The organism is Pseudoalteromonas sp. Z9A5 (assembly GCF_011378875.1).
Classification (GTDB): Bacteria; Pseudomonadota; Gammaproteobacteria; order Enterobacterales; family Alteromonadaceae; genus Pseudoalteromonas.
This window is the reverse complement of sequence record NZ_WTLC01000007.1, coordinates 1-115343: the sequence shown is the minus strand read 5'-3', so window position 1 is coordinate 115343 and position 115343 is coordinate 1. Positions and strand designations below refer to the sequence as shown.

92 protein-coding genes (1 of these 92 running past the window's edge) are annotated in these 115343 nt (G+C 37.9%); 63 read left to right on the top strand and 29 right to left on the bottom strand.

Annotated features, from left to right (window positions below):
- Positions 1-569: the 5' portion of an isoprenoid biosynthesis glyoxalase ElbB gene (gene elbB / locus GQR56_RS05825; protein ID WP_166109466.1), read on the bottom strand. Its footprint begins 79 nt before the window's first position; only the first 569 of its 648 coding nucleotides appear in the window; it begins with the start codon at positions 567-569; its stop codon lies off the left edge, out of view.
- Between the two features lie 524 nt (positions 570-1093).
- Here elbB and polA point away from each other — a divergent pair.
- From polA to GQR56_RS05810, 3 genes are all read left to right on the top strand, one after another.
- Complete coding sequence (polA, locus tag GQR56_RS05820) at positions 1094-3829, top strand: DNA polymerase I (RefSeq protein WP_166109463.1); 2736 nt, start codon at positions 1094-1096, stop codon at positions 3827-3829.
- Between the two features lie 600 nt (positions 3830-4429).
- Positions 4430-5017: a YceI family protein gene (locus GQR56_RS05815; protein ID WP_166109461.1), complete on the top strand. Its 588-nt coding sequence runs from the start codon at positions 4430-4432 to the stop codon at positions 5015-5017.
- A complete protein-coding gene (locus GQR56_RS05810; protein WP_166109459.1) occupies positions 5014-5532 on the top strand; it encodes a DUF1285 domain-containing protein in 519 nt (172 codons plus the stop codon). Before GQR56_RS05815 ends, GQR56_RS05810 begins: the two co-directional genes overlap by 4 nt.
- Positions 5533-5541: 9 nt before the next feature.
- On the opposite strand, the gene yihA is transcribed toward GQR56_RS05810, so the two are convergent.
- Positions 5542-6210, bottom strand: coding sequence for a ribosome biogenesis GTP-binding protein YihA/YsxC (gene yihA, locus GQR56_RS05805; RefSeq protein WP_008137691.1), 669 nt, complete (start codon positions 6208-6210; stop codon positions 5542-5544).
- A 281-nt stretch (positions 6211-6491) separates the two neighbouring features.
- Between yihA and GQR56_RS05800 the strand changes: the two genes are divergently transcribed.
- The 3 genes from GQR56_RS05800 to GQR56_RS05790 all read left to right on the top strand — a co-directional run bounded on the left by GQR56_RS05800 (position 6492) and on the right by GQR56_RS05790 (position 9006).
- Positions 6492-7124: a c-type cytochrome gene (locus GQR56_RS05800; RefSeq protein WP_166109457.1), complete on the top strand. Its 633-nt coding sequence runs from the start codon at positions 6492-6494 to the stop codon at positions 7122-7124.
- 753 nt (positions 7125-7877) lie between these two features.
- A complete protein-coding gene (gene yihI / locus GQR56_RS05795) occupies positions 7878-8477 on the top strand; it encodes a Der GTPase-activating protein YihI (RefSeq protein WP_166109455.1) in 600 nt (199 codons plus the stop codon).
- Positions 8478-8490: 13 nt separating this feature from the next.
- The gene (locus GQR56_RS05790; protein ID WP_166109453.1) at positions 8491-9006 is read left to right on the top strand and encodes a DUF2489 domain-containing protein; all 516 of its coding nucleotides are present in this window, start codon (positions 8491-8493) and stop codon (positions 9004-9006) included.
- Between the two features lie 93 nt (positions 9007-9099).
- On the opposite strand, the gene hemN is transcribed toward GQR56_RS05790, so the two are convergent.
- Positions 9100-10473, bottom strand: coding sequence for an oxygen-independent coproporphyrinogen III oxidase (gene hemN / locus GQR56_RS05785; protein ID WP_166109451.1), 1374 nt, complete (start codon positions 10471-10473; stop codon positions 9100-9102).
- Positions 10474-10616: 143 nt separating this feature from the next.
- Positions 10617-11150: a ribosome biogenesis factor YjgA gene (gene yjgA / locus GQR56_RS05780; RefSeq protein ID WP_007582068.1), complete on the bottom strand. Its 534-nt coding sequence runs from the start codon at positions 11148-11150 to the stop codon at positions 10617-10619.
- 144 nt (positions 11151-11294) lie between these two features.
- Here yjgA and pmbA point away from each other — a divergent pair, with 144 nt between their 5' ends.
- The 3 genes from pmbA (at position 11295) to GQR56_RS05765 (ending at position 15526) form a co-directional block, all read left to right on the top strand.
- Positions 11295-12644: a metalloprotease PmbA gene (gene pmbA / locus GQR56_RS05775; protein ID WP_007582066.1), complete on the top strand. Its 1350-nt coding sequence runs from the start codon at positions 11295-11297 to the stop codon at positions 12642-12644.
- Between the two features lie 72 nt (positions 12645-12716).
- Positions 12717-13202: a DUF721 domain-containing protein gene (locus GQR56_RS05770; protein WP_024589904.1), complete on the top strand. Its 486-nt coding sequence runs from the start codon at positions 12717-12719 to the stop codon at positions 13200-13202.
- Positions 13203-13450: 248 nt separating this feature from the next.
- A complete protein-coding gene (locus GQR56_RS05765; protein ID WP_166109449.1) occupies positions 13451-15526 on the top strand; it encodes a M13 family metallopeptidase in 2076 nt (691 codons plus the stop codon).
- Between the two features lie 288 nt (positions 15527-15814).
- Here the strand turns inward: GQR56_RS05765 and GQR56_RS05760 are convergent, their stop codons facing one another.
- The 4 genes from GQR56_RS05760 to GQR56_RS05745 form a co-directional block, all read right to left on the bottom strand.
- Entirely contained in the window at positions 15815-16882 is a 1068-nt protein-coding gene (locus GQR56_RS05760) for a phosphotransferase (RefSeq protein ID WP_024611865.1), read from the bottom strand.
- A 22-nt stretch (positions 16883-16904) separates the two neighbouring features.
- Positions 16905-17303, bottom strand: coding sequence for an 8-oxo-dGTP diphosphatase MutT (gene mutT / locus GQR56_RS05755; RefSeq protein ID WP_024611864.1), 399 nt, complete (start codon positions 17301-17303; stop codon positions 16905-16907).
- A gap of 68 nt (positions 17304-17371) precedes the next feature.
- Positions 17372-20080 (bottom strand): preprotein translocase subunit SecA, encoded by a 2709-nt coding sequence (secA, locus tag GQR56_RS05750; RefSeq protein WP_166109447.1) that lies wholly within the window; start codon positions 20078-20080, stop codon positions 17372-17374.
- Positions 20081-20449: 369 nt separating this feature from the next.
- A complete protein-coding gene (locus GQR56_RS05745; protein WP_166109445.1) occupies positions 20450-22477 on the bottom strand; it encodes a methyl-accepting chemotaxis protein in 2028 nt (675 codons plus the stop codon).
- Between the two features lie 116 nt (positions 22478-22593).
- Here GQR56_RS05745 and GQR56_RS05740 point away from each other — a divergent pair, with 116 nt between their 5' ends.
- Both GQR56_RS05740 and GQR56_RS05735 read left to right on the top strand, forming a co-directional pair.
- Positions 22594-23364, top strand: a complete 771-nt coding sequence (locus tag GQR56_RS05740) for an NADP-binding protein (RefSeq protein ID WP_166109443.1) — start codon at positions 22594-22596, stop codon at positions 23362-23364.
- Between the two features lie 277 nt (positions 23365-23641).
- Positions 23642-25303 carry a GGDEF domain-containing phosphodiesterase gene (locus tag GQR56_RS05735; RefSeq protein ID WP_024611861.1) on the top strand — a complete coding sequence of 554 codons (1662 nt, stop codon included), beginning with the start codon at positions 23642-23644 and terminating at the stop codon, positions 25301-25303.
- Here GQR56_RS05735 and GQR56_RS05730 read toward each other — a convergent pair.
- Both GQR56_RS05730 and rraA read right to left on the bottom strand, forming a co-directional pair.
- Positions 25300-26349, bottom strand: a complete 1050-nt coding sequence (locus tag GQR56_RS05730; RefSeq protein WP_166109441.1) for a formimidoylglutamase — start codon at positions 26347-26349, stop codon at positions 25300-25302. The two genes, GQR56_RS05735 and GQR56_RS05730, sit on opposite strands and share 4 nt — an antisense overlap.
- A 1-nt stretch (position 26350) precedes the next feature.
- Positions 26351-26848 carry a ribonuclease E activity regulator RraA gene (gene rraA, locus GQR56_RS05725; RefSeq protein WP_166109439.1) on the bottom strand — a complete coding sequence of 166 codons (498 nt, stop codon included), beginning with the start codon at positions 26846-26848 and terminating at the stop codon, positions 26351-26353.
- A 205-nt stretch (positions 26849-27053) separates the two neighbouring features.
- On the opposite strand from rraA, the gene GQR56_RS05720 reads away from it, so the two are divergent.
- Positions 27054-27593, top strand: coding sequence for a phosphatase PAP2 family protein (locus GQR56_RS05720; protein WP_166109437.1), 540 nt, complete (start codon positions 27054-27056; stop codon positions 27591-27593).
- Positions 27590-28621 (top strand): MJ1255/VC2487 family glycosyltransferase, encoded by a 1032-nt coding sequence (locus GQR56_RS05715; RefSeq protein WP_166109436.1) that lies wholly within the window; start codon positions 27590-27592, stop codon positions 28619-28621. Before GQR56_RS05720 ends, GQR56_RS05715 begins: the two co-directional genes overlap by 4 nt.
- 87 nt (positions 28622-28708) lie before the next feature.
- Here the strand turns inward: GQR56_RS05715 and GQR56_RS05710 are convergent, their stop codons facing one another.
- From GQR56_RS05710 to priA, 5 genes are all read right to left on the bottom strand, one after another.
- Positions 28709-29083 carry a gamma-butyrobetaine hydroxylase-like domain-containing protein gene (locus GQR56_RS05710; RefSeq protein WP_024611856.1) on the bottom strand — a complete coding sequence of 125 codons (375 nt, stop codon included), beginning with the start codon at positions 29081-29083 and terminating at the stop codon, positions 28709-28711.
- Positions 29084-29145: 62 nt separating this feature from the next.
- Complete coding sequence (gene hslU, locus GQR56_RS05705) at positions 29146-30474, bottom strand: HslU--HslV peptidase ATPase subunit (protein WP_024611855.1); 1329 nt, start codon at positions 30472-30474, stop codon at positions 29146-29148.
- A gap of 11 nt (positions 30475-30485) precedes the next feature.
- Positions 30486-31004 carry an ATP-dependent protease subunit HslV gene (gene hslV, locus GQR56_RS05700; protein ID WP_008169919.1) on the bottom strand — a complete coding sequence of 173 codons (519 nt, stop codon included), beginning with the start codon at positions 31002-31004 and terminating at the stop codon, positions 30486-30488.
- Between the two features lie 79 nt (positions 31005-31083).
- A complete protein-coding gene (locus GQR56_RS05695; RefSeq protein ID WP_024611854.1) occupies positions 31084-31605 on the bottom strand; it encodes an SPOR domain-containing protein in 522 nt (173 codons plus the stop codon).
- 20 nt (positions 31606-31625) lie between these two features.
- A complete protein-coding gene (gene priA / locus GQR56_RS05690; protein ID WP_166109434.1) occupies positions 31626-33812 on the bottom strand; it encodes a primosomal protein N' in 2187 nt (728 codons plus the stop codon).
- A gap of 230 nt (positions 33813-34042) precedes the next feature.
- Between priA and rpmE the strand changes: the two genes are divergently transcribed.
- The gene (rpmE, locus tag GQR56_RS05685; protein ID WP_007377245.1) at positions 34043-34258 is read left to right on the top strand and encodes a 50S ribosomal protein L31; all 216 of its coding nucleotides are present in this window, start codon (positions 34043-34045) and stop codon (positions 34256-34258) included.
- 525 nt (positions 34259-34783) lie between these two features.
- On the top strand, positions 34784-36025 hold the full coding sequence (locus tag GQR56_RS05680) for a malic enzyme-like NAD(P)-binding protein (RefSeq protein ID WP_024611852.1): 1242 nt from the start codon (positions 34784-34786) through the stop codon (positions 36023-36025).
- Between the two features lie 85 nt (positions 36026-36110).
- Here GQR56_RS05680 and metJ read toward each other — a convergent pair whose 3' ends face one another.
- The gene (gene metJ / locus GQR56_RS05675) at positions 36111-36431 is read right to left on the bottom strand and encodes a met regulon transcriptional regulator MetJ (RefSeq protein ID WP_007378651.1); all 321 of its coding nucleotides are present in this window, start codon (positions 36429-36431) and stop codon (positions 36111-36113) included.
- 199 nt (positions 36432-36630) lie between these two features.
- Here metJ and metB point away from each other — a divergent pair, with 199 nt between their 5' ends.
- Both metB and metL read left to right on the top strand, forming a co-directional pair.
- Positions 36631-37830, top strand: a complete 1200-nt coding sequence (gene metB / locus GQR56_RS05670; RefSeq protein WP_166109433.1) for a cystathionine gamma-synthase — start codon at positions 36631-36633, stop codon at positions 37828-37830.
- Between the two features lie 77 nt (positions 37831-37907).
- Positions 37908-40253, top strand: coding sequence for a bifunctional aspartate kinase/homoserine dehydrogenase II (gene metL, locus GQR56_RS05665; protein ID WP_166109432.1), 2346 nt, complete (start codon positions 37908-37910; stop codon positions 40251-40253).
- Between the two features lie 71 nt (positions 40254-40324).
- Here the strand turns inward: metL and GQR56_RS05660 are convergent, their stop codons facing one another.
- The gene (locus tag GQR56_RS05660; protein WP_166109431.1) at positions 40325-42829 is read right to left on the bottom strand and encodes a PBP1A family penicillin-binding protein; all 2505 of its coding nucleotides are present in this window, start codon (positions 42827-42829) and stop codon (positions 40325-40327) included.
- A gap of 131 nt (positions 42830-42960) precedes the next feature.
- On the opposite strand from GQR56_RS05660, the gene GQR56_RS05655 reads away from it, so the two are divergent.
- The 9 genes from GQR56_RS05655 (at position 42961) to GQR56_RS05615 (ending at position 51881) form a co-directional block, all read left to right on the top strand.
- Positions 42961-44040, top strand: coding sequence for a pilus assembly protein PilM (locus GQR56_RS05655; protein WP_166109430.1), 1080 nt, complete (start codon positions 42961-42963; stop codon positions 44038-44040).
- Complete coding sequence (locus GQR56_RS05650; protein ID WP_166109429.1) at positions 44028-44600, top strand: PilN domain-containing protein; 573 nt, start codon at positions 44028-44030, stop codon at positions 44598-44600. Before GQR56_RS05655 ends, GQR56_RS05650 begins: the two co-directional genes overlap by 13 nt.
- Entirely contained in the window at positions 44590-45195 is a 606-nt protein-coding gene (locus GQR56_RS05645; protein WP_024611847.1) for a type 4a pilus biogenesis protein PilO, read from the top strand. Before GQR56_RS05650 ends, GQR56_RS05645 begins: the two co-directional genes overlap by 11 nt.
- Positions 45192-45728, top strand: a complete 537-nt coding sequence (locus GQR56_RS05640; RefSeq protein WP_166109428.1) for a pilus assembly protein PilP — start codon at positions 45192-45194, stop codon at positions 45726-45728. The genes GQR56_RS05645 and GQR56_RS05640 overlap by 4 nt, the downstream gene beginning before the upstream one ends.
- Positions 45715-47811 carry a type IV pilus secretin PilQ family protein gene (locus GQR56_RS05635; protein WP_024611845.1) on the top strand — a complete coding sequence of 699 codons (2097 nt, stop codon included), beginning with the start codon at positions 45715-45717 and terminating at the stop codon, positions 47809-47811. The genes GQR56_RS05640 and GQR56_RS05635 overlap by 14 nt, the downstream gene beginning before the upstream one ends.
- Positions 47812-47995: 184 nt before the next feature.
- Positions 47996-48514: a shikimate kinase AroK gene (aroK, locus tag GQR56_RS05630; protein WP_006793103.1), complete on the top strand. Its 519-nt coding sequence runs from the start codon at positions 47996-47998 to the stop codon at positions 48512-48514.
- A 28-nt stretch (positions 48515-48542) separates the two neighbouring features.
- Positions 48543-49613, top strand: coding sequence for a 3-dehydroquinate synthase (gene aroB, locus GQR56_RS05625; protein ID WP_024611844.1), 1071 nt, complete (start codon positions 48543-48545; stop codon positions 49611-49613).
- Positions 49614-50957 (top strand): AAA family ATPase, encoded by a 1344-nt coding sequence (locus tag GQR56_RS05620; protein ID WP_166109427.1) that lies wholly within the window; start codon positions 49614-49616, stop codon positions 50955-50957. It abuts the gene before it with no gap.
- A 54-nt stretch (positions 50958-51011) separates the two neighbouring features.
- Complete coding sequence (locus GQR56_RS05615; protein WP_166109426.1) at positions 51012-51881, top strand: Dam family site-specific DNA-(adenine-N6)-methyltransferase; 870 nt, start codon at positions 51012-51014, stop codon at positions 51879-51881.
- 128 nt (positions 51882-52009) lie between these two features.
- Here GQR56_RS05615 and GQR56_RS05610 read toward each other — a convergent pair whose 3' ends face one another.
- Positions 52010-52309 (bottom strand): hypothetical protein, encoded by a 300-nt coding sequence (locus GQR56_RS05610; protein ID WP_166109425.1) that lies wholly within the window; start codon positions 52307-52309, stop codon positions 52010-52012.
- A gap of 215 nt (positions 52310-52524) precedes the next feature.
- Here GQR56_RS05610 and rpe point away from each other — a divergent pair, with 215 nt between their 5' ends.
- Genes rpe through trpS form a run of 3 tightly spaced genes read left to right on the top strand, consistent with a single transcriptional unit; the run spans position 52525 to position 54910 of the window.
- Positions 52525-53208 carry a ribulose-phosphate 3-epimerase gene (gene rpe, locus GQR56_RS05605; RefSeq protein ID WP_166109424.1) on the top strand — a complete coding sequence of 228 codons (684 nt, stop codon included), beginning with the start codon at positions 52525-52527 and terminating at the stop codon, positions 53206-53208.
- Positions 53208-53873, top strand: a complete 666-nt coding sequence (locus GQR56_RS05600; protein WP_166109423.1) for a phosphoglycolate phosphatase — start codon at positions 53208-53210, stop codon at positions 53871-53873. Before rpe ends, GQR56_RS05600 begins: the two co-directional genes overlap by 1 nt.
- Positions 53874-53905: 32 nt before the next feature.
- Positions 53906-54910 (top strand): tryptophan--tRNA ligase, encoded by a 1005-nt coding sequence (gene trpS, locus GQR56_RS05595; RefSeq protein ID WP_166109422.1) that lies wholly within the window; start codon positions 53906-53908, stop codon positions 54908-54910.
- 115 nt (positions 54911-55025) lie between these two features.
- Here trpS and GQR56_RS05590 read toward each other — a convergent pair whose 3' ends face one another.
- Together GQR56_RS05590 and GQR56_RS05585 are read right to left on the bottom strand one after the other, a co-directional pair.
- Positions 55026-55946, bottom strand: a complete 921-nt coding sequence (locus GQR56_RS05590; protein WP_166109421.1) for a TraB/GumN family protein — start codon at positions 55944-55946, stop codon at positions 55026-55028.
- 36 nt (positions 55947-55982) lie between these two features.
- Positions 55983-56339, bottom strand: coding sequence for a hypothetical protein (locus tag GQR56_RS05585; protein ID WP_166109420.1), 357 nt, complete (start codon positions 56337-56339; stop codon positions 55983-55985).
- A gap of 281 nt (positions 56340-56620) precedes the next feature.
- On the opposite strand from GQR56_RS05585, the gene GQR56_RS05580 reads away from it, so the two are divergent.
- Complete coding sequence (locus GQR56_RS05580) at positions 56621-58762, top strand: winged helix family transcriptional regulator (RefSeq protein WP_166109419.1); 2142 nt, start codon at positions 56621-56623, stop codon at positions 58760-58762.
- A 358-nt stretch (positions 58763-59120) separates the two neighbouring features.
- On the opposite strand, the gene uvrA is transcribed toward GQR56_RS05580, so the two are convergent.
- Positions 59121-61946 (bottom strand): excinuclease ABC subunit UvrA, encoded by a 2826-nt coding sequence (uvrA, locus tag GQR56_RS05575; protein WP_166109418.1) that lies wholly within the window; start codon positions 61944-61946, stop codon positions 59121-59123.
- A gap of 163 nt (positions 61947-62109) precedes the next feature.
- Here uvrA and GQR56_RS05570 point away from each other — a divergent pair, with 163 nt between their 5' ends.
- From GQR56_RS05570 to GQR56_RS05560, 3 genes are all read left to right on the top strand, one after another.
- Positions 62110-63477, top strand: coding sequence for an MFS transporter (locus tag GQR56_RS05570; RefSeq protein WP_024611836.1), 1368 nt, complete (start codon positions 62110-62112; stop codon positions 63475-63477).
- 20 nt (positions 63478-63497) lie between these two features.
- Positions 63498-64223: a single-stranded DNA-binding protein gene (gene ssb, locus GQR56_RS05565; RefSeq protein ID WP_166109417.1), complete on the top strand. Its 726-nt coding sequence runs from the start codon at positions 63498-63500 to the stop codon at positions 64221-64223.
- Between the two features lie 163 nt (positions 64224-64386).
- Entirely contained in the window at positions 64387-67188 is a 2802-nt protein-coding gene (locus GQR56_RS05560) for a response regulator (RefSeq protein WP_166109416.1), read from the top strand.
- 121 nt (positions 67189-67309) lie between these two features.
- Here the strand turns inward: GQR56_RS05560 and GQR56_RS05555 are convergent, their stop codons facing one another.
- The 5 genes from GQR56_RS05555 to GQR56_RS05535 all read right to left on the bottom strand — a co-directional run bounded on the left by GQR56_RS05555 (position 67310) and on the right by GQR56_RS05535 (position 74220).
- Positions 67310-68569 (bottom strand): Nramp family divalent metal transporter, encoded by a 1260-nt coding sequence (locus GQR56_RS05555; RefSeq protein ID WP_166109415.1) that lies wholly within the window; start codon positions 68567-68569, stop codon positions 67310-67312.
- Positions 68570-68694: 125 nt separating this feature from the next.
- Positions 68695-70089, bottom strand: coding sequence for a Re/Si-specific NAD(P)(+) transhydrogenase subunit beta (pntB, locus tag GQR56_RS05550; protein ID WP_166109479.1), 1395 nt, complete (start codon positions 70087-70089; stop codon positions 68695-68697).
- Between the two features lie 10 nt (positions 70090-70099).
- A complete protein-coding gene (locus GQR56_RS05545; RefSeq protein ID WP_166109414.1) occupies positions 70100-71632 on the bottom strand; it encodes a Re/Si-specific NAD(P)(+) transhydrogenase subunit alpha in 1533 nt (510 codons plus the stop codon).
- Positions 71633-71750: 118 nt separating this feature from the next.
- Positions 71751-72770 (bottom strand): alcohol dehydrogenase AdhP, encoded by a 1020-nt coding sequence (gene adhP, locus GQR56_RS05540; protein WP_197113038.1) that lies wholly within the window; start codon positions 72768-72770, stop codon positions 71751-71753.
- 58 nt (positions 72771-72828) lie between these two features.
- Complete coding sequence (locus GQR56_RS05535) at positions 72829-74220, bottom strand: NAD-dependent succinate-semialdehyde dehydrogenase (protein ID WP_024612880.1); 1392 nt, start codon at positions 74218-74220, stop codon at positions 72829-72831.
- A 290-nt stretch (positions 74221-74510) separates the two neighbouring features.
- On the opposite strand from GQR56_RS05535, the gene GQR56_RS05530 reads away from it, so the two are divergent.
- The 3 genes from GQR56_RS05530 to GQR56_RS05520 all read left to right on the top strand — a co-directional run bounded on the left by GQR56_RS05530 (position 74511) and on the right by GQR56_RS05520 (position 79414).
- Positions 74511-76907 (top strand): PAS domain S-box protein, encoded by a 2397-nt coding sequence (locus tag GQR56_RS05530; protein WP_024612879.1) that lies wholly within the window; start codon positions 74511-74513, stop codon positions 76905-76907.
- Positions 76897-77511 carry a response regulator gene (locus GQR56_RS05525; RefSeq protein WP_024612878.1) on the top strand — a complete coding sequence of 205 codons (615 nt, stop codon included), beginning with the start codon at positions 76897-76899 and terminating at the stop codon, positions 77509-77511. Before GQR56_RS05530 ends, GQR56_RS05525 begins: the two co-directional genes overlap by 11 nt.
- A gap of 583 nt (positions 77512-78094) precedes the next feature.
- Positions 78095-79414 (top strand): EAL domain-containing protein, encoded by a 1320-nt coding sequence (locus GQR56_RS05520; RefSeq protein WP_240920911.1) that lies wholly within the window; start codon positions 78095-78097, stop codon positions 79412-79414.
- On the opposite strand, the gene GQR56_RS05515 is transcribed toward GQR56_RS05520, so the two are convergent.
- The gene (locus tag GQR56_RS05515; protein ID WP_166109411.1) at positions 79411-80319 is read right to left on the bottom strand and encodes a pyridoxal-phosphate dependent enzyme; all 909 of its coding nucleotides are present in this window, start codon (positions 80317-80319) and stop codon (positions 79411-79413) included. The two genes, GQR56_RS05520 and GQR56_RS05515, sit on opposite strands and share 4 nt — an antisense overlap.
- Positions 80320-80397: 78 nt before the next feature.
- On the opposite strand from GQR56_RS05515, the gene GQR56_RS05510 reads away from it, so the two are divergent.
- The 25 genes from GQR56_RS05510 to tldD all read left to right on the top strand — a co-directional run bounded on the left by GQR56_RS05510 (position 80398) and on the right by tldD (position 109596).
- On the top strand, positions 80398-81321 hold the full coding sequence (locus GQR56_RS05510) for an MSHA biogenesis protein MshI (protein WP_166109410.1): 924 nt from the start codon (positions 80398-80400) through the stop codon (positions 81319-81321).
- Positions 81318-81917, top strand: coding sequence for a PilN domain-containing protein (locus GQR56_RS05505; RefSeq protein WP_240920910.1), 600 nt, complete (start codon positions 81318-81320; stop codon positions 81915-81917). The genes GQR56_RS05510 and GQR56_RS05505 overlap by 4 nt, the downstream gene beginning before the upstream one ends.
- Entirely contained in the window at positions 81914-82603 is a 690-nt protein-coding gene (locus GQR56_RS05500) for an agglutinin biogenesis protein MshJ (protein WP_166109409.1), read from the top strand. Before GQR56_RS05505 ends, GQR56_RS05500 begins: the two co-directional genes overlap by 4 nt.
- A complete protein-coding gene (locus GQR56_RS05495; RefSeq protein ID WP_166109408.1) occupies positions 82581-82904 on the top strand; it encodes a general secretion pathway protein GspB in 324 nt (107 codons plus the stop codon). The genes GQR56_RS05500 and GQR56_RS05495 overlap by 23 nt, the downstream gene beginning before the upstream one ends.
- Positions 82882-84534: a pilus (MSHA type) biogenesis protein MshL gene (mshL, locus tag GQR56_RS05490; RefSeq protein WP_231613161.1), complete on the top strand. Its 1653-nt coding sequence runs from the start codon at positions 82882-82884 to the stop codon at positions 84532-84534. Before GQR56_RS05495 ends, mshL begins: the two co-directional genes overlap by 23 nt.
- Positions 84535-84536: 2 nt before the next feature.
- The gene (locus tag GQR56_RS05485) at positions 84537-85439 is read left to right on the top strand and encodes an AAA family ATPase (protein ID WP_166109407.1); all 903 of its coding nucleotides are present in this window, start codon (positions 84537-84539) and stop codon (positions 85437-85439) included.
- Entirely contained in the window at positions 85436-86596 is a 1161-nt protein-coding gene (locus GQR56_RS05480) for a tetratricopeptide repeat protein (RefSeq protein ID WP_166109406.1), read from the top strand. The genes GQR56_RS05485 and GQR56_RS05480 overlap by 4 nt, the downstream gene beginning before the upstream one ends.
- Positions 86593-88320, top strand: a complete 1728-nt coding sequence (locus GQR56_RS05475) for a GspE/PulE family protein (protein ID WP_166109405.1) — start codon at positions 86593-86595, stop codon at positions 88318-88320. Before GQR56_RS05480 ends, GQR56_RS05475 begins: the two co-directional genes overlap by 4 nt.
- Positions 88307-89527, top strand: a complete 1221-nt coding sequence (locus GQR56_RS05470) for a type II secretion system F family protein (RefSeq protein WP_166109473.1) — start codon at positions 88307-88309, stop codon at positions 89525-89527. The genes GQR56_RS05475 and GQR56_RS05470 overlap by 14 nt, the downstream gene beginning before the upstream one ends.
- Position 89528: 1 nt before the next feature.
- Positions 89529-90119 carry a prepilin-type N-terminal cleavage/methylation domain-containing protein gene (locus GQR56_RS05465; RefSeq protein ID WP_166109404.1) on the top strand — a complete coding sequence of 197 codons (591 nt, stop codon included), beginning with the start codon at positions 89529-89531 and terminating at the stop codon, positions 90117-90119.
- A gap of 25 nt (positions 90120-90144) precedes the next feature.
- A complete protein-coding gene (locus GQR56_RS05460; RefSeq protein WP_024612865.1) occupies positions 90145-90672 on the top strand; it encodes a prepilin-type N-terminal cleavage/methylation domain-containing protein in 528 nt (175 codons plus the stop codon).
- Positions 90673-90680: 8 nt separating this feature from the next.
- A complete protein-coding gene (locus GQR56_RS05455; RefSeq protein WP_024612864.1) occupies positions 90681-91175 on the top strand; it encodes a type II secretion system protein in 495 nt (164 codons plus the stop codon).
- A complete protein-coding gene (locus GQR56_RS05450) occupies positions 91162-91701 on the top strand; it encodes a prepilin-type N-terminal cleavage/methylation domain-containing protein (RefSeq protein ID WP_024612863.1) in 540 nt (179 codons plus the stop codon). The genes GQR56_RS05455 and GQR56_RS05450 overlap by 14 nt, the downstream gene beginning before the upstream one ends.
- Complete coding sequence (locus GQR56_RS05445) at positions 91701-92543, top strand: type II secretion system protein (protein ID WP_024612862.1); 843 nt, start codon at positions 91701-91703, stop codon at positions 92541-92543. Before GQR56_RS05450 ends, GQR56_RS05445 begins: the two co-directional genes overlap by 1 nt.
- Positions 92533-93024 (top strand): hypothetical protein, encoded by a 492-nt coding sequence (locus tag GQR56_RS05440; RefSeq protein ID WP_024612861.1) that lies wholly within the window; start codon positions 92533-92535, stop codon positions 93022-93024. Before GQR56_RS05445 ends, GQR56_RS05440 begins: the two co-directional genes overlap by 11 nt.
- Positions 93021-96761, top strand: a complete 3741-nt coding sequence (locus tag GQR56_RS05435) for an H-type lectin domain-containing protein (protein WP_166109403.1) — start codon at positions 93021-93023, stop codon at positions 96759-96761. Before GQR56_RS05440 ends, GQR56_RS05435 begins: the two co-directional genes overlap by 4 nt.
- Before the next feature lie 120 nt (positions 96762-96881).
- Entirely contained in the window at positions 96882-98930 is a 2049-nt protein-coding gene (locus tag GQR56_RS05430; protein WP_166109402.1) for a formylglycine-generating enzyme family protein, read from the top strand.
- Between the two features lie 135 nt (positions 98931-99065).
- Positions 99066-100109: a rod shape-determining protein gene (locus GQR56_RS05425; RefSeq protein ID WP_024612858.1), complete on the top strand. Its 1044-nt coding sequence runs from the start codon at positions 99066-99068 to the stop codon at positions 100107-100109.
- A complete protein-coding gene (gene mreC / locus GQR56_RS05420) occupies positions 100109-100951 on the top strand; it encodes a rod shape-determining protein MreC (RefSeq protein WP_173399998.1) in 843 nt (280 codons plus the stop codon). Before GQR56_RS05425 ends, mreC begins: the two co-directional genes overlap by 1 nt.
- Positions 100944-101423: a rod shape-determining protein MreD gene (gene mreD / locus GQR56_RS05415; RefSeq protein ID WP_024612856.1), complete on the top strand. Its 480-nt coding sequence runs from the start codon at positions 100944-100946 to the stop codon at positions 101421-101423. Before mreC ends, mreD begins: the two co-directional genes overlap by 8 nt.
- A complete protein-coding gene (locus tag GQR56_RS05410; protein ID WP_166109401.1) occupies positions 101424-101993 on the top strand; it encodes a Maf family protein in 570 nt (189 codons plus the stop codon).
- Position 101994: 1 nt separating this feature from the next.
- Positions 101995-103467, top strand: coding sequence for a ribonuclease G (gene rng, locus GQR56_RS05405; RefSeq protein WP_024612854.1), 1473 nt, complete (start codon positions 101995-101997; stop codon positions 103465-103467).
- Positions 103467-107324, top strand: a complete 3858-nt coding sequence (locus GQR56_RS05400) for a YhdP family protein (protein ID WP_166109400.1) — start codon at positions 103467-103469, stop codon at positions 107322-107324. Before rng ends, GQR56_RS05400 begins: the two co-directional genes overlap by 1 nt.
- Positions 107321-108160 (top strand): carbon-nitrogen hydrolase family protein, encoded by an 840-nt coding sequence (locus tag GQR56_RS05395; protein WP_166109399.1) that lies wholly within the window; start codon positions 107321-107323, stop codon positions 108158-108160. The genes GQR56_RS05400 and GQR56_RS05395 overlap by 4 nt, the downstream gene beginning before the upstream one ends.
- A complete protein-coding gene (gene tldD / locus GQR56_RS05390) occupies positions 108157-109596 on the top strand; it encodes a metalloprotease TldD (RefSeq protein WP_166109398.1) in 1440 nt (479 codons plus the stop codon). The genes GQR56_RS05395 and tldD overlap by 4 nt, the downstream gene beginning before the upstream one ends.
- 330 nt (positions 109597-109926) lie before the next feature.
- Here the strand turns inward: tldD and GQR56_RS05385 are convergent, their stop codons facing one another.
- Positions 109927-110763, bottom strand: a complete 837-nt coding sequence (locus tag GQR56_RS05385) for a mechanosensitive ion channel family protein (RefSeq protein WP_166109397.1) — start codon at positions 110761-110763, stop codon at positions 109927-109929.
- Positions 110764-110909: 146 nt separating this feature from the next.
- Positions 110910-112271, bottom strand: a complete 1362-nt coding sequence (gene gorA / locus GQR56_RS05380) for a glutathione-disulfide reductase (protein ID WP_024612852.1) — start codon at positions 112269-112271, stop codon at positions 110910-110912.
- A gap of 78 nt (positions 112272-112349) precedes the next feature.
- Here gorA and GQR56_RS05375 point away from each other — a divergent pair, with 78 nt between their 5' ends.
- Both GQR56_RS05375 and prlC read left to right on the top strand, forming a co-directional pair.
- The gene (locus GQR56_RS05375) at positions 112350-113024 is read left to right on the top strand and encodes a DUF2461 domain-containing protein (RefSeq protein ID WP_166109396.1); all 675 of its coding nucleotides are present in this window, start codon (positions 112350-112352) and stop codon (positions 113022-113024) included.
- Between the two features lie 86 nt (positions 113025-113110).
- Positions 113111-115153 carry an oligopeptidase A gene (gene prlC, locus GQR56_RS05370; RefSeq protein WP_024612850.1) on the top strand — a complete coding sequence of 681 codons (2043 nt, stop codon included), beginning with the start codon at positions 113111-113113 and terminating at the stop codon, positions 115151-115153.
- The last annotated feature ends 190 nt before the right edge of the window (positions 115154-115343 follow it).

The following is a 115343-nucleotide window of genomic DNA, read 5'->3' as shown; positions in this document are numbered from 1 at the left end:
GCAGAGGTGGTAATTAACTTATTTTGTTCATCGATAACGACATCATCCACCGCACAGTTAATATGTTTAGCACCTAATGTGCTTAGTGCTTGAGCTGTATCATCATCGTTACCAATAGTAAGTATGGCGTTATCGTAAATGAATGGGATCAAAGCGGGTGCAATACACATGTAACCAGCAGGTTTATTTGCTTTAGCAAATGCTTTACAGGCATTAAGTACGTCTTCATTAATATTTGCTTGTGCGCCTTTAATTGCAAAGTCACATAAGTTTTTTGCGGCCCCAAAACCTCCTGGTACAATTAAAGCATCAAACTGAGTTACGTCTAATTCAATCAAAGATTTTATGTCACCTCGAGCAATACGAGCGGCCTCGGTTAATACATTTCGTTTATCAGGCATTACTTCACCTGTTATATGGTTAATGGTATGAAGTTGCTCAATATCAGGTGCAAAACACTGATAAGTTGCACCATTTTTAGCTATGTGCAATAAAGTTAAAATTGCTTCATTAATTTCACTACCATCATAAACACCACACCCTGCTAATATTACAGCTACGTTTTTCATGCTTTTGTGCCTCTAAAGTCTTTTTTATAAGTCTATCGGATGAAGTCTAACATGCTCAAAATTTCTCGCGAAAATAAATTTTTAGTACAAAAATCATTCTCTATGCAAGCTGTTTTGCGGTTTATGCCATTTGCGATCACTTTGTCTTTAAAAAAATTATAAAGGATCGCTATGATCTTCGATCCATTGTGCTAGAATACTCCTCCGGTTATTCAAATGGACGCGAATAATCAAAGTGACTAACAACGGATGTAACCGTTAGAAAACCTTTTTCCACATTGGTTTAAAATAATAAAAAAAGAACCTCGTATTATCTTTTTTAAACAAAAACAAGTAGTTAAAGTCTTTTCTAAGCATTTTATAATGCTTTGGAAGAATAGCTCGTGGCTGTTATCTACACACTTATCCACAGCTTGCTCTAGTTTTAATAACACGATAAACAGTAATTCACTGTCGTTTTATTTACTACCTTATGGCATGCTTATAATTACCTTAATTTTTTGCATTTAGGATCCAAATTCACCATGGCTCAGATCCCCGAAAACCCACTCATTTTAGTTGATGGCTCGTCATATTTATTTCGTGCTTATCATTCTCCGCCGCATTTAACTAATTCAAAGGGTGAGGCTACCGGCGCTATTTACGGTGTGATCAATATGCTTAAAAGCTTGATCAGACAATATGATCCCTCACACATGGTGGTTATATTTGATGCTAAAGGTAAAACTTTTCGTAACGATATGTATAGCGAATATAAAGCGAATCGTCCGCCAATGCCGGATGACTTACGCACACAAATAGCACCGATACACAGTATTATTAAAGCGATGGGCTTTCCGCTAATTAGTATTGAAGGCGTTGAAGCTGATGATGTTATTGGTACATTTGCACGTATAGCATCAGAGCAAAAACGACATGTCTTAGTCTCTACTGGAGACAAAGATATGGCACAGCTTGTTAATGAGCACGTTACGCTTATAAACACGATGACCGACAGTATTTCAGATCCCCTTACTGTGGTTGAAAAGTTTGGCGTAGGCCCAGAGCTAATTATCGATTACTTAGCATTAATGGGTGATAAGGTTGATAACATTCCAGGTGTTGAGGGCTGTGGACCTAAAACGGCAGTTAAGTGGTTAGAAAAATATGGCTCTCTTCAAGGTGTTATGGATCACGCGAGTGAGATCAAAGGTAAAATAGGTGAAAAGTTAGCGATTGCACTCGATCACCTGCCTCTAAGCTACGAACTTGCAACAATTAAGTGTGATGTTGAAGTTGAATCTGATCTTGATACATTCAAACTACAAGATCCTAATAAAGACGAATTAATCGCATTATATGGTGAGTGCGAATTTCGTCGTTGGTTAGCTGAGCTACTTGATAACCCTAAAGATGCAGAAACACATTTAGCTGTGCCTACAGAAGCAACTGAATTACCAAAAGTAGAAGATGCTCATTACGAAACTATTTTAACCGAAGCTCAGTTTGATACGCTAATAGAGCAGTTAAATAGTGCCGAGTTATTTGCATTTGATACTGAAACTACCAGCCTTGATTACATGAAAGCGCAATTAGTGGGTATGAGCTTTGCGGTAAAAACGGGTGAAGCTGCGTATTTACCTGTAGCGCATGACTATCCAGGTGCGCCTGACCAATTAAGCCTTGAATTTGTAATGCAAAAGCTGGGTCCAATTTTGGCTGATCCAAACAGAGCTAAAGTAGGACAAAATCTTAAATACGATAAAAGCGTATTGGCTAATGCAGGTTTTGCGCTAAACGGTATTAAGTTTGACACCATGCTTGAGTCGTATGTATTTAATAGTGTTGGCACGCGTCACGATATGGACTCACTAGCACTTAAATACTTAGGTCATAAAAATATTAGTTTTGAAGATATTGCTGGCAAAGGTAAAAAGCAACTTACCTTTAACCAAATTGAACTTGAAAAAGCAGCGCCTTACGCAGCAGAAGATGCCGATATTACTTTGCGTTTACATGAAGTGCTTTGGCCAAAAATAGCAGCGGATGAAAAACTTAAATCGGTATTTGAAGATATAGAAATGCCACTTGTAAGTGTAATCTCTGATATTGAACGCACGGGTGTTGCAATAGATAGTAATATGCTTGCAGCGCATAGCCAACGTTTAGGTGAGCGTTTAATTGAGCTTGAAAAAGAAGCGTTTGAAATAGCAGGCGAACCATTTAACTTAAGCTCTCCAAAGCAACTACAAGTATTGTTGTTTGAAAAACTTGAGCTGCCTATTATCAAAAAAACCCCAAAAGGCGCACCTTCTACTGCAGAAGAAGTACTGCAAGAGCTTGCTCATGATTATCCGCTCCCTAAAGTAATAATTGAGCATCGTGGTTTATCAAAGCTTAAATCAACTTATACCGATAAATTACCATTGATGGTGAATGAGAAAACACAGCGTGTGCATACGTCTTATCATCAGGCTGTTACAGCAACGGGACGTTTAAGCTCAACCGATCCTAATTTACAAAATATTCCTATTCGCTCAGAAGAAGGTCGCCGTATTCGTGAAGCATTTATAGCCGCAGATGGTTATAAAATTGTCGCTGCCGATTATAGCCAAATTGAGCTGCGTATTATGGCGCATCTTTCACAAGACAAAGGTCTATTAAATGCATTTGCTAATGGTTTAGATGTGCATAGTGCAACGGCAGCCGAAGTATTTGGTGTAGAGCTTGATGGTGTAACTACCGATATGCGCCGTAAAGCCAAAGCCGTAAACTTTGGCTTAATTTACGGTATGTCGGCATTTGGTTTAGCACGTCAACTAGATGTGCCACGCCATGAAGCACAGCATTACATAGATAAATACTTTGAGCGTTTTCCAGGTGTATTAGAGTATATGGAAACAACACGCGAAAAAGCAGCTGAAAATGGCTATGTTGAAACAATATTTGGTCGCCGCCTACATTTACCAGAAATAAACGCACGTAATGGGGCGCGTAGAAAAGGAGCCGAACGTGCTGCTATTAATGCGCCAATGCAAGGTACTGCTGCTGATATTATTAAAAAGGCAATGCTGAGTGTTAACCGCTGGGTACACGAACAAGCGCCAAATACGATTAAGCTACTTATGCAAGTACACGATGAATTAGTATTTGAAATTAAAACAGACTGCGCGGCAGAATACACAAAACACATTTGTGAGCTCATGTCGCAAGCCGCTGCGCTTGATGTGCCACTTATAGTTGAAGCCGATGAAGGCGACAACTGGGAACAAGCTCATTAATGCTATTTAAATATTTTAATTAAAGCGCCTTTAGGCGCTTTTTTTGTGTTTAATTAAAACAACAGACAGCGACTAATTTATTGGCTACATGGAAGCTTTAGTTAAGATAAGGTTAATTTAAGCAACTATTTGTATTAAATAGTTATATGTTCGTCAATTCGAGCTATTTTACAGGAATATGATTGTATTTTAATGCGTGCATTTGTTAAAGTCCCGCCTGTCCTATCCTGTAGGACATCCTGTTGATGATGCATCTGAAAGGGTGCAACAAATTGATAGCTTCTCCCCAGTTTGCTATATCGGCCTACCAACTTGTTTGGTGGGCCGTTTTTTGTTTTATGCCTCTAAATTTTTACTCATTATTTATTCAAAACTCAGATTATCTCTCAATAAAATTTAAGTTGATTATAACGGTACTTTAAAAGCTGTATTTTTAAGTTTAGTCGTAATGAAATACCGAATCCGATATTTTAGTATGGTTTGGGCAAACATCGGGTGATACCATCGGATGAAGGTCTGTTTATCTTTCTAGATTTTTAAATTAATCCTAAAAGGTCAACATATCCTGATCTTATTTATATTTATTTTAAGGAGTGCGTTATGTTTAAAGCGTTAGCTATTGCAGGTTTATCGTTATCAAGTTTAGTTATTTCTAATGTCGCTCAAGCTAACTGGCAGTTAGTAAATGATAAAAGTCAGTTAAGCTTTGTTTCTATAAAAAAAGATACCATTGCTGAAGCACACCATTTTACAAACCTTGAAGGTATGCTTTCTGATAAAGGCGAGTTTAGCGTTAATATTGACTTAACATCAGCCGAGACTTTAATTCCTATTCGTAATGAGCGTTTAACAGCACTTTTGTTTGAAGCAGCTAAATTTCCAAACGCGATTTTAACTGCAAATTTAACTAAAGAGCTGAGTAATATCAAAAAGCCTGGTCAATATGTTCTGAAGGGCATTAAAGCTGAGCTTGATTTTCATGGTAATAAAAAACCATTGGCGATTGATGTACTCGTTAACAGCACGCAAAGTGGCGATTTAACGGTATCATCATTTACACCTATTATTATTAATAGTGCTGATTTTGGTGTTACGGAAGGCGTTAAGCAGCTGCAAAAATTAGCGGGTCTACCATCAATTGCAACAGCAGTACCTGTTTCGTTTGCATTAACACTTAAAAAACAGTGATTTCTTTAAGTGAGCTTAGCAAGCAATTAAGCGAGCCAAGCAAACCTTTTGATAGTTGGCAGCCTACACATTGTGGGGAACTGCCAATTGTCATTAATCATGAAGGTAAATGGTTTTACGATGGCAGCGAAATAACACGCTCAGCCATGGTGAAGCTGTTTGCTTCTGTTCTATGTAAAGAAGGTGAGCAATTTTATTTAAAAACACCTATCGAAAAAATAACAATAACGGTTGATGACGCGCCGTTTATTATTGTTGATTGGCGTTTTGAAAATACAGCGCAAGGGCAGGTGTTGTGTTGTATCGATAATTTAGCTAGGCAGTGGCTGGTGAGTGCTCAGCAGCCTTTAGCTATAAAAGACTATAAAGGGTCAAAAGTACCTTATTTAAAGCTACCTTATGGCTGTAGTGCGCGTATTACGCGAAGTGTATTTTATCAGTGGGCTGAAAAAGCCGAGTCTGATAAGCTCGGCTATTTTATTAAATCTGCAGGAAAGCAGTTTTATTTATCCTAACACCAGAGCTTAGGCTTCTGGGTTAGTTTCGTCAGTTACTACTTCATCAGTAGGTGGTATTGCAATAACAGGACCTAAAAACCATTCATCTAGCTTTTTAGCTACTTCAGGTAAGCCCGTGCCTTTTAATGATGAAAACGCATGAACTGTAATATCCCCATCAAGCGTGCTTAATTCACGACGAACTTGCAATACTTGTGATTTACGAGGACCTTGCTTTAATTTGTCGGCTTTAGTTAATAGTGCTAATACTGGAATTTCACTACCAATAGCCCAATTAATTAAATCGCGGTCTAAATCTTTTAATGGGTGACGAATATCCATTAAAATTACAATACCTTTTAAGCTTTGACGCTTTTGTAGATATTCGCCTAACGACTTTTGCCATTTCTTTTTCATTTCGATTGGTACTTTAGCAAAACCATAGCCAGGTAAATCGATAAGGCGCATATCGTCAACATCAGCTAAATCGAATGTATTGATTAGTTGAGTACGTCCTGGCGTTTTACTTGTACGTGCTAGCTTTTGATCTGTTAATGCATTTAACGCACTCGACTTACCTGCATTGGAACGACCGGCAAACGCAACTTCAATTCCCGTATCAGCAGGTAATTTAGTAATGTCGGGAGCGCTTGTTACGAAAGACGCAGTATTATATTTGATACGAGATTTGAGCACAGGCTCTCCTAAAACTTAAAAAAATAACATTGAGTAAACCAAATTCACTCAGGGCGCGTATTTTATACTATAAAGGACGTATTAAAAAGCGTATTTAAACACCTAAAAACAGCACCTATGGTACATTTAAAACATACTAAAGCTTAATCTAAGTCAATACCCTGTAAATTATAAGCTTAATATGTGTAGAAAACGTGCCAGAGAATTTATTATCGTGTAGAATATATGTATTACAACATCACGATTGTAGATGATACAGGGTCGGAAACAGAGAATTCACCATGAAAAAAATAGCACTATCTTTAACAATATTGCTCGGTGCGTTGTCAGCAAGCAACGCAACAGCATTTGATGGCGATGTAAACGCAGGTAAAGAAAAATCAGCAACGTGTGCGGCTTGTCACGGCCCAGACGGTAATGCGCCGGTTAATATTTACCCTAAAATTGCAGGTCAACATCCAGATTATATTCTTAAACAACTTAAGGATTTGAAATTAGGCATGACCTCTGGCGGCAAAGAAGGTCGTATGGATCCGGTAATGAGCGCTATGGCTATGCCACTTAGCGAACAAGACATGAAAGATTTAGCTGCTTATTTTTCTTCAATGAACATGTCTGAAGGTGCTACACCTAAAGAGGCTGTTGAAGTTGGCGAAATGCTATTTAAAGCAGGCGATGCTGACCGTGGAATTCCATCATGTGCTGCATGTCATGGTCCACGTGGTAATGGTTCGTCATTAGCTAAGTTTCCAAAAATTTCTTTTCAGCATCCAGGATATATCAAGTCTCAACTTGAGAAATTCCGTGATGGCACTCGTCATAATGACTTAAATGGCATGATGGGCGATATAGCGAAGAAATTAACTGATAAAGACATTGAAGTACTTTCTCAGTACTTAGGTGGTTTACACTAAAGTCTTATTTATTAATTTTTAATTAATAAATACAATGTAATGTGTACAAAAAAGCAGCTTAGGCTGCTTTTTTTGTGTCTAAAATTAGCGACATTACCTCTAACCTTGTAAGACATTGACCATGCTCTGTTGTAGGAAAAGTCTTATTTTAAATGTTTATTATTAATTAAGTTATTGTAATTAATATGAATTTTTGTTTACCTATATGTATTTTGTAAGGAAAAACATATAAATTAGTTGTAACAAAGTTATTAACGAGTAAATTAACCCCTGTCGCAAAAAACAATAATAAAACGGAATTAGCTATAAGGAAAGTAGCGCGGCACGACTACATGGCACAAGTTTGGTGCTACTAAAGGAAATGTTAAAAAAGCGTCAGGAAGACCGAAAATAATAAAAAACTCATGGAAGTTTAATAATAAAAACAAAATGGAATGGTACAAGGAACGTAAAAATAATAACAATACGGACTGATAATAATAAAAATAATAAAGACTAAAAAAAGTCGAAGGGAGAAGTGTCCAGATAATGGCGCTCAGATTAGCAGGCGGTAGAGATGTTTTCTCTACCGCCTTTTTATTTGTCCTGTTACAATACCCACCGTTTAATAACTAGCAGTAAGCTAGTTTAGGCGCTATAACACAGAGAAGCCCAACCTCTGAAGTGCAAACTGAATTCTTCTGGCTATGCCAGCATTGCGATGCCCATTAATTTGCGCCTCGCTCAAAACCTCTTAAGTGAGACGATCAAGATATGAGTAGAACGAAAAAGTCACGCAAAAGCCCAGCAAATGGACCAGTACGTTTAAGCCAAGATAAGCTTAAAGAGATGCGTGCGTTAAAAGAGCAGCGAGTTAAAAAAACCAAAGGTGCTAAGCCTGGTTCTCGTAACGCACCAGATTTACTTGATAGCGAAAGCCAAAATTTACATTCTGGTTCTAGAGATAAGCGTATTGGTAGTAAAAAACCAGTGCCATTAATTGCGACTGCTGCTGAACCAAAAGTAGAAATGAAACGTAACTTAAAACCAACTATTGAACTTAAAAAAGTTGTGCAACCAGAGTTTACGCCAGAGCAAGAGCTTGAAGCGCTTGAAAATGATGTGCGTTTACTTAAGTTAGTGGAGCGCCATGAAGGCGGCGAACTACTAACAGGTAAAGATGCTAAGTACTTTAATAGTCGTATTGCTCGTCATCAAGTTTTATGTGAATTGTTAGGTCTTGAAGACGAAGATGAGCCAGAACTTGAAGATGACTTTAGTGATGAAGATAATTCAAATTCAAATTCAGACTTTGACCAATATTTATCAAACGATCTAGCTAATGAATGGCTAGATGATGATGAAGACAAGTAATTAAGGGTAATTAATGAGTACCGCGGTAATTTTAGCCTTACTTTTAGGCGCTGCTATAATAGTTGGTCTGGCATTTTATGCGGGTCAGTTGCTGTATAAGTTAAATGCGCAAAAAAAGTTAATTGCTAAAACGCAGGCTGAACAAAAGCAAAAGCTTGAGAAGTCGCGTTTAAAGCGAAATGCCAAACTAGCCGATAGTATTCATTTAATTGCGCGTGCAATGAATGAAGAGCAGTGTGAGTTTTCTGAAGGCTGTTTACGTGTTTGGGTACTTATGTCTCAATATGGCTTTGAGAGCGAGCGTGATTTAACAATACAGTACCCTGGCATCTATAAAATGTACCAGGTAGTTAAAGAAATGCCGACACATGATGCACGTAAAAAATACTCTAAAAAAGAGATTTTTAAGCTAGATACAGCTCGCTGGCGCGCCGAAGAAACACTTAAAGATGAAGTTAAAGCCGATTGCGCTAAAATTATCATCGAATTTAAAGCTGCCCCAGGCAGCGATAAAGTGGTTTTTAACTAGCTTTAATTTTTTCTAGTACTCAGAAAAAGCAGACCTTGGTCTGCTTTTTTTATGCGTAATGGTTTTATACTAACTGCATTAAATTAGTATCAGTTAAATTACCCGAGAAAAACGCGTCGCATTTATTTGTTTTTGTAAATGAGCATCAAAGCACATGCAAATAATACGAATAAATAAGTTACCGCGTGGCGTTACGCTAATTTTATTATCAATTATAGTGACTAGTTCATCTTTTATAAGTGGCGCAAGCGCTACTAATGCATCCTCAAAGTAGTCATTAAATATAAGTGCATGCTTTTCGCTAAACACTTGTATATCTAATTCAAATTGGCAAATGAGCTGTTTAATTGCATCAGCACGAATTACATCATCACGTGTTAAGTGCATACCTTTATTAAGAGCACAGCCGCTTTGTGTTTCTACGCTGTGGTAATAATGTTTTAATTCTTTTTGATTTTGTAAAATAGCAGTGCCAATTTGCGAAATTGATGACACGCCCAAGCCTAATAAATCGCAATTTCCATGTGTTGTATAACCTTGAAAATTACGATGTAGCTTGCCTTCATTTTGTGCAACAGCTAGTTCGTTATCGGTTTTTGCAAAGTGGTCCATACCAATAAATTGATAGCCAGCTTGCGTCATCTGCTCTAGCGTATTTTTAAACATGGTGAGTTTATTGTGTGCATTAGGTAAATCTGCATCTTTAATTTTACGCTGTGCGGCAAAGCGCTCTGGCAAGTGCGCGTAATTAAAAACGGACACACGATCAGGGCTTAGCTCAATAAGTTGCTCTATAGTTTGCTTAAAGCTCTGTGGTGTTTGCAGTGGTAGCCCGTAAATCATATCTGCATTAATCGATTGAAATCCCAACTCGCGAGCTTGTGTAATTAATTGCTTAACCGTATCTGCATTTTGCGGGCGATTAACAGCAAGTTGCACGTCGTCGTTAAAGTCTTGAATACCAAACGAGACACGATTAAAGCCAAGCATCCTTAAATCAACAAGCATATTATCAGCAAGTGAGCGTGGGTCTATTTCAATGCCGCGCTCCGTGGTACTTGTAAAATTAAAGTGCTCCTCTAAAAGCTTAATTAGACGGGTCATTTGTTTTGCGGTTAAAAAGGTGGGAGTACCGCCACCTAAATGTAATTGCTCAACCGTGTAGCTTTTAAATAAATGCGCTTGGGCAGTAATTTCTTTTGCTAAAAAGTCGAGATACGTATCTGCTTTAGATTGATGGCGGGTAATTATTTTATTACAGCCACAGTAGTAGCAAAGCTGACTACAAAACGGGATATGAATATATAAAGAAAGTGAACGACTCGTTGACGATTCTATAGCGCTTATTAAGTCTTGTTGCTGGTACCCGTCACGCAGTGATAGAGCGGTGGGATACGAGGTATAACGCGGGCCAGACACATTATATTTGTTTATTAGGGTTTGATCCCATTGTGGAAGTTTAATCATCACGCGCACCTAAGTAACCAGAGTTCAGGTTAAGTATTTATTTAGATGGTGATTATAAAAAAGTATGTAAGAAGGTGGTTTGATCTATAACAAAAAAGGCGCCGAAGCACCTTTTTTAATAAATATAATTTAATACGACCTAATTAATACGTAACGGTATGAGCATCTTTGAGATATTGAAATAACTCTTTATAACCTTTACCTGGCTTTTCAGCTTTCGCTTCTTTTGCCGCATTACGAACCAGTTGACGCATTTGCTGACGATCAAGAGACGGAAACTGCTCAATAGTCTCATTGATAAGGTCATCGCCTTGTTCAATTAAATCTGAACGTAATTGCTCAATTTTTTTGACCAATACTTCAGCTTGGTTATTTTTATTAAGCATTACATCGATAATCGCTCTAATAGCGTCAATGTTTTCTACAGTACGCAACGTTTTAGCAATGTAGTTTAAGTGACGGCGGTACGCGTCGCTTTTATTGCTAATTTTATCCGCAACCACCATTGCTGCTTTTAAATCGTCATTTAATGGCAGGCGTTCGCGCTGTTTTTTACCCATTTTGGCAATTTCAGTACCTAACTGATGAAACTCTTGCGCTTCGCGCTTAAGCTCCGTTCTTGATACATATTCAATTTCTTCTTCAATTTCAGCAGGCTTGCCTTTTTTCTTTGCCATGGGGTGCTCTTAAATAAAAATAACTTTTACCATTATACATGAATATGATACTTAGGAATATTAGCTGATGTGATGCATTGAGTGTGTTAGCATTTAAATATAAGAAATGTGTGCATTATGCCTCTAAGGCTCAGGACTTAATTTATGAAAAGCCAACAAAACGATCCAATATATTCTCAAATATCGCAAGTTAAAGATGCGGTAGCAGAAGTACTCGAACATGCTAAAAAATTAGGCGCTACAGCTGCAGAAGCGGCAATGTCTAGTACGTCTGGTTTATCGGTTAGTACACGAATGGGTGAAGTAGAAACCATTGAGTTTAACCAAGATGGCGGCTTAGGCATTAGTGTATATGTTGGTAATAATAAAGGCTCGGCGTCTACGGCTGATTTAAACCCAAAAACATTGCGCATGGTAGTCGAAAAAGCGATTGATATAGCCAAATTTACATCTGATGACCCATTTAACGGCGTTGCTGATAAAGAGTTACTTGAATTTAATCCTAAAGATTTAGATTTATACCATCCTTGGGATGTAAGCCCTGAGGAAGGCATTGAGCTTTGTCATGCTGCTGAGCAAGCTGCACTAAATGCAGATGAGCGTATTGTTAACTCTGATGGTGCGAGCTTTTCATCGCATCAGGGGCTACGTGTTTATGGTAACAGCCATGGTTTGATAACTGGCTTTCCACGCACTCGTCATAGTATTAGTACGATGGTAATAGGTCAAGATGGTGAGCAGATGCAACGCGACTCTGCTTATACTGTTGCACGCGATCAAGCGGGTTTAAATGACGCAGCGGCAGTTGGGCTTGAAGCAGCAGCTGAAACATTGGCTAAATTAAATAGCCAAAAGTTAGGCACAATGAAAGTGCCTGTTATTTTTAGAGCCGATATTGCAAATTCATTGTTTGGTCACTTAGTGTCGGCAATTGGTGGTGGTGCGCTTTATCGTAAATCAAGTTTTTTACTTGATAGCTTAGGCACACAAGTATTTAGTAATTGTGTGAATATTGCCGAGCGCCCACATATTTTAAAAGGGTTGGCGTCGTCACCGTTTGATAGCGAAGGTGTTAAAACATTCGATAGGGAAATTATTCAAGGCGGCGAGCTACAAACTTATTTATTAGCAAGTTATGCCGCGCGTAAAATGAATATGACCCCAACAGGGCATGCTGGCGGTATACATAACTGGCTTGTTGAGCAAACTCATAACGATTTAACTGCACTATTAAAAACGATGGGCACCGGCTTATTAGTTACAGAGCTAATGGGGCAGGGCGTAAATACCGTAACGGGTGATTACTCTCGTGGTGCTGCTGGTTTTTGGGTTGAAAATGGTGAAATCCAATATCCTGTAAGCGAAATTACCATTGCTGGTAATTTAAAAGATATGTTTAAAGGCATATCTGCTATTGGTGGTGACATAGAACGCCGTGGTGGTATTCAAACTGGCTCAGTATTAATAGAGCAAATGCAAATAGCCGGCGCGTAGTATTAATACGCAGTGTATACTTAGACCTAGAGTATTATCTCTGGGTCTAAGTGAGCTTTTACGAGGTGTAAAATGGCTAAAGATAGATATGCACCAAAACCGCTAACCGATATTATGGCGGGGTTAAATAATCGTTTATCAGCTTATGCAGGCAAAAGCCAAGCACTTGATACACAGCAAACCCTATTAAAAGATTTTTTGGGTCCTAAGTTGGGTGATAAATGCCGAGTCAGTAATTACCGAGACGGCACGCTAATGATAGAGGCTGTATCTGCACCTATCGCGCTTAGACTTAATTATTTGAAAATGGATATGCTTTCACATTTTAGAGCTGCCGGAATGGCAGAGCTCGGGCAAATAAAAATAACTGCAAATCCTCAAGCAACTCAGAGATTAAGTACAGCGAATAAGTCGGGCAGTCCTGCAGTTACCAACTCACGTAAAATGAGTGAGCAAACAGCGGATTACTTAAACGCGATAGCATCTTCTGCACCCCCTTCTTTAAAAGAAAAACTAGAGCGTTTAGCGCTTCACGGAAAAAATAAAAGTAAGTCTTAACTACCCACCATCTTGTTATTGGTGGGGCTAATTTGGCAGCTCACCGCATTCAAAATACTTTGTTACATATTCCATTTTATTGTTGGCTTAATGAGGTTTATGATACTGCGTGGGCTTTATATTGATCGAAAGCTCTTTGATACCCATTCCATTAAGTAAAAGCGTGTAGGCAGTGCTATTTTTACTCCTGCTATATTCAAGAATTTAATGGAGTTGGTATTAAATTCTAACTAACAAACGGAATCATTATGAATAAAGTAACAATGGCTGCTGCAAGTATCGCACTTGCGCTTGGCTTAGTAGGTTGTGGTGAAAAACAACAAGAAACTAAAGTAACCGACACTCCTGTAGTAACAGCACCCGCTGAAAAACCACTAGAGCTTGGTATTGAATTAGCTAATATGGATAGTTCAGTACGCGCACAAGACGATTTTTACTACCATGTAAATGGGCAGTGGTTAGCTAAAACTGAAATACCAGGTGATAAATCTAACTACGGTTCTTTTTCGCAGTTATATGATGAGTCGCAAAAAGCGATGAAAATAGCCCTTGAAAGTGCAGCCGGAAACAAAGCCGCTAAAAAAGGCAGTGATGAGTACAAAATTGGTGCATTTTATAAAAGCTATATGAATAAAGATGCGCGTAATGAGTTAGGTATTACGCCATTACAACCGTCATTAGATACAATTGATAGCGTTAAATCTAAAGCTGATTTAGTGGGTTTAATGGCTAAAATTCAAAAACAAGGCGGTACTTTACCGTTTGGTTGGTTTGTAAATAACGATGCTAAAAACTCAAGCGAGTATGCATTGTATTTATCTCAGTCGGGTCTTGGTTTACCTGATCGTGACTATTACTTAAAAGATGACGAAAAATTCACTAAAATTCGCGCTTCTTACGAGCAATACATCACTGATGTTTTAACAAAGTCAGGCGTTAAAAATGCAGCAGAAGCTGCTAAGAGCGTACTTGCATTTGAAAAAACACTAGCTGATGCTCAATGGAGCCGTGTGCAAAGCCGTGATGCAACTAAATCTTATAACAAGATGACAGTAGCAGATGCAAGCAAGTTGATGGGTGACCTTGATTTAGCTGCATTCTTTAAAGATGCAGGCGTGAGTGCAAGTGACATTATTGTACGTCAACCAAGCTACTTAGAAGCACTTGCTACTATTTACAAAGACACTGATTTAGCGACGTGGAAAAACTACTTAAAATTTCATTTTGTAAGTGGTTATGCAGAGCTACTTAGTGAAGATTTAGTTAACCTTAACTTTGACTTTTACAGCACAACACTTCGTGGCGTAGAAGAACAAGCACCTCTTTGGAAGCAAGCGGTTGATGCATCTAACAGTGTACTTGGTGAAATTTTAGGTAAGGTATACGTTAAAGATAACTTCCCGCCAGAAGCGAAAGCACGCATGGAAGAGCTAGTTGATAACGTAATTAAAGGTTACGGCGTTGCTATTGAAAATCTTGAGTGGATGAGCCCTGAAACAAAGCTTGCAGCGAAAGAAAAACTAGACAAATTTACGCCTAAAATTGGTTACCCAGACACGTGGAAAGATTACTCAGAGCTAGATATTAACTCAGATGAGCTAGTAGGTAATTACATTCGTTATAGCGAATGGGCATACGCAGACATGATCGCAAAATTGGGTAAACCAGTTGATCGCTCTGAGTGGCATATGACTCCGCAAACAGTAAATGCGTATTACAACCCAGTAAACAACGAAATTGTATTTCCAGCCGCTATTTTACAACCGCCATTCTTTAATTTAGAAGCGGATGATGCAGTAAACTACGGTGCAATTGGCGCAGTAATTGGGCATGAGCTTGGTCATGGTTTTGACGACCAAGGCGCTAAATACGACGGTGACGGTAACTTACGTAACTGGTGGAGCGAGACTGACCTTAAACAGTTTGAAGAACGCACAGCAGCTTTAGTTGCACAGTACAACGAATATAAACCTTTTGAAGATGCAAGTGTTAATGGTGAGCTAACGCTTGGCGAAAACATTGGTGACTTAGGTGGCTTAACGGTTGCGCATAAAGCGTATATGCTGTCTTTAGGTGACAAAAAAGCGCCAGTGATTGATGGCTACACAGGCGATCAACGTTTCTTTATGGGCTGGTCACAAATTTGGCGTCGAAACTATCGCGATGAAGAGTTACGTAATCGTTTACTAACAGACCCTCATTCACCAAGTCACTACCGTGTAATCGGTATCTTGTCGAATATGCCTGAGTTTTACAAAGCGTTTGACGTAAAAGAAGGTGATAAAATGTATATCAAACCAGAAGATCGTGTAAAAATTTGGTAATTTACTAAATAGACCGATTTAAAGTTAACAAAAAACCAGTAAGTTTTTAGCTTACTGGTTTTTTTGTATCTTGAATTTGTAAATAACCTGAACTATGGATAATAAATCTATCTCAAGCAGCTATTTTCAGCGCTAACTGCGTTGAATTTACTTGCAATAGGCCAGCTATTGACGCGTAAATTCGCCTTGTTTTCACTAAAAATCTCTGGCTAGAGAAAATAAATTTAAATATCACCATGATTCAATACGTTAATAAATCTCTTAACCAGAGTTCAGGTTAAATAAGCTTTAGCTCATCAAACACTCATGCATCCATTTTTCGTTACTGAGTATGTTTTTATAAAGCGCTAGTTGGTTTTGTGCTCGCTCTAAATTATGCTCTGCATGAGCCACTTTAAAGTACACATCGTTATTTAAGTAATCAGTTAAAAAGCGCACACTTAACATGAGCGGCATTATTTTAGCGCCTAGTAGCAGGCTTTCTTGTTCTTGTTTACTCATGCTACTTTTTAATGGCGTTACATAGCCTTTAACAATGGCTGAAAATATATCTTTTCGAATAACAACGTTGTGTAAGTTTGTTGAATCCTCGGCTTCGGGGGAGCAGAAAGTGCGTACCATGTCGCCAAAATCATAAAGCCTAAATCCTGCCATACAGGTATCTAAATCAATAACCGCCTTTGCTTTATGAGTTGTATTACAAAATAGCATATTATTTATTTTTGTATCGTTATGACACACTCTAAGCGGTATCTGCTTGGCAATGTTGCTAAGCTCGGTAATTAAATGCTGCTGCGATAAGCAATATTCTATTTCGTCAGCGCAGTGCTTTACTCTATTTACAGAGTTATTTGTGATTGCGGTATTTAATTGCTCAAAGCGCATCGCTAAGTTATGAAAATCAGGAATTACAGAGTGTAGTTGTTGTGCATCAAAATCTTGCAAGGCATGAGCAAATACGCCAAAGGCATAAGCTGCTTGCTCGCTCTGTTGCGCATTTTTAACAACGTCTTCGCTGTAACTGTTACTAATATAGTTAAGGATACGATAGTACGCGCTATCAATTTTTATTAAGCGCTCGTCGCTTTGTGTCGCTATATGTTTGATTATTTCAAGAGGGTAATTATTTTGCAGTTGTTTAGCATTTAGATGCTGCTCAATTAGTTTTGCATTACTTACTAACTGAGCAGGGTTTTTAAATACTTCAATATTAAGTTTTTGCACAATAAACTGTTTATCAATACATCTAAGTAGCCATGTACTATTTATATGGCCGCTACTAATCACACTAACTTGAGTTAACTCAGGATTTAATGCTAATTGTTCGCTTAGCTTATTTTGTATTGAGATGTTCATTGTGCTCACTTATGCCCATTTATTATGCGTATCGGGCAACTATTTTTTCGATAATTCCAGCATTCGCTTCAGGAAAATTATAATTTTCTAATTCACTAATTGCTACCCATTCACTAGGTTGCCCTTCAGCGCCATGTGCTTCACCGCTAAAGTTACTTACTATGTGTACATCTAATTTAACGCACTTATCGCCGTAGTCATGTTCAATCACCATAAGTTGGCTAGAGCTATGAATTGTTAATCCAACTTCTTCAATAAGCTCGCGTTTAAGTGCGACAAATACACTTTCACCTGCTTCTACTTTGCCACCAGGAAATTCCCATAAACCGCCTTGATGTTGTTCATCTGCGCGTTTACAAATGAATATAGCGTTATTTTTCTTAATAACGCCAACAGCTACATGTACAATTTCTATAGTCATTACTTTAAAACTCCATAAAAAAAAGCGACGCTAGCGCCGCTTTTTAATAAGCTAATGACAATATTGGGCTATTTTAATTTACCGCAACATTGTTTGAATTTTTGACCTGATTTACAAGGACAAGGGTCATTACGACCTACTTTTGGTTCTGTACGAGCCATAACTGTGGCTGTTTCAGGTGCTTCACCACCTACTTTCTCAGCTTCTTCATGTTGGTATTCACGAGGAGCACTTTCACTTTTACGGTGTTGCTCTTCTACTTTCTCAACATCTTCTTCTGCACGTACTTGTACTTTACTTAAAATACTTACAACATCTACTTTTAAGTTTTCAAGCATTTCAGAGAATAGCTCAAACGATTCACGCTTATACTCTTGCTTAGGATTCTTTTGCGCATAACCACGTAAATGAATACCTTGACGTAAGTGGTCCATAGCAGCAAGGTGATCTTTCCAATGCTGATCAAGACTTTGTAGCATAATCGCTTTTTCGAATTGACGTAAAACAGAGTCGCCAACTTGCTCTTCTTTTTGCTTGTAAGCTTGCTCAACAGATTCTTCAATACGCTCACGAAGTTTTTCTTCGTATAGTTTATTGTCATCTGCTAACCACTGAGTAATTGGTAATTCAATTAAGAAGTCTTGTTTTAAGCGTTCTTCAAGTCCATTAATATCCCACATTTCAGCAAGGCTTTGCGGTGCAATATACTGGTCAATTAGATTACTAAGAACGTCAGCACGAATTACAGTAATAGTCTCTGAAATATCGCCTTCTTCAAGTAGTTCATTACGTTGAGAGTAAACAACACGACGTTGATCGTTTGCTACATCATCGTACTCAAGTAATTGTTTACGAACATCAAAGTTGCGTGCTTCTACTTTACGCTGTGCATTTTCAATTGCACGATTTACCCATGGATGTTCAATTGCTTCGCCGCGTTGCATACCTAGTTTACGCATCATGTTAGTCATGCGCTCACCAGCAAATATACGCATTAACGAATCGTCCATCGATAAGTAAAAACGGCTTGAGCCAGCATCACCTTGACGACCAGAACGACCACGTAATTGGTTATCTATACGACGAGACTCATGACGTTCAGTACCAATGATATGTAAACCGCCGGCATCAATTACTGCATCATGGCGAATTTTCCAAGCTGCTTTAATGTCAGCAATTTGCTCAGCAGTTGGGTTTTCAAGTTTTTCAACTTCACTGTTCCAGTTACCACCTAACACGATATCGGTACCACGACCGGCCATGTTAGTTGCAATAGTTACTGTGCCTGGTAGGCCTGCATCTGAAACGATATCAGCTTCTTGCGCATGAAATTTAGCATTAAGTACGTTGTGCTTAATTTTTTCTTTACGTAAAAACTGTGATAAATACTCAGAGCTTTCAATCGAAATAGTACCTACAAGCACCGGTTGTCCACGGTCTTGGCAGTCTTTAATATCAATTAAAATAGCTTCGTATTTTTCTTCTTGCGTTAGGTAAACTAAATCAGCGCGATCATCACGAACCATCGGCTTATTAGTTGGCATAACTACAGTATCTAGACCGTAAATAGATTGAAACTCAAAAGCTTCAGTATCGGCAGTACCTGTCATACCTGCTAGCGTTTCGTATAAACGGAAGTAGTTTTGGAACGTAATAGATGCAAGTGTTTGGTTTTCGTTTTGAATATTTACACCTTCTTTAGCTTCAACAGCTTGGTGTAAACCTTCTGACCAACGACGACCTTCCATTGAACGACCAGTATGCTCATCGATAATGATTACTTCGTTTTCTTTTACTACGTAATCAACATCTTTTTGGTATAGCTTGTGAGCACGAAGGGCTGCATAAACATGGCTTAGTAGCGTAATACTTGCTGCTGAATAAAGCGAGTCGCCTTCTTCAATTAAGCCGCGTTCAGTAAGTAGCTCTTCTACTTTAATTTGACCGCGTTCTGTTAAGTGAACTTGCTTAGACTTTTCATCGATAGTGTAATCGCCGTCGCCTTCAACACCTTCTTCGTCTTCTTTTTCTTGAAGTTCAAGTAAAGGAACGATGGTATTTATTTCAGTGTATAGCTCTGAGCTATCTTCAGCTGGGCCTGAAATAATAAGCGGGGTACGTGCTTCATCTATTAGGATTGAATCCACTTCATCCACAACAGCATAAAATAATGGACGTTGTACACGTTCATCAATGCTAAATGCCATGTTGTCACGAAGGTAGTCAAAACCAAATTCGTTATTTGTACCGTAAGTAATATCAGCTGTGTATGCTAGCTTTTTCTGCTGTGGCATCATACCTGGTACGTTACAGCCTACACTCAGACCTAAGAATTCAAATAATGGACGGTTTGTTTCAGCATCACGTTTAGCAAGGTAGTCATTCACGGTAATTACGTGAACGCCTTTCCCAGTTAAGCCATTTAAGTAAGCTGGTAGGGTAGCTGTTAGTGTTTTACCTTCACCGGTACGCATTTCTGCAATGCGACCTTGATGTAAAACCATGCCGCCTAATAGCTGTACGTCGAAGTGGCGCATGCCATTTACACGATTTGACGCTTCACGTACCACAGCAAAGGCCTCTGGTAGTATGTCGTCAAGACTTTGCCCGTTATCGTAACGTTCTCTAAACTCAACTGTTTTAGCTTTTAAGTCTTCATCAGAAAGCGCTTCTAATTGCGTTTCTAGTGTATTGATTAGCGCGACCGTCTTTCTAAAGTTTTTAATAGTGCGGTCATTGCGACTACCAAAAATTTTGGTAAATAAATTAGATATCATGATAAAACCGTTACAATGTATTCTTTGCTAGCCGAGTATCGGCTAACCCATTTTTAACAATTGGCAATTAATATGTACTTTTAAGTAACACTTAGAACATATTAATTAGCAATTTTGTATTAAACTGCTTAAAAGTACTGTTTACTACGTGCGCTACTATACCAGACTCTGCCAAACAACAAACTATCTCAACAAAAAGATGTGTATTTAAAATAGAAAAATTTGATCTGGTTCGTAAAAATAACTTAATGCCTTAAATTACATTTAAATAGCCATTAACGCTAAAGATATGGTGGTAAATAAATTAAAAACAAGGGCTGTGTGCCTGCTTAAACTTTAGACTTAAACATGCACACAAAATCTCCGATTTTATAATTTAAATTGATTAACCGTTTTGTTTAGTGCAGCTGCTAAATCACTCAGGTCGCGTGCTTCATCAGCGAGTACATGAGCATGATTAGCTGTGCTATTCACTAAGCTATTAATTGCCGATAGACTCGTGTTTATATCTTCTGCTACCACTGTTTGTTGCTCTGTTGATGTTGCAATTTGATGACTTTGGTCTTGCACTTTAGTTACCGATAATGCAATGTTTTGCAGTGAAGTCAGTACTTCTTTTGTTTGCGAGACAGAGCCTTCTGTTTGTTCTTGACCTTGTAGCATCATGAGCGATGCTTGCTGGGCAATTTGTTGCAAACGCGAAATCATATTACGAATATCATCGGTTGATTCTTGTGTTCGACTCGCTAGCGAGCGTACTTCATCAGCAACCACCGCAAAGCCTCTACCATGTTCGCCAGCCCTAGCTGCTTCAATAGCTGCATTTAGCGCAAGTAAATTAGTTTGATCAGCAATGGAGTTAATTACGTCGACTAGCGCACCAATGTTATTACTTTCTTGTTCAAGCCCTGCAACGACTTTAGAGGCTTCACCGATATGAAGTGCAAGTTCAGTCATTACTTTTTGAGCTTGTGCTGAGCGGTTAGCGCCTTCAGCGGTAATAGCTTGTACTTCTTCGGCTGCGTTATTTGTATTTTGTGCATTGCGTGAAATTTCAAGCACGGTAGTCGCCATTTCAGTTACCGCAGCACTAACGCTATCTACCTGTTGTTTTTCTTGCTGAATTTCTGAGTTTGTTTGCTCTGATACCGTTTTTAATTGAGCCGCAGCGTTACTTAATTGCTCTGCTTGAGCTGCTGTTTCTAGCATCATTACGCGTAACTTATCAATAAAGGTATTCATATGATTAGCTAACTGGCCAACTTCATCTTGGCTATCAATATTAATTTTTTGTGTTAAGTCGCCTTCGCCTGATGCTATGTCGCGCATAATATTAGTAAGCGTAGTTATTGGTTTTGAAATCATTTGTGTAGCCCATAAAATCATGGCTAAAATAATGATCAAAATAACAACAACAGCTGTGGTTGTGGTTGTTACTGCTGCATTTACAGGTTCCTCAATCATGCTTGTTGGAATGAGCAAACCTACGTACCAATCTAAATAAGGTTCTTCTAGCTGTAAACGATTATAAACCACATAAAATTGCTCACCTTTTAAAGTAACTATTTGGCTACCTTTTAAGTTATTACGCATTTGTGTATTTAGGGTTTTAAAACCTGTGGTATCTGTAAATTGTTGCTCAAGCGCATCAAGCCCTTCCTTTCCATTAGGGCCTTCGTCTGTAATTGAAAGTTTATGTCCCGTCGCTTTTGAAAAATGCACAACCTTTTGATTACCGTCCAGCAAAAAACCATAACCTTTACCGTTAAATCGGATATTTTCGACCATGTCGTTAATTTTATTAAGCTGCAAATCAACTCCACCCATACCAATTAGCTTTTGTTGAGTGTTATAAACGGGTTGTTGTACTACTGCAGATGCATTTCCAGTAGTTAAATCTACAGATATAGGACCTACATAGAGCTTATTGATTTGCATTGCTTCTTGCCACCAACCTCGCTTATAAGCGTAGTAAGGTTTGCCATCGTAGTGAGTGGTGCGCTCGTTTTCTTTAAAATATTCACCAGTTGAAGCTGAGGCAAAAAATGCGGATAAAATATTGTCATCATTTGCGCTTATACGTACAAAATCTTGGTTTATTTCGCTGTAACCAGGCGCATTTTCAATTGTTTGGTCACGGGTATTCCAGTCTTCAAAAAAGTTTATTAAATGTGGATTATTAACAAAGGTTGATACCATTTTACCGTACATTGCAAAGTAACTTTGCATTGAGAGTTGCTCGGTTTGTAGGTAACTTTGTGCTTCGTTTTCTATGTTTACTCTGGAGAGGTTAGCGATGTGTTTAACAAAAAAAATGGAGGTAATAATCAGTAAAATAGTAATTGTTCCACCGATCAATAATAATATTTTCTTCCGTAATGATAAATTATTCAGCATGGGTACACATATTTTTATTATTTAGTAGATTATATCTAATCATATCTCGTTGAAAATCTCTATAAAGTTAGATAGAAAGCAATAATTATGCGTTTAAAATTAAGGTTTATACAAAAATGGAAAATAAAATTAATAAATTAGTAGTACTAGGTGCTGGTTGGTTGGGTCAGGCTTTATGTTTAAGTGCAAAGCAAGTTAGTTGGCAAGTGCAAGGTACACATAGAAGTAATGAGCACAAATACGATTTCGAACGACAGTTTTTGCTAAAAGACGAGCAATTAACGCATCAAATTGACTTACAAGATGCTTACTGGGTTTGTGCTATCCCGCCGCGTAGTCGACACAGTGAAAGCAATTATCCGGAAACACTTACCGCAGCATTAAAACTTTCAAAAACGTTAAATGCAAAAGGCTTTTTATTATGCTCATCAACAGGTGTTTACGATCAAGAGGCTGGTGTATACACCGAAAGTAACGATATTTCATGCACTAACGAGCGACAAATAAAGCTTTATGAAGCTGAAGAACAAGTGCTTTCACAAGATGGAAAAGTGCTGCGCTTAGCTGGGTTATTAGGTCCAAATAGAGAACCGGGTCGTTTTGTTGCAGGTAAAGAGCTTAATACCTCAAGCCAGCAAGTAGTAAATATGGTGCATCAACAAGATGTAATTAATGCAATTTTTGCGGTTATAAAGCACTGGCAAGTGGGGCAAAATATTTATAATGTGGTTAATCCTTCGCACCCAACAAAAGCGGATTATTATGCCGAAAAATGCGTGCAACATGGCGGTGAACTACCTCGTTTTACCAGTAATGACAAAGCTGAGCGTAAAGTTGTTGGCTCAGCTATTGAGGCGTTAGGATTTAGTTATCGGTATGGTATTTAATGTATAGAAAGCTTTAGGATTAAAGACTGTTGTGGACTAAAGACTGGTGATTAGGTCGATACTGTAGATTAGAGAATAAATTTCCTATCATAACTAAGTTATCAATTTTGCGTAAATAAACTGTTAAAATTATGGATTTTGGGTAAACTTAGTTAGTTTGTATTAATTTTATCCATAATAAATGTTTTTTAACTGATTTTTTGATAATACGAGTGGCGCTAATTTGAGTGTATTAACCGACAGTAACTTTCCTATATTTTTTAGTGGTGCGCTATTAATGGCAATGATCGCCACTTTATTTACGATCAAAAATAATAGTATTAAATTTAGCTATTTATGCACTGCGGCTATTGGTTTGGCTATTCTAAGCAGTGGTACTGCTTGGCTTGCTATTTTACTCGCTTTTGGATTTTGCTTTCATTTATGGCAGGCTTTTGAGCGTAATAACTGGAGTATGATTATAGTAAGCGCCACGGCAGGTTTGTTGTTTGTAGTGCTATTTTCTGCATTTTTATTATTACAAGTGCCTTTATTTTGGGTAATACTGGCTATTTTATTATTATCTATAGTGGGTTTTATTAATGATGATTCACCTATTACAAAGACAATAGCCGAATTTGAGCCTGGGCAAGAAACATTTATTGAAAATTCACCATTAACAGCGTTTGCTGATAGAAAAACATTACGTCAAAGATATTATATGTGGCGTGGTGACAAGCAAATAAAAGCCACTTTGGTTGTTATTCGCTTAGAGGGGTTTGATGAGGTTAATCAGCATATTGGACGCAATTTTGGTGATTTACTGTTGGCGCAATCTGCTAATAGAATTAAAAATTTATTAGAGAGTGACGAAATAGTCGATTTAGGCTCAAAGGAGAAGCTGGCACATTTGGGTGGGCTTAACTTCGCATTTATTTGTAGTCTCGAAAATCAAAAATATCTTCATGAACAATTAATAAAACAAATATTAGATGCAACGCTTAAGCCTTTTAATGTTGCTAATTGCACGTTAGAAATAAAAGCGAGAGCTAGCTATGTTGATTGCGATGAGCAAGGCGATGACTTTGATAATTTAATTTCTTACGCTTACCTTGCACTAGATAGTCATCCGCAACGTCAAATTGTTGCATACCATAAGCAAATGACAGTTGAGCAGCAAGAACAGCAAGCTCGTTTAAAAGAGCTCGCTAATATCGACTTTTCGAGTGAGTTAGAGCTATATTTTCAACCTATCATTTGTAATGAGAGCGGTCAGATTGAATTTTTAGAGTTACTTCTGCGTTGGCAGCATCCTAAGCAAGGTATTTTATCAGCAAACCGATTTATTGATGATATTAGAATTGCAGGGCTAGCTTACCCATTAGCTACGTTTGTTATAGAGCGTGCAGCAGAGCTTGCAATGGCATTGAGAATGGAAGGTATTGCAATACCACTTAGTATTAACGTATTCGGTCCTGAAATGCTTAATGAAGAGTTTGTTGAGTTTGTTGATAAAGTGACAAGTAATCATCATTTAGAGGCAGGAGATTTAATTGTCGAATGTCCATTACATGTTTTTACCAGCTTAGATAATAAGGGTAGGGCAATGATTGCTCGCCTTAATAATATAGGCTTAAAAGTATGTGTAGATGGTTTAGGTGATAATCCCGTATTACTATCTAAGTTATCGAGTTTAGCCGTAGAGTATATTAAAGTGGCGCCGTCATTAACGGCTGATTTTAGCAATCAAAATAATATACGTAGTTTAGTAGGTGGTATGGTCGAAATGCATAACCAGTTAAAAACAAAAGTGATTTTTGAAGGTGTAGAAACGCTTGAGCAGCTTAAATTTGTTAAAAGCTTAAATGGATACGCGGCACAAGGTTATTACTATGGTCACCCACTGAGTAGTATAGGTTTAATGAGCTGGTTAAAAGAGTGGCGACTAGCTCAGAATTAAATATTATATTTACTTTGAAGATAACTATTTACGAGTGCACTAATTACTTGCCCGCAATGATCTATTCCACTATCTAATCCATTGGGATGTTGGCTTGGTGCTGCTTCGCTTAAGTGTAAATATTTAGATTGGCACTTTTTAGCGGCTAAATACACAAAATGCTCAGTGTCACTTACGCTAAAACCACTGCATATGTACGTACTTGCTGGCATATAAGCAATACTGCTTACATCAACTTCGACACCTAATGGGGCTTCATTAAAGCCGCTAAGTGCACTATTAATAGCTTGGGTGAGCGTTACTTCTCGTTTAATGTGTATTGACTGATAGCTTGTAAATTTAAAGTCTGCTTTAGCCATTTCATTAATAACAGCTTGATTGTTTTTTAGCTCGTGCAAGCCAATAACATGATAGTTATTTAAGTATTGTTCGTTGTAAGCATAACGAAAGCTATTGTCACTATGACGACCTTCAGGTTCTCTAAACCCAGCATGAGGACTAAAATTTATAGCATTGATAGGCGTGTTTTTATATTTGCTTAATGCACGGATAATACCTAGAGAGTTGTTATGTCCGCCGCCAATAATAATTGGTTCGAGTCCTGCTTTAAATATAAGGTTTAAAACGCTCTCTACGCGCTCATCAATGTATTGGCATAACTCTCTTAGTTTAGTAAGCTGAGATGGTTGCTGATTATCAAGTTGATTGCTTTGAAGCATTAAATTATCAACGTCAACTTCGCCAAGTAATAATACTTTTTGAGTGTTGATAAATTGGTTATGAGGTTGATTTAAAAACTGCTGTAAAAAAGCTGGCCATGCTTGGGTAGCACCACCATTACCTAAATTAGCTTTAGGACCTATATCCTCGCAAATACCAAGCAATACATAGCGAATACCAAACTGTGCGGCATCAATAAGTGCTTGTTGTACATTTACTTGCGTATCAAGCAAGGCCATTGACTGCCAAGCCTTAGTTTCGTTTTCGCGGCTAGAGCAAAGAGCTTTAACCGCGCTTTCGTCATATACTTTTAAGTGGGTGGTCACGTTAGACTTCTACGATTTCCAATTCCAATTCTTCAGCTGATAAAACGATGCCTGTGCTGTCAGCATAAATAAAGTCATCATCAAAAAACGACACACCAGCAAAGTTAACGCCAATAGCATCTTCGCCTGCACCTTCACTATCAGCCGCAACAGGAATAGAAGCTATTGCTTGGATACCTAAATCAAGTTCTTCAAGCTCATCAACATGACGTACCGCACCGTAAACAACAATGCCATTCCAGTTGTTTTCGCAAGCGAGTTCAGCTAATTCAATATCGATAAGTGCGCGGCGAGTAGAGCCACCCCCATCAATAAGAAGCACTAAGTCTGTACCATCTTGAGAAAGTAATTCGCGGATCAGTTCATTATTTTCAAAACATTTAACCGTTTTAATGCGACCACCAAAACTGTGTCGACCACCAAAGTTGATGAACATAGGTTCTAGCACGTCAACCACATCAGCAAAGTGGTCACATAAATCAGAAGTGCTGTAATCCATTATTTTACCCTCAAAAGATACATTAATTTATACCTCAGTATACCCTCCTTATATTCAATAACAACGACTTAATCGCAGTAAATTTAAGCAAAACAAGGGCTAAAACAATAATAGCAATAATAGTGTCTCAAAAGCGTCACTCAATTGTTATTTACGACATCTAAGCTAAATAAGTGTTCATATATTATGCAGCAAGGAGTAAGTGATGGATGACAATAGTATGTTAAAAAGAGTCGCTCAAATGGATGAACAGCTCTTTTTAATTTTGTTTAATTACAACTCACCTAAATGGGTTAAAACAATAGCACTTGGATTATCGAAAAGTGGCGATGGCGGTTTGTACTTATTTACTTGCGCTACTATTTGGTGGCTAGGTACAAACGAGTACCATCAGTTGTTACCCATGACTGTGCTGCTTGGATTTGTTATAGAAAGACCTATTTATTTATTAGCTAAAAATCGTTTTGCTCGTATTCGCCCATGTGATTGCTTGGTAACTAATGCTTATATAATACCAAGTGATAAGTTTAGTTTACCATCGGGTCACAGTGCTGCTGCATTTTTAGTTGCGATAATAATAAGCCATTTTTTCCCTGAATATACTTGGTTATTACTTGGCTGGGCTTGTGGTGTTGCTGTTTCTCGGGTTGTATTAGGAGTGCATTTTCCGGCTGATATTATTATTGGCGCCATTATCGGTAGCTCGTGTGGCTTACTTGCTTTAGCGCTGGTGATCCCCGTATGAAAATATTATACGGTATTCAAGGGACAGGAAATGGGCATATAACACGTGCGCGTGTAATGGCTAATTGCTTTAAAAAACTAGGTGTTGATGTTGATTATGTTTTTTCAGGTCGTGCTGAACAAGATTACTTTGATATGCAAGAGTTTGCTCAATACAGGCGTTTTCGCGGGTTATCTTTTAATACTACAAACGGTCAAGTTAACAATCTACAAACACTTAAAAATGCCCGTATATGTAAGTTGATAACAGATATAAAATCACTTAACGTAAAGCCGTATGACTTTGTACTAAATGATTTTGAGCCTATTTCTGCATGGGCAGCAAAGCGCGCTGGTGTTCCGGTTGTTGGCATTAGTCATCAGGCTGCATTTTTGTCAAATAGCGTACCTATGTTTAGCAAAGGCATTTTACGAAAATCGTTTATTAAATATTACGCCCCTGCGAATATATATCTAGGGGTACATTGGCAACCATTTGCAGATAATATTATTCCACCTTTTATTGCCAATCATCAACATGAAAACCCCGTTGCGGTAATAAACAAAGTATTAGTCTATTTACCATTTGAAAACCTAGACAGTATTATTGATTACTTAAAAGATTTTCCCGAAAAAGAATTTTACTGTTATCACCCAAATGCGCAAAACCAGTCAATAAGACATATTCATTTACGCTCGCCTTCGCGGGCTAGTTTTTTAAATGATTTATCTAATACAAGCGGTGTTATTGGTAATGCTGGGTTTGAACTTGCTAGTGAGGCGTTAAAGCTAGGTAAAAAATTATTGTTAAAGCCACTTAATGGACAGTTTGAGCAAGCAGCTAATGCACAGACGTTACTCGCTATGAGGATGGCGCATGTAATGAATTACCTAAACCCTCAAGCATTGGACGATTGGAATAGTGCACCACAAAATAAAAAAATTAATTACCCGAGTGATCCTACACCTTTAATTAGATGGCTTGTAAAAAAACAATGGGGTGATACGCAATCACTCCATAAAGGGTTGTGGGGGAGCGTAAACCTATAATGAAAGGGAGGCAGTGAATATAATGCATTAATTTTAAGCTGTGATTTACCAACTTAAAGTGCAATAAAACTTACGAGTAGTTTAAAGTTAAGGAACAAATTTTATTGGCACACTATCTTTATTATTTTTGTGCTCATTCACACGTTTTAAGTACTCATCCCACAATGTATCTTGTTGTTCTTGTAGTTTAGCAAAATACTGCCAGCTGAATAATCCGCTGTTATGCCCATCATCAAAGTCTAAACGAAGAGCATAGTGACCTACGGGCTCTATGTTTTTAATTTCGACGGATTGCTTGTTAAGCACCAACTTCATTGGGCCTGACCCATGTCCTTGCACTTCAGCAGAGGGTGAGTGAACGCGCAAAAATTCACACGTAAATACAGACTTGGTGTCATCGTCAAAGTAAACATCTAAGTTTTTACTTACGCTGTGGTAATGTACTTTTGTTACGTGTTTCATTTTTTATCTCATTAAAAAGCCCCCATAACGGAGGCTTTCAGTATAACTGTTTGTAACGTCAATTAAAGAATAAAGCGGCTTAAGTCTTCATCTTCAACAAGTGCACCTAGGTGTTTTTCAACGTAAGCTGCGTCAATTACAACCGATGAACCTGCTTTCTCTGATGCATCGTATGAAATTTCTTCCATTAACTTTTCCATCACAGTATGCAGACGACGAGCACCGATGTTTTCGGTTTTTTCATTAACTTGCCATGCTGCTTTAGCAATTCGTTCGATTGCATCTTCACTAAACTCAATATCAACTTGCTCTGTTTTAAGGAGCTCACGTTGCTGCTCTGTAAGCGAGGCATGTGGTTCAGTTAAAATGCGTTTAAAGTCATCAGCCGTTAGTGCTTCAAGCTCTACTCTAATTGGTAAACGGCCTTGCAGCTCAGGGATCATGTCTGATGGCTTAGCCATTTGAAAAGCGCCAGAAGCAATAAATAGCATGTGGTCTGTTTTAACCATGCCATGCTTAGTATTTACAGTTGAGCCTTCAATTAGTGGTAATAAATCGCGCTGAACACCTTCACGACTAACATCTGGACCTGAAGAATCGGCGCGCTTACAAATTTTGTCTATTTCATCAATAAACACAATACCGTTTTGTTCTACTGCAAAAATTGCCTGCTCTTTTAGCTCTTCTGGATTAACAAGCTTAGCTGCTTCTTCTTCCGTTAATAGCTTAAAAGCTTCTTTAATTTTAAGTTTACGCTTAGTACGTTTATCGCCGCCCATGTTCTGAAACATGCTTTGTAGCTGGTTGGTCATATCTTCCATACCAGGAGGCGCCATAATTTCTACATTTGGCTGGACTTGCGCTAAGTCAATTTCAATTTCTTTATCATCTAATTGACCTTCACGTAGCTTTTTACGAAACGCTTGGCGAGTTGAAGAATTATCATCAACTTGATTTTCGCCATATTGGTCTTTAGCAGGTGGCAACAGAGTATCTAAAATACGCTCTTCTGCAGCTTCTTCAGCGCGATGTTTAAACTTTTTAGTTTGTTGCTCACGCGTCATTTTTATTGAAACTTCCACTAAATCGCGGATTATTGTTTCAACTTCCTTACCAACATAACCAATTTCAGTGAACTTGGTTGCTTCGACTTTAATAAATGGTGCGTTAGCTAATTTAGCTAAACGGCGTGCAATTTCAGTTTTACCAACACCGGTTGGACCAATCATTAGAATATTTTTTGGGGTTACTTCGCCACGCAAATCATCATTTAGTTGCATGCGGCGCCAGCGGTTACGAAGTGCAATAGCAACAGCTTTTTTTGCATTAGCTTGACCAATAATGTGTTGGTCTAACTCGTGAACAATTTCTCTTGGGGTCATAGCAGACATAGCGGTTCCTATTATAATTCTTCGATAGTTTGGAAGTCGTTAGTGAATACGCAGATATTGCCTGCAATAGTGAGACTTTTTTCTACAATTTCGCGGGCACTTAAATCAGTGTTTTCTAATAAGGCCGTTGCTGCAGATTGGGCAAAGTTACCACCACTACCAATAGCAATTAGGTCATTCTCTGGTTGAACTACATCGCCATTACCGGTAATGATAAGGGATGCTGTTTCATCAGCTACAGCAAGGAGGGCTTCGAGTTTTCGAAGTGCTCGGTCGCTTCGCCAATCTTTTGCCATTTCAACGGCTGCTTTGGTGAGGTTACCTTGGTGCATTTCTAATTTGCTTTCAAAGCGTTCGAAAAGCGTAAAGGCATCAGCAGTACCGCCAGCAAATCCTGCGATTACTTTGCCATTATAAAGACGTCGAACTTTGCGGGCATTACCCTTCATTACGGTATTACCAAGTGAAACTTGGCCGTCACCGCCGATTACAACTTTGTCGCCGCGGCGTACACTTACGATAGTGGTCATGTTATTCCTCATCAGCGAGTTGCAGAGGCAACTCGTAAAAAACGATTATGATGAGGTTATATGGGTGAATGCTTTATTTTCAAGTCCAGCCCCAAATTCCACAGCCGACAATTCTTACTCGCTTGAGTTTATTTTTGTCACTTTCGGCATGGCGTTTGGTTTTATATGGACCTAGGCGAACTTTGTACCATTTACCATTGGTACCTGAGGCTTCTTTAATTTCAGAAATTAACCCAGCGAACGCAATTTTTGCTTTTAGCGATTCGGCTTGTTCGTGTGTTCTAAACGAACCACACTGCATGACATAAGGACCTTTTTGCTCAAGTTTTTTTACTTCAACTTGAATTTCATGGTTTCTGATTTCTTCAATAAACTCTGGTGTACGAGGTACTACAACTTTTACCGGAGGAACTGGGTTCGCTTGTTTTTCAACGAGTTTAGGATCGGCGTTACTTTTAATAAACCATAATCCATAGACAAATCCGCTTACCAATAAAATAGCTATAACCACTAAAATAATAGGAAATGGTTTTTTAGCGGGCGTTTGCTTATTATTTTTTCTGCTTGCTGGTTTTTTGTTTATGTAATCGTGCTGTGCCATAGCTTTATTTTGGCCTTAACCTAAATCATGTCTATAGGGTCTACATCTAGGCTCCAGCGAACTTTTTGTGCAAGTTTACTCGAACTTAAATAATCAACCATTTGCGCAAGGTACTGATGTAATATGCGGCGATCTTGCGCTTGAATATGTAATTGAAAACGATACATGCCTGCAACTTTTTCAAGTGGAGCAGGGATCGGACCGAGCAATTGTATACCAGATACCCCATTCACAGGAACCAAATCCGTCAAAAAATCGACGACTTGCTTAATACTATGTCCCTGAGCGCGAACTATTGCCATATTTGTGATGGGTGGTAGGTCGGCGTCATCGCGTTCACTTAGTGCAAAACGAGCAAAGTCTTGATAACCATTATTAACTAAATCTTGTAAAAGTGGGTGCTCGGGGAAATGGGTTTGTAGCAGCACTTGCCCAGGTTCGCCGGAACGTCCGGCGCGACCAGCTACTTGCGTAACAAGTTGTGCTAAATGCTCTGTCGCTCTAAAATCACATGAATATAAGCCGCTGTCTACGTCTAAAATAAGCACTAGGCTTACATCTGCAAAGTGATGTCCTTTAGCTAGCATTTGTGTGCCTACTAAAATACGCGCACCACCTAAATTTATTTCGTCGAGCGCTTTTTCAAGGCTGCCTTTACGGCGGGTTGAGTCACGGTCAATACGAGTAATAGGCGTATCGGGAAATTCGGTAGTTAAAAATTCTTCTATTTGCTCTGTGCCTTTACCATTAGGGAATATTTGTGTACTTCCACAATCAGGGCATTGATGAGGAACATGATATTGATCGCCACAGTGGTGACAGATCATTTGACCAATTGCCTTATGAAAAGTTGCGCTGGTACTGCAGCGTTTACATTCACTCAACCAACCACATTCATGACAAATAAGTGTTGGCGAAAACCCACGACGATTTAAAAACACCATTACTTGTTTGCCACGATTTAAATGCTGACGCATAGTTGCAAGGCTTGCATGAGCAATACCTGCTTGGTCGGGTTGTCCTTTCATATCGAGCAATTTAAATTGGTTATCGGTCGCTGTTTGAGCGCGCTCAGTTAGGCTTAATAATTGGTATTTATTATTTATAGCTTTATGGAGTGTTTCGAGCGCTGGTGTTGCGCTACCTAATATAAGTGGAATTTTATGTTGGTAGGCGCGATACGCTGCTAAATCGCGAGCGTGGTAACGCAATGTATCTTGTTGTTTAAATGAAGAGTCGTGCTCTTCATCCACTACAATCATGCCGAGCTTTAAAAATGGTAGAAAAATACTCGAACGTGTGCCAATCACTACTGCACAACTGCCTTTCTCGCAAAAACGCCATGTTTGTAACCGCTCGTTGTCGGTAAGGGCTGAGTGCCAAAGCATGATTGGCGTATCAGGAAAGCGGCGGCGAAAACGGTTAACTGTTTGTGGCGTTAAGCCTATTTCGGGTACTAATACGAGAGCTTGTTCGCCGCGTTTTAATACCTCTTCAAGGCATTGCAAATAAACTTCGGTTTTACCGCTCCCTGTAACACCTTCTAATAAAAAGCTGCTAAAACCTGTACTTTGATTTATTGCAGTACAGGCTACCGCTTGCTCTTTATTAAGTGTTGGCTTGCTACCAACAGTAGGAGCGACGCTTTGCCATTGGTTATCGTGTTCAATAGTTTGTGTTATTAGGTCTTTATCGATAAGGCTATCAATCGTTTTTTTACTAAATCCTAAAGCTTTTAGCTCAGTTAATGACGATTTACCCGATTGCGATAATTGCTTTAATAAGTTGAGCTGCGTTTTTGCTTTTAACGAAGGTACTTTGGCGCCTTTTTCTGTAAGTGCGACCATGTTAATACTGGTTTTATCTGGCGACTCACCTTGGCGTAATGCACTTGGTAATGCTATGTGGATAGTTTCACCTAGCGGATAACAGTAATAACGGGCAGTAAAACTAAGTAGTTCTATATGCTGCGATGATAAAATAGGGGTATCGTCAATAACTTCAAAAATACTTTTAATTTTGTTTTCAGGTACTTCAGTCGTGTTTTTGAGTGCCAGTACTACAGCAACTTTACGTTGATTACCAAAAGGCACTAAAACGCGCATACCAGGTTTTAAGTCTGAGGCAATATTAGTGAGTTGCTCGTCTATTTTATAATCAAAGGTGCGTGGTAGTGGAACCTTTATTGCAACTTCAACAAAACGCATAACAACTCTACCTATAAAATTAATGCTGTAATGTACTAAAAATATAGCTAAAAACCTACAAGCAAATTGTAGTCGCTTTAGTATTTGATTACTTTTTTAGCAAAAAATATAATTAAAACTTGTGTGCGGGGTTGTTGTTGGATAAAATCCGGCTCCAACAATTTGTTTTAACGACGTATGGTACCAAACTACGGGTTTGGAGAGCGATGCGGCCTTAACTAGAGGTTTCTATGAAAGAAGGTATTCACCCTAAGTACGAAGTAATTTCAGCAACATGTTCATGCGGAAATGAATTCGAAACAAGCTCTACTTTATGTAAAAACATTCACTTAGACGTATGTTCTGCGTGTCACCCGTTTTACACTGGTAAGCAAAAAGTTTTAGACACTGGCGGACGTGTTGATCGTTTCAACAAGCGTTTCGGTGCACTTGGTAGCAAGAAGTAATTATTGCTGTCTAGTTGAGAAAAGCACCTTAGGGTGCTTTTTTTATACCTATAATTTGTCTCATTTATTTATTTTTTTATTTTAATTATCCCCTTTCTTCTTCGTGTCACTATTTTCTGCTTTTATTATGAGTATGCATAAACCTCTGCAGACAAACTGCATAATTGTCTCTATATTTTTAATTATCTAATTTTAACTACGTTGTTAAATGCAGCTAACATGAAGATAAATGTTTTAAAAGTAACGATTTAAGTCATTTAATATGGTTTATATTAAAGTCTCAACTGCGCGCTACATCAAAAATCACAACACGCTAAAAGTGCTTTTAAAACTATATTTTAGATGAATTTTTGCTCATGAAATGTTGCTGTGTTTTAGCTGTTTTTTAAAAAAACCTCTTAAAATCAATGCATCTAGCAGATAACAGGATAGATCTGATATTACTTGGAATTTAAAAATAATAAGGGTATCGTAACCCAGACAACACCTCTCACTTTAACTTAAATTGCAGGATACAATCGCGTTATGTCAGACTTTCGTGAACAAGCACTACATTATCATTCTCATCCCGTTCCAGGCAAAATCAGCATTGAACTAACTAAGCCAGCTGAAACGGTTCAAGACTTAGCGTTAGCATATAGTCCAGGGGTTGCCGAACCTGTGCGTGAAATTGCCGCTGATCCTGCAAATGCTTACAAATATACCGGTAAAGGCAATATGGTTGCGGTAATTACCAATGGCACTGCCATTTTAGGGTTAGGTAATTTAGGTCCTCTTGCATCTAAGCCGGTAATGGAAGGTAAAGCTTTATTATTTAAACGTTTTGCGGGTCTAGATTCAATCGATATTGAAGTTAAGCACAAAACAACAGAAGATTTTATTAACACGGTTGCTAATATTGCCGACACATTCGGTGGTATTAACCTTGAAGATATTAAGGCGCCAGAGTGTTTTGAAATTGAAAAAGCACTCATTGAGCGCTGTAGTATTCCTGTTTTTCATGATGATCAACATGGCACTGCAATCGTTACCGCTGCGGGTATGTTAAATGCACTCGAAGTACAAGAAAAATCAATCGAAGATGCTACTATTGTATGCTTAGGTGCTGGTGCTGCGGCCGTTGCATGTATGGAGCTATTAATAAAGTGTGGCGCACTGCGTGAACACATTTACATGCTGGACCGCAAAGGAGTTATCCATACTCGCCGTGAAGATCTAAATGAGTATAAAAAATTATTTGCTAATAATACTGATAAACGCACATTACAAGATGTAATTGCAGATGCAGATGTATTCGTTGGTGTATCAGGTCCTAATTTATTAGGAGCTGAAGATTTAAAGCTTATGGCAGATAAGCCGGTTGTGTTTGCGTGCTCAAACCCTGATCCTGAAATTGATCCTGCACTTGCACACAGCGCACGCAATGATTTAATTATGGCGACAGGGCGTTCTGATTATCCAAATCAGGTTAATAATGTTTTGTGTTTCCCGTTTATTTTTCGTGGTGCGCTTGATGTACGCGCAAGTGCTATTAACGATGAAATGAAAATAGCAGCAGTAGAAGCTATTCGCAGCATTGCAAAAGAGCCTGTACCTGTTGAAGTGCTAAAAGCCGCTGGTGTAGATAAGCTAGAATTTGGTGCGCAGTATATTATTCCAAAACCAATGGACCCACGTTTATTACCACGCATAGCAAGAGCGGTTGCTCTTGCTGCTGTTGAATCTGGTGTAGCGCAAATTGAGTTGCCAGAAAACTATATGCAGTAAACCTATACAGTAGCGTTACACAGTAAAATTTAGTCATAAAAAAACCTCAGTAATTACTGAGGTTTTTTTGTTTTACTTTATCTATTTATTCGTCATCTAAAACAGGGACTTCTAACCCCATTTCTTGCATTATTTTTTTCACTTCTTCTGGTACTTTTTCTGCGTTATCTTTACGTAGGTCGTCGTCATTAGGTAACGGTTGACCTGTAAATGCATGTAAAAACGCTTCACATAATAACTCACTGTTTGTTGCATGACGCAGGTTATTAATTTGACGGCGAGTACGTTCGTCAGTTAATACCTTTAATACATTTAGTGGGATCGAAACGGTAATTTTCTTAACTTGTTCTGATTTTTTACCGTGTTCTGCGTATGGGTGAATATACTCACCATTCCATTTAGCCATAAGATGTATCGTTGCCTCAGATTATTAATTGCTCACACGGCATAAAAAGCGTGTGAATATGCGTGAAATTCTATCGATTTAAAAAAGATAGTCAAATACTTGTTGTTTAGCCATCTAGAGGTTTAAATGTTTTGACTTCTTAAATTGAATAAATTACTCTTTTAGACGTCTAAACATCCAAATTAATTAGGTGACGAATATGAGCGAAAAAAACAAAGCAACCATTGCAGTTCGTAGCGGTGTAGAAGCCGATAAACATCATGGAGCAGTGGTAGCACCAATTTATTTATCGACTACTTATTCGTTTGCCGACTTCGATACTAAGCGTGCATATGACTACGGTCGCAGTGGTAATCCTAATCGCGATATTTTAGCTGAGACGCTTGCAGAGCTCGAAGGTGGAGTGCGCGGCATAATTACAGCCACAGGTATGGCGGCTGTGCATTTAGCAACTCAGCTGCTTAATCACGATGATACATTAGTGATCCCACACGACTGCTACGGTGGAAGCTACCGTTTATTTACTTCGTTACAAAAACGTGGCTTGCTAAAGCTTGAAGTTTTAGATTTAACAAAGCCAGAAAGTCTTCAAAAAATATTAGCAATTAAACCAAAACTAATTTGGATCGAAACACCAAGTAATCCAGTGCTACGTTTAACTGACATAAAAGCAGTAACCGATATTGCAAAGCAATGCGGGGCATTAGTGGCTGCCGATAACACGTTCTTGTCGCCAGCCCTGCAAAACCCAATTAAGTTTGGTGTAGATATTGTGGTGCATTCAACCACTAAATATATTAATGGACATTCCGATGTTGTGGGCGGCGCTGTTATTACTGCAACACAAGAGCTTGGTGATGAGCTTGCTTGGTGGGCTAATAATATAGGTATTACAGGTGCTCCATTTGATAGTTATTTAACACTGCGTGGTTTACGTACTTTGAACGTGCGCCTAAGGCAGCACCAAGAAAATGCATTAGCAATCGCTAAATATCTTGAAAACTCTGAATTTGTTAGCCAAGTTTATTATCCTGGCCTTGAGTCGCATCCTCAACATGCACTCGCTAAAGCACAACAACTTGGCTTTGGTGGCATGGTTAGTTTTGATATTAAAGGCGACATAAACGATGCCGCAGCATTTTTAACAAGCTTACATGATTTTAGTTTGGCTGAATCACTTGGCGGGGTAGAGAGCTTAATTTGTCACCCTGCGACAATGACTCATGCAGCAATGGAGGAAAAAGCACGTTTAGAGGCGGGTGTTGGTGATACGTTGATTCGAATTTCGGTTGGTATTGAAGATATACAAGATTTACTCGCTGATCTGGAGCGTGTGTTTAGCCTTGTTAAACCAGGTCAACAGCTTAATGCCAATCGACTAGGTAAAGGTGCTGGGTAGTCTAACGGTAACGTTAAGCAAAGTGCTGCTCATCCTGCACTTTGGTAATTAGCACCCATAAAATGGATTGGTAGAATATGGTTAATTGCGTACATAAATTTGGTGGTTCGAGTTTGAGTTCGACCGAGCGCTATCAAAGCGTTGCAAAGATTATTTTAGCTCATACTCAATCTGGTGATTGTGTGGTGGTATCTGCATCAGGTAAAACAACTGATACTCTAGTAACGCTATGGCAAAGTTATCAGCAACAAGATATGCAAGTTGTGGCTGATATATTATTACAGCTAAGTAATCACCAAAGTGATTTGATTAAACAATTGTTACAAGCGGATCTTAAACGCAGTGCACTTAAAACATTAAATGAAGAATTAAGTTTAATTACAGAATTAGCTAAAAATAAGCAATTGCAAGAAGCTGTGTTACTCGCTCATGGTGAATTATGGTCGGCGCGTTTATTAGCAACTTATTTACAGCAACTAAATATTGATGCCTGCGCGCAAGATGCTAGAGAGTTATTTTCTTTAAATAATGGGCAACTATTACATACACAAAATGTTAAGCAATGCAGCGACTTAATCGATCATAGTAAAATTAACGTAGTAACAGGATTTATTGCTAAAAATACTAATGGCGATACTGTAACGTTGGGCCGTAATGGCAGCGATTATAGCGCGACCTTATTAGCAAATTACTGCAATGCAAAGCAAGTATGCATTTGGACTGACACTCAAGGCGTGTTTAGCGCCGATCCTCGTAAAGTTAGTAAAGCGATTAAATACGCTAAAATATGCCGAGGGCAGGCTAATTTATTAGCCAGATTGGGTAACCCTGTACTTCACGCAAAAACGTTATCTCCACTTAAAAATACAGATATAAAACTGGCTGTTCGCAGTAGTTTTGACGTGCAAGCAGGTCAAACAGATATTGTAAAAGAGGGTAGTGTTAAACAAAAGCGCTTTATAACAACGTTACATAATGTGGACTTATTAACGATTGATGAGCTTAGTGAAGGAGAGGTTGCAGATATCAGCCAGCTTATTCAGCATAGCCTTCATCATTTCAATCAAAGTGGGGAAACTTATTTAATCGTACCTGCTGCTGCAACAAATCAGATTGTAAGTTATTTTTCAGGCAGAGCTAATATTAGTGAGTCGAATTTAAATGGTTGTGCGGTTATTGCATCAGAGCAAGATATTAATGCGTTGAACTTACAAGCTCTCGATGTATTAAATCAACAAAGCATTAAGCCTAGGTTTGTTCATCAAGGGTGCGGCTATGCACTGTTGCTGACTGATCAACTTATTGATAGTGATGTACTGAGTATATTGCACGACCAACTGATAAATAAAGGTCAAGAAATAGCATTAATAGTGGCAGGGCTTGGCAATGTAGGTAAGGTTTTTATTGATCAGTTGTCTTCGCAAATTAAACGCTTGCCAAATGATTATAGTATTAAACTGGTAAGTTTAGTTCGCTCAACACAAATGCTATTTAATGCCAGTGGTATTAATACCCAGCAGTGGGATACGCAATGGCAGCATGAAGCATGCAAATATAATAAGTCTGATTTATTACATGTGATTAGTGAGCTCGATTATGAGCATAAAGTTGTTATAGATATAACTGCTAGTGAACAATTTAGTTTGTTATACACAGACTTTGTTGAGCGTGATTGTCATTTAATTAGTGCTAATAAATATGCCGGTACAGCACCTACTACATGGTATGAGTTGTTACGTAGTCGTATAACAGATAAAAATTTGCATTGGCGTTACAACACAAGTGTAGGTGCTGGTTTACCTATTAATTTTGCGTTAGCAGATTTACAAAATAGTGGCGATAAAATAACGCGAATCGAAGGTGTTTTTTCGGGTACTTTGTCGTGGCTATGCAGTAAATATGATGGATCAAAAGCATTTTCTGATTTGGTAATTGAAGCGCAAAACATGGGATTTACAGAACCCGATCCGCGAGAAGACCTGTCAGGTCGAGACATGCAACGTAAGTTACTTATCTTAGCGCGAGAGCTAGGTCTTAAGTTAGACCTTAATGATATAGAGCTATCTGCACTTATGCCTGACAAATTGGCTAAAGGTAGCTGGAAGGATTTTATTGATCAAAAAGATGAGTTAGATTCTTTTATACAAGTACACGCGAGTAAAGCACAATCACAGCATTCAGTGCTTCGTTACACTGGCTTACTAGAAATAGAGCAAGGAAAAGTAACTGCAAAAGTGGGAATAGCTTACGTGGCTGAAGGTCATGCTTTAGCTAACTTAACGCCAGGGGATAATATTTTTGTGATTAATAGTAAATGGTACCGCGATAACGCACTCGTTATTCAAGGACCAGGCGCAGGAAAAGAAGTAACTGCAGCGGGTATTCATTCGGACTTATATTGGCTTGTTCAAAACTTAAAGTAAGCTTTATATAAAGCCTATACAAATAAAAACGGCAGCCTAAATTGGCTGCCGTTTTTGTTTAAAAAAACTATTTAGAATAGCTCTTCTTCTGTTTTTGTATTTTCCTCAAAAACATCAGTAGGCTGCGACATAACGTATTTAGTCGGTGCAGTGCCTTTTTCAAAGTATTCAAAACGGCTAGTATAGTCGTTTTTATGGCTTAGCAGACCTGTTGCTAAATCAATCCTGATAGATACAAGTCCTTCTGGCGGTTCTATAGGTGCCTCTGGTGTGCCTTCAAGTGCAGCTTTCATGAATTCAACCCAAGCCGGTTGAGCTGTTTTAGCACCAGATTCAGCACCTGATATTTGATTCCCACTGAGATTGCTGTTGTAAGCTGTTCGACCTAGAGAGTTACCTGGATTATCGAACCCAACCCAAACCGAGGTAAGTACATTATTATTAAAGCCACTGAACCAAGTATCAACAGAGTCATTGGTTGTTCCTGTTTTACCTGAAAGATCACGGCGTTCTAGAGCCTGAGCTCGCCAACCTGTACCACTCCAACCAGTGTTATGCGCCCAACTACCACCACCCCAAACTGCACTGTTCATTGCATCTGCAATTAAAAATGCATTTTGTTTAGAGATTACTCTAGGTGCACATTTGATTGGTTGAGTAACTTCATTACTTCCACTGCTTTGTGTTGTTAGGTTGCTAGCACTTACTGCAGATTCATTCATGTCTTCATCGCATGCAATAGCAGGATTAGTTTTAAATAATACATTGCCGTAAGCATCTTGAATTTCAGAAATAAAGTAAGGTTCTATTAAATGCCCACCATTTGCAAAAGCGCTCATACCACGCGCAAGCTCAAGTGGTGTAATAGATGCACTACCTAAAGCAAGTGATTCACTGCGATTAATATCTGAATTTTTAAAGCCAAATTTTAGTAAATGATCTGCAGTACGTTGAAGCCCTACACCACGAAGTAAACGAATTGAAATAACGTTTTTAGATTGCGCTAGGGCACGGCGAATACGTATTGGACCATTATAAATAGCAGGACTGTTTTCTGGACGCCATGCTACGCCTTGGCCTTTATCCCATAAGTTTATAGGCGCATCGTTTAATATAGACGCAAGGGTATAGCCCTTTTCAAGCGCTGCTGAATAAATAAAAGGTTTAATGTTTGAGCCTACCTGGCGTTTAGCTTGAACTGCACGGTTGTACTGGCTTTGTTCAAAGCTATAACCGCCAACTATTGCTTTTATGCGCCCATCTTCTGGAGCAAGCGACACAATAGCACTAGAGGCTTCTGGTATTTGGCTAAGTAAATAACTATCGTCGCTATTTTTGCGAAGCCATATTTGCACACCCGGTGTTAATATATCTGATGCAGTTTTAGGGGCAAAACTTTGGCGATAACGAGTGATGTATTTACGAGCCCATTTTAAATTATCCCAAGTAAGGGTCGTAACCTCACCATCTTTAAGAATCACATCAGCAGTTTTTTCATTAACAGCTAATACAACAGCCGCCTTTAATGGACCAATTTCTTTTGTGCTTTTTAATTCACTCAGTATTTGTAATTTATTTAAAGCGGGTTGTGTTTCGGATTCCCATAAAACTTTAACCGGTCCTCTGTAGCCATGTCGCATATCATAGTTATGTAGGTTATTAACGAGTGCAGTTTGTGCAGCTTGTTGTACTCGAGATTCAACAGAGGTAAATATTTTATAACCTGAGTTATATGCTTTATCGGCGCCATAACGAGCGACCATTTCAGCACGTACCATTTCAGAAATGTAAGGGGCGTACAAATCAATTTCAGCGCCATGGAAATAAGCCGTAATAGGTTGGCTTTTCGCATCATCATATTGTGATTGCGTAATATAGTTTTCAGTTAGCATTCGACCAAGAACAACATTTCGACGAGACTTTGCGCGTGTAGGGTTACGAATAGGATTGAGAGCAGAAGGTGCTTTTGGTAAGCCTGCAATCATCGCCATTTGGGCAAGTGTTAAGTCTTTTAATTCTTTTCCGTAATATACTTGTGCTGCTGCACCAATACCAAAAGCACGATTACCCAGTTCTATTTTATTTAGATAAAGCTCAAGAATTTCGTCTTTAGTTAATAATTTTTCAATATGCAGAGCTATAAATATTTCTTTTACTTTACGAATATATGCTTTTTCTCGGGTTAAGAAAAAGTTACGCGCTAGCTGCATAGTAATAGTACTTGCACCTTGTTTTTTTTCACCTGTAGAAATAAGTACTAGTGCGGAGCGTATTATTCCTATTGGATCTATACCAATATGATCGTAAAATCGGTTATCTTCAGTCGCTAAAAAAGCATTGATTAAAGGTTTTGGTATTTCATCTATAGTGACTGGAATGCGCCGCTTTTCACCAAATTGATTGATCAAAAGACCATCTTTAGTGAATACTTGCATGGGAGTTTGTAATTGTACGTCTTTTAAAACTTGCACACTGGGGATATCAGGTTTAACGTAATAATAAAGACTGATTAAAGTAATTAGCCCTAAAATCGTGCAAATGATAAAGAATTGTAAAGTTCGTTTTAATAAAATCACTTATATTTCCCTAAATAGGCTCCCAATTATGTATGGAGACTGCTAGTATATATTGATTAAAAAATGAATAATATTTTTTAAGATAACAATTATAACTTGTTTATTATTAAAACAAAGGTCAAGTTGCAAACATGCTAAGTCAACTATTTCAAAAGCCGTCAAAGATGATGGTAGGAATTGATATTGGATCGCACTCTATCAAAGCGGTGCTTTTAAGTGAAATTGAAACTGGATTTCGACTAGAAGCGCTTGCAATTGAACCCATGCCTAAAGGCGCAATGAGCGAGCGAGCAATTCAAGATATTGAAGCGATTGGTAATATAATAACTAAATTAAAAAGAAAACTGCCTAAATCGCTAAAATCTGCGGCTGTTGCAGTTTCGGGTCAAACCGTTATTACGAAAGTCATTTTCATGGATGTATCATTAACTGATGCTGAACTCGAATCACAAATCGAGATTGAAGCCGATAGCTTAATTCCATACCCACTTGATGAAGTGAGCCTCGACTTTGAAAGGCTTTCAACAAACGAAGCTGATCCAAGCAAAATGAATGTATTACTTTCAGCTGCGCGAACAGAAAGTATTGAAGCGCGTGTTGGTGCTTTAGAGGTTGCCGATTTGGAAGCAAAAGTTGTTGATGTAGAAAGCTATGCTCTTAGTCGCTCTATGGATATTTATTATCAGCAATTACCTACTGATGCATTTAATAAATGTGTTGCTGTGGTTGATATTGGCGCAGTGTTAATGCTTGTTAGCGTTGTGCAAGGTGGTGAAACTATATACACCCGAGACCAAGTTTTTGGTGGTGATCAATACACAAACAGTATTGTTGCATATTATAATAAAGGGTTTGATGAAGCTGAAATAGGTAAAACATCTGGTGACTTACCTCCTAATTATACCTTTGAGGTGCTAGCTCCTTTTCAAACATCATTGCTTCAACAAGTACGCAGAGCAGTTCAAATGTTTTTAACAACTAGTGGCAAAGATCAAATTGATTATATTGTTTTAACTGGCGGGACTGCCATGATTAATGGCTTAGATCGCTTGTTAATAGAAGAGCTTGGTATCCATTCTGTTGTAGCTGAACCGTTTGTTAATATGGAGGTTGCGCCAAAAGTTGACCGCAATGTGATGAAACGACACAGAACGCAGTTTGCTATAGCCACAGGATTGGCTTTAAGGAGCTTTTCATCATGCCATATATAAATCTACTACCTTGGCGTGAGCTGAAACGCGAAGAGTCAAAAAAGAAATTCTTTACTATATTAATTGCAATTGTGATTTTGTGTTTTGCAAGTATGTACTTACTAAGTGCGATATATGCAGGATACAAAGACGGGCAGAATATAAAAAATAATTATCTAAGTGCAGAAATTGGCACATTAGATAAAAAAATAAGTGAAATAAGAGAGCTGGATAAAAGAAAAGAAAATTTACAGCAACGCATGCGCTTAATTGAAGAGCTACAAAGCAGTCGTAACTTAGGTACTCAAATAATGGATGAAGTGGCAAAAATAGTGCCAGGAGGCGTTTATTTAACTAAGCTTGAGCGTAGAGGTAATCAAATTCATGTATTAGGACGCAGCGAGTCTAATAACCGTTTATCAACGATGCTTCGTCAAGTACAAGGTTCATATTTATTAGAACGTCCTATAATGCAAGGTATTGTTGCAGGCGACGAGTCTTCGCGTTTACTCAGCGATTTTAATATGGAATTTTATGTAAAACCATTTAATAAAATTGGTGAGGTTTCAGATGAGCCTTAATTTAAAAGCGTTTAGCGAAGTTGATTGGAATGAGATTGAGCTTGATAATATAGGTGAGTGGCCTATTGTCGTAAAAGTTATATTTTGCTCTTTTATTGCTGCTTTAATATTGTATTTCAGTTATAGCTTTTTAGTTTCGGATGAAATTGATAGTTATCATAATGCCGTAGCAAAAGAAGTTGAGTTACGTACTACGTATCGAACAAAGTATGCCGTGGCAAGTAAACTTGAAATATATCGTGAACAAATGGTTGAGATGGAAGATAAGTTTTCTCAACTATTAAAGCGCTTACCAACATCAGATGAAACTCCTGGTTTATTAGATGACTTATCGTATGTTGGTACTACAAGCGGATTAACATTCTTAAAAATTGGCTGGCTTCCAGAAGTAGAAAAAGAATTTTATACTGAGCTACCAATTAAAATTGAAGTAGTCGGGACTTATCATAATTTTGGTGAATTTGTAGGGAAAGTAGCTCAGCTTCCTCGTATTGTTAGCTTGCATGATTTTTCTATTTTATCATCGGGCGATAAACAACTAACATTTAGCGTAGTAGCAAAAACATACCGTTATGAAGAAGGGGTGAAAAAATGAAACTCCTCCCTTTAATACCAATATTAGTATTAGTACTGAGTGGTTGTAACGACGACACCTCAGAGCAAAAAGAGTTTATTGATCAAGTAAAAGCGAGTACAACACCTAAAGTTGATGCGATACCTGATCTTATAAAATTTGAGTATTTTGAATATAGTGCAAAACAGTTGCGTAGTCCGTTTGTGGCACCGCAACCAGAAATAATTCAAAATAAACTTACGCAAGTTAAAAATTGTTTGCATCCAGATCCTGAGCGTAGGCGCGAGCCTTTAGAAAAATACCCGTTAGATAACTTAGCAATGAAAGGCACTATGGGATCTAATGGACAAGCTTGGGCACTTATTACTGCCGCTGATGAAACTTTACATCGTGTGACTGTTGGAAACTACTTAGGCAGTTATGATGGAAAAGTAAGATTAGTAAATAGTGATTACATTGAATTAGTCGAATTAATCCCTGATGGGTCTGGTTGTTGGAAAGAACGCCTGACTAAATTAGAAATGCTAGAGGCGGCAACAGATGGCGCAAATTAATAATAAAAAAGGTAAAAACAACATGTATAAGGATGTACTTTGGCTTAATCGCATTTCGCGAGTTCTATTTGCCATGTTAACTCTCGTCGTAGCAAATTCGGTTATTGCTGCGCCATTACTTTACGATGTTCGTTACAACCCATTGCTTAAGGGCGAAACAGAATTGCAGTTAGTCTTCGATGAAGAATTAACCCAAGAGCCAACAATACAAGTATTTAATAGCCCAGCTCGAATTGAGATGCTATTTAGTACAGCGCAATTAGAACAAGGTTTAGAAAGTGTTCCTGTAAATCAAGCCGGAATTACTAATGTTACTAATGTCATTACTGATAATGGCTTAAAAGTAACAGTGAACCTTGATAGATTAAAAATTTATGAAACTGAAGTCCAAAACAACTTAGTTTCTTTGCGTGTTTCTGATAACCCATTAACTGAGCAATCGGTGGGTAATGAAAGTAGCGACTCAACAGAGGTTGCTGGTAATTATATTAACCGTATTCAATCTATTGATTTTCGCCGTGGAGAGAAAGGGGAAGCTAAGGTCCTTGTATTTTTACAAGACACTCAGGCTGCTATTGAAGTTCATGAAAGTGGCGGCAAAATTATTGCTGATTTTTACCACACAGATATTTTAGATGATTTACTTTATGAATTAGATGTTTTGGATTTTGGTACGGTTGTAAGCAACATCGAAACGTTTAAAGAAGATGGGTTTAGCCGAATAGTGATAGAGCCAAATTCAGCGTTTACTTTTACTTATCAGCAAATAGATAGCATACTTACTCTTACAGTAGAAAAAGACGAAACACAAAATGCCTACTTAGATGGCGGTAAAGAATATCAAGGTCGTCCAATGACCTTAAATTTCCAAGATATTTCTATTCGTGCTGTGTTACAAATTATTGCAGGTTATAACGACTTTAATTTAGTTACCAGTGATTCTGTGACTGGTAATATTACACTTCGCTTAGATGGCGTACCATGGGATCAGGCTCTAGATGTTGTATTGAGAATTAAAGGTCTTGATAAGCGTATGGATGGTTCTATTTTAATGGTCGCTCCGTCAGAAGAGCTTGCAGCACGTGAAGCTAAAGATTTAAAAGCAAAACAAGATGTTGAAGACTTAGAGCCGCTTTATAGTGAATATATTCGTTTAAATTATGCCAAAGCTGAAGATTTCGCTGATTTATTAAAAACAGATATAAACAGTATTATCAGCCCACGCGGTAGTGTTTCAGTTGATAAGCGTACAAATACATTATTGCTTAAAGATACGGCTAAAAGTATTGAGAGCATTCGTAAAATGATTGAAGTACTTGATATCGCCGTAAAGCAGGTTGTTATTGAGGCGCGTATGGTAACCGTACGCGACAACGTAACAGAAGATATTGGCGTACGTTGGGGCTTTAGCGACCAACAAGGCAGTGACGGTATATCTGGTTCGCTAGAAGGTGCTGAAACCATTTCTAACGGTACTATTCCAAGTATATCAGATAGATTAAATGTGAACTTACCAGCCTCTAGTGGTTCCGCTGCTAGTATAGGAATGCATATTGCTAAACTTGCTAATGGTACTTTAATTGATTTAGAACTAAGCGCGCTGGAAGAAGAAAATAAAGGCGAAATTATTGCTAGTCCTCGTATTACGACGGGTAATCAACAAAAAGCGCGTATAGAGCAAGGTACCGAAATTCCTTATGTAGAATCTGCGTCAAGCGGTGCAACAACAGTTAGCTTTAAAAAAGCAGTACTGAGCCTGCAGGTAACGCCTCACATTACTCCAGACAATAAAGTAATATTAGATCTTATTATTACTCAAGATACTCGAGGTGATACAGTTGCAACCGGTACAGGTGATGCCGTGTCGATTGATACACAACAAATTGAAACCCAAGTGTTGGTTGATAACGGTCAAACAGTAGTGCTTGGGGGAATATTTCAGCAACAAATAATTAATGCTACGAGTAAAGTACCAATTTTAGGTGATATTCCTTACCTTGGAAGATTATTTAAAACGACAAGTGAGTTTAACGAAAAACGTGAATTACTAATTTTCGTGACACCAAAAATACAAATCGATTAAAATACAGTACTATTTTGTTAACTAATGGGCGATTATTTATATTAATTGCTCGTTATATAGCTTTTTATGCTAATTGACTTGAAATACCCCCTCAATTACTGAGATAATCCCCTCCTTAATTTTGGGGCCAGGTCGTTAGGCGGGGTTTTATTTCTAATTTTAGAGTTCGTTTGTACTAAAAGATATGGCTGAGAAACGTAATATATTTCTAATTGGCCCCATGGGGGCTGGAAAAAGCACAATTGGTCGTCACATTGCCGATCAATTACACCTTGAATTTGTTGATTCTGATCAAGAAATCGAACGCCGTACCGGTGCAGATATTGCCTGGGTGTTTGATCTTGAAGGTGAAGAAGGCTTTAGACTTCGTGAAGAATCTGTTATTGGCGACTTAACCGAAATGCAAGGTATTGTACTTGCAACCGGTGGTGGTTCAGTAATGAGTAAAGAAGTTCGAAACAAGCTTTCGGCTCGTGGTATCGTTGTATACCTAGAGACACCTATTGAAAAACAAGTTGCACGCACACAACGCGACAAGCGTCGCCCATTACTGCAAACTGAAGAAGCACCTCGTGATGTATTAGAGCGCTTAGCAGAAGAACGCGAACCGTTATATAAAGAAGTGGCTGATTTTGTTGTACGCACTGATGAGCAAAGCGCTAAAGTTGTTGCTAACCAAATCATCGAGAAACTAGATTTTTAAAAACCAATAATAAAAGGAACAACTGAGCATGCTTGAATTAACTGTTAATTTGGACGAGCGAAGTTATCCTATTTATATTGGTCAATCTGCACTTCAAGATAATGGCCGCCTAGTTCACCACGTTGGTGATTGTCGGCCTATCATCATTACTAATGACACAATAGCGCCTTTATATTTGCAAGGCTTACTTGATTCATTAGACGAATTAAATCCACTCTCTTTTATTATTCCTGATGGTGAGCAATACAAGTCACTAGAATGGTTTGAAAAAATATCTGCATTTTTACTTCAAAATAATTGCGGTCGCGATACGTGCTTAATTGCATTAGGCGGTGGAGTAGTGGGTGATTTAACCGGTTTTGTTGCAGCGTGTTATCAACGCGGTGTGCCGTTTATTCAAATTCCAACTACATTACTATCTCAAGTTGATTCCTCTGTTGGTGGTAAAACAGCTGTAAATCATCCATTAGGTAAAAATATGATTGGGGCTTTTTATCAGCCACAAGCCGTTTTTATCGATACACAATCACTCCACACTTTACCAGCAAGAGAGTTTGCTGCGGGCATGGCTGAGGTTATTAAGTATGGGCTGATTTATGATACTGAGTTATTTGCTTATTTAGAGAAAAATGTAGAAAGCTTACAGCAATTAAATGAAGTGTGTTTACAGCACATTATTTTTAGATGTTGTGAAATTAAAGCATTGATTGTTGCTCAAGATGAGAAAGAACATGGTATTAGAGCGCTTTTAAATTTAGGCCATACATTTGCGCATGCGATTGAAGCACAAATGGGATATGGTGTTTGGCTACATGGTGAAGCTGTAGCTACAGGAATGGTGCTTGCTGCGCAACTTGCTCATACACGTCAGGGCTTAACAGTTGACGAAGTAGCACGTATTGTTGATGTTATTGCACAGTATAACCTGCCAACCACAATACCAGCAGAAATGACGAGTGAGCAGTTTTTAACGCACATGCGTAAAGACAAAAAGAATAAAAAAGGTACAATCCGTTTTATTCTACCTACCCAATTTGGACAATGTGCATTAGTCGATAATGTATCTGATGACCAAGTAAGAGCCTTAATCGAGCAATAAATGCAGCTACAAATTTTACCAAGCCGTGCGGCTTTGGTGGATAGAATTGCACTGCAATTCGAGTATGGGCAAAACTTCATTGTTTTATTAGGTACTTCTGGGCTCGGCAAAAGTTATATGCTCGAAACCTTTATTACCGATAAGTACAACGACTTTAATAAAGCGTTTGTACAAATAACCGCAAAAATGACAGATGCTCAGTTAATGAGTGACTTGTTAGAGCAAAGCTTTAATGCCCCTCTGGTTGATCATAGTTTAAGTTTATCTGAAAATTTTTATCAATTATCTCAGCAACAATCATGCGGATCTTGTCTGTGGGTGCTTGATGGTGGTCGACATTTATCAGATGAGTTTTTGATTGAGCTAGAATTACTGGCAAAAAGTAGCCCAAGCACTTTGTATATTATGCTCGCTTCACCATCAAAATTGCCTTTAAATAATGCCGTAGAAATTTACTTAGAGCCACTTACCCTTAGTGAAAGTAAACAATTGTTGGGCTGGTATTTTACAGATTTACCTTATGATGAAGACCCTGTATTTCAGGCTTTTTTAACTGAGGCACGCGGTAATCCAAGTTTACTATTAGCCTGGCAGGCTAATGAGCATGTTGTGGATGTAGTTATAAAAGATAAAGTGTCATGGCGTTTACACTTAATTGTTTTAATGTTTATTATTATGTTTTTGATTATAGGTTTTCTATATAAATCAGATATGACGCAATGGTGGCAGCAATACTATGAGCAAGAAGATATTGAAGTCAGTACAACGGTTATATCCGCTAAACAAATTAATGAACAACGACTAGAAAAAGATGAGCTTAAAAGTACGGTTGTAGAACCTGCTGAGCCTAATATAGTAAAGAGTGAAGGTGCCATTGATACTAAACGTCACCACAATGATGTGCCAGCAATAATGCAAAGTTTAGATCTCAGCGTACACGCTCAGCAGTTAGACATTAGCAAAGAAGAAGTAGAGCCTGCTGCTACAATCGATCTTGAAATAAACAAAGAGGTTGTGAATGTATCTACTCAACCTAAAAATAATCCCCTGAGTGCTTGGTATCAACAACAACCAGAGGCTAATACAGTAATTCAATTATTGGCTGTTACTCAACAGCAAGTTAGTGACGAATTTATTGCTCAACATAAATTACAAAAAATTGCTCATACTTATCAAACAAAAAGAAATAACCAAGTTTGGTGGGTAATAACATTAGGAAGTTTTACTAATTTAAGTGATGCTAAACGGGCTATGAAAAACTTGCCGGCTGGTATTTTAAAGAATAAGCCTTTCTATAAAAAAATTAGTAAAATAAAACAAGAAATAACACTACTTGATCAGTAAATTAAACTGCTTTAGTGTAAAATCGCGCAACACCGAATTGAAGTAAAGAGCCCAATGCAGCAAAAGAGTAGAGCCTTCCTTAAATGGGCTGGCGGAAAATACAGTCTAGTTGATGATATTAACGCGCGATTAAACCAAGCAAGTAAGCATGCTGATACTTTGGTTGAACCTTTTGTTGGTGCTGGCTCTGTTTTTTTAAATAGTAATTTTAAACATTATATTCTTAATGATATTAATGCTGATTTAATTAATTTATATAAAGAGCTCAGAGATTCACCCGATGAGTTTATTAGCGACGCTAAAAAATTATTTGTAGATTTAAATAACCACCCTGACGCTTATTATGAATACCGTGTGCAGTTTAATCAAAGCCGCGATATATACGAACGCTCTATGTTATTTTTATATATGAATAGGTATGGCTACAACGGTCTGTGTAGATATAATTTAAAAGGTATTTTTAACGTACCTTTTGGAAAATATAAAAAACCTTATTTCCCTGAAAAAGAAATGTACTTTTTTGCTAAAAAAGCCCAGCAAGCTACATTTACATGTCTAGACTACGATGACGTGTTTAAATTAGTACCTGAGAATGCAGTTATATATTGCGACCCACCTTACGTGCCGTTAAGTAAAACAGCGTCGTTTACCTCTTATGCAAAAGGGGGCTTTAATTTAGATGACCAAGCTAATTTAGCTAATCTAGCTGAAAAGGCTGCGTTTGAAAATAATACACCAGTGCTTATATCTAATCACGATACAGTATGGACTCGAAAAATTTATAGCCAAGCTTCGCTCGACCAAATTCAAGTAAAGCGCACTATTAGTCCTAAAGGCGGGTCTCGTAACAAAGTTGATGAGTTAATGGCAATGTATTTACCACTAAAGAATCAATTGCGTAAACCTAAAATACAAAAGTTATAATTAAGTATAATCGCAATTATAATAATTGAAGATGGAAAGTGCAGTTTTAAGTCTAAACTGCGTTTGTATCTGATTAAATATAAATTATTGCTAGCGCAATTTTAATGCGCTAAACATTATAAAATTATTTAAAATAATGGTTTTAAAGATGGGGTCTTTTTTGAGTCTTCAGAGCTAGTAAGTAATTCTAATAGATCAAGATAGTGAAATTGTGCACTACGGCTATCACCTGTTATCCACGAAAACCAAGATGAATCATCTTCAATTTTTATACATGCATGAGCAGTATTTTGAACACTGCTAGCTTGCTCTTGGTTATGGCAATTATTTACAGAGCTTAATTCTTGCTTTGTAGTTGGAGCAAAGCTAAATGCTCCAATAAATAATAATGCCGACGCAATTAATATCCCAGCTTTAAATGCACGCATAAATAAATCCAATAATTTGTTACTTTTTTAAGCATAACAAATATCGGTTAAATAACAAACTTAAATTTAGCTGAATATACTGAATAATTATAAAAAATAATGACTTAACTATTAAATAATTAACTTTAAAACTAATAATATTTCGCTCTGGTGACTTGGGTAACATCACTAATTAAGTTACATTAACGAATATATTACTGATTGATGGATTAACTATGTTTACCCCAGAACAAAAATATTTGATTGCCCCTTCAATTTTATCTGCTGACTTTGCAAAACTAGGTGAAGACGTCGATAAAGTCTTAGCAGCTGGTGCTGACGTGGTTCACTTTGATGTAATGGATAATCACTATGTACCTAACCTTACAATTGGTCCTATGGTGTGTAAAGCACTAAGAGATTACGGCATTACAGCCCCTATCGACGTACACTTAATGGTTAAACCTGTAGATAGTCTTATTCCGTTGTTTGCAGAGGCTGGCGCATCAATTATTACTTTTCATCCAGAAGCCAGTGAGCATGTAGATCGTACAATACAGTTAATTAAAGATCACGGCTGTAAAGCCGGCTTAGTGTTTAACCCAGCTACAAGCCTAAGTTATTTAGATCATGTTATTGATAAGCTAGATACCATTTTACTTATGTCGGTTAACCCAGGTTTTGGCGGGCAAAGCTTTATCCCTCATACGCTTGAAAAATTACGCCAAGCTAAGCAACGCATTATTGAATCGGGTCGAGATATTCGCTTAGAGGTTGATGGTGGTATTAAAGTCGATAACATTGCAGCCGCAGCACAAGCGGGTGCGGACATGTTTGTCGCAGGCTCAGCTATTTTTAACCAACCAGATTACAAGGTTGTGATTGATCAAATGCGTGAACAGCTTGGAAGTGTTAAGTAATGAAATACGATATAGCCTTATTTGATTTAGATGGTACTTTGGTTGATAGCGTTTACGACTTGTATATTGCTATTAACCTAACCTTGAGCGGTCTTGCTTTCCCTATTGTTAGCCAACGCTTGGTTGAAAGCTGGGTCGGTAATGGGGTTGAAGTACTTGTTAAGCGTGCCTTGAGCGGGGATATGCAAGTTAGTGAACATCTAGATGAGTCGCTTAGTAGTAAAGCAATATCACAGTTTTATAAGCACTATGAGCAGCAAGTAGGTGAATATAGTGTGTTATATCAGCATGTCGAAACCGGACTTGCAGCGCTTCGTGGCATGCCAAAAGCATTAATTACAAATAAAGCCCGTATATTTACAGAAAAGCTGCTTGATAAACTGGCTCTAACAAGCCATTTTGATGTGATTGTATGTGGTGATGATATGGCAAAAAAACCATCGCCAGATCCATTGTTATTTGCTTGTAAAAAACTAAAGGTTGAACCTAATAAAGCGATAATGATAGGTGATTCTAAAAGCGATATACTTGCAGCTAAAGCCGCTAATATAGACGTAATCGCACTTAGTTATGGCTATAACCAAGGTGAAAACCTTGAGGATTATAATCCACAGTACCTATGTGATAACTTCTTAGATATAATACCTGTTCTAACGCAGCGTTAAATATTATTAATTAAGCTAAATAAAGGAAAATCATGAGTAAACCAGTAGTATTAAGTGGCATGCAGCCAACCGGTGGTATGACAATAGGCAACTATGTTGGCGCTATTAACCAGTGGGTTAAGCTACAGGAAGAATGTGATAGCTACTTTATGCTTGCAGATTTGCATGCGATTACGGTACGCCAAGACCCTGAATTACTTCGCGCTCGCGTACTGGATGGAGTTGCGTTATATACAGCATGTGGTATTAATCCGGAAAAATCGGCATTATTTGTACAATCTCAAGTGCCTGAGCATGCTCAACTTGGTTGGGTTTTAAACTGTTATGCGCAAATGGGTGAGCTTAATCGTATGACGCAGTTTAAAGATAAGTCAGCAACACACGCTAATAATATTAATGTGGGGTTATTTGCTTATCCAGCTTTGCAAGCGGCTGATATTTTATTATATCAAGCAGATAAAGTGCCAGTAGGGGATGATCAAAAACAACATCTTGAATTAACGCGCGATATTGCTACACGATTTAATAATGTATATGGCGACATTTTTACGTTACCAGAGCCGTACATTCCTGAGTTTGGTGCACGCGTAATGAGCCTGCAGGATCCACTTAAAAAGATGTCTAAGTCTGACGAAAACCCAAATGGTTTTATAATGATGCTAGACGAGCCTAAAAAGATTGAGAAAAAGCTTAAAAAAGCAGTAACAGATTCAGACGAGCAAGCGCGCATCTATTTTGATCGCACAGAAAAGCCAGGCGTTTCAAACTTACTTACTTTACTAAGTGTTGCGACTAAGCGCTCAATTGAAGGCTTAGTGCCAGAGTATGAAGACAAAATGTACGGTCACTTGAAGAAAGACACTGCCGATGCAGTAGTGAGTATGTTAGAGCCAATTCAAGCACGTTTTAAAGAGATCAGAGAAGATCGAAATCTACTTAATAGCATAATGAAATCAGGTGCTGAAAAAGCCAGCGGACGTGCTGAGAAAACATTGAAATCGGTATACGATGCGCTTGGTTTTATTCCTCGCGGGTAAGTTTATTAAAATAAAAAAATGCCGCTTATTAGCGGCATTTTTTATATAGCACATATCAACATGATAGACCCAAATAGAAACAGTAGCGATATCGCTAGTTTGTCTGTTTTATCCATTATTCAGCCCCTCTTACTGTTATATCTGCCGTGCTATCAATATCAACTAGAGAAACTTTATAGCCCTTGTTTTCAAGTAAGGTAAGTAAACTATCTTGTCCTGCAAGGTGGGCAACTCCAACAAGTACAAACTCATTTTTGTCGTTGTTAAACATGGCTTCTACTTTTGGTAACCAATCATTATTTCTATCTGTAATGAGTTGTTTATAGCTATTCGGATCATTTTGCTGCATATCTTCAAGTGCCACTTTATTCAGTGTGTCTGTATCACCTTTGCGCCAGGCAGCTAAAAGTCCTTTAAACATATCGCCATAGTTGTGAAGCTCGGCTAAGTTACGTTTAATGAAATCGTTTTCATTGCCTTGACCCATTGTTTTAAAAAGCTCTAACTGAAATTCGATTGTTTCTAAGTAATTTTTTGTTTTGTTATCTTCAGTCGCTTTTTTAGTAAAGTAAGCATCAACCCCTTCACCCATTAAATTTTGCTTTTGAAGCTCCATCGACATTAAGACAATACTAACCATAGCAGGGCGAAAACCATCTAACTTAGCTAGGTTAGCGCCAAACTCGCTAAGCTTATTTTCAAGTAAAGCCTTAATCTCGGGTTCTAGCTTTTGACTTAACGTTTCATTATTTGTATACGATAGCGCACCTAACATTTGCATTTGTGCATTGGTGTCGGCTGGGTCAGGTAACGGTGCTTCTAAAATAATTGTATCTGCTTGTTCATAAGCATGGTTAAACTCAGCGGGTAGTGGCATTTCAGCTTTAGGTAGTATGTGAACTGTACCGCCAATAAATAGTGAGTCATTACCATTACTTACTTGCCATACAGAGCTTTGAGCCTGTGCTGTATTTGCTAAAAGGCTACAACTAAGTAATACGCTGGCAGATACTAATTTTTTTGTGAATTTTTTCATGATAATTCCTTAATATAACTTTTAATTTTATTGTTTTTAGTTCGATAACACATTGCTGAAATATGTAGTGATTGACGATGTTACCTTTGAAAGATTTTTATCAATTTGCGAGTTTATTTTGCTCATTGAAGAGTCAAGCTCAGCTGATATTTTTTCATCTATTGAAGAAAGTAATGTCTGCTTATCAACATTACTTTTTAAAAACTCAGAAGCGTCTATTTTGTTTATTTTTTGATTAACAGGGTTAATTGCCTTTATGCTTTCACCAATCATGCATTTCTCAAAATTATTTTGAACGGTGTTTTGTTTAGTGTCAGCTGCAATAACTGAAGCAGTATTAAAAGCAGTTGCTAGTAGTAAAGCCGGTAGTACTTTTTTCATTGTGCTGTTCATAATTAAACCTTTTATATTTTTAGCTGCAGCCAATTTAGAATCACAAATGATTTTTTACTAAGCTGCTTGTTGATGACGGTTTAAAGAATATCGCTGAATTTATTAAGAGTCGCTTATCTAGTTATGAGCAATTAATAGATAAGGTTTAAAGCTAAATAATTGTTTAAATTTAGTGTGTTAGCATTAAACCTTATAATGCTAATATAAGGTTTAAAATGCTTTTTCTATAAAATAAAGTGTAGATGTGATACGGTTTATAAAAATAAAAATACGTAAAGACTATGAATTATCAAATCGGACCTTGGCAATTTATTAGTAATCGCTGTGTGATTACTTCAAACCATTTAGAAAGGGAATTAGATCCACTTTTAGTAAAGTTATTACTCCACTTTATAGATAAGCCTCAACAAATCGTTTCCCGCCAAGAGCTTATTGAGAGTGTGTGGCAACAAAGCTTTGTTGATGATAATGCGATTAACCGTGCAATCTCAGAGTTAAGAAAGCAGCTTGCCCACCCAATTGAAAAAGCGCCGCTTTTAAAAACACATTACCGTAAAGGATATAGCCTAACGGTAATACCTGAGCGTTTAACGCAAGCAAACGTTTCTAAAGAATCTGCAAACATTTCGCCTGATTCACCGGGTATTTCTGCCAAAAATGAAGAGATAGCTAGTGCAACTATTTCGCAACCAGTTCAAAAAAAGAATAGTAAAAAGTTTTTGATTTATTCTTTACTCGTCATTATTTGCCTGTGCTTTTTAGTATGGTTTGGGTTGTTTTTTATTAATGAACTTTCTAGCGAAAAGATTAAACAGATCACGGTTAATAAGGTAGCAAGCACGTGGAATATAGGCAGTGAGGTTCACCCTGAAATATCCTCAGATAAACAATATTTAGCTTATACAAATGTTGAACCTGAAAATGACATAATGCATGCATTTGTAAAGCGACTATCTGATCAAAGGGAAGTTGAAATTACCTATCCTGGCTTTCAAGTATCTATTTTATCATGGCAGTTAAATCAGCACTCTGTGTTGTTACAAGCGACCAACTTAAAGCAGCAAAAGTGTGAAATGGTACTCGTTGATTTAAGCCAGTTTCCTGTTATAGGAGAGGCTACTTTAATTAAAAAGTGCGACCTTAGATACACAGGTTATGCGCAAGTAGACGAAAGTGGTGAGCATATTTATTACACCGAATATAAAAATGAGCATGAGGGTTCAGGTTTATATAAATATGATTTAGAACTTAAAAAAGAATTCATAGTGATCCCACCACCAGGCGTCATGTATGGTGTAATCATGCCTCGTTTATCTCATTCTGGTAGTAAAATAGCATATGTACTTAGCCAAAAGGGTAAGCCTTTTTCTGTATTTAGCTACAACTTTGAGACCCATGAAACCAAGCGGTTATTTAAAGCAAAGAAAAGCATAATTAGCTTCGCGTTTGACTGGCTTGCAGACGATAAAGGCGTGATTGTTTTTGAAGACTCTGAGCTTTCAACCATTGTGTTTGATGAAAATAATATTATTAAACGCACACTAACGGTTACCCCAGCAATTTCACCTTATTATATTGCAGTTCAATCTGCTAATAGCCTTTTTTACTCAGCAAATAAAACACAAGCATTTTCGTTAATTAAAGCGACTAATCTTTTTAGCGATGTTCCTGAGTATGAAGCACTCTACAAAAGTGATGAAGACGACTACAACATTGTAGAAGTCATTAATGAGAAAGGGCCAGCGCATATTTTTGTATCCGAGCGCTCTGGCAGCAGTCAGTTGTGGTTATCTCAAAATGGGCTTACAAAGCAACTTAGTAACTTTACTTATGAAGGGAAATCTACCTTTGCTATTGGCGGATTAAGGGTATCGAGTAAGCAAGATCGTGTTTTATTAAGAGTTAATAGCGATATTGCATTTTTTGACGTTATGTCGAACAAGCTCTATACCATAGCTGAGTTTAAAGGGCGAAAAATACTAAACTATGTATGGTCTAAAGATAATGAAAGTATAATTTATTTAGAGCGAAGTGGTTCAGAAAATCTATTTGGTCAGTTTAATTTATTAACGCGAGACACAACTATATTAGAGGATATTAAAGCCAACAAATTAATTTCAGGCGCTGACGGTACTAATTATGCAATTACTAATAATCAGTTAATTAAATTATCAAATAAACAGAATTGGGAATTGCCTAAAGACGCGCGACAAGCACAACTTTTTGCCATTAATGGTAATTACCTTTACTACTCTGATGCTATTTCAAGAGTTGCTCGGCTTAATTTAGAAGATAAAACAGTAAAAGATGTGCACGTGGATTTTAAACCCATCGCATTTTTTATTAGTGATAACAATCAGATTTTCTTCACAGAATCAAAATATAAAGACATGCAAATAATACAGATAAGTTGGAACGACTAGGGCGTGTCTATCTTTCTAGATTAAGTTTGTAGCAGTGTGTTGTTTTTCTTTAATAACATTTTCGATTGTTATACCAATTCGCTTAATTAAGTGATCTATTTTGAGGATGGAAAAACGTGTTGGTAGCTAGGCAAAAAATTCGCTATTTAGTTGTTCTAAATGAGAATTTTTTAACACAGGTAGCGACACGTTTAGCCCCGCAAAATGATTAAGTATTATTGCGGATTGGTATTATGTTGATAAAAGAAAAGTTAGAGCAAAAAAATAGCGAGAAGTGAGTCTTCTCGCTATTTTTAATCAAGTGTAATCTCGACAGTTAAATAACCTTAATGCCGATTAATTTGTAACAACCGAACCTCTATTTATTTAATAGAGGTTTTAAGTAATGCCCAGTATGTGAACGCTCACATTCACCAACTTCTTCTGGCGTGCCTGCAATGAGTATTTCACCACCACCAGCGCCGCCTTCAGGTCCTAAATCGATAACCCAATCAGCTGTTTTAATCACATCAAGGTTATGCTCAATAACAACAATAGTATTACCGTGATCGCGAAGCCTGTGCAATACAACAAGTAGCTGTTCTATATCTGCAAAGTGTAAGCCAGTAGTTGGCTCGTCCAATATATAGAGTGTTTTACCTGTGTCACGCTTTGATAGTTCACGCGCTAGTTTTACACGCTGTGCTTCACCACCAGAGAGAGTCGTAGCGGCTTGACCTAAACGCACATACGACAAACCAACGTCCATAAGAGTTTTAAGCTTACGTGCAATAGCCGGTATTTTATCAAAATACTCATGAGCGTCTTCAACAGTCATTTCGAGGACTTGATGTATATTTTTGCCTTTGTATTGTACTTCGAGTGTTTCGCGGTTATAGCGTTTGCTCTTACAAACATCACACGGTACATACACGTCGGGTAAAAAGTGCATTTCAACTTTAATTAAGCCGTCACCTTGGCAAGCTTCACAGCGTCCGCCTTTAACGTTGAAGCTAAAGCGACCTACTTTGTAGCCACGTGAGCGCGCTTCTTGTGTACCTGCAAATAACTCACGAATGCCAGTAAATATTCCAGTATACGTTGCTGGATTTGAACGCGGAGTACGACCAATCGGGCTTTGATCAATATCGATTACTTTATCAAAATGGTCTAAACCGCTAATTGATTTATACGGTGCTGCTTCGGCTGTCGTTGCGCCATTTAACTCCGTATGAGCAAGCTTAAATAAGGTATCATTTATTAATGTTGATTTACCTGAGCCCGATACACCGGTAACACAAGTCATTAAGCCAAATGGAATTTTTAAATCTACGTTTTTAAGATTGTTACCCGTTGCACCAAACAGCTCTAGCCATTTGTCGTTAGTTGGATGGCGTACTTTTGGTATTTCTATTTTACGCACACCTGATAAAAACTGACCAGTAACAGACTCTTTGCTTGCTAAAATATCGTCACGGGTGCCCTGGGCAATAATATAACCACCATGAACACCAGCACCAGGACCAATATCGATAATATGATCAGCGGCTCGAATTGCATCTTCATCGTGTTCTACCACAATTACAGTGTTACCCAAATCACGTAAATGAACTAAGGTTTGTAATAGGCGGTCGTTGTCGCGTTGATGCAAGCCAATTGATGGTTCATCAAGTACATACATTACACCAACAAGACCGGCACCAATTTGACTCGCTAAACGAATACGCTGCGCTTCACCGCCAGATAGAGTGTCGGCACTACGTTCAAGTGATAAGTAATTTAGGCCTACATTAATTAAAAATGATAAACGGTCGCGAATTTCTTTTAATATTTTTTCAGCTATTTGGCCTTTTTGTCCGGTTAGCGATAACCCTTCAAAAAACTCCATAGCCTCACCAATACTCATGCAGGTAATTGCAGGTAAGTTAGTTTTACCAATAAATACGTTGCGAGATTCTTCGCGTAAACGCGAGCCATTGCAACTAGGGCAGGCTTGGCTTGTTTGGTATTTAGCAAGTTCTTCACGTACAGAGTTTGATTCTGTTTCGCGGTAACGGCGGTTCATGTTATTTAACACGCCTTCAAACTCATGGTTACGAGTAATTAAATCACCACGGTCGTTACGGTAATTAAACGCAATTTTAGTGCTGCCAGAACCATCTAAAATAATTTTTTTAGATTCGTCATCTAGCTCTTGATAAGGTACATCTAAATCAAAATTATAATGTTCAGCAACCGCTTGTAGCATTTGATAATAATAAAAGCTGCGTTTATCCCACCCTTTAATAGCACCGCCAGCAAGGCTCAACTCAGGGTTTTGTACAACACGAGTGGGATCAAAATACTGACGTATACCTAATCCATCACAAGTTTGACACGCACCCGCAGGGTTGTTAAACGAAAATAAGCGAGGCTCAAGCTCCGTCATTGCGTAACCACAGGTTGGACAGGCAAAGTTTGCTGAAAATAAAACTTCTTCAGCACTGCTGTCGTCCATGTATGCTACTTTGGCAACTCCATTTGACATTTCAAGTGCGGTTTCAAACGATTCAGCCAAACGCTGTTGTAACCCATTTTTTACTTTAAAGCGGTCAACAACGACTTCTATTGTATGTTTTTTATGAAGTTCAAGCGTTGGTGGATCTGATAAATCACATACTTCACCATCAATACGAGCGCGTATATAACCTTGGCTAGATAACTGTTCTAATAACTTAACGTGTTCACCTTTACGCTCTTTTACTATTGGCGCAAGCAACATTAACTTACTGCCTTCAGGCAGCGCTAAAACGGTATCAACCATTTGGCTAACCGTTTGTGCAGCAAGTGGTAAATTATGCGTAGGGCATCGAGGCTCACCCACACGGGCAAACATTAAACGTAAATAGTCGTATATTTCGGTAATAGTTCCCACAGTAGAGCGTGGGTTATGAGACGTTGATTTTTGCTCTATAGAAATAGCAGGAGAGAGGCCCTCGATATGGTCAACATCGGGTTTTTCCATCAGTGATAAAAACTGTCTTGCATATGCAGAAAGAGACTCAACATAACGCCTCTGTCCTTCAGCATAAAGTGTATCAAATGCAAGTGATGACTTCCCTGAACCAGATAGCCCAGTGATAACAATTAATTTATCACGTGGGATGGTTAGGCTGATGTCTTTCAAATTGTGCGTTCGTGCGCCTCTGACTTCAATGTTTTCCATGCTATCTCGTTTATTACCAAAGTTATTTACTCAGTATCGCATAATACGAAGCAAGATTAATCCTTGATCAATGAAAAAATCCTTACTTATAGGCGATTAATTTTTGCCAAGCTTATGGTAGAATCTCAACCTTAATTTTTCATACTGTAAGATCACATAAATAATGACCGCATCTTCACTTAATTCACGAGAAAAACGCGCTGCAGTATCGCTAGCAAGTGTGTTTGCATTTAGAATGCTTGGCTTGTTTATGCTGATGCCTGTAATGGCTATTTATGGGCAGTCGCTTGACGGCTTTTCGCCTATTTGGATAGGCTTTGCTATTGGTGCTTATGGGTTAACACAAGCTGTGTTACAAATTCCTATGGGTCGGTTATCAGATAAAATAGGTCGTAAAAAAGTAATTGTAGGTGGTTTAGCTGTATTTGCGCTGGGCTCTGTAGTTGCAGCGTTAGCTGACTCGATTCAAATGGTAACTGTAGGGCGAGCCTTACAAGGTATGGGAGCAATAGCAAGTGCGTTACTTGCGTTTGCATCTGATTTAAGCCGAGATGAGCAGCGACCAAAAGTAATGGCGGTAATAGGAATGAGTATAGGCATGAGCTTTGCTTTTGCTATGCTACTTGGACCGATAGTTGCTGCCTCTTGGGGGATTTCAGGTGTATTTTGGCTAACCGCTGTGTTGGCGATTGTAGGCATATTTATTGTTACATTACTGGTCCCTAAAGCCGTTAATAAAGCCCCTAAGGGCGATACACTAGCAAGCTTTAGCGATATCAAAAAGCTAATTAAACATCCGCAGTTAGCACGCTTAAATGCTGGTGTATTACTACTACATTTAACGCTAACAACTATTTTTGTTGTACTTCCGAGTCAACTAATTAAAGATGGTTTGGTGGCTAACCATCATTGGTATTTATATATACCGGTGTTGTTTTTAGCATTTTTATTAATGGTACCAATTATGATTATTGCCATTAAAAAAGAAAAAGAAAAACAGGCATTCATAGGTTCAGTTGCATTGTTAAGCGTAAGTATGCTTGCCATGTCTATTTGGGTTAATAGCGTAATAGGTATTGCTGTTTGTATGCTGCTTTATTTTGTCGCATTTAATTTTTTAGAAGCAACTATGCCAGCACTTGTATCGCGTATAGCACCAGCAAGCCAAAAGGGTTCTGCAATGGGTGGGTATTCAACCAGCCAGTTTTTAGGTGCCTTTTTAGGCGGTATGCTTGGAGGTTACGTAGCGCAAACAACAACAACGCAAGCTGTGTTTGCGGCAGCAGCACTTGTTGGGTTAATATGGCTTATTGTTGCGTGGAAAATGCAAGTTCCACCTAAAAGCAAAGTTATTAGCTTAATAACCAAATTAAGTTCTGAGGAGCAAGCTCAAACGCTCGCTTCTCAATTGGTTGCATTACCAGGCGTAATAGAAGCAACCGTAGTTCGCGATGAAAGCCGCAGCTATTTAAAGATTAATGATAAAGAATTTGACCTAGACCAAGCACGTAAAGTAGCTGGTTTAATCTAACGTTTATAGGAGATGGTTCCATGGCACGCGGTGTGAACAAAGTAATTTTAGTTGGTAATTTAGGACAAGATCCTGAAGTTCGTTATATGCCTAACGGCAATGGTGTAGCAAATATTACTCTAGCAACTTCAGACAGCTATAAAGATAAAAACACTGGCCAGATGGTTGATAAAACGGAATGGCATCGTGTTGTATTTTTTGGCAAGTTAGCAGAGATTGTTGGCGAATATTGCCGTAAAGGTTCACAAATTTATGTTGAAGGTAAACTTCAAACGCGTAAATGGACCGATCAACAAGGTCAAGAGAAATACACAACAGAGATTGTTGTTGATGGCTTTACTGGTCAAATGCAAATGCTAGGCGCACGTGGTGGCGATCAGCAAAGCAGTGGTGGTTACCAAGGTAATCAAGGTCAAGGCGGACAACAAGGTGGTGGTTATCAAGGTAATCAACCACAAGGCGCTCAGCAACACAGTGGTTATGGTCAAAACAATCAGGCTCAAGGTGCACAGCAAGGTGGCTATACTCCACAGCAGCAAGCCGCTCCTGCAGCACAACCAAAACCAGCCGCAGCACCACAGCAACAAAGCAACCAATATCAGCCGCAAGGTGGTTTTGCACCACAACAAAGCAGTGCACCACAAAAGCAAGGCGGTTTTGCTCCTAAACCACAAAATGCACCACAAGGCGGCGCATCAAATCCAATGGAACCAACAATAGATTTTGATGACGATATTCCTTTTTGACCTAAGACAAAATACAAAATGTTGAAAAAGTATTTTAAAGCCGCTTAATAGCGGCTTTTTTGTTTTTTAATGAAAAATTATTATTTAATCAGGTACTTTATTGATATATGTGGAGTTGCAAACTACGCTAAATAAAATTTTGTTAACTTTATTTATGAGAAATATGAAAAACTGTGCCGCTATTTTATTTCTTATTTTTCAACTGTTCAGCTTCAACTTACATGCATTCTCATCACTAATTGCTACTTCAGATACTTTAGTTTTAAATACGTTAAATCCAAAAATATCGTCTTCAAAAAAAACCACATATATTTTACTTATAAATACCTTAAATCAAGACTCACCATGGGAAAAAAGTGTTGAAGTTGGATTACGTGCTGAACTTGGAAAGCGAGTGTCTGGCTTTGATTTGTTCGTTGAAAATATGGATATAGAGCGATTTGATGAAGTTCAACAAAAGCAGGTTATGGAGTTATATTTACAGCAAAAGTATGCAAATAAACGTATAGATGTAATTATTACTCAATCTGCTTCTGCCGCTATATTATTATCCGATTTTACAAATTTATTTATTGATGTACCAAAAATATACTTAGAGCCAGGCACGCAATTTAAGGTATTAGAAAGTGGGAGCATCATCCAATCTAAATTAGATTATAAGCAGGCTACATCAGATGCTATAAATTTAATGAATGCTAAAAAACTCATTGTTATTTTAGATACAACAAATGATATGGGGTTTAATTTTCAGCAAGATTTTATGCCTACAATTACTAAAAACTTTTCTCATTTAGCTATTGAAAAGTGGTTTGATGTGCCTACAAAAGAACTTATGGAGAGAGTTAAACATACCTCATCTGATTCTATTATTTTATTCACCCCCATTTTTAGGCGTTACAATAATAATGCACTTAGCCCATTTCAGTTTGTGAAACTATTAACAAGTAATAGTAAAGCGCCTATTTTTAGTTATTGGCATTCATTGTTGGGTTCTGGAATCGTTGGCGGATATTTATTGTCAGGTGAAAAGCTTGGAGAGAAAGCAGCTAATTCAATAATTTCATTTCATGATAATAAAGGTTTAACGTCTGTTATGGGGGAAGGCTTGAGCGCTTATTACTATGATTGGCGACAATTAGATCGGTTTGGTATAGAGCTTGAAAGCTTACCAAAGGATGCAATAGTTACTTATTACGAACCTTCATATTTCAAACAAAATAAAGTACTTATTTATAGTGTCATTTTTATAATTGTTACATTAAGTAGTTTTTTAGCTTTTGTTTTGGTTTTAAATAGTAAGCGAATTCAGTTGTTAAATGCGCTTGATAGCGAAAAGTTAAAATTAGAATCTCGAGTAACACGACGAACCGAAGAGTTACTAATAGCAAAAGAAGAGGCTGAACATTTAGCATCAGTTAAATCAGCATTTTTAGCTAATATGAGTCATGAGATAAGAACACCTATGAACGGCATTATTGGGCTTACCAATATGCTACTAGATAGTGGATTACCACTAGAGCAAAAAGAATATTTAAATAAGATAAAATACTCCTCTGATCAGCTACTTTCTGTAATTAATGATATTTTAGATTTTTCCAAAATTGAGTCTGGCAATATTAATTTAGAAGAATATCCTTTTTCTATCAACTCTGTAGTGGACTATATAAAAACAACATTTGAAAACCAGGCGCAAAAAAAAGGAATAGAGTTTGTAGTTAATGTTTCACCGAATGTAACACCTGATTTAATGGGTGATGTTGTTAGAATTAATCAGGTTCTGTTAAATTTATGCTCTAACGCGATTAAGTTTACATCTCAAGGACAAGTGTCAGTTAGCATTGAAGCAGAAACTAATTTAAATGAATATGAACCAATACAAATGCACTTTATTGTTAAAGATTCAGGTGTAGGGATCGCGCCAAAAAACTTACCTCATCTATTTGAGGCCTTTACTCAAGAAGATACCTCTACCACCAGAAATTTTGGAGGGACAGGCTTGGGATTAACGATAAGTAAGCGTTTATGTAAACTAATGGATGGTGATATTTCTGTAAAAAGTACATTAAATATTGGAAGTGAATTTATAGCATCGATTAAAATAAAACCTAATAATCAAGTGATTATATCGGATAAACACAACTTAACGTTTCCAGATGCTTTTGATGTGTTAGTTGTTGATGACAATATGTTAGCGCTTAACGCGATTGAGATACAACTCACTTTAATGGGGTTAAGGTGTACTTTGTGTAAGTCAGCGCAAGAGGCACTTTATATTCTTGAAAAAGAAGTGGGTAAGTTTAAAGTTATTATTACAGATTGGACTATGCCAATTATAGATGGCGAGCATTTTTTAACACGTATAAATTATATGGATTCTAAACCTTGCGACGTTATTATTGTACTTACAGCTTACGATAAAGATTCAATAAATCATTTAGCAAAAAAATTAAATATAAATACAATTTTACAAAAACCTGTTTCAACAAGTGTTTTGCATAATGTAATTGAAACAAATATTTTAGATTCAACAAAATTGGCTCTATCATCCAACCAAGACTCTTTGGCAGGCTTAAAAGTATTAGTTGTAGAGGATAACGGAATTAACCAATTAATTATTGCTGATCTTTTAGAGAAAAGAGGTGTAATAGTTCATTTAGTTGAAAATGGGCTCGAATGTACTGAAACTGTCAAATCAGGAGAGTTCGATATGATATTGATGGATATTCATATGCCTGTTATGGATGGTGTTGAGGCAACAAAAATAATCCGAAGGGATCCTGACAAAAGGATTGCTAATATTCCAATCATAGCCTTAACGGCAAATGTGATTGAGGAAGATATTACGCATTATTTATCAATAGGTATAAGCGCTCATGTAGCTAAGCCTATAAAAATAAAAAAATTGCATAGTACTATTATTCAGTGTTTAAAGAGCAACTCAGATTATTTGGATAAAATACAGTAATCAAAAAATTTTAGAAAAGCGGATAATATATATAGGCTGATTTTAATTGCCGTTATATTTAATAATTATGAGTGAGTCCGTTTTATAGCATTAAATTTAAACGCGACTTAAATAAGCGATCTTACAAAAAACTGGCAAACAACATAATATTTAAAATAGTTAGAATTAAGCCAATTAATAACAATAATAAACGCATCACTTTTGAATTTTTATGCTTGCCCATTACTTTTTGCGATGATGTTAAATAAATCTGTAAAAAGACGGTAATGGGTAATTGAATGCTTAATACCATTTGAGAAATGATTAAACCTTTAAATGGGTCAGAAATCCAAAATATAAGTAATGTCGAGATAATTAATATACCCGCCACACCAACCTTAGTGTGGTTATTTTTTATATTATAAGGTTCTTTAAATATTCCAGCATAAACAGAGCCGCCTGCCATCCCCGCCGTTATTGTGGAAGATATTCCGGCGAATAGTAATGCGATTCCAAAAACTAATGCTGCCTTTGAGCCAAGCATTGGCGTAAGAAGATGTTGGGCTTGTTCTAATTCAGTAACGATTATTTTTTTATCAAAAAATGCAGCTGCGGCAAGTATTATCATTGCACTATTTATAGCCCAGCCAATAATCATAGATACTAATGTGTCTGTAAACTCATACCTTAATTGCTTTTTAATAACGGCTTCATTTTCATTATTCCATTTTCGACTTTGAATTATTTCTGAATGTAAAAATAGATTATGAGGCATAACTACGGCACCAAGTACTGCCATTACAATCATAATAGATCCATCAGGAATGCTAACCGTTACCCAACTTGTAAGTGCTTTGGACCAATCAATACTAACAATGCTCATTTCATATAAAAATGAAAATCCAATAATAGAAACAAAACCAATAATAAGCTTTTCAAGCTTTGAGTAAGTGTTGGTAAACAGCAATACAATAACAATAACTAAAATAATGACAGAGCCGATGAGTATAGGAATATCAAAAAGAAGGTGCAGGGCAATTGCCCCACCGAGTATCTCAGCCAAAGCGGTAGATATAACGGCAATAATACTGGTAAAAAGAACTGACCTAGCAACATGAATATTCAAGTTTTTCATTGCTGATTCAGCTAAACAATCACCCGTAACAATACCCAGATGCGCGACATTGTGCTGTAGTACAATTAGCATTAGGGTTGATAATGTTACCATCCACAATAATGTGTAACCAAACATTGAGCCAGCCGCAATATTTGAAGCCCAATTACCAGGGTCAATAAAGCCAACGGTTATGAGTAATCCGGGTCCTATATATTTGAATACTTTACTTAGCCCATATTTATTCCTATGTTTTGAGCCTACTGTGGGCAATAACTTAATTTTCATAATAGAAGTGAGCTTTAATGTTGAACCGCAGTTTGTTTTAGTTTGAAAAGGTATTGATAGGGCATATACATACTAATAACTAGCAACAAAGCCATGGAATCCTCCACGGCTTTGTAATGTTACTTTTATAGTGCAGCAACAACTTCGACTAACGTGTCTTTGGCATCTCCAAAGAGCATCTGTGTGTTTTCTTTAAAAAATAGTGGATTTTGCACCCCAGCATAACCGGTTGCCATACTGCGCTTTAAAACGATAGACGCTTTACCATGCCAGCACTCAAGTACCGGCATGCCGGCGATAGGGCTATTTGGTTCATCAAGTGCTGACGGATTTACAATATCGTTTGCACCAATCACAAGTGAAACATCGACTTGTGGAAAATCGTCGTTTACTTCATCCATTTCAAAAACAATGTCGTAAGGAACCTTAGCTTCAGCTAATAACACATTCATTTGTCCAGGCATTCGCCCTGCAACAGGGTGTATTGCAAAGCGCACGTTAATATCTTTTTCACGTAATTTACTTGTAAGTTCAGAGACTATTTGCTGCGCTTTTGCAACGGCCATTCCGTATCCAGGAATAATCATTACTTCTTTTGCGTTCATGAGCAGCTCTGCTGTTTCGGTTGCACTGATTGTTAGTACTTCACCTTGTTCTTGATCCCCAGCAGGTAAAGCTTTTACATTGCTACTACCAAATCCACCGGCAATTACCGATAAGAAATTTCGGTTCATAGCTTTGCACATTATATAGCTCAAAATAGCTCCGCTTGAACCAACTAATGCACCAATTACAATGAGTAAATCGTTATTTAGCATAAAGCCTGTCGCGGCAGCGGCCCAGCCTGAATAACTATTAAGCATAGATATAACAACCGGCATATCGGCACCGCCAATTGCCATAACCATATGAACACCAAAAACTAAAGCAAGCGCTATCATAATAACCAGCGGCAACATGCCATTACCAACAGCAGACTGCACAACGAATTGCTGTCCAAGCCACGCTACAGCAACTAATAAAACAAGGTTAAATATGTGTCGCCCTGGTAGTGTTAAAGGCTTACTGCCTATTCGACCAGATAATTTACCAAAAGCGGTAATTGAACCTGAAAGTGTAATAGCACCAATTAAAACACCTACATAGGTTTCAATATCGTGAATGGTTAAGTCAATTCCTGTAAAATGACTAGAAGCATCCGCAAAGTTAGCATACCCAACCATTATAGCCGCGAGCCCGACTAGACTATGTAAAATAGCAATCAGCTCTGGAATTGCAGTCATTTGCACTCGTTTTGCTACAAGTAAACCAATACTGCCACCCACTAATAATGCAATCATCAACTCAATATAGTTATTGGTAACAACACCTAAAACAGTCGCCAAAAGTGCTATCACCATGCCTGAAATACCATACCAATTACCTTTACGGGCAGTTTCTTGATTGGATAGACCGTTTAAAGCCAAAATAAAAAGAACCATCGCAGCAATGTATGCCACGGTTACAATACCAGTACTAATCATAACAACCTCACTTACGGAACATTTTGAGCATGCGATGTGTTACAGCAAAGCCGCCAACAATATTAATACTCGCAATTAACACGGTAAAAACGGCAAACCATTTAATGGTGTCGTCTGTTGAGCTTATTTGAATTAAAGCACCGATAACAATAATGCTTGAAATGGCATTGGTTACACTCATTAAAGGCGTATGTAGTGCAGGCGATACACTCCAAATAACCATATAACCTACAAAGCAGGCTAAGACAAAAACGGTAAAATGAGACATAAAATCAGCGGGTGCAACGCCACCAAGCCCAAGCAATGCTAATGCACCGATAGCGGCGCCAATTATAGGTCCAAATACCGATTTCTTTTTCTCAACAACCGTGGGTTTAGGTGTAGCCGCAACCTTTTTAGGGGTTGCAGATAGTGTGGGTGCTGGTGGCGGCCAAGTTGTTTTTCCTTCAGTACATATAGTTGCACCTAAAACAACATCGTTTGTCATATCAACAAAGAGTTTGCCGTCTTTTTCTGGGGTCATTTCGGCTAACAGGTTGTATAAGTTATTACTGTATAATTGGCTCGATTGTGCAGCAAGGCGACTTGGTAAATCGGTGTAACCAATAATCGATACACCATGGCATACGGCAACCTTACCCGGGACTGTTAATTCACAGTTTCCACCTTGTTCGGCTGCAAGATCGACTATTACGCTGCCGCTCTTCATTGATGCAACCATCTCGCTGGTGATCAATTTAGGCGCTGGTTTTCCGGGTATGAGTGCGGTAGTAACAATTATATCAACGTCTTTAGCTTGCGCTGCAAACAATGCCATTTCGGCTTCGATAAATTCATCGCTCATTACTTTAGCGTAACCGCCTTCGCCTGAGCCGTCTTCATCTTTAAAGTCGAGCATTAAAAACTCAGCGTCCATGCTTTCAATTTGCTCTTTTACTTCAGCACGCGTATCAAATGAGCGAACAATTGCGCCCATACTTTTTGCCGCTCCTATTGCGGCCAAGCCTGCAACACCTGCACCAATTACAAGTACCTTAGCAGGAGCAACTCTTCCTGCGGCTGTAATTTGTCCGGTAAAAAATCGACCAAAATGTTGAGCTGCTTCTACAATTGCACGATAGCCTGATATATTAGCCATTGAGCTGCGAGCATCCATTTTTTGTGCTCGAGAAATACGAGGAATACTATCTATTGCAATGGCGGTGATACCACGCTGAGTTAAATCTTTTAGCATCTCAGGGTTTTGTGCCGGCCATAAAAAACAGATTAATGTTTGTCCGCTTTTTAGTAATGTATTTTCATCACCTTCAGGTGCTTGTACTTTTAGTACAATATCAGATTGTGCCCATACATCTTGTGCTGAGTTGACTATTTTACAACCAGCTTCGCCATACGCATCATCGGCATAATTAGCCGCCATTCCTGCACCAGTTTCAATGACGACATCAAAACCAAGCTTTGTTAATTTACTTACTACATCTGGGGTCGTCGCGACTCGTCGCTCGCCTGTGTGGATTTCTTTTGGAACACCAATTTTCATTGTCGAACCTCGATTTAAATGCCATGAAGAGGAATTAATATGTATCTAGGCGTTATGGAATTAGCGATACGATGAAATATGTTATTTACTAACATGTTTCCACCGTATTTATTGCTAGCTAAAGTGTAAAATCAATAACTACACGAGATGGTACTTTGCCATGTTCGAGTCTTTCGAATATTTCATTAATAGCGCTTAAAGGCTGTAATTCAATATCCGCCTTAACTTTGCCTTGTGCCGCAAAAGCGAGCGCTTCGGCCATATCTTTGCGGTTCCCAACAAATGATCCTTTAATGGTGATGCAATTTGCTACTACATCAAATAATGGCGTCGGAAACTCACCAGGTGGTAAGCCAACTAAAACACATGTACCGTGTTTACGGGTCATATTAACCCCTTGCTCAAATGCTGGTAGGGAAGGAGCCGTAATAAGTACGCCATGGGCGCCACCTTGCGTTATTTCTTTGACGGTGTCTGCTGCATTATCTGTTTTAGCATTTACGATTGCATCGGCGCCAAGTAAGGTTGCATGTTCAAGCTTGCTGTCATCAATATCTATCGCACACACTTTAAGACCCATCGCTTTGGCATATTGAATCGCTAAATGACCAAGTCCACCACAACCTGAAATTGCTACCCATTCACCTGGTTTAGCATCGGTTTCTTTAATACCTTTGTAAGTTGTAATACCAGCACAAATTATAGGGGCCGCTTGTACTGCTGATAAGCCATCAGGAATAAGTGCAACGTAATTAGGATCGGCAATAATATACTCGGCAAAACCACCATCTTTAGTGTAGCCACCAAACTCAGCATCAGGACATACTGGTTCATAAGCACTTAAGCAAAATTCACAGTGTCCACAAGCTGAATATAGCCACGGAACACCGACTCTATCGCCTACTTTTACGCTTGTAACACCTTCGCCAATTTTGGTAACTAGCCCAATGCCTTCATGGCCAGGAGTAAATGGTGGAGTTGGTTTTAATGGCCAATCACCGTTTGCTGCATGTAAATCTGTGTGGCATACACCGCAGGCTTCTGTTTTAACTAATATTTCCCCTGCATTCGGTGATGGAATATCTAAATCGCGTAGAACTAAAGGTTTGCCAAATTGCTCAACAACGGCTGCTTTCATTTTGTTATTCATAATCTTTCCTATTAATATTTAAGGGATTTTTATTGAACTGCGCTATTTAAAAAGGCGCATTAATGTCAACAACGTCGATTAGTTTGTGGTTAACAAACTCTTTAATACCCAAGCCTATTAATTCACGACCATAACCAGAACGACGAACACCGCCAAATGGTAAGTCGGCTTTTACCATTGTTGGATGGTTTACAAACACCATGCCGGTAGATATTTTTTTAGCGACTTCTAAGCCATGATCAGGGTTTGACGTAAATACAGAACCACCTAAGCCAAATGGAGAGTCATTCGCAATTCTAATTGCGTCTTCTTCATTTTTTGCACGAAATAACATAGACACAGGACCAAAAAACTCCCAGTTTCGAGCCGGATTATCTTCGCTAATATTCGTTAAAATAGTGGGTTGTACAAAGGCGCCTTGACTAGGTACTTTAGGGCCCACTTCAGTGGCTGTTGCACCAAGCTTTATTGCTTCGTTAATTTTAACTTTTAGTTCATCAGCTGCACCTTGTGATGACAATGGTGCCAAAGTTGTAGTTGGATCAAGCGGATCGCCTGCTTGCAACTTAGCAACACCAGCAGTATAAAGTTCAACAAACTCATCATAAACTTCATCTTCGATGATCATTCGCTTAGACGATACACATACTTGCCCACCGTTCCAGTGACGACCAAATACTGCCCAATTAACCGTTTTTTCCATTTCAGCGTCAGCAAGTACAACAAATGCATCTGCACCACCAAGCTCTAATGTAGACTTTTTAAGTGCTTTACCAGCGGTAGAAGCAACGATTGCACCAGCGCTTTCAGAACCGGTAAGTGCAACACCACGAACTAATGGATGAGAAATGATCATTTCTGTTTGGGAATGTGCGGCGTATAGGTTTTTAAAAGCGCCTTTAGGCAGACCAGCTTCGAGCATAAGTGCTTCAAATGCTGCTGCACATTGTGGAACAATACCCGCGTGCTTTAGTAGCATAGTGTTACCCGCTGACAATTGCGGCGCAATAATACGAGCAACTTGATAATACGGAAAATTCCATGGCTCAATGGCAAGCAATACACCAAGTGGTTCATGGATAATAATTGCCTCGCCCTCAGCTGGATCTGCAACGGGTAATTTTTCTGATGCGAGAAGCCTCTCAGTATTATTCGCGTAGTACTCTAAAATGGCTGCGGATAATTCAACTTCAGCCTTTGCTTCTGATGTTATTTTACCCATTTCTAAAGTTAATAAGTTGGCGTAACTAACTACATCTTTACGTAATAAGTCAGCCGCTTTTTGCATTATTTTAGCGCGAGAAGAGAAAGGTGTTTTTTTCCATGATTGAAAGGCAGAATCGGCATTTTCTATTGCTTGAGTAATTTCAGCATCAGTAGCATCAGGAAAGGTTTTTACAACCTCACCTGTATATGGATTTGTTGTTGCATAGCTCATGATAATATCCTCAGTTAAATTAAATAAGACTCTTATTTTAAAATGAATAACGCTTAGAAGCTGCGTGTATAATTATGGTAAAACAAGTACTAAAGTGAGGCTATTCGTGATGCTACGTAAATACATGTGGGAATCCACATCTTGAAAGTGTAATTATTGATTTTATTTATTTTTAATCACTCAGTTAGTTCTTGACGCGGATGGGAGTGATAAAGGATTATAAAATAATGCAGTGCGTAGTGGGTAAACGCACTAGTTATTAATCAACGAGGCGCTAGTTTAAATTCATCATGAATTACAGTGATAAAAAATCGAAAGTATTTTCCTCATCCCAATTAGCTATTTTATTGTATGCAATAATGGTAGGAATACTGGTTACGTGTTTGATGATTATTATAGTATTTCACATAGATTCCCAAGAGCGAATCCATATTGAACGAGTAACGCAAAGTACAGCTGAAGGTATTAAAACACTGCTTAAAGATGACTTGGAAGAGCGAATAACATCACTGTCAGAGTTATCTAAGTTGTCTTCGATATCAAGCGATATGCCACAAGGTGACTGGGAAATAATCAGTAAAACATTGTATGATTCGCAATATGGCTATCAAGCCATAGGTTGGATTGATAGATCATTACATGTGCGAAAAATAATACCAAAGCAAGGTAATGAAATAGCCATTGATTTTAATTTGGCATTAAATCCGCCTGCATTGTTAGCTGCAATAAAAGCACAAAATACAAAGCAAGCAGTAGTCACAACACCTTTGCAATCTATTCATGGTGGAGAGGGGCTTGGAATATATATTCCTGTTTTTAACACCAATGCAAGGAGTAAAAAACTAGAAGGTTTTATTGCAAGTGCGTTGATTTTTGAACCTTACATTAAAACAGTTGTGCCTGCTTTTTTACTTAAGGAATATCATTTTACGCTGTTTATTGATGGGCAAAAAGTATATTCAGATCAAGCAAATTCATTTCCTGTTACAAGCATTTGGGATAAAAAAGCATCCTATGATTTACAAGGTCATAAGTGGGAGATAAGCATATCGCCTAGTGATGAGTTTTTGTATATTGCTCACTATAAAATCATGAGAATTTTAATTTCACTTGGTATTTTTATTGCTTTTTTAATTGTGTTGGCTGCTTATACTTATTTATTTGCACGCAGTAAAATAAAAGACGGGCGATATAAGATTGAATATTTATTAAAAAACCTTCCCGGCATGGCATATCAGTCTTTTAATACTATGAGCTGGCCTATGATACTGGTTAGTGATGGGTGTGAAAGTTTAACTGGTTATTCTCGAGCTGAGTTTAAAAAAAATAGAATGCTGTGGAGGGAAATAATACATTTAGATGATTATGAGCGAGTACAGGCGTCACTTACAGAAGCTGTCAAAGAAAAACGCTCCTTTGAACTTGAATATAGAATTAATACCAAAAATAGTGGGATCAAATTAGTGTGGGAAAAAGGAGGACCGGTTAGTTCTATTTTTAATGGTGAAGTTATTATTGAAGGATTTATTAATGATATTACCCCTATTAAGCAGGCTGAAGCTGACCTAATTAGTAGTTACGCTTTTTCTGATGCAGTAGTAAATTCAGTTGTTGAAGCCGTTATTACCATTGATCAATACGGGCTTATACAAAGTTTTAATTTTGCTGCGCAAGCTATGTTTGGTTATACCTCAGATGAAGTAAAAGATAAAAACGTAACAATATTAATGCCTACATCATTTAGTAAACACCATGACCAGCATTTAGCTCAATATTTAAAAACGAAGCAGACGCATATTATTGGTGTGGGTCGTGAGCTTGTAGCTAAGCATAAAGATGGCACAACATTTCCAATTCACTTATCTGTAAGTGAAATACAGAATCATGAAAGTACAATGTTTGTAGGTTTGATTCGAGATATTACCAAGCAACGTGCGTCAGAAGACCAAGCTCGGCTTCATACTGAGCAATTAGCGCATACCGAAAGGGTCAATGCATTGGGTGAAATGGCAGCAGGAATTGCACATGAAATAAATCAACCTCTGACAGCTATTTCTCTTTTTTCTCAGACGGCAAAAAACTTTTGTGAGAAGGGGAGATTTGACAAACTCCCCTTAATATTTGAAAAACTAAGTTTACACTCTCGTCGAGCGGGAGCCGTTATTGAGCGTATGCAGTTAATGACCAAAAAAGGGCAACGAACAAAAGAAGTCATTGATTGTATATTTTTAATAAAAGAAGTAACAAACCTAGCAGAATCAGAAGCGCGACTTCGCAATATTACTGTCAGAATAATTACATGTGATGAACAAATTGATGTGTTTGTTGATCGGGTGCAAATAGAGCAGGTTATTCTTAATTTATTACGTAATGGTATGGAAGCTATGCAGTTAAATGCTTATAAAAATGATTCAAAAATAGAGCTCGAAATAAAATTGAATGGAGATAAATATGTTGAGATATCAGTTTCTGATACCGGTGCAGGATTACCTGAAGAAATGAGAGAGAAGTTATTTAAGCCATTTTCGTCAACCAAAGAAAATGGCACAGGTATCGGTCTATCTATATCTAAAAGCATTGTTGAAGAACATGGTGGGCATATTCACTTTTATGACAATAAGCCAACAGGAGCTATTTTTATGTTTACTTTGCCAGCACATAATAGAGGAGTCGTTTATGAGCGATAAGCAAAGCGTTTTTATAATTGATGACGATGAAGGTATTCGAGAAGGGCTTGAAATACTACTAGACTCTATTGATATTGACGCTCAGAGCTTTAGTTCAGGCGCTGCGTTTTTGGATGTATATAATGAAACCATGGCTGGTTGCTTAGTATTGGATATACGTATGCCTAAAATGAGTGGTTTAGAGCTCCAACAAAAACTCAAAGATTTAAATTGCTCATTACCAATAATATTTATTACCGGGCATGGTGATATCCCGATGGCTGTAGAAGCGATGCGTTTAGGAGCAATTGATTTTATTAGAAAACCATTTAATGAACAGCACTTGATTGACCGTATTAATGAAGCATTGGTACTTGATGAAAAGCAACATGAAAAATCACTCGATAAGCATAAAAATAAGATTAATGTTGAATCGCTGTCGAGTCGAGAACGTGAAGTGTTTGAGCGAGTGACTGATGGGGCAATGAATAAAGTAATCGCGTGCGATCTTAGTATTAGTGAACGCACAGTTGAAGTTCATCGCTCTCATGTAATGGAAAAATTAGGTGCTAAAACACTCGCTCAATTAGTGCGAAGTAAAGTTATGTATGAGCAATTAAATTAATTATCAGTTCATCTATTTAATAATGTTGAAATGACGCAGATTTTTAAACAGCCCTCATGTAGGTTGTTATCTAATATCTAACTAATTTAAATTATTATGTCTCGTTTATGCGAGGCTTTTTATTTAATGAAGTCGTAAATATTTAAACTTACTTTACGACCTTGTACTTATTAAGATACTGAACAACACTTTAGTTATTAATTTAACGGGTGAGTAGGTTATGTTGCAACCTAAAGACTGGCATTTAATACAATCAAAGGGAATTTACTTTGTTTTAATTACATTGCTAACAGTGAGTTTAAATGTTTTTTTGAATGATTCATTACACCAAAAAACTGATCGTTCGGGACAACAGCTTGTTAAGCAGATTTTTGATTTGAAAATAGATACCTCATTAAGTAATAAGGTCTTAATTGCGTTGGTAAAAAGCCAAAAATTCATGTTAAAACCAAATCCTTCTCCTACCAATTTTGAGCGTTTTTTAAGTGAAGAGCGTGAAGACTTTAAATATAAAACACTCAGTTTGAGCCTTTATCATCCGCCGATATGGGTAATGGAAAGTTATTTATTTATATTGCTTAACTTGGTTATTTTAGGTGCTGCTAGTTGGTATTATCGCTGGTGGGGTATCATAAAAGCAGCTAACTCATCTATCCCTTCAAAAATCATCGTGAAGCCAAGTTATCAGTCAAACAAATCAAAACTGCTTAATATTAACCAACCTAAAAACAATGAATTAAGTACTTTTTATGGTGTAGCATCGTTATACCATGGTTTATATATGCTTATAGAATGTGATTGCAGATTTGCTCAACGTATAGATAAAGAGATTACTTTTAAAATATTAGTTATTAAAATTTTTCCTGAATTAAAAGGGTTATCTGTAACGTTATTAAGTAACGAACGTCTTGCTATAACACTGTGTAATGTGCCTATTACAGAGCTTGATCGGTATATAGAACGTTTACATAAAGGTATTTTTACGGTGTGCCAAAATTATCAAGAAAATATTACAAGGAAAAATATCAAAATAGGCGCATGTGATTATCGACTTGGAGCTGATCAAGAAACTGTTTATCAGTTAGCAAAATCTGCTTTAACTTTATCTCAATCTAGCTTATTACAACATTCTCACCGGTTAGCTTTAAACCATAGCCAAGGAAAAGTAATTTCTAGAGAGGAAGTAATTGAAAATATTAAAAAGAATAAATTTATACTTTTTTTCCAGCCTTTATTTGAAATAAGCACTGGTGACATTTTACAACACGAGGCATTAATTAGAGTTAGGCATAATACGCATGGTTTACTTGCAGCTCGTTATTTTATTAATCAGCTCTACAGTAGCCAAGATGCGCTAATATTAGATAAAGCTGTTTTTACTCAAATTAAAAAGTTAGCACTGGCTGAGTCTTCACCTTTAACTATTAGTATTAATTTATATCTTAAAAACTGGCTCAATAAAGAGTTTTGGCAATGGGTTTCATCACAAATAAATGATTTGAAATTGAGTAACAAATTACAATTTGAAATAAGTGAAAGCGAATTTTTTATTCATCAAAGTAGTTTAATAGATATATTTAGTATAATTAAGAAAAGCAGGTCACAAGTTGTAATTGATAATATTCAAAGTAGTCAAAATATATCTAAACTAAGTAATTGCCAGGAGGTATGTGGATTAAAGTTGTCTTATGAGTTAGTTCATTTGGTGAACGAAAATACACAGAATCAAAAACAAATAAAAAAAATAGTTGATGCAAGCAACTTATTAAATATACCTGTATTTGCTGTAGGGGTTGAAACCCAAAAAGAATTATTGATGTTGGCAAAACTTGGAGTGGTTGGTGCACAAGGTTTTTATTTTTCAGAGCCATTACAAGAGCTTACTCAAGCTGCATTTCATTAAATTAAACCTCTATATTTAAGACCATCTAATCCTTGCATTCCACCTGTGTGAACTGCAATAATTTTACTCCCTTCAGGGAAGTAGTCTTGCTCTATTAATTGAAACAATGCATACATCATTTTACCACTATAAATAGGTTCTAAAGGTAGGTTGTAATTAATGTTCATATCTTGGCAAAACCGCCACAGCTCAGGCGTAAATTTACCATACCCTCCATCGTGAAAGTTTGTTAATAGCTGCCAATTATTTTGATGGTTAGCTTTAGTGCTTAACTTACGTATTTCATCTTTTAAATAATCAGCTTGTTTTAATACTGCAATACCTATGACTTGGGTTGCCGTTTCACTTCCTTCAATTAACCCTGCTAATGTGCCGCCACTTCCCGTAGGGCAAATTAAATAATCGTGTGCAGGCAGGCTTTGTACTAATTCTTCACAACCCAATAATGCATACGAGTTAGTTCCACCTTCTGGAATAATATAAGCATTGGGAAAGCGAGTTTGTAGTGAGTTTAAATATTCAGGATCATTACGTTGGCGGTATTCAAGGCGATTAACAACATGAAGTTGCATGCCGCATTGCTTCGCAAATTGAATTGTTGGGTTGTTGTGATCAAGTTCAGGCCCTCTAACAATGGCATGAGTTGTTAAATTAAACTCTTTACCAGCAGCAGCGCAAGCATGGATGTGATTCGAAAAAGCACCGCCAAAGGTCAGTAATTCTGTTTTTTTTTGCTTCTTCATATGGGCTAAATTGTATTTTAATTTACGCCATTTATTACCGCTTATTAATGGATGAAGTAAATCGTCACGTTTTACTCCTAAATAAATGTTTCTCTTTTTTAGAAACATCATATCTATTTGTTGAATATAGTTATTTTCATTTATATTGAATGATACTGACATTTTATCTCATTTATTAACTTGGCAAATTAACTAAAATGTACGACACTTATTTTATATTCTATTAACAATAGTAGCTATATGAAAGAAAAGATTTTTTCATGGTTAAATCGCAGTTTAGACCGAGATACAGCTATTGGTGTTGCTACGTATGCGCATACAGTTAATGCCGTGTGCTTAAAAAAACAACAAGGGCAATGGCAATTACACAGTTCGCATAGTGTAAATGTTTCTGAACAAGATGATTATACAGCCGCTATCGTTGCTTGCACAAATGAAGTTTGTACTGACATATGTTCAGTTAATTTAGTGGTCCCTCATTTCTTTTATCAAATAGTACAAATGGATAAGCCAACACTTAGTGATGACGAGATTATCCAATCACTACCATGGATTACAAAGGATTTTGTAGATATAGCGCCTGAAAATATAGTGGCTGATTTTATTGATTACCCTATTACTTTGTCTATGCAAAGTAGCAAAATGAATGTGTTTATAAGCGATAAACTGCAGTTGCTACCTTTTATAGATAGTTTTGCACAAACAAAACCTGTTCTGCGCGCCATGACATCTGAAGAAATGGTTTTGGTTACTCTGTTTGGGCACCATAAAGATGCACATATGCTCATCGTTCAGCATATTAATAGTGAACCTCGTATATTAATAATCAGAGATGGGCAGTTAGTATTGGTTAGGCGTTTAAATGGCTTTTTAGGCATTACGGATAAAGATCAAAACCAAGATTTAGTAGAAGCACTGGGTCTTGAAATTCAACGCTCTATGGATTTTTTTGAAAGCCAGCTCAAGCAACCTCCTATTCGCAGCTTACAATTGCAATGCGATGACTTATCTTCACTCACACTTAGGGCAGGGCTTGCTGAATTTTTACAGGTAAAAGTTGTCGATTTTAAACCTAATTTAGAGTTAGCTGAAAAATTAGATCCAAACTTTTATTATGCATTGGGTGCTGCTTATCAATTAACAGATCCGGAGTCTGTTATATGAAGACTAGGATTAATTTTTATCAAAAGTCCTTGCGGGTAAGGCGCGATCCTGTTCCGTTACAAGGGATGCTTACACTGTGGATTGGTGCTTTGCTTATTGTTGCAATAACATGGGCTTTTTACGCCTATAAAGAACACGCCAACAATCTTAATTTACAGCAAAGTGAAGTTCAGCTTAAGAAAGCTAAGGCTCAGTTACAGATTGCGAAGCAACAACTAGCTGAAAAACAAAATAAAACATTATTAGTTAATGAACTAAAAACGCTGCGGCAGGAAATCCAACATAAACAACAATTTTTTAATTATCTTGAAAAATCATCAGCTCAATCAATAACTGATTATGCTGATGTGATGAAAGATCTTGCGCAATATCATGAACCTAATATTTGGCTTACAGAAATAAAATTTGTTGGACAAAAAGTGATATTACAAGGGCAAACTCTACAGTCAAAATTTTTACCAATTTGGTTCAATAATCTAAAACAATCCCCTTTTTTTGCTGATAAAGAATTCTCAGTGCTCGAACTATCTACGCTAGATGGTATTAGTGAGTTTAATGTTGCAACTGATCTTCGTAATGAGGAAGTTAAACCATGAGCAAAAATACACCGATTCAAAATAAAAAAAGTAGACCAACATGGGTTAAGTATCAGGCTCAATTTGCTGCATTGCAAAAGCGCGAAAAATATTCAACATTATTTGTGGGTCTATTCATCGTTATTTATTTGGGCTTATGGTTTGTTATTTTCCCTCAGCAAGATGCTGTTATAAAAGTGAACGTAAAACAAAATAGTATCTATCAAGAACTGCAACAAACAAATACACAGCTTTCAATGTTAAACCAAGCTTTAAATTACGATTACACGAGAGTTTTACGTGGGCAAATAGAACAAACTAAAGAAGAGTTAGGTGTAGTTAATAATCAGCTTAATAGCTTTAGTCAGGGCTTTATTGCAGCTAAAAAAGTACCGGCAGTATTGAAAGATTTATTAATTAATAATTCTGATGTGCAGGTTGTTAGTTTTAAGGTAAAGCCAGCAAAGGGAATAGATGTAGATAAGCTAGGTGAACATGATGCACAAACGCTATTTTTTGAACATCAAATGGTGGTGACCTTAAAGGGTAGCTACTTTAGTTTGCAACAATATTTGGCTGCGCTAAAAAGTAATCAAAGCAAACTATTAATACAAGAGTTTAGCTATCAGGTTCAGGTTCATCCACAAGCTGAATTAACTTTACAAATTGCTACAGTGAGCGCAAATGAAAAATTTATCGCTTTATAGTTTTTGTACTTTGGTGCTGTGTTTTTTTTCATTGAATGCAACCGCACAGTTACGTGATCCGACTCAACCTTACATACAAGTAAGTAACGGGATGCCAGTCGCTCAAAATACAGAGCTTAAATTACAATCTATCATAAAAAAAAATACAGTATTTAAAGCTATTATTTCGGGTCAGCTTTATCAAAAAGGTGACACGGTAAACAATTTTCGGGTGCTAAGAATTAACTCTAAACAAGTTGTATTAGCAAATGACGATAAGCAAATAAAATTAGAATTATATGACTATGAAATTAAAAAATAATTTATCTAGCCCATGGCTTGTTCTTTTATTATTGCCAACGTTTTTAACAGCGTGCCATAGTTTTAAGCCAGGTAAAGAACTTAAAAATCATATCGAACAAGAGCTTGTTGTAGATACAACTAAGGCAGTTGCGCCGTTAGAAATGCCTAATGAATTAACGCAAAGCTTATTATCATCTATAAATAGTGAGCAAAGCATAAGCGATGACTTAGCAATTAAGCGTTTTGATGTAGCTGCTAATGATGTTGAAATTGGTGCATTTTTTGCTGGCTTAACTGACGATACTCCATTTAGTGTTGCTGTTCATCCTGAAGTTAGTGGCACTATTAGTCTTAACCTAAAAGCGGTAACTTTTAATGAAGTTATTGCGGTTATTAAGCGAATGTACCCTTTAGATATCGTTAATGAGGGTCGTATTGTACAAGTGCTACCAGCTAAAATGAGAACAGAAACAATACCAGTAAACTATTTAATGATGCAGCGTAATGGGCTGTCAACAGTAAGTGTAGTTGCTGGTGGTGTAAGTCAGTTTGCACAAAATAGTGGCAGCTCTAGTGGCTCAAGTAGTTCTAATCAAGGTAGCCAAGAATTTGGTGGTGATGATCAAAGCTTAGAGTTAAATGGATCTCGTATTCAAACAATTAATAAAAATGATTTTTGGAAAGAATTAGAGCTTGCTCTTAAATCATTAATTGGCAGCAGTGATGGTCGTTATGTTGTTGCAAGCCCGCAAGCTAGCTTAGTAACGGTTAATGCATTACCAAGCGAAATTAGGCAATTAAAAGAGTTTTTACGCCAAAGCCAAGAAAATTTACAGCGCCAAGTTATTCTTGAAGCAAAAATAATAGAAATCACCTTAAAAGATGAATATCAACAAGGGGTTAACTGGGAACGTATATCGAGTGGATTAGAAGGCGGTGTTTCGTTTGCAACAACTGCTGGTACAACAATTAGTAATAGTATATCTGCTGTTTTAGGTGGGGCATCGTCGTTAACAATCCAAAAAGGGGATTTTAACGGAGTTATTAACTTACTCGAGACTCAAGGTGATGTGCAAATGCTCTCTAATCCTCGAGTAACTGCAACAAATAATCAAAAAGCAGTTATAAAAGTAGGTCAAGATGAGTATTTTGTTACCAATGTGTCGAGTACTACGGTAACAGGTACTTCTACTACAACGTCTCCTGAAATTGATTTAACTCCTTTCTTTTCGGGTATTGCATTGGATGTAACGCCGCAAATTGATAAATACGGTTCAGTTATTTTACATGTCCATCCTTCTGTAACTGAAACTGAAGAGCAATTAAAAGTAATTACTTTAGATGATCAACGTTTTGAGCTACCACTTGCACAAAGCAATATAAGAGAATCAGATACTGTAATTCGCGCACAAAGCGGCGAGATAGTTGTTATTGGTGGTTTAATGCAAACTACCACCGAAGATGAAGAGTCAAAAACACCTATTTTAGGTGACATTCCAATTTTTGGTAATTTATTTAAAAGCATACGTAAACGTCAAGAGAAAAAAGAGTTAATCATTTTAATTAAACCAACCGTTGTAATGCCAGACACTTGGAAAAAGCAACAAGGTGAAAGCCGTAAGCTTTTAAATACTTGGTATGAGAACTAACCATGTATTTAAGTTTTTTTAAACTAAGTGAAATGCCTTTCACGCTAACCCCAAATACTAATTTCTTTTGTGCTCTTGCGCCTCATCATGAAGCAATGCAAGTACTTACAACAGCGATTGAAATGGGTGAGGGGTTCATTAAAGTAACTGGTGAGGTTGGTACTGGTAAAACACTACTTTGCAGAAAGTTATTAAATCAAATTGAGCCTGACTATATTGTTGCTTATCTGCCTAATTCTTACTTAAGCCCTGAAGAACTTCGTTGGGCATTGGCTGTAGAACTGGGTATGGAAGTAGATAAAACATTGGATCAGCAAGCGCTCGGACAACTTATTAATCATTACTTACTCGATCTACAAGAAGATAATGAACGTGTAGTGCTTTTAATAGATGAAGCGCAGTGCCTTAGTTGGGAGACATTGGAAGCTCTTAGGTTGTTTACAAATTTAGAAACAGAAAGTGAAAAGTTAATCCAAGTTGTATTATTTGGGCAACCAGAATTAGATGAAAAACTTGCTAATAATAAGGTAAGGCAATTACGCCAACGAATTAGTTTTTCTTACTCGTTAAGAGCTATGACTGCTGCTGAAGTGATTTACTATATAAATCATCGATTACAAGTTGCGGGCTTTAATCAACCTCCATTATTTAACAACGCAATGGGTTTAAAAATAGCTCGAGCTAGTAGAGGGATCCCAAGATTAGTAAATATTTTATGCCATAAAGCTTTATTACAGGCTTACGGCGAAGGGGTAAATGAAATTACTACTCGTCATGTTCAACTTGCTATAAAAGACACCGAAGATTGTGCTAAATACCGTACTGGTCATTATTGGAGCTATAGTGCGATTGCATTCACTGTTTTAGCGATTGCCGCTATATGGGTATGGAGGCAGTGGCTATGAGCGTTATAAATAATATGCTTAAAAATATTGAGCAACGCGAAGCTAAACAAATAGCAGATCAAGATGCAGTCGGGGTTAATATTAAACCTATTTACGACATACAAAATCTACTCTTTAAAGTTTTAATAATACTCATTGTTTTGAGTGTGATTTTTATAGCATATCTATACTTGCCAACAGCAGAAAAAAGTAAAAAGCCACAACAAGAATTAACCGTAACATTAACGTCTAGCCTACCAGAGACTGAGTTAGAAATTCAAAAAGATGAAAACAGAGCGCTTGTAGTTGATGTTTTTAATGATCTTAACGATTCTGGTTTGCAAGCCAAAGAGCTTCCCATAGAAAATGTTAATGAGAATGACATAGAGCCTTCTAGTACAAAAGAACCCATTGAACTTGTTGTTAATAAATTAACGACAGAGGCGGCTGTAATAGCTAAACAAGATGAATTAAGAAGCGTAGAAAATGTGGATGAAGTTTTATCAGTGGCTGAAACGGTTGTTATTGATTTACCAAAACCCAAGCCTGTGAAAGCTAAATCTACGAATAAAATGACTAAAAGCTCAACGCCTTCTAAATCTCAAGAAGAATTAATTGCAGAACAATTAACAGCAGCTAAGCAGGCAATTCAGTTTGGTTTGTATGATGAGGCAATTAGTGACCTTAATAATATTTTACTTCAGTCATCGAAAAATATAGATGCTAGAAATTTACTCGCCTCAGCTTATTTTCAGCAGCAAGATATAAACTCCGCACAACAGGTTTTACAAGCTGGCATTAGCCAAAACCCAGATGTTTTAGAGTGGCGTATTATGCTTAGCAAAATTTTGATTATGCAGCAGCAATATAAAGAGGTGCTACTGCTATTAAGTGAAGACTTTGAAGTGAACGCTAACCTTGATTTTTGGGTATTACAAGGCACTGCAGCTCAAAGTGCTAATCAGCATACCAAAGCACTAAATAGCTTTAGGCATCTTACCCAATTACAGCCCAGTCAAGCAAAATGGTGGCTTGCTTTAGCAACCTCTAAAGACGCTTTGGGTGAATACCCTGATGCTAAGCATTTATACAAAATAGCTTTAGATTTGGGTGGGTTAAACACGGCAATGACTCAACATGCATTACAGCGCTTAGTTGCATTGAAGGAGGCAGTATGAGACCTAGTTTAAAAATGCGTTTAGGTGATTTACTTGTTCATGAGCATATGATTACTGAGGCGCAGTTGAATGAAGCGCTAAATGTTCAGGCTGCAACAGGTCGAAAGCTAGGGTCTACACTTATTACACTTGAGTTTATTAGTGAGCCTCAGCTATTACGTTTTTTAGCACAGCAGTTGCAAGTTCCATTTTTAGATATTTCTCAACGTAAAATATCACCTGATGTATCTAAGCTTTTGTCAGAAGTATATGCCAGAAGATATAGAGCGTTGGTAATTGAAGATAACGGTGATTCTGTTTTACTCGGTATGAGCGATCCGGCTGATTTAAGAGGGTTAGATCAGCTAGCACCTATGCTGGCTCCAAAGCGAATTGAGTTAGCAGTAGTACAAGAAAGCCAGATAATGGCTGCTTTTGATAACGTATATCGCCGAACTCAAGAAATAACGAGTTTTGCTGAGCAATTACATGAAGAATATGAAGACGTAGAAGAGTTCGATCTTAATTCCCTTGGTGACGAAACATCAGATGCAACCGTTGTTAAGTTACTGCAATCTATTTTTGAAGATGCGGTACAAGTGCGTGCATCTGACATTCATATTGAGCCAGATGAAGGCCTGCTTCGTATTCGCCAACGTGTAGATGGGGTACTGCAAGAGCACATTTTAAACCAAGTGAAAATAGCATCGGCACTCGTTTTACGTTTGAAGTTAATGTCGGGCTTAGATATATCTGAAAAGCGACTTCCGCAAGATGGACGTTTTAACATTAAAGTGCGCAGTCATAGCATTGATGTACGACTTTCAACGATGCCAGTGCAGCATGGTGAATCTGTTGTTATGCGTTTGCTTGATCAATCTTCAGGTATATTGTCGCTAGACGAGACAGGTATGCCTGTGCATATTTTAAAGCGTGTGCGCAGTATTATTAAACGTCCTCACGGTATGGTACTTGTAACAGGACCAACCGGTTCGGGTAAAACCACTACGCTTTACGGTGCATTAAGTGAACTTAACCAGCAAGAAAGTAAAATTATTACCGTAGAAGACCCTGTTGAATATCGAATTGGACGTATAAACCAGGTTCAAATAAATAATAAAATAGGTTTAAGTTTTGCGAGTATTTTACGTACTGCTTTAAGGCAAGATCCCGATATTATAATGGTCGGTGAAATGCGTGACCAAGAAACAGTTGATATAGGTCTTAGGGCTGCTTTAACTGGTCATTTAGTTTTATCTACATTACACACCAATGACGCTATTACTAGCGCTATGCGCCTAATTGATATGGGCGCGCCTGCATATTTAGTCGCAAGCTCACTACGTGCCATTATAGCTCAGCGCCTTGTAAGGCGCGTTTGCAATGATTGCAAAATACCATATCACCCAGACAAACAAGAAACGAGTTGGCTTAAATACCTTGGTGAAGATATTTCACATTCGCAATTTTTTAAAGGGCGAGGTTGCACAGGGTGCAATCATAGTGGTTATAAAGGGCGAGTTGGTATTTTTGAGTTGCTTGAAATGGATGATGCAATGATGGATGCATTGCGTGTTAATGATACTCAGAAATTTGCAAAAGCGGCAAAAAATAGCGCTAACTTCACACCCCTTTCAATGATGGCTTTAGATTATGCTAAGCAAGGAATTACCTCGTTAGATGAGGTGTTTAAAGTAGCAGAGTATATTCCCGAGATAGTCGGGGGCGATGATGCAGCTGTATAGCTACAAAGCCAAAGATATGAAAGGCATGCTTGTAAAAGGGCAACTTGAAGCAAGTAGCCAAGCGGGTGTTGCCGATAGTCTAATAAGACGTCAATTTATACCCATTTCAATTACATTAGTTGAAACTAAAAATAACATTAAAATTTTCGATAATTTATTTGTTGAAAAAATAGGTTTAGAAGACATGATCATGTTTTCTAGGCAAATGTATTCATTGTTAAAAGCGGGTATTCCTATTATTAGAGCAATGGTAGGTTTAGCTGATACAACCCAAAACAAAGAATTCAAAAATGTATTAATAGAAGTCACAAAGCAGCTAGAGCAGGGGCGTGATTTATCTAGTGCAATGTCGATTCATAATAAAGTATTTAGTCGCTTAACTATTTCTATGGTGATGGTAGGTGAAGGGTCTGGTCGATTAGAAGATGCATTTTACCAGCTAGCTATTTATTTTGAAAAAGAACAAGAAACACGTAAGCGGATAAAGGCTGCGATGCGCTATCCCACTTTTGTAATTTTAGCGCTAGTTTCCGCGATGATAATTTTAAATATTTTTGTGATCCCAACATTTGCCAGCATGTTTACAAAATTTGGTGCAGAACTCCCCTTAATGACTAGAATATTAATAGGGACTAGTAATTTTTTCGTTAATTACTGGTGGTTACTAATTATTATTTGTGTTGGCTGCGTTGTAATGTGGAAGCGTTATTTAAACACAACTGCAGGGCGTTTTAAGTGGGATCAATATAAGCTAAGAATTCCTTTCATTGGTGACATTTTAAAGCGTACTTTGCTTGCACGTTATAGCCAAAGCTTGGCAATGGTACTGCGCTCAGGTGTACCAATGACAACAGGGTTATCACTTACTGCACATGCGGTGGATAACAGTTATATGGAAAAAGCGATTATCACTATGCGACATGATATTGAAAAAGGCGATAGCTTGCTTAGGGTTTCTCGGTCGAGTGAATTGTTTTCTCAACTTGTTTTACAAATGGTTGCTGTAGGTGAAGAAACTGGACGTGTAGATGAGCTTTTGCAAGAGGCTGCTGATTATTACGAGCGCGAAGTCGATTATGATTTACGTAGTTTAACAGCAAAAATTGAACCTATTTTGACGGTGTTTGTAGCCATTATGGTGCTCATTTTAGCATTAGGTATATTTATGCCAATGTGGAATATGATGTCAGCTATCAAAGGTAATTAAAGTGACTACACTCATTACAGCTAATCATTCAAAAGGTTTTTCGTTATTTGAGTTAATTATTGTTGTTATTTTACTGGCAGTAATTCTGAGTTTTGCTATACCTCAATATATAGGTATTAAAAATCAAGCACATAATTCTAATGTTGATGCTGTTGCAGGCGGATTTTCCTCTGCTATAAGTATGGTACGCGGTCAATGGGAGTTAGAAAGAAGACCAAACGGTGCATTACATACAACATTTGTTAATTATGGAGGGGTAATCGTCGGAGTTGATGGGTCAATAGGTACACCAACGAGTGATGAAACAACAAAAATTGATACACGTGCTCAGGCTATGGATGCTGCTAAATGTCGTCAGGTATTAAATGCTATTTTACAAGACGCACCTAGTAGTACATTAAGTGATGAAATATCAAGAATAAAAAATGTTATTTTTTTAGTTAGATACAACGCAAAAAGTACACAATGCATCTATTATTTAACATATATTCTTGATTCTGAAAACATACCTAAAAATGGTGCTATTGCATCAGGGAATATAGGTTTTTCGTACTTTCCAATAACTGGAAAAGTACACATATTTAAAAATTAAGTAATTATTAAAAAGAGGCTTACTTATGAAAACGCAATCGTTAAAAAATCTACCTTTAAATAATCAAGCAGGTTTTACGCTTGTTGAATTGATTATTGTAATTGTTATTTTAGGAATTTTAGCTGTAACAGCAGCGCCGCGATTCTTAAATCTACAAGGTGATGCAAATGCTTCAACATTAGAGGGGCTACAGGGGTCTATTCGTAGCGGGATGAACATAGTTAACGGTAAATCTATTATTGCGAGTGACCATAAAAAAATAGCCGCATCTGTTATTGTGGACACTGGTGCTAATGTTCCTACCGTTTATGGTTATCCTGCAGCAACACAACCTGCCTTTGAAGCTTTTTTAGATGTGAGTTTTGCCGCTGATGATTCGGCTGACTTTAACTTAGCCGTTGTAGGCACTAAGGTTATTCTGTTTCCAAATAGTTATGTACAAACTGACGATTGCCGAATTGAATATACAGAAGCAACATCAGCAGCAGGAACCGCGCCGGTAAGAACTATTATTACACCGCCGATTGTCACTTTAGTTACAGAAGGCTGTTAATTACATAGATGATAAGTAGTAGTAAGCGGCGATTGCGTGGCTTCACACTCATTGAGTTAATTATTACTCTAGTGATATTGGGAATACTGTCGGTAACGGCAGGTCCCAAGTTTCTGGGGAGCTCAACTGAAGATGCGTATTCGTATCGAGATCGCACATTAAATGCGTTGAGAACAATGCAGTTACGTGCAATGCAAAATACGACTACTACGAGTTGTCATAAACTTTATATTACTCCCACTTTAATTGCAGGACCCACCCCAGATAATAATTGTGTAGGAGGTGCTGATATTAATAATAGCGATCACTTAGTTATACAAATTGATACACAACGAAGTGATATAACATTTACTGCATTAGATAGTAATGCAAATGAATTTACACAAATTAGTTTTGACCCTTTAGGTAAATCAGATCAAAACTGTACAACGCAATGTCGAATAGACGTCGGGTTGGCTGGTGTATGTATTAGCGGTGAAGGGCTTATTTATGCGTGTCCTTAAACATAACGGTTTTACCTTAATAGAATTAATTATTGGTATTGTTATGTTTGCAATTGCATTGAGCATAATCACCGCGCTCATTGCTCCTCAAGCTCAAAAAAGTGTAGAACCAATTATAGCTTTAAGAGCATCTGAGTTAGGGCAATCATTAATGAATGAAATTCAAAGTAAGTCATTTGATGAGCATAATGATCGTAGTGCTCCTTTTAAGCGCTGCGGTGAAATATCACTGGGTGCGCAAGCTTGTACAGCAACAAACGACTTCGGCTCCGATAACGCAGAAACACGCACAAGCTATAATGATGTTGATGACTATATTGAACTTTCAGGTCAACCTATTACTAATAGTTTAGGTGAGGCGCTATCAGAATACAGTGATTTTAGTTTGGTTATTACGGTGCAATACGACAGTGATTTTAATGCCGCAACAAACAACGATGGCACCACCTTTAAGCGAATTACTATCGAAGTGACATCATCTCAGGGTGAGGTTTACGGCTTTAGTGCTTATAAAGGAAACTATTAATGAATAAAGCCAAGCACCAGAAAGGGTTTACATTAATTGAACTGCTACTTGTAATGGTAATTATGGGTATTTTAGCGGTGAGCGCATTTTCGTTTATAGGCGCTGGTGTAAGTATTTATTCACAAGGTGTAGAGCGTCAAGAAGCAGTAGCACAAGCTAGATTTTTAATAACGCGTTTAAGTAAAGAATTGCGTCATGCAACGCCAAACTCATTGAGACTAACTTGCGATAACAGTACCGGTGGAGCATGCAGTACTCAACAATGCCTTGAGTTTACGCCATTTTTATCTGCGACCCATTACACGAATTACTTGCCTACAACGTCACCATTTAATGTTACCGCTGTCGATTTCGAACTAAATAATTTAACGGAACCTCAAGTTGGCGATTGGGCTACTGTGTATCCGTTAAATAGCGCAGATATATACAACGAGAATAACGACAAGCGTTTACAAGTATCAGCATTTACTAATTCGACAAGTAGTGCAATCGACCAATGGCAATTTAGCAAAGCATTTGCTGAAGAATCACCTAGTAAACGACTTTATTTACTAGATGAGCCTGTTAGCTTTTGCATTGAAGGCAACAGCTTATATCGATATACAAATTATGACTTTAATGTAAACCAGCTTAATGCAGTTGGCTTACAAATAACGAGTGGTGTGAAGCGAGATTTATTGGGTATTTATATAGCAAATGATCTAGCAAATACTTTATTTTTTACGTTAGATAAATTGGCTTTACAACGAAACTCAGTTTTAAATATCCATGCACAAATGGTATTTAATGACACGGAAGTAATGAATTTTAACCATGAGGTACATGTCCCCAATGTACCTTAAAAAAAAGACTCCGATTAAAAATATGCCATACAGGCAAAGAGGTAATTTAATAATTGTCTCTTTGGTGATCATTGTTGCCTTATTGGCGCTTGGGTTAGCTTTAGTTAAAGTGCTTTCAGGTGCTTCTCAACAGAATACGATTGAATATTACGGTGCACGCGCTTTTATGGCTGCGCAAAGTGGTATCGAAAGTGGTTTAGTAGATCTATTCCCACTTAATAGTGCAGCCCAAAATTGTGCAGCGGTGACTTCAAACTTAACCTTTGAAACAAGCTATTTAGAGTTTTGCACTGTATCGGTCAGTTGTAGTGAGTATATAGGCTTGCCCGATACTAGCTCGCGCTCCGGCACTGTTAATATATACTATTTACAGAGCTCTGCTATATGCGCAGCAAATGATTGCGCTATTGGTGACTCTTGTCGAAAAGACTATTGGCAAACACAAAGAACACTCAGTGTTGAGGCAAAAACCCTACCATGATAAAAAATATATTATTGCTTATTTTTTTCATAACTTTGTTGTTTTGCAATAAAGTCTTTGCTGTTATACCTAAAATTGAAGGTCGTTATATTGAATTGCAAAATACGTATACATCACCAGTTTGGACAAAAATAAATTTTCAGCAACAATATATAACACCGCCAGCCGTTTTTATGCTTTCAACCAACCAAGGTGGCAACCCTGCAATTGTAAGGGTAAGAAATATAACTACAACAGGGTTTGAGGCGCTTCCTTTGGAGCCATCAGGAGAAGATGGTGGTCATATTAATATGGGGGCTCATTATTTAGCTGTTGAGTATGGAGTGCATGAATTTCCTGATGGGACGATAATGGAAGTGGGTAGTACTGATTTGCAATTAGAGCTTCAGTATGGAGCTAAGTCAGGTTTTTCACCATTTACTCCTACAGGATATAAATCACTGCTTTTTGCTCAACCTTTTACACAGCGACCTAATTTCTTTCATTCATTGCAAACACTTAATAGTGTTGATAGCAACCCACCAAACAATGCTTTGATACCATTTTTAACTATAGCCGTAGAAACGGGGTCTTTATCTGCTAATGGCGTAAATATAGCGCTAGAGGCATCTGAAACTGAATTTGGTTTAGTTAACAGTGAAACCGTTGCTTATTTAGCTGTTGAGCCTGGTTTTGATAGGGCATTTACTGACGATAATGGGGTCGAGGTAACTTGGGAAAGCTTCTTTACTGGCTTTGCCGTAGATGGTTGGACTGATGGCTGTAATTACTTTAGTTTTACTAACAACTTTTTAGTGGCTCCTTTAGTTGTGGCAAGTAAAAATTCACGTGTAGGGACTGATGGTGGCTGGCTACGTAGTTGTAATTTAAGAACTGATCGTTTGGGGCTGGTGGTTGACGAGGATCGCGACGGAGATAACGAACGAACTCACCCAAATGAAGAAGCATCTATACTGGCTATGACCAGTACATTTGTTTCTAATGGCGATATTTTAAGTTGTGATACATTATTTCCTGGAGCGCTTTCTACCTATGATAATGGTGAAATTCAATTGGTTCAGGGTGTTGAAGTAACAGATAACAATGCACAATTTGTTACAACAACGAGTTTAATTTCAACAGCATTGACTAACCCTCCTTTATGTAATGGACAGGAGTGTGCAGCAAGCGGTAATAATTCATTAGAACCAAGCCAAGCGGCGCAAGTCCCTACGGTACCTAATGATGGGAGCTCTACAGGACCTGTACCAACGTCATTAGCTGGTGACTATTTTTATGATGAGTTACAACTGAGCATGCTTGAGACCGAATACAGAGTTACAGCGCCTACACGTATTTTTTTAAAAGACACTACATCATTACTATCAACATCATTTTTAAATATAGGTCAAACTAATATAGTTCTTGAAGCAGATGCCTATTTAGCTATTTATGTTGATGGCGCTGTTGCTATTGCAGCTGATGCTAATATTTCTGCTTATATTGTTGCCACTGGTGAAGTGAGAATTGCACAAAATGTAACATACCAAGGCTCTATTACATCAGGTACTCAAATTATTACCGAAGGAAGTTCAACGTTTGATGCTTTACCTGTACCTGATAGTATTCCTGGCTTGTGTGGTATTTACACTCCCGTTTTATTAGATCATTATCGAATTACAATGAGTGATAATAAAGGACTCACTTGCCAAGCAAAAGAAATGACCTTAACAGCCTGTGCAAACGATGCATGTAGCATATTGTTTGATGAGCCATCAAGTTTAGATTTATCTCCTGATAATAGTGGTCAGCAAAGTTGGGTAACTGGGGAGAACATCAGTTTTACAGGCTCGGCTCCAATCGACTTTGCTAAGCGTACAACCGGTACTGCTACATTTGGCTTTAATACTGCCGATCCTTCTGCGCCTATACGCTGTTACATTGGTGGTAATAACGTGGGTTTGAGTGGGTGTAAGGTAACGTTTTCTGATGCTGGATTTATTTTTACAAACGATACCAATAATAGTACAACAATCCCAACTCAGTTATCAGGTAAACCCTCAGATACAGGCTTTAATGCCAAAGCGCTTTCGATTCAGGCTGTAAAAACTAACACCACAACCGGTGCGTGTGATGCTGCGTTTCCTGTCGGTGCCGATGTTTCTTTAGAACTTGCTTATACGTGCAGTGCAGGGGCGAGCTGTTCTGACCCTATACAGCTTGAGAACAACAACAATACATATAATGTTGAGCAAGCCTATCAATCATTTCCACTGAGGTTTGATGATGACTCTAAAGCACAGATTGTTATTAATTATCCGGATGCAGCCAAGCTTAGTCTTAATGCAAAAACTAATTTAATTTTAGACCCCGTTACTAACTTATCGGTTAATTTAGAAGGTAGTTCTAATGAATATGTTGTGAAACCATTTGGGCTTGCGATGGATTTGCCCAGTGATGGTTTTGCAGCTGATGCAAGTGGAAGTCTGTTTAGATTAACGGGTGAGTCATTTGATTTAAAAATGAATGCAGTGCAATGGGAAGCCGGGCAAGATAACGACAATGACGGTTATCCTGACGATTACAGTAGTATTACCAATAATACGATAGCTAAGCATTTTATTTCAGAGCAACCATTCGTTGAAGCAGTACTTAATGCACCGACGCCAGGCACAGCCGGTACGTTAGAAGTAATTAGCACCAGTGCATTTAGTGACACCGGTAACTTAAGTGAATCAATTTCACAATATAGTTATGACCAAGTCGGTATTATTGATTTAACTGCGGGGCTTGTAGATGCTGATTATTTTGGTGCAGGCGATGTAAGAGGAGAAATATATAACGTTGGTCGTTTTGCTCCTTCACAATTTCAAGTAATAGCTATTCAGGCGAATGCCCAATGTACGCAATATGGTAGTAATTTAACCTACCTAGAGCAGCCTTTTGAATTAGCTTTTACGGTACAAGCGCAAAATCATAAAAATGAGTTAATGGGTAATTATAAAAACGGGTTTGATAAATCGACAGTACAAGTTAATGCAGAAAATAATGAAGTCAGTAATTATGCGCCGGCTACCGACTTTAGCAGTCGCTTAGTTAATCTTGGATCAAATAGTTGGAGTGATCAAAATGACGGGCAATGGCAATTAAACCAAGTTGATACCACGCTAAAAAGGCTTGGAGTTGATCAACCAGATGGACCTTTTTCTATGGTTAACTTAATGGCTACGCTTACTGATATTGAAGGTGCTACATTAATTGATGCTAATGACAAACCTAATACACAAAATACCTGCGCAGCTAATTGTAATAGTGTGCGTTTAAATAGCGTACCAATTGACTTTAGATTTGGACGATTAGTACTTAGTAATAACGCAGGGTCGGATCTCGATTCTTTACTTATACCTATGCAAGCTCAATATTGGGATGGCAACGGGTTTGTAATTAATAATGAAGATAACTGTAGCGTGTTCGATCATACAAAGTTAAGTCAAATATCCCCCGCATCACCTGTATTAGCATATGAATATGGAAATGGTTCATCGGGAGAGCTCGAAGCTGGGGGTTACCCCGCTGATAATGGCATTTATGCTCAAGCAAATGGGTCAGGAGAATTTACGCTGGAATATAATACACTAGACTGGTTAAAGTGGGATTGGCAAGGAGATGAATCTCAGCTTGATCCTCGCACTATTTTACAATTCGGTCGCTTTAGAGGAAATGATCGGGTTATTTACTGGCGTGAAACACGTGAATAGTTGTAAACTAAGATAATAATTGAACAAAGCTTGTGTTTTGTGCTTCAAGTACATAGCATACGGGTTTGATTATAAAAATAATAACGACCAAATAATTGCCGCTTTTTGGGACTGGAATATATGCGAATTGCTTCTTTATCTCTTTTAATTTCAGCTAGTTTGATAGCTAGTAGTGCATTTGCACAAGACACTGCTACTGTGACTGGAATTGATTCAGAGATTAGTATTAAACAAACAGAATACGATAACTCGACAAGAATACTTGATAAACACTTAAAAGAAGAAAGTCAGTTACAAAACCAACTGGAATTACTTCGTTCTCGTTCTACTGAGCTAGATAAAGAAAAAAACCAAGCCCTTGATGCGATGAATGAAATGTATCGCCGATTAATCGACGATCCTACGCTTGATATTAGTACGGCTCAATCGCGTTATCAAAAAGCGGTGGCCGATCACAAGCAAAATAAAGATGATATTTCTATGCAGTTGGCGGCAATTGCATCCCACCGTAAAGATATTGAACAGATTCGTGTTGCCAAACATACACTTTTAAATACTTTAGAAACCTTAAAAGAGCAATTAACAACGGCTCGCGTTGAGCGTTTGCGTAACGAGTTTACCCGAGAAGGTGCACTTGAAGTTAATCACACAATAAATTGTAAGCGTACAGAAACACTTGCAGCATGTGAGCAACGCGGTCAGCAAATGGGTTTACAAAAAGCGACCAAACGCTTTGTAGACCAAATTTTTGCAAACTTAACTGAAGAGCGTTTAGTAGAGCCAAAGCGTAATATGGCCGGCGCGCAAGTACAAATTTTAAGTAGCCACGTAGTAAATAGTGCTTTTAGTGGACAAGGTAATTACAACGTTAATCTAAGCGTAACAATGCGTGGTGAAGTTAATAGCAGCCGCTTATGTAGCTTATTAAGTGTTGATAATCGCTATTGTTCTGAATATGGAACTCCACTGGCAACTACATATCAGCCTTCATACAATAATACTTATTCTGATAGTCAGTTAACATTCAGTAATAACGCGGATAATACTGACACTGTATCTGTATCTCGTTTAAATAAGCAGCCTATACGTGATTACTCAGTAAAAAAAGCATCAGCGGAAAGAGATTATCCAGTAATATTGAACAAGGATAAATACGAGTCTGTTGAGCTTACATTACGTTCGAATGTATATGATGATGAAGTGTTTATTGATGGTGTAAGCTTTGGCTCAACACGTTTAATAACTCGCTTACCAAGCGGTGTTCATAACATTGAAATTCGTAAGTTAGGTTATAAACCTTATCAAGCTCGTATAGATTTGACTAAGGCACAAACCATTCACGCAAACTTAGTAAAAAAGTCTGAGTCGATTGCTGCACCGACGTACACTCGTGAGCAACCAAAAGTTGAAACTCGCCAGGTGAGCCAAAACGTTAGTGTTTCAAGCACAAATGTTGAAACACCTGTTGTTGTTATTCCTGCTGGTAAGTTCAAAATGGGTGATATTAATGGCAATGGTCTGGCTAATGAACGTCCTGTTATTGAAAAGGCGATAGCAAATTCATTTGCTATGCAAAGCAAAGAAGTGACTGTGGGTGCATACGAAAAATTCGTATCAAACACTGGTTATAAAACGCAAGCAGAGCAAAGTAAAGGGTGTGCGTATTATTTAAATGGTGAGCCTGTATGGGAAAACGATTTAAATTGGCGTAATCCTGGTTTTGAACAAAGTAATGATTTTCCGGCTGTATGTTTAACCTATAACGATGCTAAAGCATATGCTGAGTGGTTATCTGGTCAAACAGGGCAGCAATTTCGTTTACCAAGTGAAGTTGAGTGGGAATACGCAGCACGCGCAGGAACTGAAACTGAGTACCCTTGGGGTAACGAAATTGGTAAAAATTTAGCTAACTGTGGTTGGTGTGGTAGCGAATGGTCAAACAAACGTGCAGCGCCTGTTGGTTCTTTTTCTCCTAATGCATTTGGATTATACGATACCGTAGGCAATGTGTGGGAATGGACCGATAAAAAATCAGGTGAGTCTGATGTAGCAGTAAGAGGTGGAGCCTGGAATTTTGCCCCAAGTCTTGCTCGTGCATCAACGCGTTTAATTTTAGCGCCTGATTTTAGATCTAACTACATTGGTTTTCGCTTAGTACGCGAAAGGTAATATTTAGTAAGGAAGCTTAATTGCTTCCTTTTTCAAAATTAACAAAGGCAGCTGTGCTTTACATTGCTCAACTAATTAAGCATGTTGAAGTGAAGCAGCTAACATAAGAACGTATTTCTAAGGTCATCCAGCCTCATGTTTAAAAAACTCCGTGGTATTTTTTCTAACGATCTATCGATCGACTTGGGTACAGCCAATACCCTAATTTATGTAAAAGACGAAGGCATTGTATTAAATGAACCTTCAGTAGTTGCTATACGCCAAGAGCGTGCTGGTGGACCTAAAAGTGTTGCATCTGTAGGTACAGAAGCAAAACTTATGTTGGGTCGTACGCCTGGCAATATAAAAGCAATTCGTCCAATGAAAGACGGTGTTATCGCTGACTTTTTTGTAACCGAAAAAATGTTACAACACTTTATTAAGCAAGTGCATAACAACAACTTTATGCGCCCAAGCCCACGAGTACTAATTTGTGTACCATGTGGTGCAACTCAAGTAGAAAAACGTGCAATACGTGAATCTGCTATGGGTGCCGGTGCGCGTGAAGTTTACCTAATTGAAGAGCCAATGGCAGCAGCAATTGGTGCAGGCTTGCCAGTATCAGAAGCAACTGGTTCTATGGTTGTTGATATTGGTGGTGGTACAACTGAAGTTGCTATTATTTCACTTAACGGTGTTGTTTATTCATCATCTGTGCGTATTGGTGGCGATAAGTTTGATGAAGCTATTATTAATTATGTACGTCGTAACTTTGGTAGTTTAATTGGTGAAGCAACCGCTGAAAATATTAAGCATCAAATCGGCTCTGCATTTAAAACAGATGAACCAATCGAAATTGAAGTACGTGGTCGTAACCTTGCAGAAGGTGTTCCGCGTTCATTTATGCTTAACTCACATGAGATTTTAGAAGCATTACAAGAACCACTAATGGGTATTGTAAGTGCGGTTATGGTTGCACTTGAGCAGTCACCACCAGAGCTTGCATCTGACATTTCTGCTCACGGTATGGTACTTACTGGCGGCGGTGCATTATTAAAAGATTTAGATCGTTTATTAATGGAAGAAACGGGTATTCCTGTTGTTGTTGCCGACGATCCGCTTACATGTGTTGCACGTGGTGGCGGTAAAGCACTTGAGATGATTGATGTTCACGGTGGTGACGTTTTTAGTTACGACTAATGAAATTAATGTTTGGAAGAACTGTATCCTTGCAGCTGCGACTTTTTGTCGCAGTGTTTTTGAGTATCGCACTCATAGCCGCAGACAGGTACACACAAGGTGGTACGGTTGTTCGTACCAGCCTAAACACCCTCGTAAGCCCATTAATTTACGTTGCTAATTTACCCTACGAGTTATTCAGCTTAAGCGCTAAAAGTTTACACACACGTGATCAACTCCTTACTGAAAATGAAGCGCTTAAAAAGAAGCAAATGCTACAAAGCGAGCAACTTCAGCAGTATCAATTTCTAGCCAGAGAAAATCAAAAACTTCGTGCTTTGTTAGGCTCATCTGCAAAACAACCTAATCGTAAAATTATTGCACAAGTACTCTCCGTTCATTCTAATCCGTATAGTCACCAAGTTGTTATTAATCGTGGCACAACCGATGGACTTAGCGAAGGGCAGGCTGTTATTGACGAAATGGGGGTTGTAGGGCAGCTCACTAAAGTTGGCTCAACAACATCTCGTGTTTTATTAATGACCGATACAACACATGCAACACCAGTGCGTATTTTACGAAATGATGTGCGAACAGTGGTTGAAGGGATTGGTAAAATTAATGTAGTTAAGCTCTCGCATGTACCTCATAGCTTAGATGTTCGTATTGGCGATATATTAGTAACATCAGGGCTGGGGGGCACTTTTCCTGAGGGTTACCCGGTAGCTGTTGTTACTGAGATTAATCGTGATGAAGGGCGTCCTTTTGCACAAGTTTACGCAGAGCCTATTGCGCAGTTAGACCGTATTCGCTTATTAGTTATTTTATGGCGAAATCAACAGGAGCGCTTAAACAATGATTAGTCGTTATTCATTGTTAATTGCACTAAGCATATTTCTTGCACTGGTAATGGCATTAATGCCGTTACCATTTTCGTTCGAACCATTTAGACCTGATTGGGTATTACTGGTATTAATGTATTGGTCACTTGCAGTGCCGCATCGTATAAATATTGGTACAGCGTGGGTGGTTGGTTTATTAATCGACCTAGCATCGGGCTCACCGCTTGGAGTTAACTCACTCACATACTCAATTTGTATTTTTGTAACGGCAAGTAATTTTCAAAAAATTCGCAACTTTTCGCTTTGGCAACAAAGCTTACTAATTGGCTTATTTTTAACGTTGTATCATTTAATGCAATTTTGGTTAAATCACTTTTTGCTTGGTGTTTACTTTAATCCACAATACTTATGGCCGGTTTTAACGGGTACGTTGAGCTGGGTTTGGTTGTTTTTATTACTTCGTAAATATCGCAGACACTTTAGGATCAGGTAAATGACAACCTCAGTATATTTGGCATCTGCCTCTCCTCGTCGTAAAGAGTTATTAGCTCAATTAGGTATCGAGTTTTCACAATTTAGTGTTGATGCAGATGAAAGCCAATACCCAAATGAGCCCCCGTATGAGTATGTAGAGCGCTTAGCGCGTTTAAAGGCATGCTCTGGTGTTAAACTGGGGTATACAGACCGTCCTGTGCTTGGTAGTGACACTGTGGTAGTTATTGATAACCAATCACTTTGTAAGCCTCGTGACGAAGCTGATTTTACACATACACTAAAGCGTTTATCAGGTAATACACATCAAGTATTAACGGCAATTGCTTTTGCTACACAAGAAAAAGTATTGAGTTGTGTTGTAAGTACAGATGTTACTTTTAAAACTCTCACAGATGAAGAAATAAAAGCCTATTGGCAAAGTGGAGAGCCACAAGACAAAGCCGGTGGTTATGGCATTCAAGGCTTAGGCGGACGTTTTGTTACCCACATTTCAGGTAGCTATTTCTCCGTTGTAGGCTTACCTTTGTATGAGACCGAACAATTATTAAAAACATTCTTAAGAAGGTAACATGAGTACAGAATTACTAATAAATGTCACGCCAAGTGAAAGCCGTGTTGCCCTAATCGAAAACGGTGTACTACAAGAAATTCAGCTAGAGCGAATTGGTAACCTAGGTATTGTGGGTAATATCTATCTAGGAAAAATAAGCCGTGTTCTGCCGGGTATGCAAGCTGCTTTTGTAGATATAGGTCTTGAAAAAGCGGCATTTTTGCATGCATCAGATATTGTAAATAGCGCATCAATTGTTGAAGGCGTAGACGACGTTCCAATAAAAAAAGTACAAGACATTCGTGAACTTGTTCGCCAAGGTCAATACATTATGGTGCAAGTGGTTAAAGACCCACTAGGTACTAAAGGTGCAAGACTTACCACCGACATTACAATACCATCACGCTATTTAGTTTTTATGCCAGATGCGACCCATGTAGGGGTTAGTCAGCGCATTGAAACTGAAGAAGAACGTTCTCGTCTTAAAAAAATAGTCGCTGAGTATGGCGATGAAAACGGCAGCTTTATAGTGCGTACCGCAGCTGAGGGCGCAAGCGAAGCTGAATTGCGACACGATGCCGGATTTTTAAGAAAGTTATGGGAAAAAATAACATCTCGCCGTAAAAAAACGAGCAAAGCCAGTATATTACATGAAGATCTAACACTTGCCTTTAGAACCCTGCGTGATTACGTTGGTGAGGATATGGAGCGTATTCGTGTTGACTCAAAGCTTACTCATGAAGAGCTAAAGTTATTTACAGAAGAGTTTGTTCCACAACTTTCTCAGGTTTTAGAATACTATCCTGGCGAGCGACCTATATTTGATCTATTTGATGTTGAAAATGAAATTCAAAAAGCATTACATCGTAAAGTCACGTTAAAGTCGGGTGGTTATATAATTATTGACCAGACCGAAGCGATGACCACTGTTGATGTAAATACAGGTGCTTTTGTTGGGCATCGAAACTTAGAAGAAACAATTTTTAATACCAATGTAGAAGCTACTTCTGCAATTGCTCGCCAACTGAGGTTACGTAATTTAGGCGGTATTATTATTATCGACTTTATCGATATGATAAGTGAAGATCATAAGCGTCGTGTATTACACTCACTTGAATCTGCTTTAGCAAAGGATCGTACTAAAACTAATATAAATGGGCTTTCAGCGCTTGGTTTAGTTGAAATGACGCGTAAACGTACGCGCGAAAGCTTAGAGCATATTTTATGTGATGTGTGCCCAGCATGTTCTGGTCGTGGCTCGCAAAAAACGGTTGAGACGGTTTGTTACGAAATACTACGTGAAATAGTACGTGTTAATCGTGCTTATGCTGCCGACAAGTTTATGGTGTATGCAGCGCCTGCGGTAAGTGAAGCCTTACTTAATGATGAGTATCATAATCTTGCTGAGCTTGAACTATTTATCGGTAAACAAGTCAATATTCAAACAGAGAGTTTATACAGCCAAGAACAGTTTGATGTGGTAATGATGTAATGACGGTAAAAGCGGCCTGTTTTTTTTGTTTTAGAAAGTTATGGCAAACCTGCGCCATAGTTTTGGTATTACTGGCCGTTATTGTTTCAATTTTGAAATACACCCTTCCATATGTAAACGATTACAAAGGCGATATAGAAACCTACCTACACGATAAGTTTGCAGTAAGTCTTTCAATTGGCGCAATTTCGGCTAATTGGCAAGGTAATGGTCCTTCTTTAGTACTTGAAGATTTATCCTTTAAAGATAACGAAACAGCTCCTATTTCGCTCACCATAGCTAAAACAAGCTTAGAACTAAACTTATGGGAAAGCTTAAAAACGCTGCAGTTAAAATCTAATTACTTTGTTATTAATGGTTTTCATACCAGTGTGAATGTTGATAATTTGTTTAATGGTGATGATAAAGGTGAGGTTTCGTTTGAGCAAAAAGAGCTAATCGAAGGGCTTTTTTTAGGTGAAACCGGTCATTTTGCAATAGAAAATTCCAGTATTAACTTTATACTAGAAGATGGTACAGAGCGAAAATTACTGCTTAAAAATATTATTTGGCAAAATGAAGAAGAACAGCATTTAGGCAGTGGTGAATTGGCACTGCCAGGTATTTCAGTTGGTAATTTTGACGCCCGTATAGCGCTTACAGGTAAAACTATAGAGCAAGTCGCTGGCGATATGTATGTGCAAGCTAATAAAGTTGATGTATCTAACTGGTTAGCTCAATACATCAGTACTGAAAAACAACAATTACGTAGCGATATAAACTTACAGGCGTGGTTAAAGCTAGAAAAAGGCTTAGTAAGTGATATAAAAATGCAGTGGTTACCAAGTTTTGTTCGCTGGCAACATGATACTCAAGAACAAAGCGTTAGTTTAAGCGAAGGTGGTTTTCACTTATACCCAGAACAAAAAGGTTGGCACTTAAAAAGTACCGGCTTAACGTTTAATAGCAACGATAAGGCATGGCCAAGTTTAGAGTTTGAGGCAAAAATAGGCGCTCAAAGTAAGATATGGTTGCAACAGGTTGATTTAGAACTTCTTAGTAATTTAGCCGCCTTAAGTAATTTTGATGGTTTAGACCCCTTTTTAGCTCGAGCTCCTAGCGGGAAAATTAAACAAGCTTACTTAAGCTTCACTAACCCCGAGCAATGGCAGTTATGGTTTGACGCTAATAATATTGGCTGGCAAGAACTAAATTCAATACCAGCAGTGCAAGCACTGCGCGTAGATGGCTTAATGAATCAAAGCCGTGGTCGTATCTCGTTATTTGGTGAAAACGGCACATTTGTTACCGGCGAAAGCTTTAGTCACGATATAGATTATAACCAACTTAATATAGATTTAGATTTAGCAAAACAAGACGATGGCTGGCATGTTAGCAGCGATGATATCTGGTTTGATAATAACGATATAACGTTTGCTGGAGAAATGCAGCTTAGCTTAGGTGATAGCCCACGCCTTGATTTATACGCAGAGACGTTCATTCCCGATGTAAGTATTTTAGGGCGTTATTTACCTTTAAAAATAATGACCCCAAAGCTGGTGACTTATTTAAATGGTGCAATTAAAGGTGGTGAAGTTTCTAAAGCACAAGTGTTGTTTTCAGGTCCACTTTCGGGATTTCCATTTACTGATAACTCAGGGCAATTTGATTTTGTTGCGCAAATCGATAATGCAGCATATCAATTTGATCCAGACTGGCCGACAGTCACTGATGCAGACTTGCAATTACACTTTTCAAATGAACGAATGGATATATATAGCCAAAAAGGCAAGCTCGTAAATTTAGACATTGGTAGTGGTGTAAAGGTAAGCATTGCTGACTTAATGAGTGCAGATGAATTAATTGTACAAATAGATAAAAAAATACCGATGGAAAAGCTGCATGATTTTTTTACAGCTACCCCCCTTGCTAAACCTCTAGCTAACATTTTTAATGTTGTGCAAATAAAAGGGGAAGCAAATGCCAATATAGAATTATTAGTTGGCTCTAAATTTAAAGGCGGAGCAAGTGTAAGTGGCGTATTAGGCTTAACAGAACTCCCTGTTTATATAGCCAGTCCTGGTATTCAACTAGACAACTTTACTGGTGAACTGCATTTCGAAAACGATAATATAACCCTTAATAATACCACTGCAACTTGGTTGGGTATGCCGCTTAATATTGATTACAACAGTAAAAGTAATAATAAAGACTACCAAGCAAATATTGATATAAATGCACAACTAGATGCCGAAACTCTTATCGATAATGCTCAAGGTATTTTAAATAACTATTTAAGTGGGCAAACTAATGTTGATATTGGTTTAGTGCTTAATTTTACCGAGCAAGGCTTTAATTATCGAGCTAAGGTCACTTCACCTTTAATTGGTTTAGTAAGTAATTTACCGGCACCTTATAGTAAAAGTAGTGAGCAAGTATGGCCCCTTGATGCCTTAATACAAGGTGATGAAATTTCTAACTTAATTACTGCAAATGCTAACCAGCAGTTCTACTTTAATGCGATTTTAGAAAATGGTAAGCAGCAATTTAGTAATGTGCACTTTGTGCTTGGAAAGCAGGATTTAGGGCTTAACCAAAAAGATTTAAGCGTTAACATTAACCTTGAAAAAACAGAACTGGTGCCTTGGTTTGATCTAATTAATCAAATTATTAATACAGCTAAAGCAAACCCTAGTAATAAGTCAAAAGGCATTATGCCGCCACTTAGCGAAGTAGTAGCAAGCATTGATACGCTAAATGCGAGTAATGTTGTATTTAACGACTTTGAAATGCGCTTAACGCCGGTACAAAATGACTTATATTTAAAGCTTAATGCTAAAGAGTTGCGAGCAAGTGTGTTTATTCCTTCATCGCAACCGACTCAACCAATTCGTATCAGCAGCGATTACTTAAGACTTAACTTTATTGAGCCACCAGCACAAAAATTAGAAGTAACAGATATCCTTCCTGCTAAAGATCTAAGTTGGTTAACTAAAGTACCAGCAATAGAATTTGAATGTGCAGACTGTAAGGTAGCAAATTATCAATTAGGTAAAGTGAGCGCCTCAGTATTGAGTGACAGTAAACGTTTTATTATTTCGCAATTAGTTATTGATAAAGGCGATCATGTTTTACGCACCAAAGGCGATTGGCAAAATGGTGTAACAGAACTAAGCGGTAATCTTAAAAGTGAAGATATTGGAGCATTGTTTAATGAGTTTGATTTAACCACCGCGATTAAAGATTCTAAAGCCAACATTAATTATAATCTGACGTGGAAAGCTGCACCTTATGACTTTGATGTACCAAGCTTAAGTGGCACTGTTGATTGGGATTTAGGCGAAGGGCACTTGACTGAAGTAAGTGATGGCGGTGCGCGGGTATTTTCTTTACTGAGTCTAGATTCGCTAGTACGTAAGCTAAAACTCGATTTTAGAGATGTGTTCTCAAAAGGATTTTTTTACAACAGCATGCAAGGCTCAATGCAGCTAGAAAATGGTATTGCTTACACTAAAGATACTAAAATGGATGGCGTACCAGCCGATTTAACTATTAAAGGTTATGCAAATTTAAACACACTTGATATAGATTATGATCTTGCTGTGGCGCCGCAGGTAACGTCAAGTATTCCAGTTATTGTTGCGTGGATGGTAAATCCTGTAACAGGGCTTGCCGCATTAGCTCTGGATAAGGTTATTCATTCAGCTCGGGTGATCTCAGAGATCAACTTTAAAGTAACAGGAAAAATGAACGATCCTATCGTTCAAGAGCTTGATAGAAAAAGTCGAGAAGTTACGCTGCCCCAAGCCGCGCAAAATCAGCCACAAGCATCAGCAGAGTCAAAGTTTAAAAATGCGGGCGTTACGGTAACACAATGAGTAAGGCTAGTAGTGTAGTTGCACCAACAATAATTGCTCTGCAAATGTGTTCTAAGTTAAACGCAGATGAAAATATTGAAGAACTTAAGCTTGCACTTCAAACCTTACCAACAACACGCCCAATGTTAGTGTGTTTACCCGAAGCTTTTTTAGTCTTTAGTAAAAGTGGCAGCGATACGCTTTTAGTTGCCAAACGCATTGAGCAATACAAACAGCAATTAAGTGAACTGTGCAAACACCATAATATTTGGTTAAGCGCAGGAACAATCCCTGAGCTTCATAATAACAATAAATATTACGCTGCGTCGCATCTATATAATAACCAAGGCGAGCTTGTTGCCTCTTACAACAAAATACATCTATTTGACGTAAATGTAGACGATACAACAGGAAGCTACCGCGAGTCAGACTTTACCCAAGCAGGTAAGGAAGTAATTGTTGTAGACACTCCCTTTGGTAAAATTGGCTTAACAGTATGTTATGATCTGCGCTTTAGTGGCTTATTTAATGAGTTAGTGCGCCAAGGAGCTGAAATTATATTAGTGCCCAGCGCATTTACCGTCGTAACAGGGCAAGCGCATTGGCAGCCATTATTAACTGCTCGCGCAATTGAAACGCAATGCTATATAGTAGCGGCAGCCCAGCACGGTACACATGAAAATGGCCGACAAACTTACGGTCACAGTATTATTATTTCACCTTGGGGTAACACCCTTGCTGAATTGCCAATAGGCACCGGTTTTATAAGCTGCAACGCAGATTTAAACCAGTTACACAAAATTAGACGAGATATGCCTGTGCAATCTCATCAACGATTTAGAGAGCATTTATTATGAATTCGGTTGAACAGCATTTATTACACGACAGCCAGCTAAATCGAGACGAACTCGAAAAAACGCTTGCCTACATTCACCAACATAAAGTGGACTATGCCGATTTATACTTTCAATCAAGCCATCATGAATCGTGGGTGCTTGAAGACGGCTTAGTTAAAGAAGGTTCTTATAATGTTGAGCGCGGCGTTGGCGTACGTGCTGTAAGTGGTGAAAAAACAGGTTTTTCTTACTCTGATGCAATCAACCTTGAAGCGCTAAATAAAGCAGCAACAGCTGCACGTAGCATTGCCGATGCTGGCGAAGATAGAGCGATTAAAGTATTTAGCGATGTTAAAGCTAAAGAGCAGTTTGCACCGCATCAACCAATTTCGAGCATGAGCGATACAGACAAAGTTAACTTATTACGCGAACTTGAAAATTATATTCGAGAGTTAGCACCAGACGCAGAACAAGTAATTAGTTCAATGTCGGCCGTATACGAAGAAGTATTAATAGCAGCCAGCGACGGTACTTTTGCTACTGATATTCGACCACTTATTCGCTTAAACTGTTCGGTATTACTTGAAAAAAATGGCCGCCGTGAACGTGGCGGTGCAGGTGGTGGTGCTCGTTTAGATTATGGCTATTTTAAAGAGCTTGTTGACGGTAAGCCGCGCTGGATGGAATTTGCTGAGGAAGCTGTTCGTCAAGCTAAAGTAAACCTAGAAGCGATTGATGCACCAGCAGGTACAATGGAAGTTGTGCTTGGAAATGGTTGGCCTGGCGTGCTTTTACATGAAGCAGTAGGGCACGGTTTAGAAGGTGACTTTAATCGTAAAGGCGCGTCTGCATTTAGCGGTAAAGTTGGTCAAAAAGTAGCGTCTGAGCTGTGTACCGTTGTTGATGATGGCACAATGGCTGATCGTCGTGGTTCACTCAACGTAGATGATGAAGGTACCCCAGCAGCTTACAATGTACTTATCGAAAACGGTATTCTAAAAGGTTACATGCAAGATAAGCTAAACGCACGTTTAATGGGAGTAAGCCCTACTGGTAACGCACGTCGTGAGTCTTACGCACATTTGCCTATGCCACGCATGACTAACACTTATATGTTGGGCGGAGAGCATAGCCAAGCCGATATTATCAGCAGCGTTAAAAAGGGTGTGTTTGCTCCAAACTTTGGCGGCGGACAAGTTGATATTACGTCTGGCAAATTTGTATTTAGTGCATCAGAAGCGTATTTAATCGAAAACGGTAAAATTACTCAGCCAATTAAGGGCGCTACGCTAATTGGTAATGGTCCTGAAGTAATGCAACAAATATCAATGGTAGGTAATGATTTAGCGCTTGATAAAGGCGTGGGTGTTTGTGGTAAAGATGGTCAAAGTGTACCGGTAGGCGTAGGTCAGCCAAGTTTAAAAATTGATAAACTAACGGTAGGCGGTACGGCTTAAATATTACTCAAGCGCGAAGTGAATTAACACCTACGTGCTTGATGTTTATTATAGGTGAGGTTTTACACCTCGCTTTTTACTTTTAAGCTGGACTTTAGGTGCGAAGTAAATTCGCACCTATGTGCTTGATGTTTATTGTAGGTGAGGTTTTACACCTCGCCTTTTATTTTTAAAAGCGGGACTCTATACGCGCGAAGTAAGTTCGCGTTTATAGGTTTGATATTTACTGTAGGTGAGGTTTTATACCTCGCTTTGTTTGCATTAAAGCTAAGTTACATTAGTGCGAAGTAAATTCGCACCTACAAGGTGGATATTTATCGTAGGTGAGGTTTACACGTCACTTGCATCCTCTTTATTTTTTTCAGCTTCTTTATACCATAACGCAAAAAAGCACTCTGTTAGCTTGTGCTCTATTTCAAGGGCTTTTTCTGTAGGGCAAAATAAGGTAAAACTCGCCTTAAACTCACCTAAATCGGTTGTGCCAAAATGTATTACAGGCTCAGGACCTGAAATTTTTGCATCTAATTTACGTTCAATCATTGAGTTGTATCGACTAGCTACTTCTTGAAATTCTTCACAGTAAAGTTTCGCTCTTTCAGTCAGCGTGTCATGAATCGGGTATGGATTAAAACTTTCTCTGCGTACAATAATAAAGTGATGAGTAACAAAGCGCTTAACAAAGTTTAGATTTTTTATTGAACTGGTGATCAGTTTGTTATTTGGAATGTAGATTGTTTTTCTTGAAAATTGATATGTGTGTATATCAATTTCATGCATGGTGGTTTTAATCCAATCGGTTTCAGCAACTTCACCAAAATAATCACCTACCTGAATCCAATCTCCTACTCTAAATGGTCGTGTTGTTACCAAGTAAAAAAAGCCAATAATACACTGAATAAATTCTCGGGTAGCAAGCACAATAGCCACTGCAAAAGCAGCGATAGATAATGCAAAGTTTTGAATCTCAGTTGACCATATAAAAAGGAGCAACAAAACCATCGTAAAATTAATGAAGTGCTTTATATTGTGTGCAATGTAGCGGATATCTTTTTCTTTTTTTTCTGCACGATTCTTCGCTAATTTATCAACTAGCACCTTTAAGACGAATGCAATAGTAAGCATTACCAGTGAAAGAAGAAATGGGTGTAACAGTATATCTTTATTCATAATTTCCTAATGGCTATAACTTTATTAGAGTGTAGTTCTGTATTGAGTAGTGCACGAATATAGTCGCTAATTTAACATTAATATTAATAAAAAACCCCTAGATAATCTAATATCTAGGGGTTTTTTTAAACTACTAAATTGTAAACCTATCGCATCGTAACAAACTCTTCCGAGCCCGTTGGATGAAGGGCTACAGTCGCATCAAAGTCTGCTTTTGTTGCGCCCATTTTCATTGCCACAGCAAAGCCCTGAATCATTTCGTCGACTGCAAAACCAATACCGTGGAGACCCACTACTTTTTCGTCAGGACCTGCACATACAAGTTTCATTTTACAAGGCTGGCGATGCTTAGTTACAGCGGTATACATTGCTGTAAAACCAGATTGATAAATTTTTACGTTTTCTTCACCGTACTGAGAGATTGCTTCTTGCTCAGTTAAACCAATTGTACCAATAGGTGGATGACTAAATACAACAGTAGGAACCAAGCTGTAATCCATCTTTAAGTCATCTGGTAAGTCTTTATTAAATAAGCGCTCAGACAAAGTACGACCGGCTTTAACCGCCACAGGAGTAAGCTCAATACCACCTTCGATAATATCGCCCACAGCATAAACATTTTTAGCTGTAGTGTTTTGATACTCATCAACTTTTACAAAGCCGCTGCTGTTAACTTCAACGCCTGCTGCTGCTACGTTGATAGAATCTGTTGTTGGCTCACGACCAATTGCCCAAATAACCTGATCTACGTTATGGCTTTTGCCATTATCTAAATGTAGCGTTACTGAGCCATCGTCTTCTTTAACAAGTTTATGTGGTACAGAATGCGTGTGTAAGGTTGGTCCTTCTGTAGCCATAACCTCAACAAGTGTATCTATAATATATGGGTCAAAGCTGCGAAGTGGTGCGTGTTTACGCACGAATAAATGTGTTTCAGTGCCTAAACCTTGTAATACACCAGCAAGCTCAACTGCTATGTAGCCTGCGCCAATAACAGCAACACGTTTAGGTTGTTCTTTTAGCTCAAAAAAACCATTTGAGTCAATACCGTGCTCAGCACCCTCAATATTTGGAATGCTCGGACGACCGCCAACAGCTATCAACATATGATCGGCAGTATAATGCTCGCCATTTACTTCAACTGTTTTACTATCTACGAATTTAGCAAAGCCTTTAATTACTGTAACGCCATTACTAGCAAGACCGCTGTCGTAACCTTTATGAATGCGAGCGATATAGGCTTCACGACTTTCTACTAATTTACCCCAGTCAAAGCCTTTTACTTCAATATCAAAACCGTAATCTGGTGCATATAAATTAATAGCTTCAGCAACTTGAGCACCGTGCCACATTACTTTTTTAGGTACGCAACCTACGTTTACGCAAGTGCCACCCATGTGTTTTGCTTCAATAAGTGCTACTTTAGCGCCACGCATCGCAGCTCTATTTGCAGAGGCAATACCACCACTACCACCACCGATTGCAATATAATCAAAGTGTTGTGTCATTTTATGTCCTTAGGCGTTGAGTTTTATGCGTATTAGCATAACATTAAGTTTTAAAAATAAAGAGTGTTTAGGTGACCTATGTTTAGTAAAAAAACATTCGAATTTCTTGCTCAGCTTGATCAAAAGAATAATAGAGACTGGTTTAATGACCATAAATCACAGTATGAGGAATACGTAAGAGAGCCTGCTTTAGATTTCATTAGGCAAATGCAGGCTCCTTTAATGGGTATTTCTAGCCACTTTATAGCATCAGATAAAAAAGTGGGTGGCAGTTTAATGAGAATCCATAAAGACGCGCGTTTTAGTAAAGATAAGACACCGTACAAAATAAATGTAGGCATTCAATTTCGTCATTTTATGGGGAAAGACGTACACGCTCCGGGTTTTTACTTTCACTTAGCTAATGACGAGTGTTTTGTTGGTGCAGGTATTTGGCGTCCAGAATCAAAAGTACTTAACAATATTCGCCATTGCATTGACGAAAATCCAAATAGCTATAAAAAAGCAATCTTTAACGATCAATTTGAGTCTGTTTATGAAATGTCGGGTGAGTCATTAAAGCGCCCGCCACGTGGTTTTGAAAAAGAACACCCTTTAATAGATGAACTAAAAAGAAAAGACTTTATAGCGATAAGCCCACTTACTCAAAAACAAGTATGTAGTAATAACTTAATTGATACGGTGCTAGAGCGTTATAAAGTTGCTGACCCACTTATGGGGTATTTATGTTTTGCACTAGAGCAGCCATATTAAAATCACGTAACTTAAAAACGGTAGAGTTGTTTTTTTACTTTTAGACCCAATTTAAAATGTAATGCATTCACGCAAAGAGACTATTTATGAGCAACCCATTAATCGGCCTTGAAGGCTTACCACCATTTTCAAAAATAAAGCCAGAATATGTAGTGCCAGCACTTAAGCACGGTATTGAGCTTTGTCGTAAAGCGATTGACGATGTACTAGCCAAAAAATCGTACACGTGGAATGACCTAGTATTACCACTTGAAGAAGCTGACGATAAATTATCGCGACTATTTTCTCCTGTCTCACATTTAAATTCGGTAATGAACAACGACGAACTGCGTGAAGCTTACGAGCAGTGCTTGCCGCTTATTTCTGAGTACTCAACATTTGTAGGGCAACACCAAGGTTTATTTGAAGCATATAACGCACTTTATAATAGTGATGAATTTAAAACGTTAACCACTGCTCAACAAAAAAGTATTACTAATGCACTGCGTGATTTTAAATTGTCGGGTATTGCCTTAGCGCCAGAGCAACAAAAACGTTACGGCGAAATTAGCGTTCGCTTATCAGAGCTTGCTTCTAAATTTGGCAATAACGTAATGGATGCCACGCTTGCTTGGCATAAGCATATTACAGATGAAAGTGAACTTGCTGGCTTACCAGAATCTGCTTTAGCGCTTGCAGCAGATACTGCAAAAAATAGAGATTTAGAAGGTTGGGTTATCACACTCGACATCCCATCATATTTACCAATTATGACGTTTGCAGATAACCGAGAGCTTCGTAAAGAAACTTACACCGCGTTTTCTACTCGTGCCTCGGATCAAGGTCCTAATGCAGGAGAGTTTGATAACTCAGCAATAATGAGTGAAGAACTTGCGCTTCGTCATGAAATTTCACAATTACTAGGCTTTAACAGCTACGCTGAAAAGTCACTTGCTACAAAAATGGCTGAAACACCTGAGCAAGTATTCTCATTTTTAGAAGACCTCGCTGCCAAGTCAAAGCCGCAAGCAGAGCAAGAAGTTGCCGAGCTTAAAGCTTACGCTCAGCAACAGCACGGTATTACAGAGTTAGAAGCATGGGATTTTGGTTATTACAGTGAAAAGTTAAAGCAAGAAAAGTACGCTATTTCAGATGAAGTACTGCGTCCTTACTTCCCAGCAAATAAAGTACTTAGCGGATTATTTGAAACAGTTAATCGCTTATTTGGTATTAGCGTTAAAGAAGTAACCGATTTTGATAGTTATCATAAAGATGTACGCTTTTTTGAAATAGTTGATAGCAGCAATACATTACGCGGTCGTTTTTATCTTGATTTATACGCACGAGATCACAAACGTGGTGGCGCATGGATGGATGACTGTATGGGTCGTAAAGTACGTGCTAATGGCGAATTACAAACTCCAGTTGCTTATTTAGTGTGTAACTTTAATAAAGCGGTTGGTGATAAGCCTGCACTGTTCACTCATGACGAAGTAACAACGTTGTTCCATGAGTTTGGTCATGGTATTCATCATATGCTTACACAAGTTGATGCTGCACCTGTTGCTGGTATTAATGGTGTTGCGTGGGATGCGGTAGAGCTGCCAAGTCAGTTTTTAGAGAACTGGTGTTACGACGAAGAAGCACTGAGCTTTATTTCTGGTCATTATGAAACGGGTGAGCCATTACCAAAAGAGTTACTAGATAAGTTACTCGCGGCTAAAAACTACAATTCAGGTATGCAAATGCTGCGTCAAATTGAGTTTTCGTTATTCGACTTTAAAATTCATAATGATTATGTAGCAGGTCAGCCGTGTCAAATTCAAGCAGTTCTAAACGATGTGCGTAGCCGTACTTCTGTTGTTAAACCGCCTGAGTTTAACCGTTTTCAACATGGCTTTAGCCATATATTTGCAGGTGGTTATAGCGCAGGGTACTACTCTTATAAATGGGCTGAAGTATTATCAGCAGATGCATTTTCTAAGTTTGAAGAAGAAGGTATTTTTAACCCGCAAACGGGGCAATCATTTATGCAAAATATTTTAGAAAAAGGTGGTAGTGAAGAGCCAATGGAGTTATTTAAAAACTTCCGAGGTCGTGAGCCAAGTGTTGATGCATTACTTCGTCACAGTGGTATTGCTACCGCTTAAGTCACTCTATTAAAATTTGACTTACGTTTATTAAAGCGCCTCTATGGCTAACACCATTCAGTTAAGCATGCTTTGACTTAATGGTGTACCGAGTCTTTGAAATTCGAACGGTCCTACTTTTGGGCCGTTTTCTTTTTTCTGGAAGAATATAACGTTTCACTCGTTCTCGCATTGCCCTTAATTTCTTTGG

Coding starts and splice junctions, on each gene's coding strand:
- polA (WP_166109463.1), top strand. CDS start 1,094: ATGGCTCAGATCCCCGAAAACCCACTCATTTTAGTTGATGGCTCGTCA.
- GQR56_RS05815 (WP_166109461.1), top strand. CDS start 4,430: ATGTTTAAAGCGTTAGCTATTGCAGGTTTATCGTTATCAAGTTTAGTT.
- GQR56_RS05800 (WP_166109457.1), top strand. CDS start 6,492: ATGAAAAAAATAGCACTATCTTTAACAATATTGCTCGGTGCGTTGTCA.
- yihI (WP_166109455.1), top strand. CDS start 7,878: ATGAGTAGAACGAAAAAGTCACGCAAAAGCCCAGCAAATGGACCAGTA.
- GQR56_RS05790 (WP_166109453.1), top strand. CDS start 8,491: ATGAGTACCGCGGTAATTTTAGCCTTACTTTTAGGCGCTGCTATAATA.
- hemN (WP_166109451.1), bottom strand. CDS start 10,473: ATGATTAAACTTCCACAATGGGATCAAACCCTAATAAACAAATATAAT.
- yjgA (WP_007582068.1), bottom strand. CDS start 11,150: ATGGCAAAGAAAAAAGGCAAGCCTGCTGAAATTGAAGAAGAAATTGAA.
- pmbA (WP_007582066.1), top strand. CDS start 11,295: ATGAAAAGCCAACAAAACGATCCAATATATTCTCAAATATCGCAAGTT.
- GQR56_RS05770 (WP_024589904.1), top strand. CDS start 12,717: ATGGCTAAAGATAGATATGCACCAAAACCGCTAACCGATATTATGGCG.
- GQR56_RS05765 (WP_166109449.1), top strand. CDS start 13,451: ATGAATAAAGTAACAATGGCTGCTGCAAGTATCGCACTTGCGCTTGGC.
- GQR56_RS05760 (WP_024611865.1), bottom strand. CDS start 16,882: ATGAACATCTCAATACAAAATAAGCTAAGCGAACAATTAGCATTAAAT.
- mutT (WP_024611864.1), bottom strand. CDS start 17,303: ATGACTATAGAAATTGTACATGTAGCTGTTGGCGTTATTAAGAAAAAT.
- secA (WP_166109447.1), bottom strand. CDS start 20,080: ATGATATCTAATTTATTTACCAAAATTTTTGGTAGTCGCAATGACCGC.
- GQR56_RS05745 (WP_166109445.1), bottom strand. CDS start 22,477: ATGCTGAATAATTTATCATTACGGAAGAAAATATTATTATTGATCGGT.
- GQR56_RS05740 (WP_166109443.1), top strand. CDS start 22,594: ATGGAAAATAAAATTAATAAATTAGTAGTACTAGGTGCTGGTTGGTTG.
- GQR56_RS05735 (WP_024611861.1), top strand. CDS start 23,642: ATGGCAATGATCGCCACTTTATTTACGATCAAAAATAATAGTATTAAA.
- rraA (WP_166109439.1), bottom strand. CDS start 26,848: ATGGATTACAGCACTTCTGATTTATGTGACCACTTTGCTGATGTGGTT.
- GQR56_RS05720 (WP_166109437.1), top strand. CDS start 27,054: ATGGATGACAATAGTATGTTAAAAAGAGTCGCTCAAATGGATGAACAG.
- GQR56_RS05715 (WP_166109436.1), top strand. CDS start 27,590: ATGAAAATATTATACGGTATTCAAGGGACAGGAAATGGGCATATAACA.
- GQR56_RS05710 (WP_024611856.1), bottom strand. CDS start 29,083: ATGAAACACGTAACAAAAGTACATTACCACAGCGTAAGTAAAAACTTA.
- hslU (WP_024611855.1), bottom strand. CDS start 30,474: ATGTCTGCTATGACCCCAAGAGAAATTGTTCACGAGTTAGACCAACAC.
- hslV (WP_008169919.1), bottom strand. CDS start 31,004: ATGACCACTATCGTAAGTGTACGCCGCGGCGACAAAGTTGTAATCGGC.
- GQR56_RS05695 (WP_024611854.1), bottom strand. CDS start 31,605: ATGGCACAGCACGATTACATAAACAAAAAACCAGCAAGCAGAAAAAAT.
- priA (WP_166109434.1), bottom strand. CDS start 33,812: ATGCGTTTTGTTGAAGTTGCAATAAAGGTTCCACTACCACGCACCTTT.
- rpmE (WP_007377245.1), top strand. CDS start 34,043: ATGAAAGAAGGTATTCACCCTAAGTACGAAGTAATTTCAGCAACATGT.
- GQR56_RS05680 (WP_024611852.1), top strand. CDS start 34,784: ATGTCAGACTTTCGTGAACAAGCACTACATTATCATTCTCATCCCGTT.
- metJ (WP_007378651.1), bottom strand. CDS start 36,431: ATGGCTAAATGGAATGGTGAGTATATTCACCCATACGCAGAACACGGT.
- metB (WP_166109433.1), top strand. CDS start 36,631: ATGAGCGAAAAAAACAAAGCAACCATTGCAGTTCGTAGCGGTGTAGAA.
- metL (WP_166109432.1), top strand. CDS start 37,908: ATGGTTAATTGCGTACATAAATTTGGTGGTTCGAGTTTGAGTTCGACC.
- GQR56_RS05655 (WP_166109430.1), top strand. CDS start 42,961: ATGCTAAGTCAACTATTTCAAAAGCCGTCAAAGATGATGGTAGGAATT.
- GQR56_RS05650 (WP_166109429.1), top strand. CDS start 44,028: ATGCCATATATAAATCTACTACCTTGGCGTGAGCTGAAACGCGAAGAG.
- GQR56_RS05645 (WP_024611847.1), top strand. CDS start 44,590: ATGAGCCTTAATTTAAAAGCGTTTAGCGAAGTTGATTGGAATGAGATT.
- GQR56_RS05640 (WP_166109428.1), top strand. CDS start 45,192: ATGAAACTCCTCCCTTTAATACCAATATTAGTATTAGTACTGAGTGGT.
- GQR56_RS05635 (WP_024611845.1), top strand. CDS start 45,715: ATGGCGCAAATTAATAATAAAAAAGGTAAAAACAACATGTATAAGGAT.
- aroK (WP_006793103.1), top strand. CDS start 47,996: ATGGCTGAGAAACGTAATATATTTCTAATTGGCCCCATGGGGGCTGGA.
- aroB (WP_024611844.1), top strand. CDS start 48,543: ATGCTTGAATTAACTGTTAATTTGGACGAGCGAAGTTATCCTATTTAT.
- GQR56_RS05620 (WP_166109427.1), top strand. CDS start 49,614: ATGCAGCTACAAATTTTACCAAGCCGTGCGGCTTTGGTGGATAGAATT.
- GQR56_RS05615 (WP_166109426.1), top strand. CDS start 51,012: ATGCAGCAAAAGAGTAGAGCCTTCCTTAAATGGGCTGGCGGAAAATAC.
- GQR56_RS05610 (WP_166109425.1), bottom strand. CDS start 52,309: ATGCGTGCATTTAAAGCTGGGATATTAATTGCGTCGGCATTATTATTT.
- rpe (WP_166109424.1), top strand. CDS start 52,525: ATGTTTACCCCAGAACAAAAATATTTGATTGCCCCTTCAATTTTATCT.
- GQR56_RS05600 (WP_166109423.1), top strand. CDS start 53,208: ATGAAATACGATATAGCCTTATTTGATTTAGATGGTACTTTGGTTGAT.
- trpS (WP_166109422.1), top strand. CDS start 53,906: ATGAGTAAACCAGTAGTATTAAGTGGCATGCAGCCAACCGGTGGTATG.
- GQR56_RS05590 (WP_166109421.1), bottom strand. CDS start 55,946: ATGAAAAAATTCACAAAAAAATTAGTATCTGCCAGCGTATTACTTAGT.
- GQR56_RS05585 (WP_166109420.1), bottom strand. CDS start 56,339: ATGAACAGCACAATGAAAAAAGTACTACCGGCTTTACTACTAGCAACT.
- GQR56_RS05580 (WP_166109419.1), top strand. CDS start 56,621: ATGAATTATCAAATCGGACCTTGGCAATTTATTAGTAATCGCTGTGTG.
- uvrA (WP_166109418.1), bottom strand. CDS start 61,946: ATGGAAAACATTGAAGTCAGAGGCGCACGAACGCACAATTTGAAAGAC.
- GQR56_RS05570 (WP_024611836.1), top strand. CDS start 62,110: ATGACCGCATCTTCACTTAATTCACGAGAAAAACGCGCTGCAGTATCG.
- ssb (WP_166109417.1), top strand. CDS start 63,498: ATGGCACGCGGTGTGAACAAAGTAATTTTAGTTGGTAATTTAGGACAA.
- GQR56_RS05560 (WP_166109416.1), top strand. CDS start 64,387: ATGAAAAACTGTGCCGCTATTTTATTTCTTATTTTTCAACTGTTCAGC.
- GQR56_RS05555 (WP_166109415.1), bottom strand. CDS start 68,569: ATGAAAATTAAGTTATTGCCCACAGTAGGCTCAAAACATAGGAATAAA.
- GQR56_RS05545 (WP_166109414.1), bottom strand. CDS start 71,632: ATGAAAATTGGTGTTCCAAAAGAAATCCACACAGGCGAGCGACGAGTC.
- adhP (WP_197113038.1), bottom strand. CDS start 72,770: ATGAAAGCAGCCGTTGTTGAGCAATTTGGCAAACCTTTAGTTCTACGC.
- GQR56_RS05535 (WP_024612880.1), bottom strand. CDS start 74,220: ATGAGCTATGCAACAACAAATCCATATACAGGTGAGGTTGTAAAAACC.
- GQR56_RS05530 (WP_024612879.1), top strand. CDS start 74,511: ATGAATTACAGTGATAAAAAATCGAAAGTATTTTCCTCATCCCAATTA.
- GQR56_RS05525 (WP_024612878.1), top strand. CDS start 76,897: ATGAGCGATAAGCAAAGCGTTTTTATAATTGATGACGATGAAGGTATT.
- GQR56_RS05515 (WP_166109411.1), bottom strand. CDS start 80,319: ATGTCAGTATCATTCAATATAAATGAAAATAACTATATTCAACAAATA.
- GQR56_RS05510 (WP_166109410.1), top strand. CDS start 80,398: ATGAAAGAAAAGATTTTTTCATGGTTAAATCGCAGTTTAGACCGAGAT.
- GQR56_RS05505 (WP_240920910.1), top strand. CDS start 81,318: ATGAAGACTAGGATTAATTTTTATCAAAAGTCCTTGCGGGTAAGGCGC.
- GQR56_RS05500 (WP_166109409.1), top strand. CDS start 81,914: ATGAGCAAAAATACACCGATTCAAAATAAAAAAAGTAGACCAACATGG.
- GQR56_RS05495 (WP_166109408.1), top strand. CDS start 82,581: ATGAAAAATTTATCGCTTTATAGTTTTTGTACTTTGGTGCTGTGTTTT.
- mshL (WP_231613161.1), top strand. CDS start 82,882: ATGACTATGAAATTAAAAAATAATTTATCTAGCCCATGGCTTGTTCTT.
- GQR56_RS05485 (WP_166109407.1), top strand. CDS start 84,537: ATGTATTTAAGTTTTTTTAAACTAAGTGAAATGCCTTTCACGCTAACC.
- GQR56_RS05480 (WP_166109406.1), top strand. CDS start 85,436: ATGAGCGTTATAAATAATATGCTTAAAAATATTGAGCAACGCGAAGCT.
- GQR56_RS05475 (WP_166109405.1), top strand. CDS start 86,593: ATGAGACCTAGTTTAAAAATGCGTTTAGGTGATTTACTTGTTCATGAG.
- GQR56_RS05470 (WP_166109473.1), top strand. CDS start 88,307: ATGCAGCTGTATAGCTACAAAGCCAAAGATATGAAAGGCATGCTTGTA.
- GQR56_RS05460 (WP_024612865.1), top strand. CDS start 90,145: ATGAAAACGCAATCGTTAAAAAATCTACCTTTAAATAATCAAGCAGGT.
- GQR56_RS05455 (WP_024612864.1), top strand. CDS start 90,681: ATGATAAGTAGTAGTAAGCGGCGATTGCGTGGCTTCACACTCATTGAG.
- GQR56_RS05450 (WP_024612863.1), top strand. CDS start 91,162: ATGCGTGTCCTTAAACATAACGGTTTTACCTTAATAGAATTAATTATT.
- GQR56_RS05445 (WP_024612862.1), top strand. CDS start 91,701: ATGAATAAAGCCAAGCACCAGAAAGGGTTTACATTAATTGAACTGCTA.
- GQR56_RS05440 (WP_024612861.1), top strand. CDS start 92,533: ATGTACCTTAAAAAAAAGACTCCGATTAAAAATATGCCATACAGGCAA.
- GQR56_RS05435 (WP_166109403.1), top strand. CDS start 93,021: ATGATAAAAAATATATTATTGCTTATTTTTTTCATAACTTTGTTGTTT.
- GQR56_RS05430 (WP_166109402.1), top strand. CDS start 96,882: ATGCGAATTGCTTCTTTATCTCTTTTAATTTCAGCTAGTTTGATAGCT.
- GQR56_RS05425 (WP_024612858.1), top strand. CDS start 99,066: ATGTTTAAAAAACTCCGTGGTATTTTTTCTAACGATCTATCGATCGAC.
- mreC (WP_173399998.1), top strand. CDS start 100,109: ATGAAATTAATGTTTGGAAGAACTGTATCCTTGCAGCTGCGACTTTTT.
- mreD (WP_024612856.1), top strand. CDS start 100,944: ATGATTAGTCGTTATTCATTGTTAATTGCACTAAGCATATTTCTTGCA.
- GQR56_RS05410 (WP_166109401.1), top strand. CDS start 101,424: ATGACAACCTCAGTATATTTGGCATCTGCCTCTCCTCGTCGTAAAGAG.
- rng (WP_024612854.1), top strand. CDS start 101,995: ATGAGTACAGAATTACTAATAAATGTCACGCCAAGTGAAAGCCGTGTT.
- GQR56_RS05400 (WP_166109400.1), top strand. CDS start 103,467: ATGACGGTAAAAGCGGCCTGTTTTTTTTGTTTTAGAAAGTTATGGCAA.
- GQR56_RS05395 (WP_166109399.1), top strand. CDS start 107,321: ATGAGTAAGGCTAGTAGTGTAGTTGCACCAACAATAATTGCTCTGCAA.
- tldD (WP_166109398.1), top strand. CDS start 108,157: ATGAATTCGGTTGAACAGCATTTATTACACGACAGCCAGCTAAATCGA.
- GQR56_RS05385 (WP_166109397.1), bottom strand. CDS start 110,763: ATGAATAAAGATATACTGTTACACCCATTTCTTCTTTCACTGGTAATG.
- gorA (WP_024612852.1), bottom strand. CDS start 112,271: ATGACACAACACTTTGATTATATTGCAATCGGTGGTGGTAGTGGTGGT.
- GQR56_RS05375 (WP_166109396.1), top strand. CDS start 112,350: ATGTTTAGTAAAAAAACATTCGAATTTCTTGCTCAGCTTGATCAAAAG.
- prlC (WP_024612850.1), top strand. CDS start 113,111: ATGAGCAACCCATTAATCGGCCTTGAAGGCTTACCACCATTTTCAAAA.